General features: G+C 74.1%; 101 protein-coding genes, 1 tRNA gene, 19 pseudogenes and 1 riboswitch (1 of these 122 cut by a window edge). Of the genes and pseudogenes, 60 read left to right on the top strand and 61 right to left on the bottom strand.

The window, feature by feature from the left end:
• Nucleotides 1-1,880, top strand: partial view of a putative bifunctional diguanylate cyclase/phosphodiesterase gene (locus tag ACFW6P_RS17830; protein ID WP_386353045.1) — the 3' portion only. 262 nt of this gene lie to the left of the window's left edge; only the last 1,880 of its 2,142 coding nucleotides appear in the window; its start codon lies off the left edge, out of view; it ends in the stop codon at nt 1,878-1,880.
• A gap of 361 nt (nt 1,881-2,241) precedes the next feature.
• Here ACFW6P_RS17830 and ACFW6P_RS17825 read toward each other — a convergent pair whose 3' ends face one another.
• Nucleotides 2,242-3,126 carry a LysR family transcriptional regulator gene (locus tag ACFW6P_RS17825; RefSeq protein WP_386353048.1) on the bottom strand — a complete coding sequence of 295 codons (885 nt, stop codon included), beginning with the start codon at nt 3,124-3,126 and terminating at the stop codon, nt 2,242-2,244.
• A gap of 119 nt (nt 3,127-3,245) precedes the next feature.
• Here ACFW6P_RS17825 and ACFW6P_RS17820 point away from each other — a divergent pair, with 119 nt between their 5' ends.
• The 5 genes from ACFW6P_RS17820 to ACFW6P_RS17800 all read left to right on the top strand — a co-directional run bounded on the left by ACFW6P_RS17820 (nt 3,246) and on the right by ACFW6P_RS17800 (nt 8,716).
• Nucleotides 3,246-3,917 carry a succinate dehydrogenase gene (locus ACFW6P_RS17820; protein WP_386424075.1) on the top strand — a complete coding sequence of 224 codons (672 nt, stop codon included), beginning with the start codon at nt 3,246-3,248 and terminating at the stop codon, nt 3,915-3,917.
• A 1-nt stretch (nt 3,918) separates the two neighbouring features.
• A complete protein-coding gene (locus tag ACFW6P_RS17815; RefSeq protein ID WP_386353054.1) occupies nt 3,919-5,868 on the top strand; it encodes a fumarate reductase/succinate dehydrogenase flavoprotein subunit in 1,950 nt (649 codons plus the stop codon).
• Complete coding sequence (locus tag ACFW6P_RS17810; protein ID WP_386353057.1) at nt 5,865-6,614, top strand: succinate dehydrogenase/fumarate reductase iron-sulfur subunit; 750 nt, start codon at nt 5,865-5,867, stop codon at nt 6,612-6,614. Before ACFW6P_RS17815 ends, ACFW6P_RS17810 begins: the two co-directional genes overlap by 4 nt.
• Nucleotides 6,615-6,861: 247 nt before the next feature.
• A complete protein-coding gene (locus tag ACFW6P_RS17805) occupies nt 6,862-7,632 on the top strand; it encodes a GNAT family N-acetyltransferase (protein WP_386353060.1) in 771 nt (256 codons plus the stop codon).
• Between the two features lie 16 nt (nt 7,633-7,648).
• On the top strand, nt 7,649-8,716 hold the full coding sequence (locus tag ACFW6P_RS17800; RefSeq protein ID WP_386424074.1) for a lysophospholipid acyltransferase family protein: 1,068 nt from the start codon (nt 7,649-7,651) through the stop codon (nt 8,714-8,716).
• Here ACFW6P_RS17800 and ACFW6P_RS17795 read toward each other — a convergent pair.
• From ACFW6P_RS17795 to rpmF, 4 genes and pseudogenes are all read right to left on the bottom strand, one after another.
• A pseudogene (locus tag ACFW6P_RS17795) lies at nt 8,706-8,990 on the bottom strand (ABC transporter); the annotation flags it as partial. The gene ACFW6P_RS17800 and the pseudogene ACFW6P_RS17795 overlap by 11 nt on opposite strands.
• Nucleotides 8,981-9,436: pseudogene (locus ACFW6P_RS17790) on the bottom strand (MsnO8 family LLM class oxidoreductase); the annotation flags it as partial. The pseudogenes ACFW6P_RS17790 and ACFW6P_RS17795, both read right to left, overlap by 10 nt.
• Nucleotides 9,437-9,487: 51 nt before the next feature.
• The gene (locus ACFW6P_RS17785) at nt 9,488-10,645 is read right to left on the bottom strand and encodes a GTP-binding protein (RefSeq protein ID WP_386353066.1); all 1,158 of its coding nucleotides are present in this window, start codon (nt 10,643-10,645) and stop codon (nt 9,488-9,490) included.
• A gap of 3 nt (nt 10,646-10,648) precedes the next feature.
• Nucleotides 10,649-10,819, bottom strand: coding sequence for a 50S ribosomal protein L32 (gene rpmF, locus ACFW6P_RS17780; protein ID WP_386353069.1), 171 nt, complete (start codon nt 10,817-10,819; stop codon nt 10,649-10,651).
• 108 nt (nt 10,820-10,927) lie between these two features.
• Between rpmF and ACFW6P_RS17775 the strand changes: the two genes are divergently transcribed.
• The gene (locus tag ACFW6P_RS17775; RefSeq protein WP_386424073.1) at nt 10,928-11,356 is read left to right on the top strand and encodes a hypothetical protein; all 429 of its coding nucleotides are present in this window, start codon (nt 10,928-10,930) and stop codon (nt 11,354-11,356) included.
• A gap of 18 nt (nt 11,357-11,374) precedes the next feature.
• Here the strand turns inward: ACFW6P_RS17775 and ACFW6P_RS17770 are convergent, their stop codons facing one another.
• The 5 genes from ACFW6P_RS17770 to egtA form a co-directional block, all read right to left on the bottom strand.
• A complete protein-coding gene (locus tag ACFW6P_RS17770; RefSeq protein ID WP_386353072.1) occupies nt 11,375-11,590 on the bottom strand; it encodes a dodecin in 216 nt (71 codons plus the stop codon).
• 116 nt (nt 11,591-11,706) lie between these two features.
• Nucleotides 11,707-12,669: an L-histidine N(alpha)-methyltransferase gene (egtD, locus tag ACFW6P_RS17765; protein ID WP_386353074.1), complete on the bottom strand. Its 963-nt coding sequence runs from the start codon at nt 12,667-12,669 to the stop codon at nt 11,707-11,709.
• Nucleotides 12,666-13,451: an ergothioneine biosynthesis protein EgtC gene (egtC, locus tag ACFW6P_RS17760; protein ID WP_386353077.1), complete on the bottom strand. Its 786-nt coding sequence runs from the start codon at nt 13,449-13,451 to the stop codon at nt 12,666-12,668. Before egtC ends, egtD begins: the two co-directional genes overlap by 4 nt.
• A complete protein-coding gene (gene egtB, locus ACFW6P_RS17755) occupies nt 13,451-14,794 on the bottom strand; it encodes an ergothioneine biosynthesis protein EgtB (protein ID WP_386353079.1) in 1,344 nt (447 codons plus the stop codon). Before egtB ends, egtC begins: the two co-directional genes overlap by 1 nt.
• Nucleotides 14,791-16,089, bottom strand: a complete 1,299-nt coding sequence (gene egtA / locus ACFW6P_RS17750; protein ID WP_386424071.1) for an ergothioneine biosynthesis glutamate--cysteine ligase EgtA — start codon at nt 16,087-16,089, stop codon at nt 14,791-14,793. The genes egtB and egtA overlap by 4 nt, the downstream gene beginning before the upstream one ends.
• Nucleotides 16,090-16,381: 292 nt before the next feature.
• On the opposite strand from egtA, the gene ACFW6P_RS17745 reads away from it, so the two are divergent.
• Nucleotides 16,382-17,194, top strand: a complete 813-nt coding sequence (locus ACFW6P_RS17745; RefSeq protein WP_386353085.1) for a TIGR02452 family protein — start codon at nt 16,382-16,384, stop codon at nt 17,192-17,194.
• Nucleotides 17,195-17,213: 19 nt separating this feature from the next.
• Here ACFW6P_RS17745 and ACFW6P_RS17740 read toward each other — a convergent pair whose 3' ends face one another.
• Both ACFW6P_RS17740 and ACFW6P_RS17735 read right to left on the bottom strand, forming a co-directional pair.
• Nucleotides 17,214-17,660, bottom strand: a complete 447-nt coding sequence (locus ACFW6P_RS17740) for a type II toxin-antitoxin system PemK/MazF family toxin (RefSeq protein WP_386353087.1) — start codon at nt 17,658-17,660, stop codon at nt 17,214-17,216.
• A 319-nt stretch (nt 17,661-17,979) separates the two neighbouring features.
• Nucleotides 17,980-19,404: an amidase gene (locus ACFW6P_RS17735; RefSeq protein ID WP_386353090.1), complete on the bottom strand. Its 1,425-nt coding sequence runs from the start codon at nt 19,402-19,404 to the stop codon at nt 17,980-17,982.
• Nucleotides 19,405-19,664: 260 nt separating this feature from the next.
• Here ACFW6P_RS17735 and ACFW6P_RS17730 point away from each other — a divergent pair.
• A pseudogene (locus ACFW6P_RS17730) lies at nt 19,665-19,739 on the top strand (hypothetical protein); the annotation flags it as partial.
• 2 nt (nt 19,740-19,741) lie between these two features.
• Here ACFW6P_RS17730 and ACFW6P_RS17725 read toward each other — a convergent pair.
• Together ACFW6P_RS17725 and ACFW6P_RS17720 are read right to left on the bottom strand one after the other, a co-directional pair.
• On the bottom strand, nt 19,742-20,299 hold the full coding sequence (locus ACFW6P_RS17725; RefSeq protein ID WP_386353093.1) for a hypothetical protein: 558 nt from the start codon (nt 20,297-20,299) through the stop codon (nt 19,742-19,744).
• 230 nt (nt 20,300-20,529) lie between these two features.
• A complete protein-coding gene (locus tag ACFW6P_RS17720) occupies nt 20,530-22,065 on the bottom strand; it encodes an alanine/glycine:cation symporter family protein (protein ID WP_386353095.1) in 1,536 nt (511 codons plus the stop codon).
• Between the two features lie 564 nt (nt 22,066-22,629).
• On the opposite strand from ACFW6P_RS17720, the gene selA reads away from it, so the two are divergent.
• Nucleotides 22,630-24,012: an L-seryl-tRNA(Sec) selenium transferase gene (selA, locus tag ACFW6P_RS17715; protein WP_386353309.1), complete on the top strand. Its 1,383-nt coding sequence runs from the start codon at nt 22,630-22,632 to the stop codon at nt 24,010-24,012.
• Nucleotides 24,013-24,017: 5 nt separating this feature from the next.
• A pseudogene (locus ACFW6P_RS17710) lies at nt 24,018-25,754 on the top strand (SelB C-terminal domain-containing protein); the annotation flags it as partial.
• Between the two features lie 49 nt (nt 25,755-25,803).
• Here the strand turns inward: ACFW6P_RS17710 and ACFW6P_RS17705 are convergent.
• Nucleotides 25,804-25,897 (bottom strand) — tRNA-Sec (locus tag ACFW6P_RS17705).
• 53 nt (nt 25,898-25,950) lie between these two features.
• Here ACFW6P_RS17705 and selD point away from each other — a divergent pair.
• Complete coding sequence (gene selD / locus ACFW6P_RS17700) at nt 25,951-26,976, top strand: selenide, water dikinase SelD (RefSeq protein ID WP_386353098.1); 1,026 nt, start codon at nt 25,951-25,953, stop codon at nt 26,974-26,976.
• A 34-nt stretch (nt 26,977-27,010) separates the two neighbouring features.
• Here selD and fdh read toward each other — a convergent pair whose 3' ends face one another.
• The 3 genes from fdh to ACFW6P_RS17685 form a co-directional block, all read right to left on the bottom strand.
• Entirely contained in the window at nt 27,011-30,268 is a 3,258-nt protein-coding gene (gene fdh / locus ACFW6P_RS17695) for a formate dehydrogenase (RefSeq protein WP_386353100.1), read from the bottom strand.
• 86 nt (nt 30,269-30,354) lie between these two features.
• Nucleotides 30,355-31,374, bottom strand: a complete 1,020-nt coding sequence (gene nrfD, locus ACFW6P_RS17690) for an NrfD/PsrC family molybdoenzyme membrane anchor subunit (protein ID WP_386353103.1) — start codon at nt 31,372-31,374, stop codon at nt 30,355-30,357.
• On the bottom strand, nt 31,371-32,420 hold the full coding sequence (locus ACFW6P_RS17685; protein WP_386353105.1) for a 4Fe-4S dicluster domain-containing protein: 1,050 nt from the start codon (nt 32,418-32,420) through the stop codon (nt 31,371-31,373). Before ACFW6P_RS17685 ends, nrfD begins: the two co-directional genes overlap by 4 nt.
• A gap of 325 nt (nt 32,421-32,745) precedes the next feature.
• On the opposite strand from ACFW6P_RS17685, the gene ACFW6P_RS17680 reads away from it, so the two are divergent.
• The 8 genes from ACFW6P_RS17680 to ACFW6P_RS17645 are packed head-to-tail and all read left to right on the top strand — an operon-like array spanning nt 32,746 to nt 41,137.
• Nucleotides 32,746-33,096: an NADH-quinone oxidoreductase subunit A gene (locus ACFW6P_RS17680; RefSeq protein ID WP_386353311.1), complete on the top strand. Its 351-nt coding sequence runs from the start codon at nt 32,746-32,748 to the stop codon at nt 33,094-33,096.
• Nucleotides 33,087-34,475 carry a hypothetical protein gene (locus tag ACFW6P_RS17675; protein WP_386353108.1) on the top strand — a complete coding sequence of 463 codons (1,389 nt, stop codon included), beginning with the start codon at nt 33,087-33,089 and terminating at the stop codon, nt 34,473-34,475. The genes ACFW6P_RS17680 and ACFW6P_RS17675 overlap by 10 nt, the downstream gene beginning before the upstream one ends.
• Nucleotides 34,468-35,397 (top strand): complex I subunit 1 family protein, encoded by a 930-nt coding sequence (locus ACFW6P_RS17670; protein ID WP_386353111.1) that lies wholly within the window; start codon nt 34,468-34,470, stop codon nt 35,395-35,397. The genes ACFW6P_RS17675 and ACFW6P_RS17670 overlap by 8 nt, the downstream gene beginning before the upstream one ends.
• Nucleotides 35,398-35,420: 23 nt before the next feature.
• Entirely contained in the window at nt 35,421-35,981 is a 561-nt protein-coding gene (locus ACFW6P_RS17665) for an NADH-quinone oxidoreductase subunit J (RefSeq protein ID WP_386353114.1), read from the top strand.
• Nucleotides 35,978-36,283, top strand: coding sequence for an NADH-quinone oxidoreductase subunit NuoK (locus ACFW6P_RS17660; protein ID WP_386353117.1), 306 nt, complete (start codon nt 35,978-35,980; stop codon nt 36,281-36,283). The genes ACFW6P_RS17665 and ACFW6P_RS17660 overlap by 4 nt, the downstream gene beginning before the upstream one ends.
• 5 nt (nt 36,284-36,288) lie before the next feature.
• On the top strand, nt 36,289-38,205 hold the full coding sequence (locus ACFW6P_RS17655) for a proton-conducting transporter membrane subunit (RefSeq protein ID WP_386353313.1): 1,917 nt from the start codon (nt 36,289-36,291) through the stop codon (nt 38,203-38,205).
• A 5-nt stretch (nt 38,206-38,210) separates the two neighbouring features.
• Complete coding sequence (locus ACFW6P_RS17650) at nt 38,211-39,716, top strand: NuoM family protein (protein WP_386353119.1); 1,506 nt, start codon at nt 38,211-38,213, stop codon at nt 39,714-39,716.
• Nucleotides 39,713-41,137 (top strand): NADH-quinone oxidoreductase subunit N, encoded by a 1,425-nt coding sequence (locus ACFW6P_RS17645; protein WP_386353121.1) that lies wholly within the window; start codon nt 39,713-39,715, stop codon nt 41,135-41,137. Before ACFW6P_RS17650 ends, ACFW6P_RS17645 begins: the two co-directional genes overlap by 4 nt.
• An 86-nt stretch (nt 41,138-41,223) precedes the next feature.
• Here the strand turns inward: ACFW6P_RS17645 and ACFW6P_RS17640 are convergent, their stop codons facing one another.
• On the bottom strand, nt 41,224-41,673 hold the full coding sequence (locus ACFW6P_RS17640) for a spore-associated protein (RefSeq protein ID WP_386424069.1): 450 nt from the start codon (nt 41,671-41,673) through the stop codon (nt 41,224-41,226).
• Nucleotides 41,674-42,034: 361 nt separating this feature from the next.
• Between ACFW6P_RS17640 and ACFW6P_RS17635 the strand changes: the two genes are divergently transcribed.
• The 3 genes from ACFW6P_RS17635 to ACFW6P_RS17625 all read left to right on the top strand — a co-directional run bounded on the left by ACFW6P_RS17635 (nt 42,035) and on the right by ACFW6P_RS17625 (nt 45,523).
• The gene (locus ACFW6P_RS17635; RefSeq protein ID WP_386353126.1) at nt 42,035-42,979 is read left to right on the top strand and encodes a hypothetical protein; all 945 of its coding nucleotides are present in this window, start codon (nt 42,035-42,037) and stop codon (nt 42,977-42,979) included.
• 184 nt (nt 42,980-43,163) lie between these two features.
• The gene (locus ACFW6P_RS17630) at nt 43,164-43,967 is read left to right on the top strand and encodes a serine/threonine protein kinase (protein WP_386353129.1); all 804 of its coding nucleotides are present in this window, start codon (nt 43,164-43,166) and stop codon (nt 43,965-43,967) included.
• Nucleotides 43,964-45,523, top strand: coding sequence for a protein kinase (locus ACFW6P_RS17625; RefSeq protein WP_386353132.1), 1,560 nt, complete (start codon nt 43,964-43,966; stop codon nt 45,521-45,523). The genes ACFW6P_RS17630 and ACFW6P_RS17625 overlap by 4 nt, the downstream gene beginning before the upstream one ends.
• A gap of 121 nt (nt 45,524-45,644) precedes the next feature.
• On the opposite strand, the gene ACFW6P_RS17620 is transcribed toward ACFW6P_RS17625, so the two are convergent.
• Entirely contained in the window at nt 45,645-45,794 is a 150-nt protein-coding gene (locus tag ACFW6P_RS17620) for a hypothetical protein (protein WP_386353135.1), read from the bottom strand.
• 48 nt (nt 45,795-45,842) lie between these two features.
• Between ACFW6P_RS17620 and ACFW6P_RS17615 the strand changes: the two genes are divergently transcribed.
• Complete coding sequence (locus ACFW6P_RS17615; protein ID WP_386353137.1) at nt 45,843-46,016, top strand: hypothetical protein; 174 nt, start codon at nt 45,843-45,845, stop codon at nt 46,014-46,016.
• Between the two features lie 72 nt (nt 46,017-46,088).
• On the opposite strand, the gene ACFW6P_RS17610 is transcribed toward ACFW6P_RS17615, so the two are convergent.
• Both ACFW6P_RS17610 and ACFW6P_RS17605 read right to left on the bottom strand, forming a co-directional pair.
• Nucleotides 46,089-46,463: a peptidase M23 gene (locus ACFW6P_RS17610; RefSeq protein WP_386353140.1), complete on the bottom strand. Its 375-nt coding sequence runs from the start codon at nt 46,461-46,463 to the stop codon at nt 46,089-46,091.
• Nucleotides 46,464-46,536: 73 nt separating this feature from the next.
• Complete coding sequence (locus ACFW6P_RS17605) at nt 46,537-46,728, bottom strand: hypothetical protein (RefSeq protein WP_386353142.1); 192 nt, start codon at nt 46,726-46,728, stop codon at nt 46,537-46,539.
• A gap of 399 nt (nt 46,729-47,127) precedes the next feature.
• Here ACFW6P_RS17605 and ACFW6P_RS17600 point away from each other — a divergent pair, with 399 nt between their 5' ends.
• Nucleotides 47,128-47,556, top strand: a complete 429-nt coding sequence (locus ACFW6P_RS17600; protein ID WP_386353145.1) for a VOC family protein — start codon at nt 47,128-47,130, stop codon at nt 47,554-47,556.
• A 184-nt stretch (nt 47,557-47,740) separates the two neighbouring features.
• On the opposite strand, the pseudogene ACFW6P_RS17595 reads toward ACFW6P_RS17600, so the two are convergent.
• The 3 genes and pseudogenes from ACFW6P_RS17595 to ACFW6P_RS17585 form a co-directional block, all read right to left on the bottom strand.
• A pseudogene (locus ACFW6P_RS17595) lies at nt 47,741-48,776 on the bottom strand (MFS transporter); the annotation flags it as partial.
• A 113-nt stretch (nt 48,777-48,889) separates the two neighbouring features.
• The gene (locus tag ACFW6P_RS17590; RefSeq protein WP_386424067.1) at nt 48,890-49,996 is read right to left on the bottom strand and encodes a CapA family protein; all 1,107 of its coding nucleotides are present in this window, start codon (nt 49,994-49,996) and stop codon (nt 48,890-48,892) included.
• Between the two features lie 63 nt (nt 49,997-50,059).
• Nucleotides 50,060-50,512 (bottom strand): archease, encoded by a 453-nt coding sequence (locus ACFW6P_RS17585; protein WP_386424065.1) that lies wholly within the window; start codon nt 50,510-50,512, stop codon nt 50,060-50,062.
• A gap of 168 nt (nt 50,513-50,680) precedes the next feature.
• On the opposite strand from ACFW6P_RS17585, the gene ACFW6P_RS17580 reads away from it, so the two are divergent.
• Entirely contained in the window at nt 50,681-51,325 is a 645-nt protein-coding gene (locus ACFW6P_RS17580) for a phosphoribosyltransferase (protein WP_386353154.1), read from the top strand.
• Nucleotides 51,326-51,333: 8 nt separating this feature from the next.
• Here the strand turns inward: ACFW6P_RS17580 and ACFW6P_RS17575 are convergent, their stop codons facing one another.
• On the bottom strand, nt 51,334-52,524 hold the full coding sequence (locus ACFW6P_RS17575; RefSeq protein WP_386424063.1) for a CaiB/BaiF CoA transferase family protein: 1,191 nt from the start codon (nt 52,522-52,524) through the stop codon (nt 51,334-51,336).
• 75 nt (nt 52,525-52,599) lie between these two features.
• On the opposite strand from ACFW6P_RS17575, the pseudogene ACFW6P_RS17570 reads away from it, so the two are divergent.
• Nucleotides 52,600-52,868, top strand: a pseudogene (locus tag ACFW6P_RS17570) (LysR family transcriptional regulator); the annotation flags it as partial.
• Nucleotides 52,869-52,947: 79 nt separating this feature from the next.
• Here the strand turns inward: ACFW6P_RS17570 and ACFW6P_RS17565 are convergent.
• A complete protein-coding gene (locus ACFW6P_RS17565; protein ID WP_386353160.1) occupies nt 52,948-53,523 on the bottom strand; it encodes a TetR/AcrR family transcriptional regulator in 576 nt (191 codons plus the stop codon).
• A gap of 240 nt (nt 53,524-53,763) precedes the next feature.
• Here ACFW6P_RS17565 and ACFW6P_RS17560 point away from each other — a divergent pair, with 240 nt between their 5' ends.
• The 4 genes from ACFW6P_RS17560 to ACFW6P_RS17545 are packed head-to-tail and all read left to right on the top strand — an operon-like array spanning nt 53,764 to nt 58,535.
• Nucleotides 53,764-54,306: a 2Fe-2S iron-sulfur cluster-binding protein gene (locus ACFW6P_RS17560; protein WP_386353163.1), complete on the top strand. Its 543-nt coding sequence runs from the start codon at nt 53,764-53,766 to the stop codon at nt 54,304-54,306.
• Nucleotides 54,303-55,295: an FAD binding domain-containing protein gene (locus tag ACFW6P_RS17555; RefSeq protein ID WP_386353166.1), complete on the top strand. Its 993-nt coding sequence runs from the start codon at nt 54,303-54,305 to the stop codon at nt 55,293-55,295. The genes ACFW6P_RS17560 and ACFW6P_RS17555 overlap by 4 nt, the downstream gene beginning before the upstream one ends.
• Nucleotides 55,292-57,406: a xanthine dehydrogenase family protein molybdopterin-binding subunit gene (locus tag ACFW6P_RS17550; protein WP_386353168.1), complete on the top strand. Its 2,115-nt coding sequence runs from the start codon at nt 55,292-55,294 to the stop codon at nt 57,404-57,406. Before ACFW6P_RS17555 ends, ACFW6P_RS17550 begins: the two co-directional genes overlap by 4 nt.
• Nucleotides 57,399-58,535, top strand: coding sequence for an XdhC family protein (locus ACFW6P_RS17545; RefSeq protein ID WP_386353170.1), 1,137 nt, complete (start codon nt 57,399-57,401; stop codon nt 58,533-58,535). The genes ACFW6P_RS17550 and ACFW6P_RS17545 overlap by 8 nt, the downstream gene beginning before the upstream one ends.
• 156 nt (nt 58,536-58,691) lie before the next feature.
• Here the strand turns inward: ACFW6P_RS17545 and ACFW6P_RS17540 are convergent, their stop codons facing one another.
• Nucleotides 58,692-59,252, bottom strand: a complete 561-nt coding sequence (locus ACFW6P_RS17540) for an NADPH-dependent FMN reductase (protein ID WP_386353172.1) — start codon at nt 59,250-59,252, stop codon at nt 58,692-58,694.
• A 127-nt stretch (nt 59,253-59,379) separates the two neighbouring features.
• Here ACFW6P_RS17540 and ACFW6P_RS17535 point away from each other — a divergent pair, with 127 nt between their 5' ends.
• Both ACFW6P_RS17535 and ACFW6P_RS17530 read left to right on the top strand, forming a co-directional pair.
• Nucleotides 59,380-60,048, top strand: a complete 669-nt coding sequence (locus tag ACFW6P_RS17535) for a TetR/AcrR family transcriptional regulator (RefSeq protein WP_386353175.1) — start codon at nt 59,380-59,382, stop codon at nt 60,046-60,048.
• A 93-nt stretch (nt 60,049-60,141) separates the two neighbouring features.
• Nucleotides 60,142-61,179 carry a LacI family DNA-binding transcriptional regulator gene (locus ACFW6P_RS17530; RefSeq protein ID WP_386353178.1) on the top strand — a complete coding sequence of 346 codons (1,038 nt, stop codon included), beginning with the start codon at nt 60,142-60,144 and terminating at the stop codon, nt 61,177-61,179.
• A 181-nt stretch (nt 61,180-61,360) separates the two neighbouring features.
• Here the strand turns inward: ACFW6P_RS17530 and trxA are convergent, their stop codons facing one another.
• Nucleotides 61,361-61,744, bottom strand: coding sequence for a thioredoxin (gene trxA, locus ACFW6P_RS17525; RefSeq protein ID WP_386353181.1), 384 nt, complete (start codon nt 61,742-61,744; stop codon nt 61,361-61,363).
• Between the two features lie 119 nt (nt 61,745-61,863).
• On the opposite strand from trxA, the gene ACFW6P_RS17520 reads away from it, so the two are divergent.
• Complete coding sequence (locus tag ACFW6P_RS17520; protein ID WP_386353184.1) at nt 61,864-63,294, top strand: dihydrolipoyl dehydrogenase family protein; 1,431 nt, start codon at nt 61,864-61,866, stop codon at nt 63,292-63,294.
• A 192-nt stretch (nt 63,295-63,486) separates the two neighbouring features.
• On the opposite strand, the pseudogene ACFW6P_RS17515 reads toward ACFW6P_RS17520, so the two are convergent.
• Nucleotides 63,487-63,876: pseudogene (locus ACFW6P_RS17515) on the bottom strand (tetratricopeptide repeat protein); the annotation flags it as partial.
• A gap of 53 nt (nt 63,877-63,929) precedes the next feature.
• On the opposite strand from ACFW6P_RS17515, the gene ACFW6P_RS17510 reads away from it, so the two are divergent.
• Nucleotides 63,930-64,895, top strand: coding sequence for a pirin family protein (locus tag ACFW6P_RS17510; RefSeq protein WP_386353187.1), 966 nt, complete (start codon nt 63,930-63,932; stop codon nt 64,893-64,895).
• 88 nt (nt 64,896-64,983) lie between these two features.
• On the opposite strand, the gene ACFW6P_RS17505 is transcribed toward ACFW6P_RS17510, so the two are convergent.
• Entirely contained in the window at nt 64,984-65,430 is a 447-nt protein-coding gene (locus ACFW6P_RS17505; protein WP_386353190.1) for a DUF1254 domain-containing protein, read from the bottom strand.
• A gap of 635 nt (nt 65,431-66,065) precedes the next feature.
• Here ACFW6P_RS17505 and ACFW6P_RS17500 point away from each other — a divergent pair.
• A complete protein-coding gene (locus tag ACFW6P_RS17500) occupies nt 66,066-66,662 on the top strand; it encodes a lipocalin family protein (RefSeq protein ID WP_386353192.1) in 597 nt (198 codons plus the stop codon).
• Between the two features lie 393 nt (nt 66,663-67,055).
• Here the strand turns inward: ACFW6P_RS17500 and ACFW6P_RS17495 are convergent, their stop codons facing one another.
• The 4 genes from ACFW6P_RS17495 to ACFW6P_RS17480 form a co-directional block, all read right to left on the bottom strand.
• The gene (locus ACFW6P_RS17495) at nt 67,056-67,823 is read right to left on the bottom strand and encodes an anti-sigma factor (RefSeq protein ID WP_386353194.1); all 768 of its coding nucleotides are present in this window, start codon (nt 67,821-67,823) and stop codon (nt 67,056-67,058) included.
• A complete protein-coding gene (locus ACFW6P_RS17490; RefSeq protein WP_386353197.1) occupies nt 67,807-68,367 on the bottom strand; it encodes a sigma-70 family RNA polymerase sigma factor in 561 nt (186 codons plus the stop codon). The genes ACFW6P_RS17495 and ACFW6P_RS17490 overlap by 17 nt, the downstream gene beginning before the upstream one ends.
• A gap of 47 nt (nt 68,368-68,414) precedes the next feature.
• A complete protein-coding gene (locus ACFW6P_RS17485; RefSeq protein ID WP_386353200.1) occupies nt 68,415-69,101 on the bottom strand; it encodes a class F sortase in 687 nt (228 codons plus the stop codon).
• A gap of 80 nt (nt 69,102-69,181) precedes the next feature.
• The gene (locus tag ACFW6P_RS17480; protein ID WP_386353203.1) at nt 69,182-70,009 is read right to left on the bottom strand and encodes a DUF4397 domain-containing protein; all 828 of its coding nucleotides are present in this window, start codon (nt 70,007-70,009) and stop codon (nt 69,182-69,184) included.
• A gap of 218 nt (nt 70,010-70,227) precedes the next feature.
• On the opposite strand from ACFW6P_RS17480, the gene ACFW6P_RS17475 reads away from it, so the two are divergent.
• A complete protein-coding gene (locus ACFW6P_RS17475) occupies nt 70,228-70,497 on the top strand; it encodes a hypothetical protein (RefSeq protein ID WP_386353206.1) in 270 nt (89 codons plus the stop codon).
• A gap of 667 nt (nt 70,498-71,164) precedes the next feature.
• A complete protein-coding gene (locus ACFW6P_RS17470; protein ID WP_386353209.1) occupies nt 71,165-72,331 on the top strand; it encodes a Rieske 2Fe-2S domain-containing protein in 1,167 nt (388 codons plus the stop codon).
• A gap of 36 nt (nt 72,332-72,367) precedes the next feature.
• Here ACFW6P_RS17470 and ACFW6P_RS17465 read toward each other — a convergent pair.
• The 9 genes and pseudogenes from ACFW6P_RS17465 to ACFW6P_RS17425 form a co-directional block, all read right to left on the bottom strand.
• Nucleotides 72,368-73,161, bottom strand: a pseudogene (locus tag ACFW6P_RS17465) (hypothetical protein); the annotation flags it as partial.
• Nucleotides 73,162-73,245: 84 nt separating this feature from the next.
• The gene (locus ACFW6P_RS17460) at nt 73,246-73,902 is read right to left on the bottom strand and encodes a maleylpyruvate isomerase N-terminal domain-containing protein (RefSeq protein ID WP_386353212.1); all 657 of its coding nucleotides are present in this window, start codon (nt 73,900-73,902) and stop codon (nt 73,246-73,248) included.
• Between the two features lie 115 nt (nt 73,903-74,017).
• Nucleotides 74,018-74,872: an ATP-binding cassette domain-containing protein gene (locus ACFW6P_RS17455; protein ID WP_386424062.1), complete on the bottom strand. Its 855-nt coding sequence runs from the start codon at nt 74,870-74,872 to the stop codon at nt 74,018-74,020.
• Nucleotides 74,869-75,618 (bottom strand): cobalt ECF transporter T component CbiQ, encoded by a 750-nt coding sequence (gene cbiQ / locus ACFW6P_RS17450; protein WP_386353217.1) that lies wholly within the window; start codon nt 75,616-75,618, stop codon nt 74,869-74,871. The genes ACFW6P_RS17455 and cbiQ overlap by 4 nt, the downstream gene beginning before the upstream one ends.
• Before the next feature lie 6 nt (nt 75,619-75,624).
• Complete coding sequence (locus tag ACFW6P_RS17445) at nt 75,625-75,984, bottom strand: energy-coupling factor ABC transporter substrate-binding protein (RefSeq protein WP_386353219.1); 360 nt, start codon at nt 75,982-75,984, stop codon at nt 75,625-75,627.
• A 134-nt stretch (nt 75,985-76,118) separates the two neighbouring features.
• A pseudogene (locus tag ACFW6P_RS17440) lies at nt 76,119-76,814 on the bottom strand (energy-coupling factor ABC transporter permease); the annotation flags it as partial.
• Nucleotides 76,815-76,843: 29 nt separating this feature from the next.
• A riboswitch (cobalamin riboswitch) is annotated at nt 76,844-77,030 on the bottom strand.
• 78 nt (nt 77,031-77,108) lie between these two features.
• Nucleotides 77,109-78,509, bottom strand: a complete 1,401-nt coding sequence (locus ACFW6P_RS17435; protein WP_386353222.1) for a protein kinase — start codon at nt 78,507-78,509, stop codon at nt 77,109-77,111.
• A gap of 199 nt (nt 78,510-78,708) precedes the next feature.
• Nucleotides 78,709-78,993, bottom strand: a pseudogene (locus ACFW6P_RS17430) (MFS transporter); the annotation flags it as partial.
• Nucleotides 78,994-79,302: 309 nt separating this feature from the next.
• Nucleotides 79,303-80,100: a VOC family protein gene (locus tag ACFW6P_RS17425; RefSeq protein ID WP_386353316.1), complete on the bottom strand. Its 798-nt coding sequence runs from the start codon at nt 80,098-80,100 to the stop codon at nt 79,303-79,305.
• Between the two features lie 178 nt (nt 80,101-80,278).
• Between ACFW6P_RS17425 and ACFW6P_RS17420 the strand changes: the two are divergent.
• Nucleotides 80,279-80,586: pseudogene (locus ACFW6P_RS17420) on the top strand (SAM-dependent methyltransferase); the annotation flags it as partial.
• A gap of 58 nt (nt 80,587-80,644) precedes the next feature.
• On the opposite strand, the gene ACFW6P_RS17415 reads toward ACFW6P_RS17420, so the two are convergent.
• Entirely contained in the window at nt 80,645-80,848 is a 204-nt protein-coding gene (locus ACFW6P_RS17415; RefSeq protein WP_386353225.1) for an SDR family oxidoreductase, read from the bottom strand.
• Between the two features lie 245 nt (nt 80,849-81,093).
• Between ACFW6P_RS17415 and ACFW6P_RS17410 the strand changes: the two are divergent.
• From ACFW6P_RS17410 to ACFW6P_RS17395, 4 genes and pseudogenes are all read left to right on the top strand, one after another.
• Nucleotides 81,094-81,677: pseudogene (locus ACFW6P_RS17410) on the top strand (sigma-70 family RNA polymerase sigma factor); the annotation flags it as partial.
• A 278-nt stretch (nt 81,678-81,955) separates the two neighbouring features.
• Nucleotides 81,956-82,636: a transcriptional regulator gene (locus tag ACFW6P_RS17405; RefSeq protein WP_386353228.1), complete on the top strand. Its 681-nt coding sequence runs from the start codon at nt 81,956-81,958 to the stop codon at nt 82,634-82,636.
• The gene (locus ACFW6P_RS17400) at nt 82,633-83,610 is read left to right on the top strand and encodes a pyridoxal-phosphate dependent enzyme (protein WP_386353231.1); all 978 of its coding nucleotides are present in this window, start codon (nt 82,633-82,635) and stop codon (nt 83,608-83,610) included. The genes ACFW6P_RS17405 and ACFW6P_RS17400 overlap by 4 nt, the downstream gene beginning before the upstream one ends.
• A 138-nt stretch (nt 83,611-83,748) precedes the next feature.
• Complete coding sequence (locus ACFW6P_RS17395) at nt 83,749-84,108, top strand: cupin domain-containing protein (RefSeq protein WP_386353234.1); 360 nt, start codon at nt 83,749-83,751, stop codon at nt 84,106-84,108.
• Nucleotides 84,109-84,520: 412 nt separating this feature from the next.
• Here the strand turns inward: ACFW6P_RS17395 and ACFW6P_RS17390 are convergent, their stop codons facing one another.
• The 3 genes and pseudogenes from ACFW6P_RS17390 to ACFW6P_RS17380 form a co-directional block, all read right to left on the bottom strand.
• A complete protein-coding gene (locus tag ACFW6P_RS17390; RefSeq protein ID WP_386353237.1) occupies nt 84,521-85,156 on the bottom strand; it encodes a lactate utilization protein C in 636 nt (211 codons plus the stop codon).
• The gene (locus ACFW6P_RS17385; RefSeq protein WP_386353240.1) at nt 85,153-86,631 is read right to left on the bottom strand and encodes a lactate utilization protein B; all 1,479 of its coding nucleotides are present in this window, start codon (nt 86,629-86,631) and stop codon (nt 85,153-85,155) included. Before ACFW6P_RS17385 ends, ACFW6P_RS17390 begins: the two co-directional genes overlap by 4 nt.
• Nucleotides 86,628-87,338 (bottom strand): annotated as a pseudogene (locus tag ACFW6P_RS17380) ((Fe-S)-binding protein); the annotation flags it as partial. The pseudogene ACFW6P_RS17380 and the gene ACFW6P_RS17385, both read right to left, overlap by 4 nt.
• A gap of 164 nt (nt 87,339-87,502) precedes the next feature.
• On the opposite strand from ACFW6P_RS17380, the pseudogene ACFW6P_RS17375 reads away from it, so the two are divergent.
• From ACFW6P_RS17375 to ACFW6P_RS17360, 4 genes and pseudogenes are all read left to right on the top strand, one after another.
• A pseudogene (locus tag ACFW6P_RS17375) lies at nt 87,503-87,771 on the top strand (alpha/beta hydrolase); the annotation flags it as partial.
• 28 nt (nt 87,772-87,799) lie between these two features.
• A complete protein-coding gene (locus ACFW6P_RS17370; RefSeq protein WP_386353243.1) occupies nt 87,800-88,543 on the top strand; it encodes a PIG-L deacetylase family protein in 744 nt (247 codons plus the stop codon).
• Between the two features lie 297 nt (nt 88,544-88,840).
• On the top strand, nt 88,841-89,683 hold the full coding sequence (locus ACFW6P_RS17365) for a pentapeptide repeat-containing protein (RefSeq protein ID WP_386353246.1): 843 nt from the start codon (nt 88,841-88,843) through the stop codon (nt 89,681-89,683).
• Nucleotides 89,684-89,792: 109 nt separating this feature from the next.
• Nucleotides 89,793-90,257, top strand: a pseudogene (locus tag ACFW6P_RS17360) (DUF2470 domain-containing protein); the annotation flags it as partial.
• On the opposite strand, the gene ACFW6P_RS17355 reads toward ACFW6P_RS17360, so the two are convergent.
• The 4 genes from ACFW6P_RS17355 to ACFW6P_RS17340 form a co-directional block, all read right to left on the bottom strand.
• Nucleotides 90,225-91,418, bottom strand: coding sequence for a lactonase family protein (locus tag ACFW6P_RS17355; protein WP_386353319.1), 1,194 nt, complete (start codon nt 91,416-91,418; stop codon nt 90,225-90,227). The pseudogene ACFW6P_RS17360 and the gene ACFW6P_RS17355 sit on opposite strands and share 33 nt — an antisense overlap.
• Nucleotides 91,419-91,533: 115 nt before the next feature.
• Nucleotides 91,534-92,619: a hypothetical protein gene (locus ACFW6P_RS17350; RefSeq protein ID WP_386353249.1), complete on the bottom strand. Its 1,086-nt coding sequence runs from the start codon at nt 92,617-92,619 to the stop codon at nt 91,534-91,536.
• Between the two features lie 45 nt (nt 92,620-92,664).
• The gene (locus ACFW6P_RS17345; protein ID WP_386353252.1) at nt 92,665-93,924 is read right to left on the bottom strand and encodes an aromatic acid exporter family protein; all 1,260 of its coding nucleotides are present in this window, start codon (nt 93,922-93,924) and stop codon (nt 92,665-92,667) included.
• Nucleotides 93,925-94,024: 100 nt separating this feature from the next.
• Nucleotides 94,025-94,519 (bottom strand): FBP domain-containing protein, encoded by a 495-nt coding sequence (locus ACFW6P_RS17340; protein ID WP_386353255.1) that lies wholly within the window; start codon nt 94,517-94,519, stop codon nt 94,025-94,027.
• A 215-nt stretch (nt 94,520-94,734) separates the two neighbouring features.
• On the opposite strand from ACFW6P_RS17340, the pseudogene ACFW6P_RS17335 reads away from it, so the two are divergent.
• Nucleotides 94,735-94,884: pseudogene (locus ACFW6P_RS17335) on the top strand (sugar kinase); the annotation flags it as partial.
• A 60-nt stretch (nt 94,885-94,944) separates the two neighbouring features.
• Nucleotides 94,945-95,220 carry a hypothetical protein gene (locus ACFW6P_RS17330; protein ID WP_386353258.1) on the top strand — a complete coding sequence of 92 codons (276 nt, stop codon included), beginning with the start codon at nt 94,945-94,947 and terminating at the stop codon, nt 95,218-95,220.
• Between the two features lie 140 nt (nt 95,221-95,360).
• Here the strand turns inward: ACFW6P_RS17330 and ACFW6P_RS17325 are convergent.
• The 4 genes and pseudogenes from ACFW6P_RS17325 to ACFW6P_RS17310 all read right to left on the bottom strand — a co-directional run.
• A pseudogene (locus tag ACFW6P_RS17325) lies at nt 95,361-95,600 on the bottom strand (NAD-dependent epimerase); the annotation flags it as partial.
• A gap of 305 nt (nt 95,601-95,905) precedes the next feature.
• The gene (locus ACFW6P_RS17320) at nt 95,906-96,478 is read right to left on the bottom strand and encodes a hypothetical protein (RefSeq protein WP_386353261.1); all 573 of its coding nucleotides are present in this window, start codon (nt 96,476-96,478) and stop codon (nt 95,906-95,908) included.
• 620 nt (nt 96,479-97,098) lie between these two features.
• Nucleotides 97,099-97,764 (bottom strand): HAD family hydrolase, encoded by a 666-nt coding sequence (locus ACFW6P_RS17315; RefSeq protein ID WP_386353264.1) that lies wholly within the window; start codon nt 97,762-97,764, stop codon nt 97,099-97,101.
• A 40-nt stretch (nt 97,765-97,804) separates the two neighbouring features.
• Nucleotides 97,805-98,845 carry a PHP domain-containing protein gene (locus ACFW6P_RS17310; RefSeq protein ID WP_386353266.1) on the bottom strand — a complete coding sequence of 347 codons (1,041 nt, stop codon included), beginning with the start codon at nt 98,843-98,845 and terminating at the stop codon, nt 97,805-97,807.
• A 131-nt stretch (nt 98,846-98,976) separates the two neighbouring features.
• Between ACFW6P_RS17310 and ACFW6P_RS17305 the strand changes: the two genes are divergently transcribed.
• The 3 genes from ACFW6P_RS17305 to ACFW6P_RS17295 all read left to right on the top strand — a co-directional run bounded on the left by ACFW6P_RS17305 (nt 98,977) and on the right by ACFW6P_RS17295 (nt 100,322).
• Entirely contained in the window at nt 98,977-99,279 is a 303-nt protein-coding gene (locus tag ACFW6P_RS17305; protein WP_386353269.1) for an SDR family NAD(P)-dependent oxidoreductase, read from the top strand.
• On the top strand, nt 99,246-99,785 hold the full coding sequence (locus ACFW6P_RS17300) for an SDR family oxidoreductase (RefSeq protein ID WP_386353272.1): 540 nt from the start codon (nt 99,246-99,248) through the stop codon (nt 99,783-99,785). The genes ACFW6P_RS17305 and ACFW6P_RS17300 overlap by 34 nt, the downstream gene beginning before the upstream one ends.
• A 300-nt stretch (nt 99,786-100,085) precedes the next feature.
• Nucleotides 100,086-100,322 (top strand): hypothetical protein, encoded by a 237-nt coding sequence (locus tag ACFW6P_RS17295; protein ID WP_386353275.1) that lies wholly within the window; start codon nt 100,086-100,088, stop codon nt 100,320-100,322.
• On the opposite strand, the gene ACFW6P_RS17290 is transcribed toward ACFW6P_RS17295, so the two are convergent.
• The 4 genes and pseudogenes from ACFW6P_RS17290 to ACFW6P_RS17275 form a co-directional block, all read right to left on the bottom strand.
• The gene (locus ACFW6P_RS17290) at nt 100,319-100,861 is read right to left on the bottom strand and encodes a VanZ family protein (RefSeq protein ID WP_386353278.1); all 543 of its coding nucleotides are present in this window, start codon (nt 100,859-100,861) and stop codon (nt 100,319-100,321) included. The two genes, ACFW6P_RS17295 and ACFW6P_RS17290, sit on opposite strands and share 4 nt — an antisense overlap.
• A 160-nt stretch (nt 100,862-101,021) precedes the next feature.
• Nucleotides 101,022-101,684, bottom strand: a complete 663-nt coding sequence (locus tag ACFW6P_RS17285) for a DUF4230 domain-containing protein (protein WP_386424060.1) — start codon at nt 101,682-101,684, stop codon at nt 101,022-101,024.
• 108 nt (nt 101,685-101,792) lie between these two features.
• The gene (locus ACFW6P_RS17280) at nt 101,793-102,173 is read right to left on the bottom strand and encodes an anti-sigma factor antagonist (RefSeq protein WP_386353283.1); all 381 of its coding nucleotides are present in this window, start codon (nt 102,171-102,173) and stop codon (nt 101,793-101,795) included.
• Nucleotides 102,174-102,772: 599 nt separating this feature from the next.
• Nucleotides 102,773-103,253: pseudogene (locus ACFW6P_RS17275) on the bottom strand (zinc-binding dehydrogenase); the annotation flags it as partial.
• On the opposite strand from ACFW6P_RS17275, the pseudogene ACFW6P_RS17270 reads away from it, so the two are divergent.
• The 6 genes and pseudogenes from ACFW6P_RS17270 to ACFW6P_RS17245 form a co-directional block, all read left to right on the top strand.
• A pseudogene (locus ACFW6P_RS17270) lies at nt 103,239-103,844 on the top strand (GlxA family transcriptional regulator); the annotation flags it as partial. The pseudogenes ACFW6P_RS17275 and ACFW6P_RS17270 sit on opposite strands and share 15 nt — an antisense overlap.
• A 134-nt stretch (nt 103,845-103,978) precedes the next feature.
• A complete protein-coding gene (locus tag ACFW6P_RS17265; RefSeq protein WP_386353286.1) occupies nt 103,979-105,766 on the top strand; it encodes an ATP-binding protein in 1,788 nt (595 codons plus the stop codon).
• A complete protein-coding gene (locus tag ACFW6P_RS17260; RefSeq protein ID WP_386353289.1) occupies nt 105,763-106,173 on the top strand; it encodes a roadblock/LC7 domain-containing protein in 411 nt (136 codons plus the stop codon). Before ACFW6P_RS17265 ends, ACFW6P_RS17260 begins: the two co-directional genes overlap by 4 nt.
• Complete coding sequence (locus ACFW6P_RS17255; RefSeq protein WP_386353292.1) at nt 106,170-106,541, top strand: DUF742 domain-containing protein; 372 nt, start codon at nt 106,170-106,172, stop codon at nt 106,539-106,541. Before ACFW6P_RS17260 ends, ACFW6P_RS17255 begins: the two co-directional genes overlap by 4 nt.
• On the top strand, nt 106,522-107,127 hold the full coding sequence (locus ACFW6P_RS17250) for an ATP/GTP-binding protein (RefSeq protein ID WP_386353295.1): 606 nt from the start codon (nt 106,522-106,524) through the stop codon (nt 107,125-107,127). Before ACFW6P_RS17255 ends, ACFW6P_RS17250 begins: the two co-directional genes overlap by 20 nt.
• Nucleotides 107,124-108,371, top strand: coding sequence for a cytochrome P450 (locus tag ACFW6P_RS17245; RefSeq protein ID WP_386353298.1), 1,248 nt, complete (start codon nt 107,124-107,126; stop codon nt 108,369-108,371). The genes ACFW6P_RS17250 and ACFW6P_RS17245 overlap by 4 nt, the downstream gene beginning before the upstream one ends.
• A gap of 153 nt (nt 108,372-108,524) precedes the next feature.
• Here ACFW6P_RS17245 and ACFW6P_RS17240 read toward each other — a convergent pair whose 3' ends face one another.
• Nucleotides 108,525-109,556, bottom strand: a complete 1,032-nt coding sequence (locus ACFW6P_RS17240; RefSeq protein ID WP_386424058.1) for a 7-epi-alpha-eudesmol synthase — start codon at nt 109,554-109,556, stop codon at nt 108,525-108,527.
• Between the two features lie 311 nt (nt 109,557-109,867).
• Between ACFW6P_RS17240 and ACFW6P_RS17235 the strand changes: the two genes are divergently transcribed.
• Complete coding sequence (locus ACFW6P_RS17235; protein ID WP_386424056.1) at nt 109,868-110,332, top strand: pyridoxamine 5'-phosphate oxidase family protein; 465 nt, start codon at nt 109,868-109,870, stop codon at nt 110,330-110,332.
• A 79-nt stretch (nt 110,333-110,411) separates the two neighbouring features.
• Nucleotides 110,412-110,804, top strand: a complete 393-nt coding sequence (locus ACFW6P_RS17230) for a VOC family protein (RefSeq protein ID WP_386353306.1) — start codon at nt 110,412-110,414, stop codon at nt 110,802-110,804.
• Nucleotides 110,805-110,947: the final 143 nt, after the last annotated feature.

Raw genomic sequence — 110,947 nt, 5'->3', positions numbered from 1 at the left:
CCTACCTGGTTCTGTACTGCGGCGGCGACGGCGACCGGGAGGACCTGCGCGCACGCTCCGCGCGACTGCAGCACGCGATGGCCGCCGGCTTCGCCCGGGCCCTGCGCGAGCGGACCCTGGCAGAGCAGGAGTCCGTCGCACAGGCCGCGCTGCGCGCGCAGGGCGTCGTCGCGCAGGCGCTGCACGCGAGCGAGGCCCGCTTCCGCGCCGTCTTCGAGGGCGCCGCCATAGGCATCGGCATGGCCGACCTGGACGGCAACATCCTGCAGGTCAACGGTGCGCTGCTGCGCATGTTCGGCGTCTCCGAGCAGGCCGTGCGCAACCGCAACGTCAGGGACTGGACCCACCCCGACGACGCCCCGCAGACCTGGCGGCTCTACGACGAACTGGTGCGCGGCGAGCGCGAGCACTACCACCTGGAGAAGGCGTTCTACCGCCCCGACGGGACGGTGCTGTGGACCAATCTGACGGTCTCCCTGCTCCGCGACGCCGACGGCAACCCGCAGTACCAGCTGGCCCTCATGGAGGACACCACCGAGCGGCGGCTGCTCAACCTGCGCCTGCGCTACGAGGCCACGCACGACGCCCTGACCGGGCTGCCCAACCGCGCCTTCTTCTTCGAGCGCCTGGAGAAGGCGCTGGGCGCCGGGGAGGGCCAGCGGTTCGGGCTGTGCTACCTCGACCTGGACGGCTTCAAGACCGTCAACGACAGCCTCGGCCATGCCGCCGGCGACCGGCTGCTGGTGGAGGTCGCCGACCGGCTGCAGTCCTGCGCCACCGCGCCCGGCGAGATGGTGGCGCGGCTCGGCGGCGACGAGTTCGTGGCCCTGACCACCGGCCCCGACACCCAGCGCGAGGTCGACGAGCTCGCGGGCCGCATCATGAACGCCCTGCTCGCACCGATCAGCGTCGACGGCCGGGAGCTGACCGTGCGCGGCAGCATCGGCATCGTCGAGGGTCCGGCCGGGGAGCGCAGCCCGGCCGAGGTGCTGCGCAGCGCCGACATCACCATGTACCGGGCCAAGTCGGCGGGCGGCAACCGCTTCGAGCTCGCCGACCCCGAGGCGGACGCCCGGGCGATCACCCGGCACGGGCTGACCACGGCGCTGCCGACGGCCCTGGAGCGCGGCGAGTTCTTCATCGAGTACCAGCCGCTGGTGAACCTCGGGGACGGCAGTGTGCGCGGGGCCGAGGCGCTGGTGCGCTGGCTGCACCCGCAGCACGGGGTGCTCGGCCCGGACCGGTTCATCCCGCTCGCGGAGCACACCGGCCTGATCGTGCCGCTGGGGCGGTGGGTGCTGGAGCAGTCCGTGCGCCAGGCGCGCGAGTGGCGGGACCTGCACGGCGGCGCGAACGCCGGGCCGCTGCGCATCAACGTGAACCTGTCGCCGTGCCAGCTGACGCATCCCGGCCTGGTGCAGGACACCGTCGACATCCTGGAGCGTGCCGGTGTCGATCCGGACGCGCTGTGCCTGGAGGTCACGGAGTCGGCGTTGATCGGGGCGGACGACGACCTGCTGAAGCCGCTGCGGCGGCTGGCGGAGATGGGGGTCGACATCGCCCTGGACGACTTCGGCACCGGCTACTCCAACCTCGCCAACCTGCGCCGGCTCCCGGTCAGCGTCCTGAAGCTGGACCGGTCCTTCACCCAGAGCATGCAGCAGTTCCCCGCGGACCCGGTCGATCTGAAGATCGTCAAAGGTATTGTCTCGCTGGCCCACAGCCTGGATCTCACGGTGACGGTCGAGGGCGTGGAGACCGGCGCGCAGGCCGAGCAGCTGCGGATCCTTGGCTGCGACACGGCCCAGGGCTGGTACTACGCCCGCCCGGGCCCGCCGGAGTGGCTGCACAAGCTGGCGCTGGTGGACTCGACGGGCTGACGCCCCGGACCGCCGGCCGCCGCGCGGGACAGGCTCCGGCGCCCAGCCCGCGCGTCCGGGGGCCGGTCGTCCGCGCGTGCTGAGCGGCGGCCGGGAGGTCGTCCGGGGGCTGGGTGGCGGCCGGGAGGTCGTCCGGGGCCTGGTCGGGGACCGGGAGGTCGTCCCGGGCCGTGAGCGCCTTCCCGCGGCCCGCCGGACGGCCCGGCGGCCGCCTCGGCCCGCCCGCCGACGTCCTGATCGCTCCCGACGGCCGGATCCTGGCCGCAGGGTACGGCGAACCCGTCCACGACCGGTGTCCGGCCGGCGCACTCCCGCCCCTGGCGTCCTCCCACAGGCTGGCTGTCGGTGAGGCGCCGGCGCCTCACCGCTCCAGCAGCATCCGCTGCAACTCCCGGGCCGCACGCGGCGGCGCCACATCGCTGCGGTGGGCCAGTGCGATCGTGCGGTGCAGCCCCGGCCGGGTCAGCGGCGTGACGCGCAGTCCCCCGCCCGACCGGGCCGCCACCATGCGCGGGACGACCGCGAGACCGAGGCCCGCCCGCACGAAGCCCAGCACCGCGTCCATCTCCCCGCCCTCCACCGCGAAGTCCGGCTCGAACCCCTCCGCACGGCACGCGGCCACGGTCAGCTCGCGCAGGTCGTAGCCGTGCCGGAACATCACCAGGCGCTCGCCCTCCAGGTCGGCGACGCGGACGGTACGACCACCCCGGCCGGGGCGCGGTGCGTCGGGGGAGGAGACCACGACCAGGTCCTCGCGCAGCAGCTCCACCGTCGTCAGGGCGGGCGCGGGCGTCGGCAGCGGCAGGACCACCAGGGCCAGGTCGAGGGCGCCGCGGGCCAGCTCGCGCACCAGGTCGTGCGAACCGCCCTCCTCGATCAGCAGCCGGATGCCGGGGTAGCGGTCGTGGAAGGCGCGCAGGACGTCCGGCAGCAGGCCCGTGCACAGGCTGGGCGTGGCTCCCAGCCGGACCCGGCCCCGCCGCAGCTGCGCCAGCTCCTGCACCTCCTGCCGGGCGGTGTCCGCGTCGGCGAGGATGCGCCGGGCCAGCGGCAGCAGGGCCTCCCCGGCGTCGGTGAGCGTGATGTTGCCGCGGGCCCGCAGGAACAGATCCGCGCCCAGCTCCCGCTCCAGCGCCTTGATCTGCTGCGACAGCGAGGGCTGCGCGACATGGACCAGATCGGCGGCGCGGGTGAAGTGCCGGGTCTCGGCGACGGCCACGAAGTACTGGAGCTGGGTGAAGTGCACCCTCCTACGATAGTCGTCGCCTATGGAATCAAGCCAGTCCATGTCTTGGATCGATCGGCCGCGCGTCCGTATCGTCGTGTTCCATGGGTCTGGCAACGCGGACGGACCGACGGCCGTCCATGGCACGCTCCGTGTGGGACTCCACCGTCGGCAAGAAGACCGTGATGGCGGTCAGTGGTCTGATCATGCTGCTCTACCTCGTCGTCCACATGATCGGGAACCTGAAGATCTTCTTCGGGGCCGGCGAGTTCAACCACTACGCCCACTGGCTGCGCACCGTCGGCGAGCCGTTCATGCACTACGAGTGGACGCTCTGGCTGGTGCGCGTCGTGCTCGTGGTCGCGGTCGTCGCCCACGCCGTGTCCGCCTACCAGCTCAGCCGCCGTGACATCAAGGCCCGGCCCAGCAGGTACGTGCACAAGAAGCCGCGCGCCGGTTACGCCACGCGCACCATGCGCTGGGGCGGGATCATCCTCGCGCTGTTCATCGTCTGGCACATCCTCGACCTGACCACCGGCACCGTGCACTCCGGCGGCTTCCAGGAGGGCCGCCCGTACCAGAACGTCGTGGACACCTTCTCCACCTGGTACGGCAACGCCATCTACATCGTCGCGATGCTCGCCGTCGGCCTGCACATCCGGCACGGGTTCTGGAGCGCCGCCCAGACCCTCGGCGTCGGCAGCCGCACCCGCGACCGCGCCCTGAAGGCCACGGCCGACATCCTCGCGCTGCTGCTCACGGCCGGCTTCATCGCCGTACCCGTGGCCGTCATGACCGGAGTGGTGAGCTGACATGACCGACTACACCCACTACACGACCGGTGACCCGGTCACCGACACCAAGGCGCCCTCCGGTCCCGTCCACGAGCGCTGGGACAAGCGCCGCTTCGAGGCGAAGCTCGTCAACCCCGCCAACCGGCGCAAGCACACGGTGATCGTGGTCGGGACGGGCCTGGCGGGCGGATCCGCGGGGGCCACCCTCGCCGAACAGGGCTACCACGTCGTCCAGTTCTGCTACCAGGACTCCCCGCGCCGCGCCCACTCCATCGCCGCGCAGGGCGGCATCAACGCGGCGAAGAACTACCGCAACGACGGCGACTCCGTCCACCGGCTGTTCTACGACACCGTCAAGGGCGGCGACTTCCGCGCCCGCGAGTCCAACGTCCACCGGCTCGCGCAGATCTCGGTGGAGATCATCGACCAGTGCGTGGCCCAGGGCGTGCCGTTCGCCCGCGAGTACGGCGGACTCCTCGACACCCGCTCCTTCGGCGGCGTCCAGGTCTCGCGGACCTTCTACGCCCGCGGCCAGACGGGCCAGCAGCTCCTCCTCGGCGCCTACCAGGCGCTCAGCCGGCAGATCGCCGCCGGCAACGTCGAGATGCACCCCCGCACCGAGATGCTCGACCTGATCGTCGTCGACGGGCGGGCGCGCGGCATCGTGGCCCGCGACCTGATCACCGGGAAGATCGACACGTACTTCGCGGACGCCGTGGTGCTCGCCTCGGGCGGCTACGGAAACGTCTTCTACCTGTCGACGAACGCCATGAACTCCAACGCCACCGCGATCTGGCGGGCCCACCGCCGCGGGGCGTACTTCGCCAACCCCTGCTTCACGCAGATCCACCCCACCTGCATCCCGCGCACCGGCGACCACCAGTCCAAGCTGACGCTGATGAGCGAGTCGCTGCGCAACGACGGGCGCATCTGGGTGCCGAAGGCCAAGGGCGACCGGCGGCCCCCGAACGAGATCCCCGAGGACGAGCGCGACTACTACCTGGAGCGCGTCTACCCGTCCTTCGGCAACCTCGTCCCGCGCGACATCGCCTCCCGCGCCGCGAAGAACGTCTGCGACGAGGGCAGGGGAGTGGGCCCCGGCGGCCAGGGCGTCTACCTCGACTTCGCCGACGCCATCGAGCGGATGGGCCGCAAGGCCGTCGAGGCCAAGTACGGCAACCTCTTCGACATGTACCAGCGGATCACCGACGAGGATCCGTACGAGGTACCGATGCGGATCTACCCCGCCGTGCACTACACGATGGGCGGGCTGTGGGTCGACTACGACCTGCAGACCACCGTGCCCGGGCTGTTCGCGATCGGCGAGGCCAACTTCTCCGACCACGGCGCCAACCGGCTCGGCGCGTCCGCCCTGATGCAGGGCCTCGCCGACGGCTACTTCGTGCTGCCGGCGACCATCAACGACTACCTGGCCCGCACCCCGCACCGCGGCGCCGTGACCGACGGCCACCCCGCCGTCCAGGAGGCGCTGGCCGAGACCCAGGACCGGCTGAACCTGCTGCTGTCCGTCGACGGCGACCGCACCCCGGACTCCTTCCACCGCGAGGTCGGCGAGCTGATGTGGGAGTTCTGCGGCATGGCCCGCTCCGACGCGGGTCTGCGCAAGGCGCTGGAACGCATCCCGCAGATCCGCAAGGAGTTCTGGCGGCGGATCAAGGTGCCCGGCACCGGCGAGGAGTTCAACCAGTCGCTGGAGAAGGCGAACCGGATCGTCGACTACCTGGAGCTCGCCGAGCTGATGTGCCTCGACGCCCTGCACCGCTCCGAGTCCTGCGGCGGCCACTTCCGCGAGGAGTCCCAGACCCCCGACGGCGAGGCGGCCCGCAAGGACGAGGAGTTCGCCTACGCCGCCGCCTGGGAGTTCACCGGCACCGGCGAGGCCCCGGTCCTGCACAAGGAAGACCTGGTCTTCGAGTACGTCCACCCCACCCAGCGGAGCTACGCATGAGGCTCACCCTGCGCGTCTGGCGGCAGAAGAACGCCGAAGCCGAAGGCGCCATGTCCACGTACGAGGTGGACGGCATCTCCTCCGACATGTCCTTCCTGGAGATGCTCGACACGCTCAACGAGGAGCTCATCCTCAAGGGCGAGGACCCCGTCGCCTTCGACCACGACTGCCGTGAGGGCATCTGCGGTGCCTGTTCGCTCGTCATCAACGGCGACGCCCACGGTCCCGAGCGCACCACGACCTGCCAGCTGCACATGCGGTCCTTCAGGGACGGCGACACGATCGACATCGAGCCGTGGCGGGCGGCGGCTTTCCCGGTGATCAAGGACCTGGTCGTCGACCGCTCGGCCTTCGACCGGATCATCCAGGCCGGCGGCTACATCACCGCGCCGACCGGTGCCGCTCCCGAGGCGCACGCCACGCCGGTGCCGAAGCCCGACGCCGACTTCGCCTTCGAGCACGCCGAGTGCATCGGGTGCGGGGCGTGCGTGGCGGCCTGCCCCAACGGGGCGGCGATGCTGTTCACCTCCGCCAAGATCAACCATCTGAACGTGCTGCCGCAGGGCGCTCCCGAGCGGGAGACACGGGTGCTGGACATGGTGGAGCAGATGGACGCGGAGGGCTTCGGCGGCTGCACGCTGGCCGGAGAGTGCGCCACGGCGTGCCCGAAGGGCATTCCGCTGATGTCCATCACGAGCATGAACAAGGAGTGGCTGCGGGCGGCCCGCAAGGTCGCCAAGCGCTGACCCCACGGGGGAAGAGACGTTCGCCGAGGGTGCGGACGGGCGGGACCGGGAGCGGTGCTCATCCCGGTCCCGTCTGGTTTTCCCCCGCCTCCCGGGCCGCGCGAGCCGTTCAGCAACCTCACACCCGCTCTCCCCGCGCGCGACACGCGAAGGTCAGCCGGTATCGGGAGAACAGGGGCGGCGGATCCGCCCGCCACCGCTCAGCCGCCCCCGCCTCGCCGAACCGGCCCGTGACCAGGAGAGAGCCATGACCGGTGTTCCCACGCTCGACCGCCCGCCGCAGCCCGCGGCACCCACCCGCTACACCGTGGGACTGGCCCGCGACGAGGAGGACGTGCGCGCCGCCCAGCGGCTGCGGCACGACGTCTTCGCCGGTGAGATGGGGGCCCTGCTGTCCACCCCGCAACCGGGTCACGACATCGACGCCTTCGACGCGTACTGCGACCACCTGCTCGTCCGCGAGGAGGTGTCCGGGCAGGTCGTCGGCACCTACCGGCTGCTGCCCCCGGAGCGCGCGGCGGTGGCGGGACGACTGTACTCCGAGGGCGAGTTCGACCTCTCCGGGATCGACTCCCTCCGCCCCGACCTGGTCGAGGTGGGCCGCTCCTGCGTCCACCCCGGCCACCGCGACGGCGCGGTGATCGGCCTGATCTGGGCCGGCATCGCCCGCTACATGGTCGACCGCGGCCACGAGTGGCTCGCGGGCTGCTGCTCCGTCCCGCTGGCCGACGGCGGCACGCTCGCCGCCGCGACCTGGGACCGGGTGCGGGCCAGGCACCTGGCCCCCGAGGAGTACCGCGTACGGCCACTGCGCCCCTGGCGGCCGACCGCCCCCGTCCCGGCCACCCGGGTCGAACTGCCCGCCCTGCTGCGCGGCTACCTCCGCCTCGGTGCCCGGGTGTGCGGCGAGCCGGCCCACGACGCGGAGTTCGGGGTGGCCGACCTGTACGTGCTGCTGTCGATGCGCCGGATCGACCCGCGCTATCTGCGGCACTTCCTCTCCCTGGTTCCGGCGTGACGACGGGGTGGCGGCCATGAGCACGTCCTCGGTCGACGCCGGGCCCCCTCCCGCGGTGACCGCTCCCACGCGCGGCGCCGAGGCCGACGGCGCGCCCGTCCGCGCGGTCGGCAGGGGGGCCGGGATGTCGAGGGATGAGATCGGTGCGGGTGCGGGTGCGGGTGCCCCGCCCCACCCGGCCGACGCCGGTACCTGGTGGCGGCCCAGCGCCCCCTGCACGCCCCGGAACTGCGTCGAACCCGCCGTACGGGCCAGGGCCCTGCCGTACTCCGTCCTGCGGGTGACCGCCGTCCTGGTCCTGCTGGTCGGCGGACTGGTGGTGAACCTGGCCGCCGCGTTCCTGCCGGGCCCCCTCGGCGGCCGTGTCCCGCCGGGACTGGTCCGCCGCTGGTGCCGCTGGGTGGTCGGGGCCGCGGGCGTCCGCGTGCGGATCCACGGTGAGGTCCCACCCGATACCGGGGTGCTGCTCGTCGCCAACCACGTCTCCTGGCTGGACGTCCCGCTGCTGGCCGCCGTCCGCCCGGCCCGGATGCTCGCCAAGGCGGAGATCCGCGCCTGGCCGGTCGCCGGATGGCTGACCGCGCGCGGCGGGGCCCTGTTCGTCGACCGCGACCGGATCCGCGCGCTGCCCGCGACGGTGGCCCGGATCTCCGGGGCGCTGCGGGCGGGCGAGGCGGTCGCGGTCTTCCCCGAGGGCAGCACCTGGTGCGGCCGCGCCCAGGGGCGTTTCCGCCCGGCCGTCTTCCAGGCCGCCCTGGACGCGGGCGCCCCCGTCCGGCCGGTACGGCTGCACTACCGGCTCGCCGGCGGACCCGCCGCCACGACCCCGGCCTTCGTCGGTCAGGACTCCCTGCTCGCCTCGGTCTGGCGGGTGGCCTCGGCACGCGGGCTGGTCGCCGAGGTCGAGGTGAGGGAGGCGCTGGTGCCGCGCGGCGGGAGCGACCGCCGCGCCCTGGCCCGGGCGGCCGAAGCGGCCGTGTCGCCGGGGCGGCCTCGGCTGCGGATCCCCGCTCCGCGCCGGGCCGCGCCCCTCGACTCGGCCGGGGAACCGCCCGCCGCCGCGCGGGGGGCCCTCACCGCATGACGTACGGCGCCGTGGCGCTGCCCCTCGCTCCCGCCACCTCGGCCGGCGGTCCGGCCGCCACGATCCGTCCCCCCGCGTCGCCGCCGCCCGGCCCGAGGTCGATCACCCAGTCCGCGCCCGCGACCACGGACAGGTCGTGCTCCACGACGACCACGGTGTGCCCGGCGTCGACCAGGCCGTGCAACTGGCGCGTCAGGACGTCGACGTCCGCCGGGTGCAGGCCGGTCGTCGGCTCGTCGAGGAGGTACAGGGTGTGGCCACGCCGGGCGCGCTGCCGCGGAACCAGCCGAGCAGCTCCCGCAGTTGCGCCTCGAAGTCGTCCGCGTCGCCCTTGTCACGGCCGAGCGCCGCGCGCACCCCGTCCGTGAAGCCGACCGACCGGCCCAGGCCCATGTCGATCCGCCCCGGGAACAGCGACTCCAGCACCCCGAACTGCTCGGCCACGACCAGCGGCCGGTGGTTCGGCAGCATCACCCCGCCCGTACCGACCCGGATCGTCCTGGTCGCCGCCGCGACCGCCGCGGCCAGCACGGTCGGCGCGGAACCGGCCACGCCGGGGACCCCGTGGTGCTCCGAGACCCACACCCGGTGGAATCCGAGCCGCTCCAGCTCCCGCGCCAGCCGGACGGTGTCACGCAGCGCCTCGGGGTGGGTGTGCCCCTCCCGGGTGCGGGAGCGGTCGAGGACGGAGAAGCGGGTCGCGGCGACCGGGGTGCTCACACGGCTTTCAACGCCTGACGGGGTGCGGCATTCCCGGGGCGGCGCCGGCCGCTACGCCGCGTGCTCGTGGTCGCACGCCTCGTCGAGGCCGTAGGTGTCCCAGGAGGGGAACGGGTCGGCGGCACCGGGGCCCTCGTCCTCCCGTACCAGGCACGCGGTCAGGGCCCGGTGGAGGCCGTCCGTGTCCAGCCCCGTCCCGATGAACACCAGCTCCTGCGCGTGCGGGGCGTCGGTGTCCCGGGCGGCGGACGGTTCGAAGCGGGCGACGCCGCCGGCCTGCGACCACAGGCCCGTCACCTGTGGGCGGCTCGCCAGGGTGAAGAAGCCCTTGGAGCGCAGCACGCGGCCGTACCTGCCGCCGTCCATGTCCTCGGTGACGAAGGACCACAACCGCGCGGGGTGGAAGGGCAGTTCGGAGCGGAAGACGGTGGAGGAGATGCCGTACTCCTCGGTTTCCGGGACGTGGTCGCCGTTGAGCTCGCGGACCCACCCCGGGGCCTGCTGGGCGCGCTCCAGGTCGAACAGGCGGGTGCCGAGCACCTGGCGCGGATCGACCCGGCCGTGGGTGGCGGGGACCAGCCGGGCGACCGGGTTGAGCCGGGTCAGAGCCGCCCGCAGGCGTGCCGCCGCGTCCTCGTCGACGAGGTCGAGCTTGTTCAGGACCAGCACGTCGGCGAACTCGATCTGGTCGACGAGCAGATCGCTGACGGTGCGCTCGTCGTCCTCGTACGGGGCGAGACCCCGTTCGGCCAGGTCGTCACCGCTCGCCAGTTCGCTGAGGAAGTTGGCCGCGTCGACGACCGTGACCATGGTGTCCAGCCGGGCGACGTCGCCCAGGGTGGCGCCGTCGTCGCGGGCGAAGGCGAAGGTGGCGGCGACCGGCAGGGGCTCCGAGATGCCCGAGCTCTCGATGAGGAGGTGGTCGAAGCGGCCCTCGCGTGCCAGCCGGTCCACCTCCTCGAGCAGGTCGTCGCGCAGGGTGCAGCAGATGCAGCCGTTGGTCATCTCGACCAGCCGTTCGTCGGTCCGGGACAGCGCGGCCTCGCCGCCGCGCACCAGGGCCGCGTCGATGTTGACCTCGCTCATGTCGTTGACGACGACCGCGACGCGCAGGCCCTCGCGGTTGGCCAGGACGTGGTTGAGCAGGGTGGTCTTGCCCGCCCCGAGGAACCCGGAGAGCACGGTGACGGGCAGCCTGTGGTGCGGCATCGCCTAGTCCTCCGGGCGCAGCAGGCCGCGCTCGTACGCCTTGACCAGGTGCTGCGGGACGAGGTGGCGGACGCCGTCGACGGTGACCGGGACCAGGGCCGGCGTGGTGGCCTTCCACTGGGCGCGGCGGTGACGGGTGTTGCTGCGGGACATCTTCCGCTTCGGGACAGCCATGGGACTCCTCCTCGGACCTCCTGCCGGACGGGCAGGGCACCGAGGACGCTACATGAAAATGGATCTCATTAGCAATCAAGTGTCCCGGTGCCCTGCCGTGGGGTCCCGGTGTCGGTCAAACGGCCACGGAGTGCCGTTCCTCGGGACTGGGACGGGTTCTTCGCGGCCGCGCCGCAGGATCCGCCGCTGGCCGAGGGCGTCGCGCTGGTACGGGAGAGCGCACGGGAGTGCGAGATCGTCTACCTCACCGGACGCCCCGAGCGCTGCCGCCGCGACACCCTCGACTGGCTCGCCGCGCAGGGCCTGCCCGAAGGGCGCGTGTACATGCGGCGGGACGCCGACCGCCGCCCCGCCCGGTTCACCAAGCTGGAGATCCTGCGGCGGCTCGCCCGCACCCGGGCGGTCCGCGTCCTCGTCGACGACGACGAGCTCGTGTGCGACGACGCCCGGCGCGCGGGCCTCACCGTGCTGCGGGCCGAGTGGGCGAGCCGGTCCGCCGAGATGACGGCGGCGCAGGAGCGCGAAGGGCGCACCTGACACCGCGGGACCGTCGGGCTACTCGGACTCCTCCAGCCGGAAACCCACCTTGAGCCCCACCTGCCAGTGCGCGATCTGCCCGTCCTCGAGCTGGCCGCGCACCTGCGTCACCTCGAACCAGTCCAGGTTGCGCAGTGTCTGCGAGGCCCGCTCGACGCCGTTGCGGATGGCCTGGTCGACGCCCTCGGGCGAGGTCCCGACGATCTCCGTGACCCGGTAGGTGTGGTTCGACATGCCGCTGCTCCTCGATCCGGGGACGGGGATGTCCCACGTCCCTTCCACCGTGCCCCACACGGCGGCGGAGCGCGAGACGTCGACGCCCGCCTCCGCCGCCGCGCGGGACGCCGGGGTCAGCGCGCCACGCTCAGCGACAGCGCGAACCGGCCCGCCTCGTCCGTCCACCAGTGGAACAAGTCCAGCTCCGCCGCGGCCAGTTCGGCGCGAACCCCCGCCTGCCGGAACTTCGCCGACACCTCGGTGCGCATCTCCTCGCCCGCCGCGAACTCGACGGCCAGTCCCAGCGCCGGCACCTTCACCGTCTGCACCGTACGGGACCGCAGCCGCATCTCGATCCACTCGTGCCCGGCGTCCCACCGCGCCACGTGGGCGAACGCGTCCGGTTCGAAGTCCGCCCCGAGCTCGCGGTTGATCACCGTCAGGACGTTCTTGTTGAACGCGGCCGTCACCCCGGCCGCGTCGTCGTACGCCCGGACCAGCACCTCCTCGTCCTTGACGAGGTCCGTGCCCAGCAGCAGGGCGTCGCCCGGGGCGAGCAGGGCGCGCACGGAGGTCAGGAACGCGGCGCGCTCGGCGGGCAGCAGGTTGCCGATGGTGCCGCCGAGGAACGCCACCAGCCGGGGCCCGGGCGTGTCCGGCAGTCTCAGGTCGGCGGTGAAGTCGGCGATCAGGGCGTGCACGTCCAGCCCCGGCCGCTCGGCGGCGAGTGCCCGGCCGGCCTGGGTGAGGGCGCTCTCGCTGACGTCGACGGGGACGTAGGTGTGCAGGTCCGTGAGGGCGTCGAGCAGATGCCGCGTCTTCTCGGAGGAGCCGGAACCGAGCTCGACCAGGGTCCGGGCCCGGGTCGCCGCGGCGATCTCCCCGGAGCGCGCGAGGAGGATCTCCCGCTCGGCGCGCGTGGGGTAGTACTCGGGTAGTCCGGTGATCTGCTCGAACAGGTCGCTGCCGTGCGCGTCGTAGAACCATTTCGGCGGCAGCGTCCTGGGCCGGCCGGTCAGACCGTTTCGGACGTCGGCGCGCAGGGCCGCGTCCGTGGCGTCCTCGGGCAGGGTGCGGGTGAGGTGGAACGGGCTCACGTACGGGGCTCCTTCGGGGAGGGCGTGAGATCGGCCGGCTCCTTCAGCGGCGTCAGCAGCACGTCGGTGTTGCTCGCCGCCAGCAGGGTGCGGTCGGGGACTTCCTGCCAGTGCGGATCGTCGTCGTAGGGCTCGGAGGCCACGACGGTGCCGCCGCCGGGCCGGGCGAGGTACCAGAGGGTGTCGCCCCAGGCGGTCGCGGCGATGGTGTCGCCGTTGGCCAGCAGGAGGTTGAGCCGGGAGCCGGGGGCCGCGGCGGCGACCTCCAGGACCGTGTCGGCCAGCGCCTGGCCCTCCTCGTCACCGGCGCGCAGCCGGGCCAGGACCAGCGCCCACACGAGCGCCGAGTCGTTGCGGGCCTCCAGCGACAGCAGGTCCTCGTGCGGCAGCGTCCGGGACACCGCGGCCAGCGAACCGGGCCAGCCCTTGACGGCCCCGTTGTGGCTGAACAGCCAGGCCCCCGCGGCGAACGGGGCCGCCGCGGCCTCCGCGTCCGCGCCCGAGAGGGTCGCGTCCCGCACCGCGGCGAGCACAGCGGTGGACCGGACCACCCGGGCGAGGTCGGCGAACGACAGATCCGCCCAGACCGGCCCGGCCCGCCGGTAGCGGGCCGGCACCGGATCGCCCTCGGCGTACCAGCCCACGCCGAAGCCGTCGGCGTTGACCGTGCCGTACCGCTGCCGCCGGGGTGCCCACGACTGCCGGTACAGCCCGTGCGGGGGATCCACCAGCAGTCCGCCCAGCGGCTGCGAGGGCCCCACGTACGCCACATGACGGCACATCAGGCGCCCTCCGACCGGACCGTGCGGAACCCGGCGAAGATCTGCCGCCGGATCGGGTAGTCCCAGTTCCGGAACGTGCCCCGGCAGGCCACCGGGTCCACCGCGAACGAACCGCCGCGCAGCACCTTGTGGTCGGAGCCGAAGAACACCTCCGAGTACTCCTTGTAGGGAAACGCCCGGAACCCCGGGTACGGCAGGAAGTCGCTCGCCGTCCACTCCCACACGTCGCCGATCAGCTGCCGGATGCCGAGCGGCGACTCTCCGGCCGGGTAGCTGCCCGCCGGAGCCGGTCGCAGGTGCCGCTGGCCGAGGTTGGCGTGCTCGGGGCCCGGGTCGGCGTCGCCCCACGGATAGCGCATCGAGCGGTCGCCGGCCGGGTCGTGGCGGGCCGCCTTCTCCCACTCGGCCTCCGTGGGCAGTCGGCGTCCGGCCCAGCGGGCGTAGGCGTCGGCCTCGTACCAGCACACGTGCACCACGGGCTCGTCGGGCGGGACGACCTCGGTGACGCCGAAGCGGCGCCTGAGCCACTGCCCGCCGTCGCGCCGCCAGAACAGCGGGGCGTCGATGCCGTAGTTGCGGATGTGGGCCCAGCCCTCCGGCGTCCACCAGCGGGGGTCGTCGTAGCCGCCGTCCTCGATGAACGCCCGGTAGGCGCCGTTCGTCACGGGAGTGGTGTCCATGTGGAACGGCCCCACCTCACGCCGGTGCGCGGGTCGTTCGTTGTCCAGGGCCCACGGCTCCCCGGAGGTGCCCATGGTGAACGGGCCGCCCGGGACCAGGACTTCGGACGGACCGGTGAACAGCGCCAGCGGCTCCGGGTCGGGCGCGGTGAGGGCCTGCGGGCCCTTGCGCAGCTGATGGGTGATCAGCATGGTCTCGTCGTGCTGCTGTTCGTGCTGCGCGATCATGCCGAAGGCGAACCCGGCTTCCGTCAGCCGCGTCCCGTGGAACGCGGCCCGCTCCAGCACGTCCAGGGCCCGTCCGCGCACGTCGGCGGCGTAGGCGCGGGCCTCGGACGGCGCCAGCAGGGGCAGCTTGGGCCGCTCGGCCCGCGGGTGCTCGAAGGCGTCGTAGAGGCTGTCGATCTCGGGCCGTATCGCCTCCTGCCCGGCGACGGCCCGCAGCAGCCACTGCTCCTCCTGGTTGCCGATGTGCGCGAGGTCCCACACCAGCGGCGACATCAGCGGCGAGTGCTGCGCCGTCAGGTCGGGCTCCTCGACACAGCTCGTCAGCAGCGTGGTGCGGTCGCGGGCGAGGACCAGCGAGGTGACCGCGCGCTCGCGCAGCTCCTCGGGGTCGACGCCCTCGGTCTCCGGGCCGGCGGCGGGGCTGATGTCGGTCATGGGCGCGGGTCCTTCCCCTGGGCGCGACCGTGCGTGCCGCGCTGTCGGTCGAGCAGATCGTCGGCGGGGCAGCGGCCCAGGACGACATGACGATCCAGGTAGGCCGTGACGGCCTCGATGACCTCCGGCGTGGCACCGAGCCGCGGCAGGGCGTCCAGCGCCGTCGCGAAGCACGTGACGGCCACCTCGCGCAGTTCGGCGTCGGCCAGGCCGCGCCGGGCCGCGTCGAGCCAGAGCGGGTTGTGCGGCGCGGGCAGCCCCAGCGTCCGCTCCGCCAGCCGCTTCACGGTCCGGTAGGCGGTCTCGGTGGCTTCCGGGTCGTCGAACAGGGCCGCCGTGACGGCGAGCGGCACGATCCAGCCGTCGTCGCCGGGCTGCGCGTCGATCATGCGCAGTTCCAGGTGGCCGCGCGGCCTGACCGGCGGGAACAGCGTCGTGACGTGGTAGTCGAGGTCCTCCCTGGTCGGTGGCCGGGGGGCGCCGGTGCGGAGCCACTCCCGGAAGGTGAGCCCCTCCGGGACGTCCCAGGGCGCGTCGTCCCGGCGTACGCACATCACCGGCGCGTCCAGGACGTGCCGGGCCCAGGCGTCGCGCGGCTCGGCGTCCAGAGGCGGTGCGCCCGCCCGGCCGGCCCCGATCCGGGTCCACGTCCGCTGCCGGGTGGACAGCCAGCCGGAGGGCCGGTGACCGGCGAGCGGGGAGTTGGCGAAGGCGGCCACCAGGACCGCGCCCAGATGGTGGGCCAGCCACCAGCGCCGCACATGTCCGAGGGGCCCGGGCTCCTCGTGGCCGGCGTCCAGGCACACCTGCACCGAGGCGGAGGTGCACATCATGGCGCGTCCGGCCGGGCCGGTGCGGTCCAGGCAGGTCTCCATGGCGTCGTAGCGCGGTTCGCGCAGGAACCGGCGGGGTTCGTGCCAGGGGTCCTGGCCGATGCCGACGAGGACGAGGCCGTCCTCACGCAGGGCGGCGCGTACGGCGTCCAGGTCGGCGGAGACGGTGCGGACGCACTCCATGAGCGAGGCGGCGGGCGGCGAGCTCAGCTCCAGCTGGCCGCCGGGCTCCACGGTGAGCGCCGACCTCAGGGGCAGGGTCCGCAGGGCGGCGTAGGCCGCGCGCAGTCGTTCGGGTGCGACGGGGAGCTGCGGGGCCCGCAGCTCGTGGACGAGCCATTCCACCTCGACCCCGAGGCGGCGTGGCGGGCCGGTCTTGAAGCAGATGCCGTGGACCAGGGCTTCGACCCCGGCCTCGGACAGGGTGCGTGGCTCCGCGCAGCCACTTGTCGAATCGGACATGTCGGGATCCTCCTGAGGTTCCACCATGCCACCGGCCCGGGCATTCCGGCGCCCGGACCGGGGTCACTCGTCCCCCACTCAAAACCCTCCCGTCGCTCGGCACAAGGGCGCGAAATCGAACATTCCGACTTGGTCGTCCGCGCGGGACGGGCCTTCTCCGGCGCTTTGCCCCGCGTTCTCCGGCCGCGAGAACCCCGTTGCGTCACGGATGCGGAATCACCCACGATGCTTGCGTGAGCACGACAAGAACAGCCGCACGGCACGCGTTCACGGCGTCCACGGGGGTGGCGCCGTGAGCGCGCGTCTGCGCGCCCTCGCGCAGCAGAACGAGCGGATCGTGGCGGCGGGCGCCTACCGGGCGCCGGACGGGCGCGAGGTGTCCGTCGCGGCGCAGCTGCGGGCCGCACGGGAGGGCATCCGCCTGTACGGACCGGAACCCGTACCGGTGTCCGCCGAGCGGGTGACGAGGACGCTGATCGAGGTCACCGGCGAGAGCAGCCTGCAGGCCGCCCGCCGGCTCGGCGGGCACGTGGCCGTCCTGAACTTCGCCTCGGCCCGCAACCCGGGCGGCGGCTACCTGAACGGCGCCCGGGCGCAGGAGGAGGCCCTGTGCCGCGCCTCCGCGCTGTACACCTGCCTGCTGCGGGCCCGTGCCTTCTACGCCCACCACCGCGCCCACCGCGACCCGTTCTACACGGACCGCGTCATCCACTCACCGGCCGTGCCCGTCTTCCGCGACGACCGGGGCGGCCTGCTGGACGAGCCGTACACCGCGGGCTTCCTCACCTCGCCCGCGCCCAACGCGGGCGTGGTGCTGCGCAAGGCACCCGAACGGGCGCCGGAGCTGCCGCTGGCCCTGGCCACCCGTGCCGAACGCGTCCTGGAGACGGCCGCCGCGCACGGCTACCCGAGTCTGGTCCTCGGCGCGTGGGGCTGCGGGGTGTTCCGCAACGACCCCACGCAGGTCGCGGAGGCGTTCCGGGGGCTGCTCGGCCCCGGCGGACGGTTCGCCGAGGCGTTCGAGCACGTCACGTTCGGGATCCTGGACCGGACTCCCGGTCAGGAGGTGCGGGGCGCGTTCGACAGGGCGTTCGCGGACCGGTGAACCGGTCCCCGGCCACCGCTCAGCTCCAGCCGTAGCGCTCCTGCAGCCGCCGCCTCACCAGGTTGAACCGCATCCGGTCCAGCGCGCAGGCCTCGCGGCGCATGCCGTCCTCGTGCAGGCGCAGCACCCGGTCCACGTCGACCCACGAGTCACGCCCCGAGCGGTCCCACGGCCCGCTGCCGATCGGGACCCACTCCTGCTCGCCGTCGTGCCGCCTGCTGGAGAGCTGCACGGCGAGGAACGTGCCGGCCGGCTCCCGGGCGACCACGAGCACCGGGCGGTCCTTGCCCCGCCCGTCGTTCTCCTCGAAGGGCACCCAGGTCCACACGATCTCACCCGGGTCGGGATCACCGTCGTGGGCGGGGGAGTACTCCGTGCGCACCCGGCCCACCTCGCGCGGGTCGGCCTGGACGGTGGCGGAGCGGCCGTGACGGCCCGGGACGTTCTCGTCGGCGAAGGTGCTCACGGGGGGCACCCTAGAGGCTGCTGGCGCAAGTCCGTTTGCCGGGGCTGGCGTTGTCCGGCCGGGGCCCTTGGTGCCGGGGGTGGGCGACGGGGGCAGCCGGGCTGTCAAGTGCCGTGCGGGGCCGCTTCCGCAAGCCCGCCCGCCGGGGCTGGCGTTGTCCGGCCGGGGCCCTTGGTGCCGGGGGTGGGCGACGGGGGCAGCCGGGCTGTCAAGTGCCGTGCGTTGAGCGGCTGTCGGCTCTCGCCTGTCTGCGGTCGCGTGAGTCGGGCGGGCGGCGGGCCGGGCGGGCCGGGCGGGCCCGCGAGTGTCCCCCGGGTGCTCAGGCGGCGGTGGAGTCCGCCGTGACCGGCGGCGACGGCCACCGGTCGTCCCACCGCAGCTCCGCCTCCAGTTGCGCGGCCACCCGCACCAGGAGGGGCTCGCTGTGCGCCGGGCCGAGCAACTGCGCCCCGACCGGCAGCCCGTCCGCCGTGAACCCGGCGGGCACGTTGACGCCGGGCCAGCCCAGCACGTTCCACGGCCAGGCGTAAGGGCAGGCCGCGATCATCGCGCGGTCGGTGGCGAAACCGCCGAGTTCGAGCAGCGCGCCGATGCGGGGCGGGGGAGCGGCGGTGGTGGGCGCGAGGACCACGTCGTACGAGGCGAAGAAGGCTCCGATACGGCGGTGCAGGGCGGCCTCCGCCCGCCGGGCGATCCGCAGCGGGGCCCCGCTGAGGAGCCGGCCCAGCCGGGCGGCGTCCCGGGTGCGCCGGTCCAGCAGCGCGGGGAAGGGCGCCTCGCCGACCCGCTCGGCGATCCCGGCCGTGGCCCGCGGTACGAAGGTCAGCCCGATCTGCCCGTACGGCGGGTCGGCCTCCTCGACCGTGTGCCCCGAGGAGGCGAGCTTCTCGGCGAGTTCGACGACCCGGGCCCGGACCTCCGGTTGGAGCCGGGCGGGTACCGCCGTGAACGGCGGCTTGAGGGAGAGCGCGATGCGCAGCCGCCCGGGGTCGCGGCCGACCGCTGAGGAGAGGTCGATCGCCGGGGGCCGGTGCGGGTCCCGCGCGTGGTTGCCGCTCGACGCGTCGAGCAGCAGGGCCGCGTCGGCGACCGTGCGGGCCAGGGTGCCGTTGACGGTGATGCCCTGGAAGGACTCGCCGCGCGGCCAGGTGGAGATCCGGCCGCGCTGCGGCTTGATGCCGACCAGATGGGTCCACGCGGCCGGGATCCGCACCGACCCGGCGCCGTCCGAGCCGAGTGCGGCGGGGACGAGCCCGGCGGCGACCGCGGCGGCGGAGCCACCGGAGGAGCCGCCGGGCGTGTGGTCCGTGCTCCAGGGGTTGCGGGTCGCGCCGAACGCGGGCCCCTCCGTGAAGGGCCACTGCCCGAACTCGCACGTGTTGGTCTTCCCGACGATCACGGCCCCGGCCGCACGCAGCCGCCGCACCGCCTCCCCGTCCTCGGCGACCGGCGGGAACTCCCCGCGGCAGCCGAACGCGGTGGGCTCGCCGGCGACGTCCATGTCGTCCTTCACGGCCACGGGCACCCCGAGCAGCGGTCTGCGCCCGCCCGCCGCCAGGTCCCGGTCGGCGGCGTCGGCCTCGGCGAGGGCCGCTTCGGCCCGGACGATCCGGAACGCGTTGAGCGTCCCCTGCGTCGCCTCGATCCGCGCCAGCGTCCGCTCGACCAGCGCCCGGGACGTCACCTCCCCGGCGGCCAGCGCACGGGCGGTCTCGGCCAGGCCTGCGGCACGGTCGAGCGTCATACGGGCACCTCCGGAAGCAGCTTGTCTACCGAACGGTAACGTCCGGCGGCCGTGGGCGGAACGCCGACGACGGCAGTGGAGGGACACCAGCGGCCACACGGCCGTCACCGCCCCGACCCCCGTGGCCCAACCGTTGACGGCCCGTCGCCTCGCCCTGACCGCCACCTTCCCCCTCCGGGCCGGCACGGCGCCGGGCTCCGTCCGCTTCGAGTCGTACAGCCGACCCGGGCCGCTACCGCCGCCACTCCGCCTACCAGCTCCGCGTCGAACGGCCCGACGGCACGGACCTGTTCCGGCAGGACGGCTCGTTCGGGCCGGTGACGGCCCGGGCCTGAACTCAGCCGTGCCGGACCACCGGGGAGGAGGGGTCGGCGGAGACGGGCCGCTGCGGCGCCGGGGTCGTCGCGGGCAGGTCCCCGGGGGCGTCCTCCAGTTGCTGGACGACGTCGCCGGTCGGTTCGCCGGTCCCGGTGCCGGAGTCCGGGGACAGGCGTGACCAGACGACGAGGGCCAGCGCTATGGCGACGGCGGTCGTGACGGCGCGGCCGACGAGCCGGAGCCGCGCGCGGCCGTCCAGGTCCCGCCAGGCCGGTCCGGCCGTCATGTAGTCCCGCTGCCAGAGAGCGCCGACGGCCTCGCTGCCGACCGGTGAGGGGTGGTCGTCGTGGCCGTCAGCGAGAGGCCGGGGCCGCTCGGTCTCCCTGTCCGCGGCGGGGCGCGGGGCCCGTCCGGACACGCGCTCGTCGGCCGACGGCTCCTTGAGGGCGCAGGCGCGGATGGCGCTCTCGCTGTCCGTCAGGAACCGTAGCCAGACCTCGTCCTGGGCGCCCGGGGTGCCCGGTGTGCCGTACGGGTCCCCGGGCGTCCCGTCGCTTCCCTGCCCCTGTCCGTTCACGGTCTCACTCCCCACGTCCGCGGGCAGGGCATCGCGGAATGCCCGCGCCGGTCGTACGCCCTGCCCCTCGAGGTACCGCCGCGCGGCGTCCTCGAGTCCGACGAAGGGTACCGCCCGTCGGGTCCGGCTGTACGGGGTCCGGCCGTCCTCCCGGGCACGGCGAACGGGCCCGTGCTCACCAAGGCGCGAGGTGTGCACGGGCCCGTTCCGGAGCCGGGCCGCGGGGGCGGTCAGATGGTGGTCTTCACCGACTCCTGGTCGTCGTCGCCGTCCGTGATCTCGCCGGCCTTGCGGGCGCGGACGAACTCGAGGAAGGAGCCGAGCTCGCGCTTGACGATGGGGGCCAGCAGGTACAGGCCGATGATGTTGAAGACCGACAGCAGGAAGAGCGCGGAGTCGGCGAGGCTGATCAGCGAGTCGAGGGACATCAGGGCGCCCAGGATCACGAACAGGCTCCAGATGACCTTGAAGACGGTCTCGCTGACCTGGCTCTTGCCGAACAGGTACGACCAGGCCTTCAGGCCGTAGTAGCCCCAGGTCAGGATCGTAGAGAAGGCGAACAGCAGCACCGCGACGGTGAGCACGATCGGGAACCAGGGAAGCACGGTCTCGAAGGCGTCGGAGGTGATGGTGACGCCGCCGATGGACTCGCCGGCGCGGGCGTCGGCCCAGCTGGCCGGGTTGGCGATGACGATGGTCAGCGCGGTCATGGTGCAGATGACGACCGTGTCGATGAACGGCTCCAGCAGGGCGACCAGGCCCTCGCTGGCGGGGTGCTTGGTCTTGACCGCGGAGTGCGCGATCGGGGCGGAGCCGAGACCGGCCTCGTTGGAGAACGCGGCCCGCTGGAAACCGATGATGAGTGCGCCGAGCACACCGCCGGCGACGCCGTCGGCCTCGAAGGCGCCCTGCAGGATGTTCTGGAAGGCGTCCGGCACCTGGGTGACGTTGGTCAGGATGACGATCAGGCAGGCCACGATGTAGATGCCGGCCATGGCGGGCACCAGTCGGCTGGTGACGGAGGCGATGGAGCGGATGCCGCCGAGCAGCACGAGACCGACGAGCGCGGAGACGACCAGGCCGAACAGGACGGCACCGGCGGAGGACGCCAGGAAGCCGTCCTCGCCGCCGAAGGTCGAGGAGACCTGCGCGTAGCTCTGGTTGGTCTGGAAGAGGTTGCCGCCGAACAGGCCGAAGAAGAGGATCATGATCGAGGCGAGGACGGCGAGGACCTTGCCGAGCTTGGCGCCGCCGCTGCCGAAGCGCTCCTTGAGCCCCTTGGGCAGGTAGTGCATCGGGCCGCCGGAGACGGTGCCGTCGGCGTGCACCTCGCGGTACGTCACGCCGAGGGTGACCTCGACGAACTTGGTGGCCATGCCGAGCAGGCCGCACAGGATCATCCAGAACGTGGCGCCGGGGCCGCCGATGGAGACCGCGACGGCCACACCGGCGATGTTGCCCAGACCGACCGTGCCGGAGACGGCGGCGGTCAGCGCCTGGAAGTGGTTGACCTCGCCGGCGGAGCCCTCCTCGTCGTACTTCCCGCGCACCACGTCGACCGCGAGTCTGAACTTGCGGACCTGGACGAAGCCGAACCAGCTGGTGAAGACCAGGCCGGCGACGACGAGCCAGGCGACGATGAGCGGGAGTTCCGTGCCGCCGACGGGAACCGTGTAGAAGACGACTTCCCCGAGCCAGGTGGCTATGGGTTCGAAGAAGTCGCTGACGGCATCGTCGACGGACTGGGTGACGGAGTCGAGTGACACTGTGGCTACCTCGATGGCGCGGAACCGGGGCATGGGGATCCCTGCCGCGGTTGGTGTGCGGTCTCAAACCGAACGTCTGTGTCCGATCGGTGACTCGGGCGAGCGGACCAGGGATGCGGACCGTGATCGCCCTCGTCGTCTAGGCCGGCGCATGCCGACCATTCCGCAGTGGGGCCGGATACAGAACCACCTGCGGAGTTGGGCCGTTCTATCACGGGCTTTACCAGGTCTTTAGTGATCGAGATCACATCACCGGAAGTAACGTCCAAACTCCCAGGGGCCGTCACCGGACCGTTATCCGGTACGGGAGTTCCATTCACCGGACACCTATCCCGTGACGGCCGCCCCCGGCCGGTGTCGGCGTGTCGCGGCCGCGTCCGGGGGCACTGGGAGACGATGGGCGTTCCCTCGGACAGGTTTCCCTCGGACGGGTGCGGGAGCGGGCGGAGAGGCAGGGGCTGCGTGGACCAGCGGACCAGCCGGGACACCTCCGTCGCCGGGGCCGGAGCGGCACGGCCCGGCGACGGCCGTGACGCCGGTGACCGGACCGACGCCCGGCGGCGCATCCCCCGCACCGACGCCGTGCTGCGCGACCCGCGCCTCGCGCAGGCCGCGCGCCGGCTCGGCCCCGCGGTCGTGAAGGCGGTGGTGCGGCGGGCCCAGGAGCGGGCGCGCAGCGGTGCGATAGCGCCGGAGGAGGTCGTGGACACGGCGGTGGCCCTGCTGCCCGGCACCCCCGGCGGACTGCGCTCGGTGATCAACGCCACCGGCGTCGTCCTGCACACCAACCTCGGCCGCGCCTCCCTGTCGGCGGCGGCCCGGCAGGCCGTTCAGGAGGCCGGCGGCCCCACGGACGTCGAACTCGACCTGCGCACCGGTGTCCGGGCCGCGCGCGGGCGCGGCGCCCTCGCCGCGCTCCGGGCGCGTGTGCCCGCGGCCGCCGCCGCGCACGTGGTGAACAACGGCGCCGCCGCGCTGGTGCTGGTGGCCACCGCGCTCGCCGCGGGCCGGGAGATCGTCATCAGCCGGGGCGAGATGGTGGAGATCGGGGACGGTTTCCGCCTCCCGGACCTGCTGGAGTCCACCGGGGCGCGGCTGAGGGAGGTCGGCACCACCAACCGCACGACCGCCGCCGACTACGCCGCCGCGATCGGCCCCGGCACGGCCTTCGTGCTGAAGGTGCACCCCTCCAACTTCCGCGTCACCGGCTTCACCGGCTCGGCCGGTGTGGCGGAACTGGCGGCACTCGGCCCGCCGCTGGTCGTCGACATCGGCTCCGGACTGCTCGCCCCGCACCCTCTGCTGCCCGAGGAGCCCGACGCGCGGACCCAGCTGAGGGCCGGGGCGTCCCTGGTCACCGCCAGCGGCGACAAACTCCTGGGCGGACCGCAGTGCGGACTGCTCCTGGGGGAGGAGTCCCTGGTCAGGACCGTCTCCCGGCATCCGCTCGCCCGCGCTCTGCGCGTGGACAAACTGACCCTGGCCGCACTGGAGGCGACCCTGACCGGGCCCGGGACGCCGACCGCCGCAGCGCTGGCGGCTGATCCGGCCCGGCTGACGGCGCGCGCCGAACGGCTCGCCGCCGCCCTGCGCGCCGACGGCGTCGACGTTCGGGCCGTGCCGAGCGACGCCGCGGTGGGGGGCGGGGGCGCCCCCGGCGTGACGCTGCCCAGCGCCGCGCTGTCGCTGTCCGAGCCGTACGCCGCCGCCCTGCGCACCGGCCGGATCCCCGTGGTCGGGAGGCTGGAGGCCGGCCGGTGCCTGCTCGACCTGCGCACGGTGCCGCCCGAGGACGACGAGACGCTGGCCGATGCGGTCCGCTCGGCGAAGGGCCCGGTGGAGGGCCCGGTGAAGGGACCGGTGGCGGACGCGGAGAAGGACGCGGTGATGGGACCGGTGAAGGGTCCGGCGGAGAACCCGGTGGAGAACCCGGCGGAGAAGGAGTAGGCGCCATGCGGGTACTGGCGACGGCCGGTCATGTCGACCACGGCAAGTCGGCGCTGGTGCGGGCGCTGACCGGGATGGAACCCGACCGTTTCGAGGAGGAGCGCCGCCGGGGCCTGACCCTCGACCTGGGCTTCGTGTGGACCCCTGCCGACGGCCCCGGCGGGCAGCGCCTCGCCTTCGTGGACGTGCCCGGCCACGAGCGGTTCGTCGCCACCATGCTGGCCGGCGCCGGACCCGTGCCCGCCGTGCTGTTCGTGGTCGCCGCCGACCAGGGCTGGCAGGCGCAGTCGCAGGAGCACCTGGAGATCCTGCACGCGCTCGGCGTACGGCACGCCGTCCTCGCGGTGACCCGCAGCGACCTGGCCGACCCCGAGCCGGTGCGTGCCGACGCCGTCGCGCGCGTGGCCGCCACCTCCCTTGGCACCGTGCCGTCCGTCGCCGTCAGCGCGGTGACCGGGGCCGGGCTGGACGAACTGCGCCGGGAACTGGACCGGCTGGGCCGGTCGCTGCCCGAGCCGCCCGCCGACGCCGACGTCCGCCTGTGGCTGGACCGCGCCTTCACCGTGCGCGGCCACGGCACCGTCGTCACGGGCACCCTGGGACAGGGCACCCTGCGCGTCGGCGGCCGCCTGGTCACCGGCGACGCCACCACGGCGCTCCGTGTCCGGGGACTGCAGTGCCTGCACGAGGACGTCCCGGCCGTCCGCGGCGTGGCGCGCGTGGCCGTCAACGTGCACGGCCCCGCCCACTCCGTCCTGGGCCGCGGCGAGGTGCTGCTGACCCCCGACCGCTGGCTGCTCACCGGCGTGGCCGACGTACGGGTGGCCGGTGAACCCGTGGAGGACCTGCCGCGCACCCTCACCCTGCACCTCGGCACCGCCGCCGTGCCGGTGACCGTCCGTCCGCTCGGCGGCGACACCGCACGGCTGACGCTCCGCCGGGCGCTCCCCCTGCGGGTCGGTGACCGCGCGGTCCTGCGGGAGCCGGGCGGGCGGCGCGCCCCGTGCGGCGCGACCGTGCTGGACGTACGACCGCCGCCCCTGGAGAGGCGCGGCGCGGCCCGGGCCCGCGCGGCCGAGCTCGCGGGCATGACGGGCCGCCCGGACGGTGCGGCCGAGCTGCGGCGCCGCAGGCTCGTGACCCGCGCCGAGCTGCGGGCCATGGGCGTGCCCGCCCCGGGCCGGCCCGTCGCCGGGGACTGGCTCGCCGACCCCGGCCACTGGGCCGCCCTGCGGGACCGGCTCGCCGCCGAGGTGGAACGCCACGCGGCGCGGCACCCGATGGAGCCCGGCCTGCCCACCGAGGCGGCCCGGCGGCTGCTCGGCCTGCCGGACCGCTCCCTGGTCGACGCCCTCGCCGCGACCGCCGGCCCGGTGCGCCACCGCCGGGGCCGGCTGTACGGCCCCGGAGACCCGGGCCCCACCCTGCCCCCGCCCGTCCGCGCGGCCGTCGACGCCGTGCGCCGGGATCTGGAGCACACCCCGTTCCGCGCCCCGGAGGCCGACCGGCTGGCCGAACTGGGCCTGCACCGCAAGGCCGTGGCCGCGGCCGTCTCCGCGGGGGAGCTGCTGGCGGTCGGCGACGGCATCGTGCTGCTCCCCGACGCGGCCACCGAGGCCGCCGCCGTACTCCGGGAGATTCCCCAGCCGTTCACGCTCAGCGAGGCACGCCGCGCCCTGGACACCACCCGCCGGGTGGCCGTGCCGCTGCTGGAGCACCTCGACGACCGGGGGTACACCGAGCGGGTGGACGACCGCTACCGGCGCTGCCGGGCGGGCACGGAGATCGGAAGCGGAGGCGGACGGGAATCGAACCCGCCTGCCCGAGATCCTCGGGCACCTCGGTTTTGAAGACCGGGAGGGCCACCAGGCACCCACACGCCTCCGCCCGACAGGCTAACCCAGGCCGGCCCCGCGGCCGGCGAGGAGGAGACCCCCGATGACCTCGACGCGCGAAGCCCCGGTACGGCTCACCCGGTACGCGCACGGCGGCGGTTGCGCCTGCAAGATCCCGCCCGGCGAACTGGAGGACGTGCTCGGCCACCTGGCCGAGCCCCCCGTGACCGCGGGCGACACACCGCTGCTCGTCGGGCTGGCCACGGGGGACGACGCGGCCGTGGCCGCCCTGCCCCGCACGGGCGGCGCCCCGGCGTCGGCGGTGGTCTGCACGGCCGACTTCTTCACCCCCGTCGTGGACGACCCCTACGACTGGGGGCGCATCGCCGCGGCCAACGCCCTGTCCGACGTCTACGCGATGGGCGGACGCCCGGTCCTGGCCGTCAACCTGCTCGCCTGGCCCCGTGACGTGCTGCCGTTCGACCTGGCCCGCGAGGTGCTGCGCGGCGGGCTCGACATCGCCGCCGAGGCGGGCTGCCACGTGGGCGGCGGACACAGCGTGGACGACCCGGAACCCAAGTACGGCATGGCCGTCACCGGTCTGGCCGACCCCGGGCGGCTGCTGCGCAACGACGCCGGACGGCCGGGCGTGCCGCTGTCGCTCACCAAGCCCCTCGGCCTCGGCGTGCTCAACAACCGCCACAAGGCCACCGGCGAACGGTTCGAACAGGCGGTGGCCACCATGGTGGCCCTCAACCGGGACGCGGCGGCCGCGGCCCTGGAGGCGGGAGCCACCTGCGCCACCGACGTCACCGGTTTCGGCTTCCTGGGACACCTGCACAAACTGGCCCGGGCCTCTGAGGTGACCGCGGTCGTGGACACCGCCGCCGTGCCCTGGCTGGACGGAGCGTGGGAGGCCGTGCGCGACGGCTACGTCAGCGGCGGCACCCGGCGGAACCTGGACTGGGTGGCGCCCTTCACCGACTTCGGGGACACCACCCCCGACATGCGCCTCCTGCTGGCCGACGCCCAGACCTCGGGCGGACTCCTCGTGGCCGGCGAGGTGCCCGGCGCGCCGGTGGTGGGCGAACTCGTGCCGCGCGGGAGCCACTCGGTCGTCCTGCGCTGAGCGCCCGAGCGCCCCGCGGCCTCCCGGCCGCCGGTCAGAGCTCCGTGCCTGTCCGGTCCGTGATGCCAGCCCGCGCCCGGTAGGCCTTCACCAGCTCCACGGCCGCCGGTCCCCGGGGGCGGCGGCCGGGCCGGATGTCCACCGCGAACGCCTTGGTCTCCTGGATGTGCGTGTTGGGGTCGAGCGACAGGTGCACCAGCTCGTTGGCCGCGTCCCCGGTGCTGCAGCCGTTCGGCCCCCAGTGGTAGGGCAGGCCCACCTGGTGCAGGGTCCGCCCGTGCACGGTCAGCGGCGGCACGCGGTCGGTCACCAGCACCCGCGCCTCGATCACCCCCCGGGCGCTGACGATCGTCGCCCAGCCGGTGTGCTCGAGGCCGCGCTCGGCCGCCAGCCCGGGGGACACCTCGCAGAAGAACTCCGGCTGCAGCTCCGCCAGATACGGCTGCCAGCGCGACATGCCGCCCGCGGTGTGGTGCTCGGTGAGCCGGTAGGTGGTGGCCACGAACGGGAACACCTCCGTGCCGGGTTCGCCGCCGCTGGGCTGGTAGCGGTTGTCCGGGTGCGGCGGCGGCAACCGCCGCACCGGGTTGCGCTGCCGGCCGTACAGGAGGTTCGGGAACGGCGAGTCCTGCGGCTCGTAGTGCGCGGGCAGCGGCCCGTCGGTCAGCCCGGCCGGCGCGTACAGCCAGGCCTTGCCGTCGGCCTGCATGACGAACGCGTCGGTGCCGGAGAGCGCCTCGGGACCGGTCGCGTCCCGCGGAGGCCGGTGGCCGGGCGGCTTGTCCGCCTTGAAGTCGGGGATGTCGTGGCCCGTCCACCGCCCCTGTTCCCCGTCCCACCACACCAGGGCCTTGCGCGTGCTCCACGGCTTGCCGTCCGGGTCGGCGGAGGCGCGGTTGTACAGCACGCGCCGGTTCGCCGGCCACGCCCAGCCCCACTCGTTCGCCACCCAGTCCTGCTGCTCGCCCGGCTTGCGCCGGGCGGCCTGGTTGACGCCGTCGGCGCGGACGCCGCAGTAGATCCAGCAGCCGCAGCTGGTGGAGCCGTCGGCGGCGAGCTGCTCGTAGGAGGCCAGCGGACGGCCCTCGGCGTCACGGCCGTTGATCTCGGCCAGGACCGCCTCGGCCGCGGGTTCGTCGAGCTCGCCCCTGGTCGGGTAGTCCCAGGTCAGGTCGAGCAGCGGCCGGTCCATCGGGTCGGTGGACGCGGCGAGCTTCTGCCGGATGATCCGCCCGAGGTGGTAGGTGAACCACAGGTCGCTGCGGGACTCGCCGGGCGGTTCGACCGCCTGGTGGTGCCACTGCAGCAGGCGCTGGGTGTTGGTGAAGGTGCCTTCCTTCTCGGTGTGCGCGGCGGCCGGCAGGAAGAACACCTCGGTGCCGATGTCCTCGGTGCGCAGCTCGCCCGTCTCGATCTCCGGGCCGTCCTTCCACCAGGTGGCCGACTCGATGAGGGAGAAGTCCCGTACGACGAGCCAGTCCAGGTTCGCCATGCCCAGGCGCTGCAGCTTGGCGTTGGCGGAGCCCACCGCGGGGTTCTCGCCCATGAGGAAGTAGCCCTTGCAGGTGCCCTCCAGCTGCGCCATGACCGTCTCGTAGGTGGAGTGGGAGCCCGTCAGCCGCGGCAGGTAGTCGAAGCAGAAGTCGTTGCCGGCGGTGGCCGCGTCACCCCAGTAGGCCTTCAGCAGGCTCACCAGGTAGGCGCGCATGTTGCCCCAGTAGCCCTTCCGCGCAGCCTCCCCCCGGACGAAGGAGTCCAGATCGTCCCGCTCGTGCGCGTGCGGCATCGGGATGTAGCCGGGGAGCAGGTTGAACAGAGTCGGGATGTCCGTGGAGCCCTGGATGGAGGCGTGCCCGCGCAGGGCGAGGATGCCGCCGCCGGGCCGGCCGATGTTGCCCAGCAGGCTCTGCAGCACGGCCGCCGCACGGATGTACTGCACCCCCGTGGTGTGCTGCGTCCAGCCGACCGCGTACGCGAAGGCCGTGGTGCGGTCGCGGCCGGAGTTGTCCGTGATGTGTGCGCACACCTCGCGGAAGACGTCCTGCGGAACGCCGCAGATCCGCTCGACGAGCTCGGGCGTGTAGCGGGCGTAGTGCCGCTTGAGCACCTGGAAGACGCAGCGCGGGTGGCTCATCGTCTCGTCGCGTTCCGGCTCGCCCGCGCCGATGTCCGCGCCGCCCGAGCCGTGTGCCTCGCCGCGCCCCGCCTCCGCCATCGAGCCCGGGCCCGTGCGCTCGTCGTACCCCTGGTCACGCCGGCCCGAGGCGGCCTGCACGTCCATGCCCGCGTACTGCCAGCTCGTGGTGTCGTAGGTGCGGCCTTCGGGGTCGAGGCCGGAGAAGACGCCGTCGAGGTCCTCGGTGTCCCGGAACTCCTCGCGCAGGACGACGGGGCCGTTGGTGTAGGCCACGACGTAGTCGCGGAAGTACTTCTCCCGCTGCAGGACGTGGTTGACGATCCCGCCGAGGAAGGCGATGTCCGTGCCCGCGCGCAGCGGCACGTGCAGGTCGGCCAGGGCGCTGGTGCGGGTGAAGCGCGGGTCGACGTGGATCACCTTCGCCCCGCGGGCCTTGGCCTCCATCACCCACTGGAACCCGACCGGATGGCACTCGGCCATGTTCGAGCCCTGGATGACGATGCAGTCCGAGTTCTGCAGGTCCTGCTGGAAGGTGGTCGCGCCGCCGCGTCCGAACGAGGTTCCCAGACCGGGAACGGTGGAGGAGTGTCAAACACGCGCCTGGTTCTCGATCTGGATGGCCCCCATGGCCGTGAAGAGCTTCTTGATCAGATAGTTCTCCTCGTTGTCCAGCGTCGCCCCGCCGAGGCTCGCGATGCCCAGGGTGCGCCGGGTGCGGGTGCCCTCGACCTCCCACTGCCAGCCTGCGCGGCGGGCCTCGACGACCCGGTCGGCGATCATGTCCATCGCCGTGTCGAGGTCCAGGCGCTCCCAGTCGGTGCCGTGGGGGCGGCGGTGGAGCACCTGGTGCTCGCGGCTGCCGCCCGTCGTCAGCTGGAGACTGGCCGAGCCCTTGGGGCACAGGCGGCCGCGTGAGATCGGGGAGTCGGGGTCGCCCTCGATCTGGGTGACCCGGCCGTCCTCGACGTAGACGTTCTGCCCGCAGCCCACTGCGCAGTACGGGCAGACCGACTTCACCACCCGGTCGGCGCTCGCGACCCGGGGTGTCAGCCGCTCGCTCGCCGCGCTCTTGGCGGCGGCTCCCCGGCCCAGCGGGTCGGTGCCCTTGAGCTGGCGGTAGACCGGCCACGAGTCGATCCAGGTGCGTACGCCCATGTCCTCCGCCCTTCCTTGGTGCCCGGCAGGTGCTCTCGGCGCAGCGGGGTACCCGCGTCACGCGCGGCGAAACCGGCCGGCGCGTCTCATCCCCGCGCGTCCCGCAGGCGCTCGCGCTGCGGGACGACGCTGTACTTCGGGTCCCGCGCGGACGCCACTCCGGCGTGGAAGACGCCGAAGCGCAGCGCGGCGGAGCCGCTCAGCAGCGCGGCGCCGGCGACCGCCGCCGACGCCCGGCCGCGACGCGGGCCCGCGACCGCCGCCAGCGCCGCGCCGCCCGCCGTCAGGACCTCAGCGGCGCGCAGCAGCCGCCGCGGCCCGCCCTGCCCGAAGGGTTCGGCCACCACACCCATGCGCCGCTTCATCAGCCGGAAGGCGCCCAGCTCCAGGGCCGCGCCCAGCGCGGCCATGCGCCGTGCGGGCCCCGTCTGCTCCAACGGCGTGCACACCAGCGCCAGCCCGGCCGCCGCGGCCGCCCCGGACCCGGCGAAGACGAACGGCATCTCCCGGTAGCCCTCGTGCCAGGAGGGCACGGCGGTGTCGCAGACGAGGACGGCGGTGTAGGTGGCGACGGCCGGGCCGAGGACCGCGGCCGCCGCCGTCGCGGCGGAGCCCACGGGACGGTACCGGCGCGCGACATCGGTGGCGGCGGCGACCACGGTGAGCGGCGCGTAGCCCACCAGCAGCCAGGACCCCATGTTCATCGGCGAGGTGGGCTTGAAGACGCGCAGCATGTTCAGGAACCGCGCCGGCCGGCCCAGGTCGTGCACGAGCGCCGCCAGCGACAGGGAGATGGCGCCCGCCGCACCGGCCTTCGCCGCGCGGGCCGTCGCCGGACGCCCGGTGACCTGCGCTCCGGCGGCCAGCAGCGACGACGAGCCGGCCAGACCACCCAGGTACAGGTAGCCCGCGATGTCCAGCGCCTTCCACGCCGGCTCGTTCAGGATCGGTCTGCCGTAGTACGAGGAGAACCGGGCCTCGGGCACCATCGGCTGTTCGCCGCGTCCACGGCGACGCCTGCGGCGCCCGGCCCGCTCACCCGTGACGGCGTCCCGCCCGGGTCGTGCACCCCCCATTCCGCTCCTGGTCACGTCCGAGCCGCTCATCGGGGCCTCCTGAGGAAACTGGCCACGGCCAGCGCCCCGAGCGAGGCGGCGGCCAGGGCCGCGCGCCGCCACATGTCGGGCAGGTCGCGGGTGGTGACGACCGGGTCGGGCGGCAGCCCGTACACCTCGGGCTCGTCGAGCAGCAGGAAGAACGCGCCGTCGCCGCCGACCCCGTCGTCGGCACTCTCGCCGTACAGCCGGGCGTCGGCGACCCCGGCCGCGTGCAGCTGCGCCACCCGGCCCGCAGCCCGGTCCCGCAGCTCCTCCAGCGGCCCGAACTGGATGGATTCGGTGGGGCACGCCTTGGCGCAGGCCGGTTCCATGCCGACGCCGAGCCGGTCGTAGCACAGGGTGCACTTCCAGGCGCGCCCGTCGCCCTCGCGCTGGTCGATGACGCCGTACGGGCAGGCGGGCACGCAGTAGCCGCAGCCGTTGCAGATGTCCTCCTGGACGACGACCGTGCCGAACTCGGTGCGGAACAGCGAACCGGTGGGGCACACGTCGAGGCAGGCGGCGTGCGTGCAGTGCTTGCACACGTCCGAGGACATCAGCCAGCGCAGCTCGGTGCGCCCGTCCGGTGCCAGGGGCGAGATCTCCCCGGCCGGCGCGGCCACGGGCGCACCGCCCGGCGGTGGCGCGGCTGCTCCCCCGGGCCCGGGGGAGGAGGGAGAGGTGTCCAGACGCCGGGCGGCGTCGAAGACGTCGACGTCCTCGTGGCCGACGCCGGGTTCCTGGCCGCCCAGCGGTTTGCGCTGCTCGATGAAGGCGACGTGCCGCCAGGTGCTCGCACCGAGACCCTGGGTGTTGTCGTAGGACATGCCGGTCAGTTCCAGGCCGTCCTCCGGCACGGCGTTCCACTCCTTGCACGCCACCTCGCACGCCTTGCATCCGATGCAGACGGACGTGTCGGTGAAGAAGCCCATCCGGGGCGGGGCGTCACCGTACCCGGCCGCCTGGGCCACGTCCGGCTGAGCGCCGGACAGGGAAGGACCGCGCCCCCGGTCCGTGGCCGTCCCGCGGGCCTGCGCCGTGCTGTCGTCGGCCATGGCCGTGCCTCCGCCCTCTGCCGTCCGACCCGGCCGCCCGCCCGCCGTGACGGGCCGCCGGCCGCTCCTTCCGAGCCTGGCACGGGTGCCCGAGGCCCGCTCGGCCGAAACGGTGCGGGAGGGCCGGACCGTACGACGGGACGTCCTCAGGACGGCGGAACATCCCGTTCGGGACGTCCTCAGGACGGCGGAACATCCCGTTCGGGACGTCCTCAGGACGGCGGAACATCCGGTTCGGGCATGCGTCCGGGGGGTAACCCCGCAACTCCACGAGGTGGGAAGGAGTGGGGCGCATGCCGTTCGTGAGGACCGGGGCTGGGCCGTGGTGAGCGGGGTCGTCGCGGGCCTGTCCCTGCTCGGTGCGACGGGACTCGTGATCCTCGCGCTGTACGGGGCGGCCTGGGCCATGCGGGTGGTCCGGGAGCCGCTGGCCGCCGCGCCGTTCGGGTCGGGCCTGGAACCGGGTGAGCATGCGGTCAGCCGGTTCCACGTGCGGTGGTACGCGGTGACGATGCTGTTCCTCGCGTTCGACATGGAAATGGTCTTCATGTACCCCTGGACCCGGGTCGTCTCGACGATGGGTCCCAGTGCCGTGGTCGAGATGTTCGTCTTCCTCGCGATCCTGCTGGCCGGGGTGGTCTACGCCTGGCGGGAGGGCGCCCTGCGATGGACCTGACCAGGCTGCTCGTGCGCGCCGCCGCCGGGCGTCCCCGGGTCCTGCTGCTGCCGATGCCGGGCGCCACGGACGTACGGCTGGCGGCCGAGCGGGAGCTGCGGCTCCAGGACTTCCCCTCGGCGCTCACCCCCGCGGAGGCCGACGTCCTCCTTGTGGCGGGGCCGGTCCCGCCCGCGCTGTCGGCGGCGGTGGACCGGCTGTGGCGGGACACGCCCGCGCCACGGGCCCGCGCGGACGCGCACACGCCGTCGGACGTGACCGCGGCTCTTTCGGCGGCGCGTACGCGGCTGGCGGCGCGTCCCCCGCGCGCCGCCGGGAGGGCTGGCGGTGACACGGTCGAGCCCCGCGACGCCGACATCTCCGGCGAAGGCCACCGTGAGCCCGGTGAGCGGCACGAGGGTGGGCGTGAGGGAAACGGCCACGGGCACCAGGGCCAAGGCAGCGGGGAGCAGGGCGGCGGGCAAGAAGGGCACAGCGGTCGGCACGAGGGCCACGGCGGCGGACACGAACGCCACGGCGGCAGACGCGAAGGCCACGGCGGCAGACGCGAAGGCCACGGCGGCAGACGCGAAGGCCACGGCGGCATGGACCTGCCCGCAGGTCTTCCCATGGCCGAAGTCGGGCCCGACCGCGACGGCCTGACGCTCGACCGGCTGCACGTACCGCTCGGGCCGCTGCTCGCCGACTGGCCGGCCGGTCTGACGGTCCGGCTGACGTTGCAGGGCGACGTCGTCCAGGAAGCCACCGTGGACGGCCCGGTCACCCCCGCCCCCGGCACGCCACCGCCCGCACCGTTCTGGACCCGGCCCTGGCAGCGGGCCGCCGCGGGGGAACCGGTCACCGCCGGGGAGGCGGCGCGGCGACGGGCCGCCGCGCGTCTGGACAGTCTGGGACGACTGCTGGCGGTGGCCGGCTGGCCCGCGCAGGCCGTCGCGGCGCGGCGCCTGCGGGACGACCTCCTCGACGGGCTCGCGGAGGAGGAACTGCCGCGACGGCTGGGGCGGTTCACCCGGCGGGTGGGCCGCTCCCGCACCTTGTACTGGCTGACGCGCGGCCTCGGGACCCTGTCCGCGGCGGACGCCGGCGCCGCCGGGGTGAGCGGGCCCGCGGCGCGGGCGGACGGGGACGTACCGGCCCGCTACCGGCAGTGGCTCGCCGAGGTGGAACGCGACCTGGCCCGGCTGGGCGATCCTTCCCCGCTCGAGCCCGGCCGTGAGGAGGGCCCGCGCGGAGGGCCGGAGTCGTCGGCCGCCCTGGTGCGTCTGCTGCCCCGGCTGCTCGACGGCGCGGAACTCGCGGCGGCCCGGCTGATCGTGGCGAGTCTCGACCCGGACCCCGACGAACTCGCCGTCCCCGTACGGGAGGTGGCCGGTGGTTGACACCGCGCGCTGGTGGGGGCTGCTCCTCGCCCCCGCCCTCCTGCTGCTGTACGCCGTGGCGGCGGTGGCCGGGGACGCGCTGCTGGCCGCCGGACGGGCGGGCCGGCCGGTGACGGCCGCGGCGGCGCTGCGCCCGCTGCTGGACGTGCCGCGGGCGCTGCTCGCCCAGCCCCGCCGGACACCGGCCCCGGATCTGCTGCTGTGGCGGCTCGGCGTGCTGACCGTGCCGGTCGCGGCGGTCATGTCCGTGCTGGTCGTCCCGCTCGGGAACCGGGCCCTCGCCGATCCGGCGGTGGGCGTGGTGTGGTTCAACGCCATGGAGGTGCTCACCTGGGCGGGGCTGTGGCTGGCCGGGTGGGGCCCGAACGCGGCGTTCTCCCTCGTCGGCGGCTACCGCTTCCTCGCGCAGGGCCTGGCCTACGAACTGCCGCTGATGTTCGCCCTCATCGCGCCGGCGACCGGCGCGGAGTCGCTGCGCGTGGGGGACGTCGTCGCCGCGCAGCAGGGGCTGTGGTACGCGGTGTGGATGCCGGTCGCGTTCGGCGTGTTCCTCGGCGGGGTGCTGGCGTTCAGCTTCGTCGGCCCGTTCGCGTATCCGGCGGGCGCCGACCTCGCGGGCGGTGTGCTCGGCGAGACGGCCGGCGTGGACCGGCTGCTGCTGCGGGCGGGCCGCCTGCTGTGGCTCGCCGCCGGCTCGGCGATGGCGGTGCCCCTGTTCCTCGGCGGCGGCGCGGGGCCGGGGCTGCCCGCCTGGGCCTGGTCGCTGCTGAAGACGCTCGCCGTGCTGGCCCTGCTGGTGTGGGTCCGCCGGGCCCTGCCGGCCGTACGCGCCGACCGGTACATGGAGCTCGCCTGGGTGGTGCTGGTGCCGCTGACGATCCTTCAGGCGCTGGTCGTGGCGCTGGTCGTGCTCAACCGATAGTCCCCTCGAGGAAGGTGGTGACCGTGGCGACGGTCCTTTTCTGGGTGCTGGGCGTCCTCGCCCTGACCGGGGCCGTCCTGGTGTTCACCTGCGACTCGATGGCCCGGGTCACCTTCGCCCTGCTGGGCTCGCTGGTGTGCGTGGGCGGTGCGGTGGCCGTCCTCGGGCTGCCCTACCTGGGCGTGGTCATCGTGCTGATGATGGTCATGGAGATGGTGATCATGGCCGTCTTCATGATCGCGTACATGATGAACCCGGCCGGGCTGATGCCGATGTCGATGCTGCACAACCGGCGCGGCGCGCTCGCCGTCAGCATCGCCCTCTTCACGGCGCTGACGGCCGGGATCTGGCTGGTGCCCTGGCCGCGCCGCACGGGCGCGCCGCCCGCCGACACCACCTTCCAGCTCGGCGAGTCGCTGATGGCCGACCAGATGCTGACCATGATCGTGCTCGGGGTGGCGCTGCTGGCCACCATGCTCGCCACCGTCCTCCTGGCCACTCACCGGGGGCGCTACGACCGCTTCGGCGACGACCTCGACCAGCGCCCGCCGCGCGACCCGGCGGGCGGAGGGGTGGGCCGGTGACCCTGGAGATCGTCCTGACGCTGGGTGCGGGACTGTTCTGCGTCGGCCTGTTCGGAGCACTGTCCCAGCAGTCCATCGTCATGGTCATGATAGGGATCGAGCTGATGATCGGCGGGGTGATCGTCGCCGCCGCATCGTTCTGGCACCACCTCGCTCCCTCCGCCGCGAGCGGGCAGGTCGTCGTGGTGGCGGCGGTGGTGGCGATGGCCGTGGAGATGGCGGCCGGCTTCGCCGTCACCACGGCGATCTACCGGGCCCGGCAGGTGGACACGACCGACATGGCCGAGGACCTGAAGGGGTGAGCCCGGTGGGCGTGCTGCTGTGGCTGCTGATCGCGGTGCCGCTCGGTGCCGGAGCCGTCCTCGCGGTGGCCGGGCGGGCCGGCCGCCGGTACGCGCCCGCCGTGGGACCGGCGGTGGGCGCGGCCGTACTGGGGATCGCCGTCGCGGTGGCGGCCGGACGGCCCTCGGTGAGCGCTCCGCTGTTCGCCGGGATGCGCGCCGGGCTGCGCGTGGACGGCCTGTCCGCGGTGCTGGTCGTCACGGTGGCCGCCGTCACCCTGTGCGTCCTGGCCTACTCCGCCGCCGAGTCCGGCCGGGCGGCGGACGCGAGCCGCTTCCTCGGCCTGCTGCTGCTGTTCGCCGGGGCCATGCTGGTGACCGTCACCGCGACCACGCTGCCGCTGCTGCTGATGGCGTGGGAGGTGATGGGCGCCACCAGCTGGGCACTCATCGGCTTCCGGTGGCGTGAGCGGCACCGTGTGCGGGCCGCTGACACGGCGTTCCTGACCACCCGTACCGCCGACCTCGGCCTGTACCTCGCGGCCGGGGCCGCTCTGGCGGGCGGTGCGGGAACACTGCGGCTGGACGCGCTGCCGGGCACGGACGGCCCGTGGCTGCACCTGGTCACCGCGGGGGTGATCGCGGCGGCCCTGGGCAAGTCCGCACAACTCCCGTTCTCCTTCTGGCTGTCGCGGGCCATGGAGGGCCCCGGCCCCGTCTCGGCTCTGCTGCACTCGGCCGCCATGGTCGCCGCCGGCGGGTATCTGCTGCTGCGGACCGAGCCGCTGCTGTCGGCCACCGGCTGGGCCGGGCCGCTGGTCGCCTGGACGGGAGCCGCCACCGCCCTCGTCCTCGGAGTGGTGGCCGTGGCGCAGCGCGACCTCAAGCAACTGCTGGCGGCCTCCACCAGCGCCCAGATCGGCTTCATCGTGCTGGCCGCCGGCAGCGCGGGCGTGGCGGGCGGCACCGCCCAGCTCGTCGCGCACGCCGCCGTGAAGGCGGGGCTGTTCCTGTGCGCCGGGGCGTGGCTGACCGTGCTGGGCACCCAGCGGCTCGGCGAACTGCGCGGCGCCGCCCGCGCCCAGCCGTGGGTCGGGGCCTGCTTCACCGTCGGCGCCCTCGCCCTGGCGGGTCTGCCGCCGCTGTCGCTGTGGGCCACCAAGGACGAGGTCCTCGCCGCCGCACGCCACGAGAGCGGCGCGCTGTACGGGGTCGGGCTCGCGGCGGCCGCGGTCGCCGCCGTGTACGGCGCGAAGACCCTGTGGTACGTGCTGGCCCCCGCTCACACCGGAGCGGTGCGGCCCGCGCCCGCCGGGATGCGGTGGCCGCTGATCCCCTTCGCCCTCGGTGCCGCCACCCTGGGCGTTCTGGCGCTGCCCGGTCCCGCCGCCTGGCTGCGCGAGAGCGTCGGCTCCGCCGGAGAACCGTCCCCGCGCCCCTGGGAGACGGTCCTGTCCGCGGCCGTCGTGCTCGCCGCGGCGGCGCTCGCCCGGTGGTGGCCGGCACACGTGCGCCTCCCCGGCCCGGCACGGCGGTTCGCCCGTGACTGGCTGCACCTGGAACGGGCGGCGCACACCGTCCTCGTCCGCCCGGTGCTCAGCCTGGCGAGCACCTCGGCGGCCTTCGACGACCGGATCGTGGACGGTGCCGTACGGCGGACCGCGCGCGGTGCTGCGACCGCGGCCCGGCTCGCCGTACGGCTGGACGACGACGGCCTCGACGCGGCCGTGCGGCGGACGGCACACGGTGGTGCGGCCCTGGGACGGTCCGCCGGACGGCTGGACGACGGCGGTCTGGACGCGCTCGTGCGTTCCGTCGCCGCGGGCGCCCGCCGGCTCGGGCGGTGGGCACGGCGCCCCCAGACCGGCCTGCTGCACCAGTACTACGCCCAGGCCGCGGCCGGCTTCGCGGTACTGACCCTGATCGTGTTGTTGGTGAGGTAATCCCTGTGCTGACCGTCGTCACCTTCCTGCCGCTCGCGGCCTGCGTCCTGCTGCTGCTCGTCCCCCCGGGCGTGCCGGCACGGGTCTTCACCCGGACGTGGATCGCCGTCGCCACCGCCGACCTGGCGCTGGTGATCGCCCTGTGGGCGGACTTCGACGCGGGCGGCGGCCTGCAGTACGAGCAGCGGGCCCGCTGGATGCCGACGGCCGGCGTCGGCTACCACGTCGGCGTCGACGGCCTGTCCCTGCCGCTGGTCGCCATGACCTGTGTGCTGTTCCTCGCCGTCGCCGTCCACGCGCTGCGCGGGAGGCGCCGGGTGCGGTCGTACGTCTGCCTGTTCCTGTTCCTGCAGACCGTCTGCCTCGGGCTGTTCGTCGCCCAGGACCTGATCCTGTTCTTCCTCTTCTTCGACCTGTCGATCGTCGGCATGTTCTTCGTGATCGCCGGCTGGGGCCACGGCGAGCGGGCGCGGGCGGCGGCGCTGAAGTTCTTCCTCTACACCTTCGTCGGCTCTCTCGCCCTGCTGCTGGGCTTCATCGGCCTGTACCTGGCCGCCGACCCGCACACCTTCGACCTCGTCGACCTGGCGCGCGCCGACCCGCTGGCCGGGCACGGCACCTACGCCGCCCTGGTGCTGCTCGCCGTCGGGGCCGGACTCGCGGTGAAGACGCCGACCGTGCCCTTCCACACCTGGCTGCCCCCGGCCCACACCGAGGCCCCGGCCGCCGGCTCCGCGATCCTCGCCGGAGTGCTGCTGAAGATGGGCACCTACGGGTTCGTCCGGATCGCCATGCCGCTGCTGCCCGGCTCCTGGCGGGAGTACGCCGTGGTGTTCCTCGTCGTCGGCGCGGTCTCCGCCGTCTACGGGGCGCTCGTCGCCCTCGGGCAGACGGACTTCAAACGCATGATCGCCTACACCTCCGTCAACCACATGGGGTACGTCATCCTCGCCGTCGGCGCCGCCGGGATGCTCGCCGGGACGGACGCCCAGGCCCGCTCGCTGGCCGTCACCGGCGCCGTCGTCCAGATGGTCAGCCACGGCCTGATCACCGGGGCGCTGTTCCTGCTGTCCGGGGTGCTGTACGACCGGGCCGGCACCTACGCCATCGACGCCTACTCGGGTCTGGCCGCGCCCTCCCCCCGGTTCGCGGCGCTGACCGCCCTCGCTGCCTTCGCCGGCCTCGGCATCCCGGGTTTCTCGGGGTTCGTCGCCGAGTTCCAGATCTTCACCGGCAGCCTCGCCTCCCAGGCCGTGGCCACCGCCACCGCCCTGACCGGCATCCTCCTCACCGCCGCGCTGTTCCTGCGCGCCCTGCGTCAGATGCTCCTCGGACCGGTCCGCCTGCCGCCCACCGTGCGCACGGGCGGTTTTCCCGACCTCGCCGGCACGGAGACCGCCGCCGTCGCCCCGCTGCTGGCGCTCGCCCTGCTCATCGGCGTCCTGCCGCGGTTCCTGCTGGACGTGATCGAACCGGCCAGCCGCACCCTGGTGGACCTGGTCGCCCGGTGAACGACGACCTGGTCGCGCTCCTGCCGGAGACCGCCCTGACCACGGCGGCCGTCCTCGGCCTGCTCGCCGCCGGGTGGCTGCCCCGACGCCGCCAGTGGACCGTCGGCGTACTGGCCGCCACGGCGTGCGCCACCGGCCTGGCCGCCACCGCGTCCGGCATGGCGGGTGACGACGAACGGACCGTGTTCTCCGGCGCGTTCGCCGTGGACACCGCCACCGGCGTCGGCCGCCTCGTCGTGCTCGGCGCGCTGCTGCTGGTGCTGGGCATGTCCGTGGAGGAGGTGCGTGGGCAGCGGCGGGAGGCCGAGTACTACGTCCTGCTGCTCCTGACCGGCGCCGGGACCCTCGCCCTGATCGGCGCGGTCGACCTGCTGACGCTCTTCGCCGGCCATCTGCTCGCGAGCATCCCCGCCTACGCGCTCGCCGGCTTCGCCAAGGACGGCGCCGGCACGGAAGCCGCGCTGAAGTACTACCTGCTGGGCGCCCTGCTCGGCACGACCATGCTCGCGGGCGTCGCCCTGCTCCACGGCGCCGGACGGGCCACCCGCTACGGGGACCTGCGCGAGGCGCTGCCCGGCGCCCCGTACGGCCTGGTCGCCGTCGGTCTCGTCGCCGTCCTGGCCGGGCTGCTGTTCAAGATCGGCGGGGTGCCCGCCCACTTCTGGCTGCCCGACGTCACCGAGGGGGCCACCGCTCCGGTCGCCGCGTACGTCACCACCCTGCCCAAGATCGGCGGACTCGTCGCGGGGTTCCGGCTGCTCCACCAGGCGCTGCCCGCAACCGACGTCAACGGGCCCCTGCTGCTGGCGATCCTCGCTACCGCCTCCATGACGCTGGGCAACCTCGGGGCCTTCTTCCAGACGTCCGTCCGACGCCTGCTGGCGTACTCCGCCATCAGCCAGGTCGGCTACCTGCTCATGGCGCTCGCCGTGGCCACCCGCAGCGAACTCGCCCAGCGGGCACTGCTGTTCTATCTGGCCGCCTACGCCGTGACCAACCTCGGCGCCTTCGCCGTCGTCACGGAACTGCCGCACGCCCGCACCCTGGACGACTACCGCGGACTGGCCCGCCGCCGCCCGGCCCTGGCCGCCGTGCTCCTGGTCTGCCTGCTGGGTCTGCTCGGCACCCCGCCCACCGCGGTCTTCCTCGGCAAACTGCAGGTGTTCACCGCCGCCGTCGACGGCGGCCTCACCTGGCTCGCCGCCGTCGCGGTCGCCAACACCGTGGCGTCGCTGTTCTACTACCTGCGCTGGCTGGGTCCCCTCTTCCTCCCCGCTCACGGCGCGGCACCCGTCCAGGTCCACGGCGTCGCGGGCCGCTGGTCCGCGGTCACCGCGTACACCGCCGCGACGGCCTCCCTCGCCCTGGGGCTCGCGGGCGGCGCGGTCCTTCCCCTCACCACGGGGGCTCTCCTGCCCTGACCGCGCCGGCCCGGCCGCACGGCGGGACCGGACCACCCCGGCCCCGCGACCGAGCGGCGGGGGAGCGGGGTGGCCGGCCGGAGGGGTCAGCGGGTGAAGGTGACCCGGTGTTCCTTCAGGGAGCCGCAGTTCGAGCCGTACACCTGGACGTGGGTGGTGCCGATGCTGCCGCCCCAGTCCACGCAGTGCCCCTTGCCGTGCACGTACGTCGGTCCGGCGTACGACGTGAACAGGCCCTCGTCGTAGTGGTTCTCCTCGGTGTCCGGGACGTAGATCCACGCGGACATGTTCACGGCCGCGCCCGGATTGCTGCGGATGGTCACGACGCAGTTCTGGCCGTTGGAGGCGTTGTAGGTCAGGTAGACGGTCCCCAGCGAGCCGACGGCCGCCGAGTTGACCGTCCTGTAGGCGCTGCCGCACACCTTCTGCGGCGTGGTGTTCGGCGCGGCGGAGGCGGGCGACGCCAGGGTGGTCAGGGTCCCCAGCGACAGCGCGGCCACGGCCGAGCCGGCCAGTACGGAACGGGTGATTGTCATATGTCCCCCTTGCAACTCTTCGAGGTGGTTGCTCCTGCGGGGTTCGACCCGCGGGGTGGGCAAAGGGTTGTGCGCCGCATTGCTTGCTCCGTAGGGCAGTCGAACGTCGGAGGCGGCCTTGGTGGTGGTTCGGGCGCCCGGCCGTGGACCGCGGATGAACGGGCCTGTATCCCCAGACCGCGCGGGCTTTACGCGCGAGTCGCCCATGGCACACGTGAGATCCAGGGGATCTGCGCAGGGGTGTCACACGGGCTGCACACGGCCCCGCCGAAGTCTCGTTAGCGTTACGGCTCGATCCCACGTGCGAACGTGACCAGGCGGCGGCCGAGCCGCCCGAACAGCCAGATCGGGAAGACCACACATGGACTACTGCTCCTCGTGCCGTCGGCACCTCAACGGCGCCTTGGTCTGCCCGGGGTGCGGTGCCTACGCCCCGGACATCGACCCCGGTGCCGTCGACCGTCCCGGCCCGGCCGCCACGCCCGCCCCGGTCTCGGGCGGAACGGCGGCCGGGGACGACCCGGCCGGCACCGGCACCTGGCACGACGGGACCGTGTGGGACGGCCTCCGCGCCGGGACGCGGCCGGCACCCGTCACATTCGCCGCACCCGACGCCCACGAGCCCTCGCCGCCTCTCGGCCCCTCCGCCGGCCATGACGCCCCCGACGCCGACGCACGCGAGGGCTACCGGGCCCGCCCGGAGGGGCGGGCCGCGCGGCGGCGGCAGATGGCCCGCTGGAAGAGGAACCAGCGCCGCGCCGTGGTCGCGACCGCCGTCGCGCTCGTCGGGGGCGGTCTGACCGTCAGCGCGATGAACGGCAACGCGAGCCCGGGCGCGCAGGCGGCCGCCACCCCCGGGGACCGCCCCATGGGCGGCGCGGGCGACCAGGCCGACCCCGACGAGGCACCGCCCCCGCCGCGGCACGACACCCCGTCCGCCTCCCCCACCCCCACCGAGCCGCCGCAGACCGGTCACACCTCGCGTCACCAGCGGTCCAGGGACGCCGACCCGCGCACCACCCCCGCCGACACCCGGACCGGCACGGCCACCGCGCCCCGCGAGCTGCCGCTGACCAGCCCGCCGCGGAGCGGCACCGTCGACACCGCCCCCCTCGACAGCGGCGCGGCCGCGTCGAAGCCGGAGGAACAGGCGCCAGCGCCGGTCGCCGTCTCCGGTGCGGACGCGCAGCCGCCCGCGGACTCCACGACCCCGCCGCCCGAGGCGGACCCCCCTCCGCCCGCGACGTCCCCCTCCGACTCCCCGTCGAAGGAGCTCTGCCTGCTCGTCATCTGCCTCGGCGGCTGAGCCGGGCCGAAGACCGGAGGATGCCCGACCGGCCTGCCCCTGGCGGGAGTTCGGGCACTTGTGGTGGCCCCGGGTCGTGCGGCGGAAACGCCGCCGGGCCCGGCCCCGCCGCCTCCGCGGGAAGCGGAATCCGCCCTACAATCCTGGCGACCAAATCGGGGGCGTCAGCAGCGGGGGAGTCCGCGTGGAAACGATCATCGTCCAGTTGCCCGGTCCCGCACCGTGGGGTGCGGTGGAGAAGGGCAGTCCCGAACTGATCCATCTGGGCCCGGGGGACCTCGCCGACTTCGGCCGCGGCGCGACCGGCGGCACGGGGGTGGGCATCGTCCTGACCGACCCGGGCGTCTCCCGCCGGGCCGGGCAGCTGGAAGCGGCCGGTGACTACTGGCGGTTGTCCAACTTCAGCCGCAGCGTCTCGTACGTCGTGGAGAACCTGGAAGGGGCCGGCGAGTACCTCACCGTCGCGCCCGGACGGCTCGCGGCGCCCGTGCCGTTCGAGTTCTCCCGGGTGGTGCTGCCGGCCCTGTCCGGCACCGCCACCTTCAAGGTGTTCGCGCCCCAGCACGCCTATCTCGGGGAGGGGTCCGCGCCGGATGGTGGTGAACAGACCGTCCACCCCTTCGCGTTGGACCCCACGTCGAAGTACTTCCTCGTCCTGGTGGCCCTGTGCGAACCCCGGCTGCGGGACCCCTCCGACTCCGCGCTGCCCGGCGTCGGGCAGATCGTGGAGCGGCTGCGGCCCCTGGACTCCTGCCGGGACCTGACCCGCTCGGCGGTCAACTACCACATCGACTACCTCGCCTTCGCCAAACTGCGCCTGGACCTCGGGGAGGAGGCCGCGCCCGGAGCCGACGCAGCCCGCACCGGCGCCAAGCGCACCCGGCTCGCCTCCGTCGCCCTGCGCTTCGGCCTGGTGCGCGAGGAGCACCTCGCCCTGCTGCCCCCGCGCGGCGCCGGCCGGGTCGCTGTGCAGGAGGCCGGAGCATGACGTCCGGACCCGGCGCGGAGCACGAGCAGTTGGAGGCGCCCCGGCCGCGCCTGCCGGTGGGCTTCCGCATCGAGGGCTGGGAGGTCGGCGCGGTCATCGGCTCCGGCGGCTGGGGGACCGTGTACGAGGCCCGCGCGGTCGCCGACGGCACACCCGCGGCGGTGAAGGTGCTGCCCACCGGTTCCATGGGCCCGGGCCAGCGCACCGCGCTCGGTGAACTCGTCGCGCGCGAGGTCCGGTTCAGCGCCGAGGCCGACCACCCCCATCTCGTCCGCACCCACGCCGTGTGCACCGTCGACGCACCCCGACTGCCCGACCTGGACGGGGCGATCGCGCTCGTCATGGACCGGGCCGAGACCAGCCTGAAGGACGCGCTCGACGCCACCGGGACGGGCGTCCCGGTCGACGGCGCCGGGCGGATCCTGCGCGGTGTCGCCGCCGGACTCGCCCACATGCACGCCCGCGGCTGGGTGCACGGCGACCTGAAACCCGCCAACGTGCTCCTCGGCCCCGACGGGCGGGTGCGGCTGGCCGACTTCGGGCTGGCCACCGAACTCGACGGCACCCACGCCCACATGCCGCCGCTCGGCACGCTCGACCACCTCCCGCCCGAGTGGTGGTCCCAGCGGACCGGCACCCAGGGCGCCGTCGTACGTGCCACGGCCGACATCTGGGCCTTCGGCGTGCTCGCCCACCAGGTCCTCACCGGCGGTCTGCACCCCTTCCCGGGCGCCACGGCCCGGGCCCGTTCGCTCGCCGCCCAGACCTACGCCCGCGGCACCGTGCCCCTGCGGCTCGACGCCGGTCTCGGCGACGACCTTCGGCGGCTGATCGCCGACTGCCTGGCACCGGACCACGCCGCCCGCCTGCCCCACACGGCGGACGCCGTCGCCGCCCGGGTCGAGGACCTGAACCGGGACCCGGCCCCCCGCCGACGGCGCCGGGTGCCGGCCGTCGCCGCCGCGGGGCTCGTCGTCCTGACCGCGGCGGCCGTCGCCGGGGTGGCCCTGCTCGGCGGCGGCGACAGCCAGGCCGGCGACCGCGGCCGGGCCACCCCCGCCTCCCGTGGTGACGGCACCCGCCGCACCGCACCCGGTGAGCTCCGGGCGGACTCCGACGTACCGCGGTCGCTGCGCTCGGTCATCACCCGCGCCGCCCACCGCTGCACCGACGAGGAGATCACCCCCGCCCTGCTCGCCGCGCTGGTCAAGGCGGAGAGCGGCTTCGACGCGAAGGCCGCCCGGCCGCAGAGCGACGAGTACGGCATCGCCATGTGGACGCCGTCGGTGTTCCGCGCCTGGGCGGTGGACGGGGACGGCGACGGCGACAAGGACCACATGTCGCCGCCCGACGCGATCGCCACCATGAGCGGGTACGTGTGCTGGCTCGACCAGCGCTTCAAGGAGGCCGGCCTGCCGAAGGAGGACCTGCCCGCCCTGGTCGCGGCCGGCTACCGCACGAGCGACCGCACGGTCATCGAGGAGCGCGGGGTCCCGGAGCGGGTGCGGCCGCACGTGGACCGGGTGCTGAGGTATCTCGCCGAGTACCAGGACTGAGAACCGCGCACCGGAAGTGAGGACCGGCAGTCGACCGGCCGAGACACCGGCCAGGGGGGACGCGAACGCGAGTGGTGGGCGGGCCCGTGCAGGCTCCGCCCACCGCTCGTCCCCCGTTCCGTCACGGCTGCGGCGCGGCGCAGTCCGGGACGTCCGGCAGCCGGTCGCCCGGCGAGCTGACGTAGCTGTTGGAGACGTAGCCGCCGTACTGGGGCAGGAAGCCCCACCAGTCGTTGGTGCAGGGCGGAACGGTGACCTCCTGGCCGCGCACTGCGGCTCGTTCGCCCGGATCGAGAACTCCCGGGAGAACTGCGCGGCCGTGCTGCAGCGTTCCGACGACGGCGTCGGCCGCAACGACGGCTGGGTCTCCGAGACCGTCGACCCGGGCATCACCTACGCCTACACGAAGATGGGCAACAACCTCAACGGCCGTGTCTCGCGGGCCCTGCTCTCCTGCGACGGCCACGACCTGGCAGCGACCGGCTGGTACTGAGCCGCGCACCACGACACCGCGGCGGGCCACCGGGAGACCGGTGATCCGCCGCGGTGCCGCGAGAGGGACGGCTCAGCAGTCCGGTACGCCGGCGATCTTCTCGCCGCCCCGGATGTAGAGGTTGTTCACCCAGGCGATGTCGCTGCCCGAGAACTCCATGACGGCGGTCCACCAGTTGTTGGTGCCGACGGCCGGGTCGTGCACGGTCTGGCCCTGCGTCTGGCAGACCGCGTCCGCCCACCACTGCGAACGAACCGCGAGACGCGGGGAGTCGGTGGTCGGCTGCTGGCGCAGGTTGACGTCGGTGGCCCAGACGTAGACATCGGTGAGGGCCGGGTCGCCGCCGGTGGCGACGGCCGGGGTGGCCTGGGCCGTGGTGGCGAGCCCGCCGGCGGCGAGCGCGGTCACGGCGAGGCCCAGGGCGGTACGGCTGATCAGTCGCTTCATGTGTCTGTCCCCCGTGGGAAGGTGATGAGGATGAGGTGGTCGGGCCGGGTCACGGCCCGGTTCAGCAGCGTGCCTAGCCCGGCAGGTCGCCGTAGGCGTCGCCCTTGAGGAGCTTCACCCAGACGTCGTTGCCGTAGCCGTGGTCGGTGATGCGCTCGCCCCGGGTCCAGCCGTAGGCGCCGAGCGGCCGGCCCGCCGGGACCGTGATGATCTTTCTGTAGGAAGTCCCGCGCCCGGTACTGACGTTGACCGCCTCGTACGGCACGACCGCGTACGGCGCCGCCAGGACACGGGCGCCGCTCCCCTCTTCGGCGGTGGCGGCGGAGGCCGTCCCCGCCTGAGCGGGCCGAGCGGTGCGAGCGCGCCGGCACCGACCAGCGCGGCGTTGGCGGTGATGCGAACGGACATGTCGAGATCCCCCTGACGCTGTGGCCGACGCTCAGAACTGTAGGGAGGCCAGGGGCGGCGCGGTCCCTGACAATTGTCAGGATCGTGTGCGCGGCGGCGGAGGCGGGAGCGGCCGGCCGCGGGCCCCGGGACGGCCGAAAACCGCTTGACGTCGCCGCCGGCCGGTGTCTATGATCCACAACGCGGCATCGCGTGTCGGTCACCGGCAGGGTGAGGCATGGAGGCGCCGCGAAGATGCCCGTGGAGGCATTCCACCGTGTCAGTCGAGTTGAATCACACCGTCGTCCTGTCCCGTGACCGGGAGAAGTCCGCTCATTTCCTCGCCGGGATCCTGGGGTTGGAGGTCGGGGCGCCGAGCGGGGTGTTCCTGCCGGTGACCACCGCCAACGGAGTCACCCTGGACTTCGCCACCATCGACGGCGACATCCCCGTCCAGCACTACGCGTTCCTCGTCTCCGAGGACGAGTTCGGCGAGGCCCTCGCCCGTCTGGTGAAGGCCCGCATCCCCATCCAGGCCGACCCGCACGGCAACCACCCGAGCCGTATCAACCGCAACGACGGCGGCCGCGGCGTCTACTTCTCCGACCCGGCCGGCCACGGCCTGGAGATCCTCACCCGCCCGTACGGCACGGATCCGGCATCGCCCCTGAACGGGGTCACCGAGGACGTGCCCGGGGCGGTCTGAGCGGGCGTCGGACGACCGGGGCGTGGGGCCTGCGCGCCCTCGTCCCGGCCACGCCCGGTACCCGGGGCGGTGAGGCGCGGTGCTGTGAGGCCTGCCCGGGTCCGTGGCGTTCTCCCTGTGCGTGGCGTTCCTCCGTTGGCTGGGAACGCCCGGAACAGCGCGACCGGCGGTCGGCGGCCCTGGTCCGGCGGGGGAGCAGGAGCGGTGTCGCGAGGAGGAGCGCGCCGGCGAGGGTGACGGCCCGGCGGGGGCCGATCAGAGCGGCCGGCACCCCCCACAGGGCCGTCACGGCGGCCGTGGTGGCCTTGCCGGTGGCCGACCAGGCGGCCAGGACGCGGGTGGTGAGGTCCGCCGGGACCCGTTCGAGGCGGTAGGTCGCCAGCACCGGGTTGAACAGGCCGCAGCTGGTGATCAGCCCGAACTCGACGACCATCACCAGGGCCAGCCCCGCCGGTCCGGGGCCGACGAGGGCCAGCCCGATCGGCCAGCACGCGCGCAGCACCCCCGCCGAGAGCAGCACCCGCCGCCGGCCCCACCGCGTGACCAGCCGGGGTGCCAGCCGGGAGCCGAGCAGGCCGCCGGTGCAGGGGACCGCGAAGGCGAGTGCGTACTGCCAGGGTTCAAAGCGCAGGTCGTCGACCATGAGGACGAGGAGAGGGGACGCGGTCGCCATGATCAGGGCGTTGACCAGGACCGTGTTGAAGAACAGCGGACGCAGGGCCGGGTCGGCCAGGATGTGCCGCCAGCCCGCGAGCAGGTCACCCGGCCGGTGGCGGGCCGAGGCGCGTTCGGTGTGGGGCGGGGGCTTCTCCGGCCCGCCGATCGCGTGCAGTCCCACCGCCGAGAGCAGATAGCTCAGCGCGTCGGCCACCACGGTCGTCACCGGCCCGAGCAGCCCGATCGCGGCCCCGCCCAGCGGCGGCCCCACCATGCCGGCCGTCCAGGCCGTCGCCTCGAAACGCCCGTTCGCGAGGAGCAGGTCCCGCCGCGGCAGCAGGTCTCAGGAACGCCCCGGCCGCCGCGTTGAACGTGATGTCGGCCGCCGCGACCGCCACGGACACCAGCAGCAGCTGGGCGAAGCCCAAGCGGTCCAGGGCGAACGCGACGGGGATGCTCAGCAGCACCGCGCACCGGACCACGTCCGTGGCGATCATCACCGGCCGCTTGCGGCGCACCTCCACCCACGGGCCGAGCGGAACCGACACCACCGCGCGCGTTGCTGCGCAGTTCCATGCCGGTCATGCGCCCCGGAGTACCCCTGCGGGACCCCGGACATGCGGTGGGGAGGCCGCCGTCCGGGTGCGCCCCGGCCGAGGCGGTGCGGCCCCCGCCCTCAGCCGCCGCGCACCGGCAGCACCAGCGAACCGTCCGCGTCCAGCACCAGGCCCACCCCGCCGCTGATCCGGTCCAGCGTCCCGCGCAGCCACACCCGGTCCTCCTCGGGCGCACGCTCCAGCCGCATCCGGCGCGCCCGCAACGGCACCATGCGCAGCCCGGTCAGCCGCCCGCTGTCCGCCTCGACCGACACGAGGTAGGCCAGCCGCAGCTCGTCGCGGAACTCCTCGTAGCCGGAGATGCCCTCGTAGTCGTCGACGAAGTCCCCGCAGCCGTAGAGGATCAGCCGGTCCCGGTAGACCTCCAGCGGCCGGGGGTGATGCGAGGAGTGCCCGTGCACGACGTCCACGCCGCCGTCGACCAGGGCGTGGGCGAAGCGCACCTGCTCCCGGGGGACGCGGTACCCCCAGTTCGAGCCCCAGTGCACGGACACCACGCGGAGGTCGCCGTCCCGGCCGGCGAACCGCCGCACCACGGCGTCGGCCGCGCTGGGCGAGAGGCCGGGCAGGAACGCGACACCGGCACGCTCCGCCGTCGCCGCCCAGCCGGGCGGGACCCCGCTGGAGGGTGTGCCGAGTGCGGACACCAGGAGCCGGCGGCCACCGGGCAGGGGCACCGCGGCGGGCGCGTACGCCTCCTCGGCGTCGCGTCCCGCGCCCGCCGTCCGCAGACCGGCCCGGGCCAGCACCTCCAAGGTCTCCAGCAGGCCCGGGAGGCCGAAGTCCAGGACGTGGTTGTTCGCGAGGACCGTCACGTCGGGCCGGGCGACGGCCAGGGTGGGGAGGTTGTCCGGGTGCATCCGGTAGTGGATCTCCTTGCCGGGGGCGAACGTGCCGCACTGCGTCACGGACGTCTCCAGGTTCACCACCCGGGCGTCGGGGCCGGCCTCGTCCAGTGCGCGCAGTGCCTCGCCCCACGGCCAGGACGGCACGGCGGGCACGGGGACCGGCCCGGACACCGACTCCACGAGCCGGACATACGTCCGCGCGTCCTCGACGTACGCCTCCCGCAGTGCCGGATCACCGGGGTGCGCCAGGATCTGGTCGACACCGCGCCCGAGCATCACGTCACCGCACAGGAACAGCGTCACGACCTCGCCGCCCACCCCTCCACCCTAGGAGTCCGGCGTCCGCAGGAGGAGCCCCGCGGCCCGGAACCCCGTGAGGACTCAGGCGTCGACGCGCACCGAGCACGACCACCCGTACGGATCCGGCCCGATCCGCAGACGGTCCCACACCCCCGCCGTCGGGACCGCCCCGGTGATCTCCACGTCCGCGAGGCCGGTGACCGCCAGCCGGACGTCCAGGCCGCCGTCCGCCTCGTCCGCCCCCACGTCCACCGGCACCTGGCCGTACGCCTCCAGCCGGAAGGTGACCTCGTCCAGCAGCGTCGCGAGCAGGTCGTCGTCGCTGGCCTCGCCCAGCCGGACCCGGTCCACCGCGGTGGGGCGCACCCCGGACAGGTCGGCGAAGCACTCGACCATGCCCAGCACCGCCTCCGCCAGACAGCGCTCCCGGCACGCCGCGCACGCCTCGATCCGGATGTCACCCGGGCGGGACACCGCCCGATGCCCGCACGCCCCCGCCTCCCGCTGCCCGCCCTCGCCCGCGTCACCACACATCCTGTTCGCCTGCCCTGGACTCCGGCACCCATGCCGGTCCCGAGGCGCCGGTCGGAGGGACTCGTCCGCCGGGCGGGGGCGGCGTGCGCGCTTCGGCCGTCGGCCCGGGGGGTACGCGGATGCCGGACCGAGGCTCCGGCCCTCGTGCGGGAAGCGGAGGTGACCGTCATGCGGTTCCGTGATCGCCGGCAGGCCGGTGAGAAGCTGGCCGAGGCGCTGCGTGTGCGGCAGCGTGAGGGGGCGTTGCCCGATCCCTTCGTGCTCGCCCTGCCGCGCGGTGGGGTCTCCGTGGCGCGGGAGGTGGCCGCCGCCCTGCACGCGCCGCTCGACGTGCTCGTGGTGCGGAAGATCGGGGCCCCCTTCCAGGAGGAGCTGGGGGTCGGGGCGATGGCCGCGGACGAGGTGCCGCTCCTCGACCAGGACACCCTGCGGCACCTGGGTATCGGGGAGGACGCCCTGGTTCCCGTCATCGAGCGGGAGCGTGCGGAAGTACGCCGCCGCGAGAGGCTGTACCGGCGGGGCCGCCCCGCGCCCGACCTGCGGGGGCGGACCGTGATCGTCGTCGACGACGGGCTCGCGACCGGGGCCACGGCCCGTGCGGCGGTGCGCGCCGTCCGCCGCCGGGAGCCCGCGCGGGTGCTGCTGGCCGTGCCGGTGTGCTCGCCCGAGGGGGCCGAGCTGCTGCGGGCCGAGGCCGACGAGGTGGTCTGTCTGCACCGGCCGGCCGCGTTCATGGCCGTGGGCCTGTGGTACCGCGACTTCGACCAGGTGAGTGACCAGGACGTGCTGGAGGCGCTCCACGTGCAGCTCTGACAGCCCGTTCAGACGACGCCGTCCGCACGCAGCGCCGCCACCTCCTCGCCGGTGCGGCCCAGTTCGCCGAGGATCGCGTCGGTGTGCTCGCCCACCGCGGGCACCGGATCCATGCGGGCCGGCACGCCCCCCAGGTCGGCCGGCGGGAGCAGCGCCTCCACCCTGGCCCCCGGTACGCCGACCTCGGTCCAGCGGCCGCGGGCGGCCAGCACGGGGTGGCCGAGGAACGCGGCGACGTCGTTCACCCCGGCGCAGGCGATGCCGACGGCCTCCAGTTCCTCGAGGATCTCGTGGGAAGGCGAGCGGGCGAAGCGGCCGGCGACGACGGCGTTGAGCTCCTCGCGGTGGGCGACCCGGTCGGAGGCCGTCGCGAACCGCGGGTCGTCGATGAGCTCCGGCCGGCCGAGGAAGCCGGCGCACAGGGCCGCCCACTCGCGCTCGTTCTGGATGGAGAACAGCACCTCCTCGCCGTCGGCGGCCGGGTACGTCCCGTACGGCGCGATGGTGGCGTGCTGGGTGCCGATGCGCGGGGGCTGGGTGCCGCCGTACCGCGTGTAGTAGGCGGGCTGGCCCATCCACTCCGCGAGCGCCTCGAACAGGGAGACCTCCACGGGACGGGCCTCGCCGCTGACGGCACGGGTGTAGAGGGCCGTGAGGACGCCGCTGTACGCGTACATCCCGGCGGCGATGTCGGCGACGGAGATGCCGGTCCGGGCGGTCCCCTCCGGGGTGCCCGTCAGGGACACCAGGCCGGTCTGGCACTGCACGAGCAGGTCGTAGGCCTTGCGGTCGGACCACGGCCCCGTCGTGCCGTAGCCGGATATCGTGCACGGGATCAGCCGGGGGCGGCGGTCCGTGACCGCGGCGGCGTCCAGGCCGAGCCGGGCGGCGGCGCCCGGGGCGAGGTTCTGCACGAACACGTCGGCGCCGTCGAGGAGGTCGTGCAGCACCTCCCGGCCCCGGGGGTCCTTCAGGTCCAGCGTGAGGGACTCCTTGGAGCGGTTGAGCCACACGAAGTAGCTGGAGTGGCCGTGCACGGTCGTGTCGTACCGGCGGGCGAAGTCGCCGCCGCCGGGCCGCTCCACCTTGATCACCCGGGCCCCGAGGTCGGCGAGCTGCCGGGTCGCGTAGGGCGCGGCCACGGCCTGCTCCAGACTGACCACCGTGACGCCGGACAGGGGGTACCGCTGCACGCTCATGCCTCAGGCTCCTGATCCTCGTGCCCCGCCGGGGGACGGCGCCCGCACAGTGTCTCCCAGGAGGGGCGCAGGGGTGCAGGCGGTGGGGCCGGGCTCGCGCCCGACGTCGTCCACCGCGCCCACGACCGGAACGCCACCGCGCACCTGGTCGCCCACCGGCTCGACGTCGCCCTCGTCCCGCGCCTGGCCAACTGCCCCCGCACCTGCCGATCACCCGGGTCCGCCGCGCCGGCGACCCCCACCGCAAGCTCCTCACCTGCACCCGGGCGGGCGGTCACACCCGTCCGGCGACCGCGGCGGCCCTGGACGAACCGCGGCACCTGGCCGCCTCGGGGGTCGCCTGACCCGACGGCCGGGCCGACTGCCGTCGGGGGCGCTTCCCGGGCCCCTGCCGGAGTGCCGTCCGGGACGCGGGAGACGGTCTCAGCGGCCCCGCGCCCCCACCCGCAGTCCGTCCATGACGAGGTCGAGCAGGCGGGTGGCGCGTCGCTGCCAGTCCTCGTCGGGGGCCAGGGTCCACAGGCCGCCGATCGCGAGGAAGAGGTCGTCCGCCGTGATGCCGGGCCGGATGGAGCCGGCCCGCTCCGCTGCCCGGAGCAGCAGGTCGGCCGCCTCGGTCACGGGGGCGTGCCCAGGTTTCGGCTTGCCCGGGGCGCTGGTCGCCTGGCGCAGCGCGTCGGCCAGGCCGGCCTTGGTGATGGCGAAACGCGCCAGGCGGTCCATCCACTCGCGCAGCGCCCGGTCCGGTTCCCGGCTCTCCAGCAGGGGCGCCGCGGAATCGGCCACCTGCTGCATCTCGTACCGGTGGATCTCCAGGACCAGCGCCTCACGGCTGGGGAAGTGGCGGTAGAAGGTCCCCTGCCCGACCCCCGCCTTCCTGGCGATCGCGCTGAGCGGGGCGTCCGCCGCGCGCGTCAGTTCGACGACGGCGACCTCCAGGATGCGTTCGCGGTTGCGCCGCGCGTCCGAACGCAGGGGAGCGTCCTTCCTCTGCGGCACTCGCCCTCCTCCCGGTCGTGGCCGAAACCCGGCCCTTGTTAAGCGGACAGCTGTTCGTTACGTTTCCGGGTAACGGACAACTGTCCGCTTGTTTCATCGTATCGGCGTGCCGTCCGTGCGGACAGCCCGGCCGGCCGCGTCGCAGCCGGTCCGCCCCGCATCCTGCACGGTCGTGAACCGGCACCGCCACCCGCACGGCCTGCCCCCGCCCGACCTCGCGATGTGAGAAAGAAGGCTTCCATGCCCCCATCGACGTCCAGCGACCTCACCCTTTCCGTCAACGGCGAGAAGTACGCGCTGACCGTCGACCACCGCACCACCCTGCTCGACGCGCTGCGCGAGCGGCTGGATCTGACCGGCACCAAGAAGGGATGTGACCAGGGACAGTGCGGCGCCTGCACCGTCCTGGTCGACGGCCGCCGCAGCGTGGCCTGTCTGCAGCTGGCCGTCGCGGCCGAAGGGCGCGAGGTCACCACCATCGAAGGCGTCGCCGACGGCGACCGACTGCACCCGGTGCAGCAGGCCTTCCTCGATCTGGACGGCCTCCAGTGCGGCTACTGCACGCCGGGACAGATCTGTTCGGCCATCGCCGTCATCGAGGAGCACGCCGCCGGCTGGCCGAGCGCGGCCACCGGCGACGTGCACCCCGAGGCGGCGCCGGAGCGGCTGACCCCCGAGGAGATCAGGGAACGGATGAGCGGAAACCTGTGCCGCTGCGGCGCGTACGTGTCGATCGTCCAGGCGGTCGCCCGCGCCGCCGAGGCCAAGGGAGCGGCGGCATGAGGGAGTTCGGCTACCGACGGGCCCACGACGTCTCCGGCGCCGTCGCCCTGCTCGACGGCGACCCGGAGGCCCGCTTCCTCGGCGGCGGCACCAACCTCGTCGACCTGATGAAGACCGGCGTCGAGCGCCCCGCCCTCCTGGTCGACGTACGCGAACTGCCCCTGGACCGCATCGAATCGACCGAGGACGGCACACTGCGCATCGGGGCGACCGTCACCAACAGCGACCTCGCCGCGCACCCGGAGGTCCGGCGCCGCTACCCGGCTCTGGCCCAGGCGGTCCTGGCCGGTGCCTCGGGGCAGCTGCGCAACATGGCCACCGTCGGCGGCAACCTGCTCCAGCGCACGCGCTGCGGCTACTTCACCGACGTCAGCTCCGCCTGCAACAAGCGCGACCCCGGCAGCGGCTGCCCCGCCCTCACCGGCGAGCACCGCAACCACGCCGTCCTCGGCGCCTCCGGCCACTGCGTGGCCACCCACCCCTCCGACATGGGCGTGGCGCTGGCCGCCTTCGACGCCGTCGTGTCGTACGAGACGGCCGACGGGCCGGGCGAGGTGCCGCTGGCCGACTTCTACCTGCCGGTGGGGGACACCCCGCACCGGGAGACCGCCCTGCCGCCGGGCGCGCTCGTCACCGGCGTCACCCTGCCGCCCGCCCCGGTGGCGGCGCGCTCCCGCTACCGCAAGGTGCGCGAACGGGCCTCCTACGCCTTCGCCATCGGCTCCCTCGCCGCCGCACTGGACGTACGCGACGGCCGGGTGCACGAGGTGCGCCTCGCCTTCGGCGCCGTCGCCTCCCGCCCCTGGCGCGCCCGGGAGGCCGAACGCGTCCTCACCGGAGCGCCCGCCGACGCCGGGCACTTCGCGGCCGCCGCGGACGCCGAGCTGGCCGCGGCCCGGCCCCTGCCCCACAACGGATACAAGGTGACCCTGATGCGCAACCTCGTCGTGGCCGTCCTCAGCGAACTCGCCGAGGAGGCCGCCCGATGACCACCGCCACCCGGGGCCTCGTCGGCACCGCCCACACCCGCGTGGAAGGCCGCGACAAGGTCACCGGAGCGGCCCGCTACGCCGGCGAGATCCCCTTCGCCGAACTCGCCCACGGCTGGCTGGTGCTGTCCACCGTCGCCCGCGGCCGCGTCCGCGCGCTGGACACCGCTCCCGTCCTCGCCCTGCCCGGCGTCCTCACCGTGCTCCACCACCGCAACGCCCCGCGCCTCGACACCGGCTACACCGGTCTGCTCGGCGGCTCGCCGGACCGCTCCGCCGCGCTCTTCCAGGGCGACCGGGTGGCCCACCGGGGCTGGCCGGTGGCGCTGGTCGTCGCCGAGACCTCCGAACAGGCCCGCGAGGCCGCCGAGTCACTCGTCGTCCACTACGAGCAGGAGCCGCACGACGTCGACTTCTCCGCCGCTCGCGCGTCCGAAGCGCACGCGCTCCACTCGCACGTGCCGGCCGAGGTGGAGAAGGGTGACCTGGAGACCGCACTGGCGGCGTCGGCGGTCGTGGTGGACGCCGAGTACACCACCCCCGAGGAACACCACAACCCGATGGAACCGCACGCGGCCACCGCCCGCTGGGAAGGCGGCCGGCTGGAGGTCGTCGACTCCAACCAGGGCACCAACTGGGTCGCCGGCGAGCTCGCCGGCCTGTTCTCCCTCGACCCGGCCGCCGTACGGGTCCGCTCCGAGCACGTCGGCGGCGGCTTCGGCAGCAAGGGCCTGCGCGCCCACCAGGTGGCCGCCGTGATGGCCGCGACCGTCCTGCGACGCCCGGTCCGGGTCGTCATGACGCGCCGGCAGATGTTCTCCCTCGCCGGCCATCGCAGCCCCACGGCCCAGCGGGTCAGGCTCGGCGCGGACCCCGACGGGCGGCTGCGCGCGCTGGAGCACCGCTCGCTCAACCCCACCTCGACCGTGCACGACTTCGTCGAGCCGAGCGCCGCGGCCGGCCGGTCGATGTACGCCGCCGACGCCCACCACACCGGCAGCCGGATCGTACGGCTCGACGTGCCGACCCCGACGTGGATGCGTGCCCCGGGGGAGGCCCCGGGCTCCTTCGCGCTGGAGTCGGCGCTCGACGAACTCGCCGAGCGCCTCGGGATCGACCCGATCGAGCTGCGCGTGCGCAACGAGCCCGAGGTGGGCCCGGTCTCCGGACTGCCGTTCGGCAGCCGCAACCTGGTCGCCTGCTTCCGGGAGGGCGCCCGCAGGTTCGGCTGGGACGCGCGGGACCCGCGCCCCGGCGTGCGCCGCGACGGCCGCTGGCTGCTGGGCACGGGCACCGCGGCCGCCTCCTTCCCCACGACGGCCATGCCGTCCACGGCGGCCGTCACCGCGGAGGCGGACGGCACGTTCACCGTGCGGATCAACGCCGCCGACATCGGCACGGGCGCGCGGACCGCGCTCACCCTGGTCGCCGCCGACGCGCTGGAGGCGCCGGCGGACCGCGTCCGGGTGCGGATCGGCGACAGCGACCTCGGCCCGGCGATCATCGCCGGCGGCTCGATGGGCACCCGCTCCTGGTCGTGGGCCGTCACAGCGGCCGCCGGCGAACTGCGCCGGATACTGCCGCCCGGCGCCGACGTCCCGCCGGAGGGGATCACCGCCCGGTCGAACACCGCGGAGGCCGTCGCCGCCCTCGCCCGGAAGGAACGGCACGCCTTCGGGGCCCAGTTCGCGGAGGTCGCCGTGGACCCCGCCACCGGCGAGGTCCGGGTGCGCCGCATGCTGGGCATGTTCGCGGCCGGCCGGATCGTCAACCCGCTCACCGCCCGCAACCAGCTCGTCGGCGGCATGATCTGGGGCCTGTCCATGGCCCTGCACGAGGAAGCAGTCCGGGACCGGGCGAGCGGCGGCCTCTACGGCGCCGACCTCGCGGGCTACCACGTGGCCGCGCACGCCGACATCGGGGACGTCCGGGCCGACTGGGTCGACGACCCCGATCCGGACGACCCCGTCGGCATCAAGGGCATCGGCGAGGTCGGCATCGTGGGCGCCGCGGCGGCGGTCGCGAACGCGGTGTGGCACGCGACCGGCGTACGCCACCGCCACCTGCCGATCCGTCCCGACCGGGTGCTGGCGGCGAGCGGCGATGCTTGACCTGGCCGGGCGGGTGCACGCCTGGGTCGAGGAGGGCCGGGACTTCGCCGTGGCCACGGTCGTCGCCGTCGGCGGCAGCGCCCCGCGCCCCCCGGGCGCAGCGCTCGCCGTCGCCGTTGACGGCACGGCCGTCGGATCGGTCTCCGGCGGCTGTGTGGAGGGAGCGGTGTACGACCTGTGCGTCCAGGCCCTTCAGAACGGCGGGACGGTCGTCGAGCGGTTCGGCCACAGCGACGAGGACGCCTTCGCCGTGGGGCTGACCTGCGGCGGGACGGTCGACGTCATGGTCACCCCGGTCACGGCGGGGCGTGCCGTCGAGAGGGCCGCGATGTCGGCCGCCGCCCGCGGTGAGCCGGTCGCCCTGGCCAGGGTGGTGCGGGGCCCGGCCCCCCTCCTCGGCCGGGCGCTGCTCGTCCGCCCCGACGGATCGCACGAAGGCCGTCTGGGCGGCGATCCCGGCCTGGACCGCACCGCGGCCGCCGAGGCCCGCGCGCTGCTGGACGGGGGCCGCACCGGCACGGTCGAGATCTGCGCGGACGGCTCGCACGGCCCGGACGGGCTCACCCTGCTCGTGGAGTCGGCCGTGCCGCCGCCCCGCATGATCGTCTTCGGGGCGATCGACTTCGCCTCGGCGCTCGTCCGGATGGGCGCGTTCCTCGGCTACCACGTCACCGTGTGCGACGCGCGCCCGGTCTTCGCGACCCGGGCCCGCTTCCCGGAGGCCGACGAGGTCGTCGTGGACTGGCCCGACCGCTACCTGCGTGGCACGGAGACCGACGGGCGGACGGTGCTGTGCGTGCTCACCCATGACGCCAAGTTCGACGTGCCCGTGCTGAAGGAGGCGCTGCGGCTGCCGGTCGCCTACGTCGGGGCCATGGGCTCCCGCCGTACCCACCGGGACCGCGAGCGGCGGCTGCGGGAGGAGGGCGTGGGCGAGCACGAGCTGGCCCGGCTGAGGTCCCCGATCGGCCTGGACCTGGGCGCCCGGACGCCGGAGGAGACGGCGGTGTCGATAGCGGCGGAGATCGTCGCCGCACGGCACGGCGGAACCGGGACGCCGCTCACCGGCTCCGGCAGGCCGATCCACGCGACGGGGCAGCCGGCGTTGCCGCTGCCGCTGACTGTGTGAGGAGGGGGCCGGCGTGGCCCGGGGGCCGACCGCGGAAGGCCGCTGCCGTGAGCGGTCCGAGGCCGCGGGGGTGCGCCGGGCCGTGACACGCCGGAGGGGCCGCAGCCGTGTCGGGCTGCGGCCCCTTCAGGCCTCCCTGCCGGATCGACGCGCCGGTCAGGCCGCCGCCTCCGTGGCGTGGCCGTGCAGACGGGCGATGACCTCGGTCAGCTGCTGCGCGACCTCGGCGTCGTCGGCCGGGTGCGTCTCGGCGAAGCGGGTCACCGAACCGGGGATGGACAGCTTGACGTCCTCCAGCACCTTGCCGCCGGCGACGCCCACCGACTTGCGGGTCGCGTCGTGCGCCCAGACACCGCCGTACTGGCCGAACGCGGTGCCGACCACGACGACCGGCTTGCCGCTGAGGGCGCCGACGCCGTACGGGCGGGACAGCCAGTCGATGGCGTTCTTCAGCACGGCGGGCATGGTGCCGTTGTACTCGGGCGTGAAGAGGATCAGGCCGTCCGCGGCGTTCGCGGCGTCGCGCAGCCGCTGGGCGGCGGCCGGGACGGTGCCCTCGACGTCGACGTCCTCGTTGTAGAAGGGGATCTCGGCCAGACCTTCGAACAGGTCGACCTCGGAACCCTCCGGGGCGAGCTTCACGGCGGCCTCGGCGAGCTGGCGGTTGTGCGAACCGGCGCGCAGGCTGCCGATGAGGCCGAGGATGCGAACGGACATGCTAACTCCCACGTATAGAGAACTGATCTGTAACCGGCGTCACGATCCGGACCGGGGTCCGTTTGATGTTCTAGCACCTTAAACGGACCGCGGTCCAGTTTTGTTCCCGATGCTTTACGCTGGTTTCATGTCCGCTGTCCCACCGCCCCTCCCGACGCCCCAGGAGCCCGTCGGCCACCCCGAGCTGGTCCAGCTCGGCACCGCCCCGGGGCCCGGCGAGCCGTGCCTGCGCGCCGACGCCGCGCGCAACCGGGCCCGTCTGCTGGAGGCCGCCGCCCGGCTGGTCGCGGAGCGCGGCGCGGAGGCCGTCACCATGGAGGCGGTGGCCGCAGAGGCCTGTGTCGGCAAGGGCACGGTGTTCCGCCGGTTCGGCGACCGGACCGGCCTGCTCACGGCCCTGCTCGACCACTCCGAGAAGAAGTTCCAGGCCGCCTTCATGAGCGGGCCGCCGCCGCTGGGGCCGGGAGCGCCGCCCGTGGAGCGGCTGCGGGCGTTCGGCTGCGCGACGCTGCGCCGCTCGACCGACGAGCTGGAACTCCAGCTGGCCGCCGAGCCGGGCGCCGGCCGCCGCTTCGTGACCCCGCCCCGCCGGGTCCTGCGGCGCCACATGGAGCTGCTGCTGCGGCAGGCGGTGCCCGAGGCGGACTGCGAGCTCCTCTCGCACACGCTGATGGGCCAGCTCGACCCGGCCCTCGTCCACCACCTGACCCGGCAGTGCGGCATGCCCGTGTCCCGGCTCGAGGCCGCGTGGATCGACCTCGTCGACCGGGTGACGGGGGCCGCCTCCGCCCGCTGACGGCGCCGACCGGCCGCCGTGAGCGCTCACGGCATGCTCGCAACTCCCCCGCCGAAAGGGTGCATTGGGGCTTCTGCCAAGATGCCGTACGTCATGGTGCAGATATCGAAAACGCCCGCGCCCCCGTCCCCCGCACCGTCGCGCTCCGCGCCCACGAGCGCCGATGTGGCCCGCCTGGCCGGCGTCTCGCGCGCGACCGTCTCCTACGTCCTCAACAACACCGGCGCCGTACGGATCAGCGAACCCACCCGCCGCCGGGTCCACGACGCAGCGCGGGAACTCGGGTATGTCCCGCACGCGGCGGCCCGCAGCCTGCGCGCCGGGCACAGCCGCATGGTCCTGATGCCCGCCCCGGCCTTCTCCGTCGGCCCCCTCTACAGCTCCTTCCTCGGCGACCTGCAGAGCGCGCTCACCGCTCTGGACTACACGGTCGTGCAGCACGGCACCGGAGGCCCGCACGGCGACGAAGCCGCCCGCGCCTGGGCCGAGTTGCGGCCCGTCGCCGTCCTCGTTCCCGGCTCCGGACTCGGGCCGCGCGGCGTGGCGGTGCTCAAGCGCTCCGGGGCGCGGGCCGTGGTGACCCTCGGCCCGGAGGCCATCGAGGGCGCGCACGCCCTGCTCATGGACCACGACGTGGTCGGCCACAGCGCGGGCGCCCACCTCTACGACCGCGGCCGCCGCCGCATCGGCGTCGTCGTCCCCCAGGAGCCCGGCCTGGAGGCGTTCTCCGCGCCCCGGCTCGACGGCGTGCGCCAGTCCGTGCACGGCACGGACGCCACGGTGACCGAACTGCCCCTCGCCTACGACGAACAGGCCGCCGCGCACCTCGCCGCCCGCTGGCGCTCCCTCGGACTGGACGCCGTGTTCGCCTACAACGACGAGTACGCGATGCTGCTCATGCGCGCCCTTCAGGACGAGGGCGTCCGCATTCCCGAGGAGACGGCGGTGATCGGCGCGGACGACCTGATGCTGGGCCGGCTGCTGCGGCCCCGGCTGAGCACGGTCAGACTGCGGCTGCCCTCCGGGCGTGAACTGGCCGAACTGGTCGACCGAGCGGTGCGCCGACCCGGCACCGGGCCCGAGACGCACACGGCGCTCGGCGCGACCGTACTGCACCGCGAGTCGAGCTGAGCCGAGCGGGGAGCGGCGCGGTACCACGCGGCCCGGGCGGTGGCCGGCCGCGCGCGGGCGGCCTCCGGCACCACGCTGCGCCGGCCGACGGCCCTCGCCCCCGTCGGCGACCGCCACCCGGCGAACCGTGCCGGACCACCTGACGCGCAGGCGTGGCCCGGCCCCGCACCCCTTCCGGCCGTCACTCGCCCTGCGGCTGCTCGCCCTCCTGCTCGGCGATCGCCTTGCGGACCTCGTCCATGTCCAGGTTCCGGGCCTGCCCGATGACGTCCGTCAGGGCGGCCTCCGGCAGGGCGCCCGGCTGGGCGAACACCGCGACCTGGTCGCGGACGATCATCAGCGTGGGGATCGACTGGATGCCGAAGGCCTCGGCCAGTTCCGGCTGCGCCTCGGTGTCCACCTTGCCGAACACCAGGTCGGGGTTCTCCTCCGCCGCCTTCTCGTAGACCGGGGCGAACTGCCTGCACGGCCCGCACCAGGACGCCCAGAAGTCGATCAGGACGAACTCGTTGTCCGTGACCGTCTGGTCGAAGTTCTCCTTGGTGAGCTCCACGGTGCTGCTCATGGCGTACATCCCTCTTCCCGGATCGGGGTCAACCCGTCGGCACAACACGTCCGACCTGGCACGTATTCCGCGCCCCTGCCCGTGTGGCCAGGGCGCACACCACCCACCAGACTGACCCCATGACGGAAACGGAAACCAACGCGTACGACGTCGTGGTGCTCGGGGCCGGGCCCGTGGGGGAGAACGTCGCCGACCGCACCCGCGCGGCGGGACTGACCACCGCGGTCGTGGAGAGCGAACTGGTCGGCGGCGAATGCTCGTACTGGGCGTGCATGCCCAGCAAGGCGCTGCTGCGGCCGGTCATCGCCCGGGCGGACGCCCGCCGCGTGCCGGGCCTGAGCCAGGCGGTGCAAGGCCCCCTGGACTCCTCCGCGGTCCTCGCCCACCGCGACCAGCACACCTCCCACTGGAAGGACGACGGCCAGGTCGGCTGGCTCGACTCCGTCGGTGCCGACCTCCACCGCGGCCACGGGCGGCTCACCGCCCCCCGCACGGTGACGGTCACCGGCCCCGACGGCACCGAGCGCGTCCTGACCGCCCGGCACGCCGTCGCCGTCTGCACCGGCAGCCGCGCGGCCCTGCCCCCTCTGCCCGGGCTGGAGGACGTCGAGCCGTGGACCAGCAGGGAGGCCACCAGCGCGAAGTCCGTGCCCGGCCGTCTGATCGTGGTGGGCGGCGGCGTGGTCGCCACCGAGATGGCCGCGGTCTGGCAGGCCCTCGGCTCGGAGGTCACCCTCCTGGTCCGCGGCAAGGGCCTGCTCGCCCGCATGGAGCCCTTCGCGGGCGAACTCGTCGCCGAGGCGCTCACCGAGGCGGGCGCCGACGTCCGCACGGGGACGTCGGTGACGTCGGTCACCCGGGAGAACGGCACGGTCGTGGCCGTCACGGGCGCGGGCGACCGCATCGAGGCCGACGAGATCCTCTTCGCCACCGGCCGTGCCCCGCGCACCGACGACATCGGCCTGGAGACGGTCGGCCTCGAACCCGGCTCCTGGCTCCCCGTCGACGACAGCCTCCGCGTCGAGGGCCACGACTGGCTCTACGCCGTCGGCGACGTCAACCACCGCGCCCTGCTCACCCACCAGGGCAAGTACCAGGCCCGTATCGCCGGCGCCGCCATCGCCGCCCGGGCCACCGGCGAGACCCTCCTGGAGCGTCCCTGGGGCGCCCACGCCGCGACCGCCGACCGGGCCGCCGTCCCCCAGGTCGTCTTCACCGACCCCGAGGCCGCGGCCGTCGGCCTCTCCCTCGCCGAGGCGGAACAGGCCGGCCACCGGGTGCGGGCCGTCGACGTCGACCTGTCCACCGTGGCCGGGGCGGGCCTGTACGCCGACGGCTACAAGGGCCGCGCCCGGATGGTCGTCGACGTGGAGGACGAGATCCTGCGCGGCGTGACCCTGGTGGGCCCGGGCGTCGGCGAACTCGTCCACTCCGCGACGATCGCCGTCGCCGGACAGGTCCCGGTGAGCCGCCTGTGGCACGCGGTCCCCTCGTACCCGACGATCAGCGAGGTGTGGCTGCGGCTGCTGGAGGCCTACCGCGACAGCTGAGCCGGCCGGGGGCGGCCGGCACCGGCCTCCGGTCCCGTACCGTGACGCGCCCCACGGCAGGCCGAAGCCCAGCGCCCGCGCCGCCTCGTGCGGCGTCGGCTGCCCTCAGCGCTCGGCCACCGCCGGGTGGGACGAGAGCGAGCGCGGCTCGGCCCGGTCCAGGTACAGGACCCCGTCGAGGTGGTCCGGTAAGTCGCCCGCGAACGCCGAGGCGATGCGCAGGTGCGACTCCGCCTCGTCGTGCCGGTTCTGCCGCTGCAGCGTACGGCCGAGCATCAGCCGGGCGTAGTGCTCCACCGGCTCCCGCTCGACGATCGTCCGCAACTCGGTCTCCGCGCGGCGCAGTTGGGCCGAGTGGAAGTAGGAACGCGCCAGCAGCAGCCGCGGCCCGGTCTGCTCGGGCACCTCCTCGACCAGCCCGACCAGGACACGCGCGGCGGCGGTGTAGTCCTTGGAGTCGAAGAACAGCTGCGCGCGCTCCCAGCGCTCCGCGGGCGTTCCGTGGCCGTAGTACGCCGGCTCGTGGGTCGTGTTCACGGTGACCTCCTTCGAGGCCGTCAACCAGCCCGTTTGGTTGAACATTCCACCACTGCACGCGCTGACGCGGGGGCGCCCCCGGGTCTAGGTTGTGGGCCATGAGCAATCTCGAGCGCGAGGCGACTCCCGCGGTCTGCGGTGGCCGGGGCTTCGTCGTGGCGGAGCCGGTGCGGGAACTCCTCAGTCCGCGCCGGGTCCGGCTCGGCGAGTCCAGTGAGGTCCGCCGGCTGCTGCCGAACCTGGGCCGCCGCATGGTCGGCGCCTGGTGCTTCGTCGACCACTACGGCCCGGACGACATCGCCGACGAGCCCGGTATGCAGGTGCCGCCGCATCCCCACATGGGTCTGCAGACGGTGAGCTGGCTGCACGAGGGGGAGGTGCTGCACCGCGACTCCACCGGCAGCCTCCAGCCGATCCGCCCGCGCGAACTGGGCCTGATGACCTCCGGCCGGGCGATCAGCCACTCGGAGGAGAGCCCGCGCCCGCACGCCCGCTTCCTGCACGGCGCGCAGTTGTGGGTGGCCCTCCCCGACAGCCACCGCCACACCGACCCCCACTTCGAACACCACGCCGACCTGCCGCGCGTCACGGCGTCCGGCGTCGAGGCGACGCTGATCCTGGGCGGCCTGGACGGCGCGACCTCGCCGGGCACGGCGTACACCCCGATCGTCGGCGCCGACCTGACCCTGACCCGCGGCGCGGACGTACGCCTGCCCCTGGAGCCGGATTTCGAGTACGCCGTCCTGTCCATGTCGGGTGAGGCCCACGTCGACGGCGTCCCGGTGCTGCCGGGCTCGATGCTCTACCTCGGCTGCGGTCGCCGCGAACTGCCCCTCAGGGCCGAGTCGGACGCGGGCCTGATGCTCCTCGGGGGCGAGCCGTTCGAGGAGGAGCTCATCATGTTCTGGAACTGGATCGGCCGGTCCCAGCAGGAGATCGAACAGGCACACCGGGACTGGACGGAGGGCACGCGCTTCGGTGAGGTGAAGGGGTACGACGGGGATCCGCTGCCGGCTCCGCAGTTGCCGGCGACTCCTCTGAAGTCACGGGGAAGGGTCCGTTGACCCGCGGACGTGCCTGATCGTCGCCCGACCCTGAGCGGCTACCGGACCGTCGGCCGGCAGAGGGCATCGACCGCGGTCACGGGTACCGTCACCAGCGCCGGCCTCCCTCGCCGCGGTCGGGCCCGGTCAGGCCGAGGTCGACGACCCGTCGGCACCAGTGGTCGTCGAGGCCGCCGTACACGCCGGGCGGAACCTCGACGACCAGTGGCCCGTCGCGGAGATCGACCCAGGCGTAGCAGTAGGAGGTGCTCGTGTTGTACACGAGCCCGATGAAGCGGGGGTGCACCAGGTCTTCCCAGATCGCCATCGTGCAGTTCGCCGGGCCCCAGCGCAGCAGTGCCCAGCGCATCACCGCCATGTCCACCGTGGCGAGCCCCAGCAGGCATGCCTGGACGGCGCGTTGGAAGTCGAGGTTGTCGAACAGGGTCCGGACCGTCGCGTCGTCCGGGAACCCGTCGGAGAACCTCAGGGTGCCCAGCCGGGTGTGAACCTCGTCGGGGCACGTGATGCCGGGCGGGACAGGGGTCGTGGTCATGTGCGTCGACATCGGTTCACCTCGTCAACCAGGTCAGCGGCTCCATGACACCAGTCTCCGAGAGCCGCCCCGCGGGCGCTTCCGTAGCGGCCCCTTGGTCTCCCGCCACGGTCGGAACGGGCGCCGCCTGCCGCCCGGCTTCGCCTGATCGGGAGCCGTCCGGCGGCCACGGCGAGAATCGGGCTGGTCGCCCTACGTCACCGAACGGCTTCGAAGTGCCAACCACCGCATGGGTTGGGACCGTTGGCCGACCGGTCCCCTCCGTATGGCGCTGCCCGTCCGTCGCGTCATGGCGCTGCCGTCCCCGATGCCGTTCCGGAGAGGTTCCTGCGCGGCCGGTGCGGCCAGGGTCCCGGACCGCCGGGCGTCCTCCCGGACCCGGTCACGCACCCCTTCCGGGACAGCGTCCGTGTTGGTGTCCCTGCGTGCCGCGCCGCGGCGGACGTTGGGATGTCCTGACTCCACGGGACAGGAACGGAAGGGGTACTGATGTGTCATCAGTTTCAGCTCATGAGGTCTCTGCTGAATCCAAGCCGAGGTGATCCGCGGAAAGCGTCCTTGCATGCCTTGAAGCACCGTGTACCCGCGACACCTCACATCCGAAGCCGCCGTCGGCGGCACGAGAAGGGACAACCGTGTCACTCTCCAGGTACGTCATCGCCCTGGCGGCAGCAGCCTCGCTCGGCGTCGCCGCGGGCGCGCCCGCACTGGCCGCGCCCGTCTCCTCCGCGGATGAGCCTCCGGCGGTCGAGCAGGTCGACGTGAACCGCTATCTGGGCACCTGGTTCCAGGTGGCCGCCATCCCCCAGCTCTTCGAGATCCAGTGCGCCAAGAACGTCAAGGCCGACTACTCCGCCACCGCCGTCGGCACCGTCGGCGTCCGCAACACCTGCACGACCTGGCTGAACACCACCAGCTCCGTGACCGGCGAAGCCAAGCCCCTCGACGCCTCGAACGCGCGCCTCAACGTCTCCTTCCTCAAGATCGCCGGATCCTACCTCCACAGCGATGACGCCAACTACATCGTGACGGGTCTCGACCCCGCGTACCGCTGGGCCGTCGTCACCGACAGCGACCGGAAGTCCGGGTTCGTCCTGTCCCGCACCCCGGCGCTCGACGGTGCCCAGTCGGACGCGGTCCGGCGCTCGATCCGGGCGGCGGGCCTCGACGCCTGCGATTTCCGGATCACGCGCCAGGACGGTGGAGCGAGGAAGAGCGGCCGGCTCTGCTGATCCGCCCCCCCGATCTCCCTGCTCCCGCTGCCCTTCCGGAGTGCGCCGAACCGGCTCCGGAAGGGCAGCGGGTGTGTGCGCCCCGCGTCCCGCCTCCCCCGGGCCTCCGCCGATGCCCTCCCGCCGTGCCGCTCACCCCGGCGATCCCCGGGGCGCTCGTCGTGCTGCTCATCCGGCGATCCCCGGCGGTCGCTCGCCGTGCTGCTCATCCGGCGATCCTCGGCGGTCGCTCGCCGGGCCGCTCACCCCGGCGGGGACCGGTGCGCTCGGCGAGCCGCCCACTCGGCGAGCCCCGCCGGGTGAGCGGCTCACCCGGCGAGCCCCGCCGGTCCGGAGCCCGATCCCGGAGTCACGGCCGCGGCCCCGGACCCCGAGGGTGTGCCGGACCGGCGGTCAGCCCGCGTAGGGGCCGCGGACGAGGCTGTCCCCCGAATGGTCGGGCTTGCCGTTGTAGGGCTGGACGGACACGTCCACCACGGAGTACTCACGCAGGTCGATGTTGCTCGGCACGGGCAGTGAGGCGCGGCCGTCGGGACCGAGCACTCCCATCGAGACGAGCTTGGTGTGGGTGCGGTCCATGAGCCAGACCTCGAAGTAGCCGGAGGTCCGGGGGAGGCCCTCGACCGTGATCCTGAGGGTGCGGTGACCGTCGCTCTCGCTGAGCCGTGCATAGCCGGCCGAACTGGCCTGGAGCGAGTTCAGACGGCTGCCCTCGGCGACCGACACGCCCGCGTCGTCCCGGGTCACCCACCAGGTGATGGTGCTGCCCGCCGCGGCACCGAGGAGCGCCGCGCAGGCGGCGAGCGCCACACCGAAGCGGCCCAGCCGCCGTGCCCTCGGCCGGGCGGCCGGCGGTGGTGGTGGAACGCTGTCGTCGTCCGACTGCGAGGCGTCGGCCTCCGGGACGTCCTCGTCGAAGGGCTCCGGCCCGGCCTGCCGGTCGAGGTGCAGTTCGCTCGCGATCGAGTCCCACAGGCCGGGCGGTGGCGCGAGCAGTTCGTGCTCGTGCGGTGCGGGCGTCTTCATCGTCGAGACCACGCGGCTCAGGGCTTCGAGTTCTCGCGAGCAGCGGGCGCAGCCACGCACGTGCTCGTCGTCCGGAGGGGACGGGCTCTCCCCGATCGCCATCAGTGCCAGTGTCTCCTCATCCGTGTGCTCCACCGTCCACCTCCAACCGGTTCTTCATGCGGATCAACCCGCGTCGTGTGTTGCTCTTGACGGTGCCCAGCGGCAAGCCGGTGCGCTGGGCGATCTGCGCCTGGGTGAGGTCCTCGTAGAACGCCATTCTCAGTACTGTCCGCTGCTGTTCGGGAAGCTTCTCCAGCTCGTCCGCCAGCAGGACGAAGTCCAGCACGGAATCCGCAGGGCCGTCCTGCTGGTGGACGGCCGGACCGGCCGCCGTGATGACCGCTTCGATGTCTCTCAGGTGGCGTGAGCGCCGGGTGAGCTGGTCGGCCACCTTCTTGTGGGTGATGCCCATGAGCCACGTCTTGAGCGACCCGCGCTGGGGATCGTAGTTCTTGCGGCCCCGCCACGCTCCTACGAAGACCTGCTGGGTGACGTCCTTCGCCTCCTCGGGATCTCCCAGCTTCCGGGACGCCACGGTGAAGACCAGCCCGCCCCAGCGCCGGTACGCCTCATTGAGGCACGACTCGTCGCCATCGGCGAAGCCGTGCCCCAAGTCCTCGTCAGAAACGGAGTTCACGGAGGCCACGCTAGCGGCCAGAACCTGTGCACCGCTCCACATCGACGTCACGTCGGCGCCTCCACGGCTGTGACGACCAGATTGTTCTGATATCCGCCGTCCTCGGGCAGGTAGGGGCCGGCGCAGGTGATCAGCGTCAGCACGGCAGGTCCCTCCCTGCGGAACACCCCCGACGCCGCCAGGTCCCGCTTGCCGACGGTGCGGCGCGACGTGACGCGGTACGCCACCTCGCTGCCGTCCTTGCGCTCCACCAGCACCCGGTCGCCCTGCCGGACGTCGTTGAGGGCCACGAGGACGCCCAGGCCGCGGCCGTCGGAGTCCACGTGACCCACGACCACCGCCGAGCCCGCGCCCGAGCCCGGTGCCGGGGAGAAGCGGTACCAGCCGACCTGCTTCGGGTCCTCCGGCACCTCCACCTGCCCGTCACGGTCGACACCCACCTGCTCGACGGCCGCGCGGACGTCGAGCCGGGGCAGCGACAGCGAGGACGGCTCGGGCACTTTCGCCGGAACCGGCGCGACGGTGCCGCCCGCCGGCTCTCCGGCCGGCCGTCCTGCCGGCGGCGTCGTCCCCTGCGTCCGCGCGTCCGCCGAAGTGCCGCCGCCCGGCGCGGGGCCGAAGTCCCCGGCACCGGAGGACCTGGCCTCGACGAGCAGCACGCCGGACAGGACCAGCCCCAGCAGCGCGACGAAAAGACCGGTGATCACGAGGCGCCGTGACGAAGGCTTGCTCATGCGGTCAGACCTCTTCCCCGAGAGAAGCGTGGGGTGCCGCCTCCGGACGAACGGCGACGGCACCCCACTCGACGAAGTCCCTAGCGAGCCGACGAGCGCAGCCGGAACAGCAGACCCGCAGCGCCCAGGGCCGACACCACGCCCAGCGACAGCGCACCGAGCGCAAGGCCCTCGTTGTGCGCCGCGGCCGCGCCGCTCTCACCCGCCGGCACACCGCTCGGCGCCGAGTGCATACCGGTGATGCTCTGCGTCTTGAGCTCCAGGTTCTTGTCGTCCGCGCTGCCCCAGGCGTAGACCACCGTGTTGGTGCCCTCGGCCAGGTCCAGGTCGGCCGGGCCGATCGCCACGTCGTCGGTGCCGGCCAGCACCACGTCGGCGGAGACCGTACCGGCGTCCACCTCGCCCTTGGCCTCCTTCGGGTTCGTCAGGTCCTCGAACACGGGCTTCTCACCGGCGCGGACGTCGACCGCCGGCGCGGCGGCGACGTGCCGCACGGTCAGCCGGGCCTTGCCGGCGGGGATCTTGGACACGTCGTTCACGAAGGCGTCCAGCGCCGGTTTGCCGTCGGCCGTCAGATGGGCGACCAGGGTGGCGTTCGCGCCCGCGGGAACGTCGACCGTCTTCTCGATGGCGGGCGAACCGTCCGGACCCTCGCCGTCCTTGAAGATCTTGATGTCGTAGGAGCCCGCGTCCAGCTTCATCGGGTCGGTCAGCGTGCCCGGCTCGAAGTCGGGGAGCAGCTCCTTGTCCCCGGCGTAGACGTCCACCGTCAGGCCCGGCACGGCGTGGAACACCGACACCGTGGCCTGATCGCCGGCGGCCGGCGCGGCGAACGCGGGGGCCCCGGAGGTGACGGACAACGCGACGACGATCCCGGCCACAGTGGCGCCCGCAACACGAGTGGTCATGGCGGTTTTCCCTTCCGATCGAACTGCTCGGCTCTGTGTGGGAACGCATTCCGCCGACCGGACGGGGATGGTTTCATCCGACCGCACAATTTTTTTCGCGGCGTGGAGCGGTGGTGCGTCTGCCGGGGCCCGGGGAGGGGCGCGCCTGTACGGGTCCACCGGCTCGGGGATTCCCGATCGCGCCACCGGCGGGCGGCACCGCACCGTACCGTCGGCCCGTGGGGAACGTCTTCCGGGCCGGAGAGCAGAGCCCGCACCCGTCCAACGGCGCCACCGAGGTGTTCGTCGGCGTCCTGACGCCGGCCGCGTCCGGGCCGGCGGACGAGGAGTGGGACTACCGCTTCGCCGCACTGCTGACGTCGCAGGACCAGAACACGACGGGGCGTGGCGTCGTCGGCTTCGATCCGCGGGACATCGCCCGGGGGCCACGGCACGGGAGCGCACCCGGTAGAAGAACTTGGTCCTGTGGACCACCGACCTCGCGCTGAGCCGCCACCGCTGGGACGGGCTGGGCTGCGACCCGCCCTTCGCGCAGGACCACCTGGGACGGTTCAGCACCCTCGTCGAGTGCTTCGTGTCCGGCTCGCCGCGGTCGTGGAGGACCTCTACCTGGAACGCCCCGGCCCCCGCCCTCCTCCGGCTCGACCCGGCGATCACCCGCCTGACCGCCCTGGGCCGCACCGAGGAGACCGAGGCGCTCACGTCCCTGGCGGCCCGGCTGCGCGACGAGGACGGACACGCCTCCCCGGTACGGCCGGGAGCACCCGCTCCCGGCCGTACGCGTGTCCGAGGGCGCAGCCGGACCCCGCAGGAGACAAACGTTGTGCAGCGTCGGCTGGAGGTAGAGGGCGGACAGGGGTGCCCACGGCGTCCAGGATCCGGTCCACGCCGGGCAGGTGGTGGCGTCCCCTCAACTCCACGGTGGACGCGGGTCCGGGTGCGGGCGGGCGGCCCGCACCCGGAAACCGGCTGCTCCCCGCCGCCCGCCGCCCGCCGGCCTCCGGGAAGCCGGGTCCTCACCCGTCCGTACGCGCTGGGCAGGGCGGGGCGCCGCGGCGCGGTCAGGATGGGGATGCCGGGACGCCGCGCCGACGGGTCGGTGGTGCCCGGTGGCAGGGGCGGCCGTCCCCGCCCGTGGACGTGTGAGGGAGCGGTATGACCGAGACCGACGTCTCAGCGGAGGCCCGGGGTGGCCGGCCCGAGCGGCGGCGCGAGCCCGCCGACGGTGTGACGGACCTGCGGCGCGTCGGCGCGAACCCCGACTTCTGGTACCCGGTGGCGTTGTCGCGGCGTGTGAGGCGCGGACGGGTCGTCGCGACCGCCTTCGCCGGTCAGCGCATCGCCCTGTACCGCGGCGACAGCGGCGCCGTCCACGCGCTGGAGGACCGGTGCGCCCACCGCCAGGTGCCGCTCAGCATGGGCGTGGTGGAGGGCGACACGCTCCGCTGCTGCTACCACGCCTGGGCCTACCGCGGCGACGGCCGCATCTCCCAGATCCCCTACCTGGCCAAGGGCGACGGCAGGCCGCCGCGCGGGGTGCGCGGCTACCCCGTCCGCGAGGCGTACGGCCTGGTGTTCGTGTTCCCGGGCGACCCCGGCAAGGCGGCCGTCACCCCGCTGCCGTACCTGCCGGCCCACGGCTCGCCGCGCTACCGGACCATGACCTTCTCCCGGACCGTGCGCTGCCACTACTCGTTCATGCACGAGAACCTGCTCGACATGAACCACCAGTTCCTGCACCGCGGTGTCGTCGGCAAGCTGCGCCCGGAACTGCTGGACCACCGCACCGACGCGCGGTCGGTGCAGGCCAGGTACCTGTTCACCCACACCGGGGGCAAGCGCAACCGGGGCGCCAGTCTGCTGGCGTCCGAGGGCATCGGCGGCAGCGACTCCAGCGACGTCATGACGATCCGCACCGAGTACCCGTACCAGACCCTCGACCTGGTGCCGGAGAACGCCGAGAGCCCCGCCTTCCGCCTGTGGGCCGCCTACGTGCCCGAGGGCCACGGGCAGCGCAGCTGCCACACCTACGGGCTGCTCATGATCGAGAAACCGCGCATCCCCGGCGCCCTGCATCTGGCCTGGCCCCTGATCAGGCGCTTCACCGAGCGCGTCTTCGCCGAGGACCGGACGGCCGTCGAGGCCGAGCAGCGGGCCTGGGACGAGCAGGGGGAGGACCGCAACCACGAGGTGTTCTCCCTGATCCTCGACGTCCGTGAGGTGCTGCGCGGCAACGGCGTCCCCATCGGACCCGCGCCCGGCACCGCCGCGTGCGGCACCGCCCGGGTGTGCGACGGCCCCGCGGAGCCGCCCGCCGGGTGAAGCGGCCGCCGCCCGCGCGCCCGGTGCTCCGGGCGGTCACGGCCGGGAGCGCCGCCACCGGGGACGTGCGTCGGGCCGCGCCCGCCCGCGACCGACGCGCAGCGCGGGCACACGCGCCACGAACGGCCCGCCGCCCCTTCGCCGCGAGAAGACGACGGGCCGGGCCGCCTCCCCCGGGTGAGGAGACGGCACGGCCCGTCCGCACTGCGCCACGCCGGCCCGCCCCACGGTGTCGTCGAGGAAACCGCCCGACTGGTGCTGCCACAGCTTCGCTTGGGCGCCGCCGGCCGCGAGCAACTCCTGGTGAATGCCCTGCTCCACGATCCGGCCCCGGTCGAGGACGACGAGCTGGTCCATGGTCGCGACCGTGCTCAGCCGGTGCGCCGCCACCAGCGCGGTCCGCCTGTCCAACAGCCGCCACAGCGCCTCCTGGACGAGGAGTTCGCTCTCGGAGTCCAGAGCGCTGGTCGCCTCGTCGAGCAGCAGGATCGGCGCGTCGCGTTCACGAGGGCGTCGGCGACATGGCCCGAGACCCGCGCGATCGCCTCCTCCCGCGCGTCGACGAGTGGTCGCTGCCGCCTGCGGATCAACGGCGTGACCAGCACAGCCGTCAGCGCGGTCATCACCAGCAGCCCGACGACGAGCAGCGGTTCGTAGCGCCAGAGCACCACCGCGCCGAGCGTCAGGGGCACCAGGCTGCCGACGATCTGGAACGTCAGCGTGTCGACGAACGGCTCGAACCGGGACGCGAAGCTGAGGACGCGCTTGGTCAGGGAGCCGGCGAAGCTGTCGTGGAAGAACGCGGCGTCCTTGGCGAACAGCTCGTCCATCGGCGGCGGATGTCCATACCGGCCATGCTCCCACCTCACCAGGCACCGTACGACGGCGGGCGGCGCGCGGGCCGGCCCCCGGGATCAGCCGAGGTACAGCGCACCGTGCGCGGTCGGCCCGCCCAGGTCGGCGAGCTCCGCCTCCGTCGGCGCCCGCCTGCCCGTGCCGATCAGCAGCGCGTCCGCGTCGCGGAACGACGCCGGGAGCGCGCGGGCGGCGATCCGCTCCAGCATCGCCCGGGACCGGGCGAGCCCTTCCGCCGGCGGCTGCTCGGCGTCCGGGAGGTACGCGATCAGGTCCAGGTGGTGCAGCGTCCACTCCAGGACGTACGCCGAGAGGTAGTCCGCCACCGTGAGGACCTCACCGCGGGTGGCGACCCGGGCGGCCGGATCGGCGAGCGAAGCGGCGCGGCCCGCGGCGGAACCGACGTCGTCCAGGTGGAACGTGAGCAGGCGCGGATCCTCGTACGCCGCGGCCAGCCGGACCGTGAGCGCGTCGAGCGGGTCCTCACCGGTCGGTGGTGTGCGGGAGACCTCCCAGTAGGTCACGGCGTCACGGGTCGGTTCCCCGTCGGCGGGGGTCGCGAGGGTGATCAGTACGTCCTGGGCGTCGATGACCAGATGGCACACCAGGTCCCGCACCAGCCAGCCGGCGCAGCCGGAGGGCCTCGCGAAGTCCCCGTCGGAGAGGCCGGCGACGGCCCGGCGCAGTGCCGCCCATGACATCGAGAAGAGATCCACCCCCGGCAACGTAGTGAGGCGCCCGGGAGGGGGCGACCCGGCCCCCTCCCGTCGCTCCGGCCGGCCCCGCGGCCGAGAGCCCCGGCACCGCGGCCGGGGCCCGCGCGGGGCGACGTCAGTGTCCGGGCGCGGCCGGCCGGCCCGCCGCCAGCGCCACGAGTTCCTCCGCCGTGCGCGGCCCCGGCTCGTCACCGGGCAACAGCCCCTGCGCGCGCAGGAGTTCCGCCGCCGCGGCGCCCCACGGCAGGCGCAGTCCGGCCTGCCGGAGGAGATCGGTGCGGGCCAGGGCCGCGGGCGCAGGCCCGGTGCGGACGCCGGACGGGGTGAGCAGCGCCGCGTCGTCCGCCCAGGCCAGGGCGAGATCGACGTCGTGCGTGGCCATGACCACGGTCGTGCCGCTCGCGCGCAGCCCGTCGAGCGTGGTGAGCAGCCGCTCCTGTCCGTCGGGGTCGAGTCCCGCCGTCGGTTCGTCGAGGATGAGGACGCGGGGCCGCATGGCGACGGCGCCCGCTATGGCGGTGCGTTTGCGCTGCCCGTAGGAGAGCAGGTGGGTGGGCCGGTCGGCCAGGGCGGTGATGTCCAGGGCGGCGAGGGCCTCGGCCACCCGCGCCCGCACCTCCGTGTGGTCCAGGCCGAGGTTCAGCGGCCCGAACGACACGTCCTGCTCGACGGACGCCGCGAACAACTGGTCGTCGGGGTCCTGCACCACCAGCTGCACGGTCGTGCGCAGCCGCGTCAGGCCCTTGCGGTCGTACGTCACCGGCTGCCCGGCGACCGTCAACCGGCCCGCGCGGGGCCGCAGTCCGCCGCTGAGCAGCCTCATCAGCGTGGTCTTGCCGCTGCCGTTGCGGCCGAGCAGCGCGAGCGCGCGCCCCTCGCGCACGTCGAAGTCGAGGCCGCTGAGCACGGCCGGGCCGTCCTCGTAGGCGAAGGACGCGCCCCGCAGGGCGACGAGGGCGGGCTCGCTCATGTCAGCGGCCTCTCCAGGACGAAGGTGACGGCGGCCAGCGCCACGAGCAGCGAGCCGCTGGCAGCGGTGAAACGGGCGGAGACCCGGGCCTCGGGCACCAGGACGCGCAGGGTGCCGTCGTAGCCGCGCCCGGCGAGCCCCGACTGCAGCCGGGCCGCCCGGTCGAAGGCCCGGACGAACGCGGTGGCGCCGAGACCGGCCAGGGAACGCCACTCCGCGGCCCGGCTGGTGTGTCCGAGCCGGGCGGCCTGGGCCTCCCGGATGCGGCGCAGGGAGTCCAGCAGCAGGAAGCTCATCCGGTACGTCACGAGCGCCACGTCGACGACCGGTGCGGGCACCCCGGCCCGGACCAGGCGCGGGAGCAGGTCGGACAGGGGCGTGGTGAAGGCGAACAGCAGCACGCCGAGGGAGGCCGCCGAGGTGCGCAGCAGCAACTCCCCTGCCCGGTACGGCCCGTCGGCGGCCAGGGAGACGAAGCCCCGCTCCCCGCCGACCTGGACGAGCAGCGTGACCGCGCCGGTCACACAGAAGCCCAGCGGCACTCGGTAGGCGCGCCACAGCCGCCGTCCGGGCACCCCGGCGGGCCCCAGCAGCAGGGCCAGGGCCGTCAGCAGCACCAGGGCCGCGCCCGGCCAGGGCGGCAGCGAGACCGCCAGGACGGTGAGGCCGAGTCCGAGCACGGCCTTGTCCACGGGATGGCGGCGGCGCCAGCGGCTGCGGTGCGCCGCCGCGTCGATCGGCAGCACGCGGCCTCAGTCCCGCGCGCCGGTGGACTCGCCGGCGGGGCCGCTCCCGGTCTGCCGCTCCAGCACCCGCCGCTCGCCCTGCCGCCGTCCCCGGCGCAGCCCGAAGTAGTAGGCGAGGACGCCGGTGCCGAGGGCCGCCTGCAGGGAGAACAGGGCCGACTCGATCTCACCGGACGGCGGCTCGTACAGCGGCGAGAACCACGGCTCGTAGTCCGGCTTCAGCTCGGTGATCGCCGTCTCCGCCTCGCCGTCGGCGCCCGTGAACGGTTCCTTCTTGTGGTCGCCGAGGCCGAGGGCCAGCGGCAGTACGGCGAGCGCGGCCACGACGAGCAGCAGCGCCAGGTTGATCTTCGTGTTCCGCTTCACCGGGCCACCGCCTCGGTCCCGGTTCCGGTCTCGGTCCCGGTCCCGCTTCGGGTCCCGGTCCCGGTCCCGGCCCCGGTTCCGGTCCCGCTTCGGGTCCCGGTTCCGGTCCCGGTCCCGGTCTCGGCCCCTGTTCCCGCCCCGGCCCCGGTCCCGGCCTCGGTCCGCTTCCCGGCGACGAGGACGCCCAGCCGGGTCAGTTCGCCCTTGCTGGACTGCACCAGCAGCCGCATCACCAGCACCGTCAGCAGGCCCTCGCTCACCGCGAGCGGGATCTGGGTGACGGCGAAGATGGACCCGAACTTGCCGAGCGCCCCCCAGAACCCGCTGCCCGGGTCGGGGAAGGCGAGCGCCAGCTGCACACTCGTGACGCAGTAGGTGGACAGGTCGGCGACGAACGCCCCGCAGAACACGGTTGCCATCAGCGGCACGCCGTAGCGCCGCAGCACCTTGTAGACGGCGTACCCGGCCCAGGGCCCGACGATCGCCATGGAGAAGACGTTGGCGCCGAGCGTGGTGAGCCCGCCGTGCGCGAGCAGCAGGGCCTGGAAGAGCAGGGTGATGGTGCCGAGCACCGCCATGACCGGAGGGCGGAAGAGGATCGCCCCCAGGCCGGTTCCGGTGGGGTGGGAGCAACTGCCGGTGACGGACGGCAGTTTCAGCGCCGACAGGACGAACGTGAAGGCGCCGGAGGCACCGAGGAGCAGGGTGCTCTCGGGGTGCTCGCGCACTTCTCGGGTGAGTGACCGGACCCCGTGGACGACGAACGGCGCCGACGCGACGCTCCAGGCGACCGCGTGCACCGGAGGCAGAAAACCCTCGGCAATGTGCATGGCTCAGCAGACCCTCTCCAGCACCTCGTGGATGGTTGACGCGCCTTGGCCGGTCTCCTGGCTGACGGGTACCACCGCCCGAACTCCGCCTTCCCGGGTCCGTGAGGACCCAGTGGCTGCCCGCGAGGGCCGGAGCCGGACTTCCCGATTCACAGTGGCGAGGGCCGCACCGGCATCACACCGGATTTCCCGTTCACCAAGGCCTGGTGACAATAAGGCCGGGGTGAGCGCGATGACAAGCCGCCCCGGGGGGCGCGTCAGGGGGCGTCCGCCGGCACACCGGCGCAAGCCTGCTCAGTCGTCGCCCTCCTCGTCCTCGCGGTCGCCGCCGTCCACGGACTGCTGGTCCTGAGGCGGTTGCGGTGTCTCCGCCTGATCCCGGGGGAGGCCGGCCGTCTCCTGTCGCGGGCTCCCCGGGCCGGACGCCGGTGCGGCGGGGGGCGGTGCGGTGGGGGAGGGGGTGACATCGGCCACTGTGCCGGCGGCCGGCGCCCCGGCGTTCCCGGGATCCGACGTGAGGGGCCCGCCCGACTCGGCGTCCTGCGCGGCCGACGGTGAGGCCGGGCCGCTCGCCGACGGCGACGGGTCGGGTTCCGTGCCCTCGGTCGAGGTGCCGTCCGGCGAGAACCACTGCATGCCGAGGAACATCGCGGCGAGGAAGAGCGCCGCCGCGGCGGCCATGGCGGCCACCCGGGGCCGGCCGGCGGGTCCGCCGCGCGGTGCGGAGCGCTGCCCCCGCCCGCCCCGCACCGCGCGCGGCCCGGTGGGCAGCGCGTACGTGGCCGGGCTGCTCGTCTCGCCCGCGGCGAACACGCCCGCCCCGGCGGGCCGTACCGGGGCCGTGGCCTCCGGCAGCGGCTCGGGGAGCCCCCGCCAGGCACCGCTCGCGAACCACTCGGCCGCCTGCTGCGCGGAGGGCCGGTCCTCGGGCTGTTTCGCGAGCAGCCCGAGCAGGTAGTTCTCGAAGGCCGGCGGCAGCTGGGCGACACCGAGCTCGCGGGGCGGTACGGGGGCGGAGTCGAGGTGCTGGTGGAGGAGCGCCACGGCGCTGTCCGCCTCGAAAGGGGCCCTGCCGCTGAGCAGTTGGTAGAGCACGCACCCCAGCGAGTACATGTCGGAGGCCGGGCCCGCGGGCTTGCCCAGGGCGCGTTCCGGTGCGAGGTAGAGGCCGGTGCCCACGATCTGCCCGGTCGCGGTGAGCGCCGCTGAGGGGTCGTCGAGGAAGCGCGCGATGCCGAAGTCGCCGATCTTCAGGGTGCCGTGGGCGTCCATCAGGAGGTTGGCCGGTTTCACATCACGGTGGACGATGCCCCGCGCGTGCGCGGCGGCCAGCCCCGCCGCCGCCTGGGCGGCCAGCACCGCCACCCGCTCCGCGGGCAGCGCCCCCGACGTGGACAGCACCCGGGCGAGGCTGTCGCCCTCGACCAGCTCCATCACCAGGTACAGCCGGTTGTCGTACTCGCCGAAGTCCAGCACACCGACGACGTTCGGGTGGTTGAGACTTCCGGCGGTCTGGGCTTCCAGACGGAAGCGGGAGGCCGCCGTGGCGTCGGTGTCCTGGGGCAGCAGCAGCTTGACCGCCACCGCTCGGGCGAGCGTCTCGTCGTACGCACGCCACACCTCTCCCATTCCACCGCGCCCGATCTCCACATCCAGCCGGTAGCGGCCCGCTAGCAGCACACGTCCTCGTCTCATGCTCAGGGGAAGTCGCCGCAGCCCGAAGTCCTCGTGTCCACACGGGGATTGGTGGGGATGCCGCAGCCGACCCAGGATACTGGCGCCACATGACCGCTCCGCTCCCGAGCCATGTCCCCGGACGGAACGGTCCCGGACATCCCGGAGCGCGGGCCCCGCACGCCGGAGGACGCCCCGGCTCTCGCGGCCCGACGGGGGCTCAGACCGGCGCGGCCGGGCCCTGTTCCCGGCGCGCCAGCAGCACCACCGCCAGCGCCGGTACCGCCGCCAGGACCAGCCACGGCACGGCCGTCGGCAGCCCCCGGTCGAGCAGGGAACCGGTGGCCGCGCTGCCCGCGAGGACGATCAGACCGGAGACCGAGGACAGCGCACCCGTGGACAGCCCGATCCGGTGCTCCTCGGCGAGGTCGGGCACCCACGCCCGGGCCGCGGGCACGACGAGCGTCTGCCCCACGGTCAGCAGTACGACGAAGCCCGCGGCCGGGTGTCAGCGCGACCGTGGCCGCCACCGTCCCGTCCCGCTCGTCCACGGCGACCAGCAGGGTGTGCCGTGCGGGCGCGAGGTGGAACGACACCGGGTCGATGAAGCCGGCGTGCCAGCGCGGGGCACGTATCCCGCCCCGAAGTCGCGGTACACCGCGTCGAGCATCACCGCCCGGGCCCCGTCGACGTGAGCGGGCGTGGTGTCCCTGATGATGTGGTCGCGCATGCGCATCGCGGGCAAGTGTGGGCTTGACCGGTCAAGGGCCGCCCCGATCACGGAGAGAGCGAGTCGGCGCCGGGCGCCCCGGGGTCAGCTCTCGGACGGCTGCAGCACCACGAAGTCCGCGTTCGCCGGGTCGAGGCAGATCGCCATCCGGCCCACGCCCTCGGCGTCCTCGGGCCCCATCTGCACACCGCCGCCGTTCTCCCGGACCCTGGCCACCGCCGCGTCGCAGTCGTCCACGGCGAACACCGGGTGCCAGTAGGGCCGTCCGTGGTTCAGCGCGAGATCCTCCTCGGCGAGTTCCATGACACCGCCGTGCATGCGCTCCTCGGGCAGTCCGGCCGGGGTGATGAGCGTGTACGTGCCGGAGTCGCCCGGCAGTGGCATGTCGCTGAACCGCCAGTCGAAGAGATCGCCGTAGAACCGCCGTGCGGCGGCGGCGTCCGTCGTGAACAGCTCCGTCCAGGACAGCGAGCCCGGCTCGTCCACCAGGTCGAGGCCCTTGCTCCTGCCCGGCTGCCAGACGGCGAACTGGCCGCCCAGCGGGTCGCTGTACTGCGCCATCCGCGCCCAGCCGTCGAGGTCCGTCGGGGGGACGCGGACCGAGCCGCCCGCCTGCTGCACGGCTCGGGTCGTGGTGTCCGCGTCGGTGACGCCGAAGTAGAGCATCCAGGCGGGGCGGGCGCCTTCCTCGGTGAGCTTGCCGAGACCCGCGACGATCTTGCCGTCCTTCTGGAACATCCCGCCCTCGAAGTCATCGCTCTCGCCCATGGGCTCGTACTCCCAGCCGAGCACGGCGCCGTAGAAGGCCGCGGCGGCCCGGACGTCCGGAGTGCCGAGGTCGAGCCAGCAGGGGGAGCCGGGGGCGTACTCGGTGGTGATCATGGCGATGCAGTTCCTCTCCGCAGATCCTGCGCTCAGCGTGGCACCGGGCACCGGCGCTCGCCCCTCGGCGTGACCCGTCCGTGCCGTCGGCTCCGGCACCCGCACCGTGGCGTTGTCGGCACCGCCGCCCGCCCGGGTGGCCGCGTCCGGGTGAGGGGCTGCCCGGGTGTGGTGAACGGCCGGCAGCGGGGTGCTGCCGCGGGGGACGCCGGGCGGGGAGGCCGTGGTGTTCGCGCGGGCCGGGTTCACCGGGCCGCTGCGGCTCGTCGTGCCCGGCGGGCAGGTGCTGCCGCGCGGAGTGCCGACGACGTCGTCGCCTGGACGTTCTCGATGTCGTTCTCCGCGCCCCACCTGTTCGGGAGCCGCCGGGCCGACGCCGAGGTGGACCTCCGGGCCCTGCTGCGCGACGCCTCACCCTGGGGCCACTTCTGCGAGATCGGGCCGGGCACCGAGGTGTTCGTGTGGCGGAGAGGTGGTGCCGGGCGGCGGCCGGCGAAGGCGCCGCCGGGGAACGCGTCTGAACACACGCCGCGGGGGAGCGGCGTCAGTGGACGGACAGGCCGCCGTCGATGAGGAGCCACTGCCCGGTGATGCAGGCCGACGCCGGGCCCGTCAGGAAGACCGCCGCGCCCGCGAAGTCCTCGGCCAGGCCGTTTAGCCCGATCAGCGTGCGTCCGGCGAGGGCGGCCACCGTCTCCGGGGAGGACGCCGGCCAGCCGTTGAGCGGGGTCATGACGACGCCGGGCACCAGCGCGTTGCTTGGTGACGCCGTGCGGCGACCACGCCGCGGCCTGGGAGCGGGTCAGAGCCGCCAGACCGCCCTTGGACGCGCCGTGGGCGCCGCTCCGGACGAACGACCGGTGCGCCTGCTGCGAACTGATGGATCGGCCGGGGCAAGGGGCACGCGGTGGTGCACGCGCACCACCGACCCGCCCGCCGCGCGCACCGGTGAGCCGGATCACGCCGCCCGGATTGAGCCCAGAAGGACCTCGGGTGATCGCTCCTGCCCTGCCCCGTGAGAGATCGGCCTCCGCCGACACGCCGACGACCGCCTGGGCGCTGGCCGCCCGGGGCGGTGACCCCGCGGCCGTCGAGCGGTCCGTGCGCGCCCTGCACCGCGACGGTGCCCAGCGTCGCCCGTCTGTGCGCCGGTCCACAGGCGCTGGGCGACCTCGCCCAGGACATGTTCCCGCGGGCCCTCGGCAGCCTGCACCGCTTCGAGGGCCGGTCGTCGGCGCGCGCCTGGCTGCCGTGCCATCGCGCGCCGCGCGGTCGCCGACAGCATCCGGTACGCCGCCGTCCGCCCCCGCCCGGCCGGCCTGCCGGACCGGGCGGGCGCGGCCGAACGCGCCCAGCCGCGCGCACTGCCCGGCTTCGACGAGGGGGTGGCGCTGCTGGACCTGCTGGCCGGACTGCCGGACGAGAGGCGCGAGGTGTTCGTCCTCACGCAGCTGCTCGGTCTGCCGTACGCCGAGGCGGCCGAGCTGAGCGACTGCCCGGTCAGCGCGGTCCGCTCCCGCGTCGCCCGCGCCCGGGCGACGCTCACGGCCCTGCTCGCCGCGGCGGAAGGTCCGGCGAGGGCGACGCTCGTGCCCCGCGAGGCCCGTTACCAGCAGGTCGGCCGGCGGGATCCGGTGCCCGCCGGCTTCCCCGGCGGGCACCGGGCGTCGAACGGCGGCCAGGAACCCGTCACGCCGTCATCTCCGTCGCCACCGCGGGGCGGAGAGCAGCCTCTCGCCCCGCCCGGCGCGACGCATGTCCGGCACCACGGCTCCCCTGATTCCTGGACTGCCTATCCAGAAACTGGACGATTGGTCTAGAGTGACGTGGAGGACGCGGAAGACGGGGAGGGCGGATGGCCGAGCGGACGGACGGGGAGCGGGACGCGATCCTCGCCGCACTGGTGCCGGTGGTCCACGGGATCGCCGCGACCTTCGGGCCGGTCTGCGAGGTCGTGCTGCACGACTACCGTGACCCGGAGAGTTCGGTGGTCACCGTGGCCGGATCCGTCACCGGGCGGACGGCCGGAGGCGCGATGAGCGAGATCGGGGTGCGCGTCCTCGCCCGCGGTGACGAGGCGGCCGACGAGCTCAACTACCTCACCCGCACCCGCGACGGGACGCGCGTGAAGTCCTCCACGATGGTGCTGCGCGACTCGACCGGGTCCGTCTTCGGCGCCCTCTGCGTCAACGTGGACGTCGGCGCCGTCAGCCGGGTCCAGGACCTGCTCGGCGCGCTCGCCGGGCACCCGGCGGAGCAGGTGGAGCTGCCCACCACCACCTTCGGCAACGACATCGACTCCGTCGTCGACGCCCTCTTCGACGCCCACCGGTCCCGCCAGCGCGGCAGCTGGGCGGAGCTCGACCGCGCGGAGCGCCTGGACCTGTTCGGCGGACTGGACGCGCGCGGTGTCTTCGCCGTGCGCGGCGCCGTCGAACAGGTCGCCGCCCGGCTCGGCATCTCCCGCGCCTCCGCCTACCACTACCTGTCCCGGGCCCGGGCCGCCCACGACACCCCCACCGGAGGATCCGCGTGACGACCACCACCCCACCGGTCACCCTCGACGACGTGCGGGACGCCGCCGCCCGTCTCCAGGGCGTCGCCCACCGCACCCCCGTGCTGCGCTCCCGCACCCTCGACGCGCTCGTCGGCGCCGAGATCCACCTCAAGTGCGAGAACGTCCAGCGCGTGGGCGCCTTCAAGTTCCGCGGCGCCTACAACGCCGCCTCCCGCCTCACCCCGGAGCAGCTGTCCCGGGGCATCGCCGCCTACTCGTCCGGCAACCACGCCCAGGCCGTGGCCCTCGCCGCCCGCGAGCTCGGCACCACCGCCGTCATCGTCATGCCCGAGGACGCCCCGCCGTCCAAGCGCGCGGCCACGGCCGGCTACGGCGCCGAGATCGTCACCTACGACCGCTACAGCGGCGACCGCGTCGCCCTCGCCGAGGCCCTGGCCGCCGAGCGGGGCCTCACCCTCATCCCGCCCTACGAACACCCGCACGTCATGGCCGGACAGGGCACGGCCGCCCTCGAACTCCTCGAAGAAACAGGGGCGGTGGACGCGATCCTCACGCCGGTCGGCGGCGGTGGGCTGATGGCCGGCAGCGCCACGGCGGCCAAGGGCCTGTACCCCGGCATCCGCATGGTCGGCGTCGAACCGGAGGCCGGGGACGACACCAGGCGCTCCCTGGAGGCGGGGCGGCGCGTCAGCATCCCCGTGCCGCGCACCATCGCCGACGGACAGGCCCTGCACACCCCGGGCGAACTCACCTTCTCCGTCAACCGCCGGCTCGTCGACGGGATCGTCCTGGTCTCCGACGACGAGATCCGGGACGCGATGCGCTTCGCCTTCGAGCGCCTGAAGATCGTCGTCGAGCCGAGCGGTGCCACCCCGCTGGCCGCCCTGCTCACCGGCCGGGCGGGCCCGCTTCCCGCGCGGGTCGGCGTGATCCTCTCCGGCGGCAACGTGGACGCGGCGCGCTTCGCCGAGCTCTGCGGCCACGGCGGCTGACCCGCGGGTCACCCGAATGGCGGCCCCGGGTGGCCGGGCGGACGATGGAGGGGTAGGGCCGACCGCCGACGGCGGTGTCCAGGGCCGCCGAGGAGACCGGCCCGGCCGCGACGCACCGCGGCCGGAAGGGAGCGCGTCATGCTGGAAGTGAAGACGCTCGACAAGCCCGACGAGCGGCGTGATTTCCCCCGCGGCCACCTCGAAGCCGTCCACATGACGAACCTCGACTTCGCCGTGGCGACCTTCGAGCCGGGCTGGCGCTGGTCGGAGTCCGTGTCCCCGATCGCCGGCACCGAGAGCTGCCAGATGCACCACAACGGCTACATCGTCCAGGGCCGGTTGCACATCCGCATGGACGACGGCGGTGAGACGGAGGTCGGCCCCGGCGACGTCTTCGTCTGCACCCCCGGGCACGACGCCTGGGTCGTGGGCGACGAGCAGGTCGTCACCTACGACTTCCAGGGCCAGATGGCCAAGGAGTACGCGAAGGGCACCTGACGGCCACGCGTCACACCGTGGCCACGACCTTCGCCCGCGCGCGCTCCACCTCCGGGTAACGGATCGCCCCTGCCGCCTCCGAGAGCGAACACCTTGCTCCGCGACCGGGGCGATCCTCCCCGACCCGGCCAGGTCCCGGAGGGCCGCGAGACGCCCTGCTCCGCCAGGCGGTCCTTCCCGGCGAACAGGAAGTCGACCCGGTCGGCGGTCGGGGCCACCGCCCGCCGGGCGATCTCGTCCCGCCCCCGGCGCTCGGCCCCCCCGGCGCCGCGTCTCCGCGGTCACCAGCGCGCGGAAGGCCTCGATGCGCCGCCGGATCTCGTCGGGCGCGGCGAGTGGGCCTGCAGTGCTACGAGGGCGTCGACGAGTCCCGGGCGCGCTCCGTCGACCTCGGTCCTGCCCGGAGCCCCGCTCAGTCCCCACTCACGAGGATCACCTCCAGCGTGCGCGGGCCGTGCACCCCCTCGACCCGGTCCAGTTCGATGTCACTCGTCGCCGACGGCCCGGAGATCCACGTCAACAGGCGGGCCGGGTCGAGGCGTTCGAGCCCCTGCGGCACCGAGGACACCACCTGCGAGGGGACCCGTACGACACAGAGGTGATGGTCGGGGACGAGGGTGATCCGGCGCCGGCCCTGGTCGGACGAGCCGTCCAGCACGATCGTCCCGGTCTCCGCGATCGCCACCGCACAGGCCGTCACGACGCTGTCCACCCGGTCGAGTTCGCCCGGTGCGCTCTCCGCCCGGTCCGGCACCCGCGTCGCACCGGACGCCGAGAGCCACCCGTCGTCCAACCCGGACGGCACCAGTACCGAATTCGACCCGCCCTTCTCCAGCAGCCCCGTGATCAGCCCGGCCAGCCCTTCCCGGTCCGTGCGGTGCACGAGCGCCAGGTAGTCCGCCAGGTTCTCGGCGAGGAGGTTTACCGTCTCCTCGTCCGTCCGCCGCCCGTGCTCGCGCAGGTAGTCGCGCGGGATCGGCGTCGCGTCGGCCGGCACGTCCGCCAGTGCGCGCCGCACCCGGCCCAGGATCCGCTCCCTGCTGTTCACTCGGCCCCGTCCTTCCCGCCGCGCGTGCGCTGCCACCAGTCCCGGAACGGCTCGGCGGGCACCGGCGGCAGATCCCGCGTGCCGCTCCAGGCCCGGCCCCGACCCGGCAGCGTCCGGGGATGGAAGCGGCGGGTCCGGGAGACGGCGCGCTGGCCGGCGCGCAGCGCGCCCGGGTGCGTGAACGCCCAGCGGGCCGCGCGCATCGCGGCCCGCTCGGCCGCGTGCCCCTTCGCCGGCCGCAGCACCACCTTGTTGCCCTCCCGGGTGACCGCGCCGCCCCGCACGACCCGTTCCCGCAGGTGCACCAGCACCTCGGGGATGTCGATGGCCACCGGGCACACCTCGTAGCACGCCCCGCACAGCGAGGAGGCGTACGGCAGCGACGCGTCGATCTCGCTGCCCGTGCCCCGCAGTTGGGGGCTGAGGATCGCGCCGATGGGGCCCGGATACACCGAGCCGTAGGCGTGGCCGCCGGCCCGCTCGTACACCGGGCACACGTTGAGGCAGGCCGAGCAGCGGATGCAGCGCAGCGCCTGCCGGCCGACCTCGTCGGCGAGGGTGTCGGTGCGGCCGTTGTCGAGCAGTACCAGGTGGAAGGTCCGCGGTCCGTCCTCGTCGGCCGTGCCGGTCCAGGTCGACGTGTACGGGTTCATGCGCTCGGCCGTGGAGGAGCGGGGCAGGGTCTGCAGGAAGACCTCCAGGTCCCGCCAGGCCGGCACGGTCTTCTCGATGCCGACGACCGAGATCAGCGTCTCGGGCAGGGTCAGGCACATCCGCCCGTTGCCCTCGGACTCCACGACCACCAGCGTGCCCGTCTCGGCGACCATGAAGTTGGCGCCGGAGATGCCGACCTTGGCGCGCAGGAACTTCTCCCGCAGGTGCAGCCGGGCGGCCTCGGCGAGTGCGGCGGGCGTGTCGGTGAGGCCCTCGGGGGCCGGGCGGCCCCACTCGCTCATCTCACGGGCGAAGATGTCGCGGATCTCGCCCCGGTTGCGGTGGATCGCCGGGACGAGGATGTGCGAGGGCCGGTCCTTGCCCAACTGCACGATGAGCTCGGCGAGATCGGTCTCGTAGGCGGCGATGCCCGCGGCCTGAAGCGCCTCGTTCAGCCCGATCTCCTGCGTGGCCATCGACGTGACCTTGACGACCTCCGACTCGCCGGTCATCCGCACGAGGTGCGTGACGACGTCGTTGGCCTCGGCGGCGTCGGTGGCCCAGTGCACGATGCCGCCCGCCGCCGTCACCGACTCCTCCAACCGCGCCAGATACCGGTCGAGGTGACGCAGCGTGTGGTCCTTGATCCGCTGGCCCGCCTCGCGCAGCTCGGCCCAGTCGGACACCTCGCTGACGGCCTTGGCCCGCTTGGCCCGGATGGTGTGCGTGGCGTGCCGGAGGTTGCCGCGCAGCGTCGTGTCGCGCACCGCCTCCCGCGCGGCCTCGGGAAACGCGGGCATGCCGACGAACGTCCCGTTCATACGGCCGGTTCCTCCTCCGTGCTCGCCAGGATCTCCGCGATGTGCACCGGCCGCATGCCGGTCCGCAGCCGGGTCATCGTCCCGCCGAGGTGCATCAGGCACGAGTTGTCGGCGGCGCACAGCACCTCGGCACCGGTCGACTCGGCGTTGCGCACCTTGTCCGCGCCCATCGCCGCCGAGACGTCGGAGTTCTTCAGCGCGAAGGTGCCGCCGAACCCGCAGCACTCCTCGGCGGCCGGCAGCTCCGCCAGCTCCAGCCCCCGCACGGCCCGCAGCAGCCGCAGCGGCCGGTCGCCGAGCCCCAGTCCGCGCAGCCCGTGGCAGGTCGGGTGGTACGTCACCCTGTGCGGGTAGTACGCGCCGACGTCCGTCACGCCCAGCACGTCCACCAGGAACTCGGTCAGCTCGTACGTCTTCGCCACCACCGGCGCCAGCGTGGCCGCGAGGGTGTCCCCGTGCCCCTCGGCCCGGGCCCGCTCGCCCATGCGCGGATACAGCTCCCGCACCATCGCCCCGCACGACCCGGACGGCGTCACGATCGCCTCGTAGCCGCCGAAGACATCGGAGAAGCGCCGGGCGAGCGGCTCGGCCTCATGGCGGTACCCGGTGTTGTAGTGCGCCTGCCCGCAGCAGGTCTGCGCGCTCGGGAAGTCGACGTCGACGCCCAGTCCGGTCAGCAGTTTCACCACGGCGCGCCCGGTGTGCGGACCGCTCCGCGGGCCGGCCCGGCTGGCTCGGCAGGGCCCTCAAGGAGTACCGCGTCCTCCTCCTCGACCAGCGCGGCACCGGCCACTCCACCCCGGCCAACGGGCGGACGCTCCCGCTGCGCGGCGGCCCCGCCGAGCAGGCCGGCTACCTCACCCGTTTCGCGCCGACTCCATCGTCCGCCGAGCTGCTGGCCGCCCGCACCGACTGGACTCCCTTGTACGATCCCGCCCGCCTCGCCGCCAACCAGGTGCCGGTCGCGGCGGCCGTCCACCACGACGACATGTACGTCGACACCGCCCGCTCCCTGCGCACCGCCCGCGCGATCAGGGCCTGCGCACCTGGGTCACCGACGAGTTCGAGCACGACGGCGTGCGTGCCGGCGGCCCCCGTGTCCTCGACCGGCTGCTGGCACTGGCGCGCGACGAGGCGTGATGCCGGGGGCGCCGACTAGTCTGCTGACATGACGGAGCCGACGATCACTCAACTCCAGCCCATGCCCGACGACTGGCGGCGTGCCCTCGCGGTCGTCGCCCACCCCGACGACCTCGAATACGGCTGCTCGGCGGCGATCGCGGCCTGGACCGACGCGGGCCGCGAGGTCGCCTACGTGCTGGCCACCCGGGGCGAGGCGGGCATCGACACGCTGGCGCCCGAGGAGTGCGGGCCGCTGCGCGAGCGGGAGCAGCGGGCGAGCGCCGCGGTGGTCGGCGTGTCGCAGGTGGAGTTCCTCGACCACCAGGACGGCGTCGTCGAGTACGGCACGGCCCTGCGCCGCGACATCGCCGCCGCGATCCGCCGGCACCGGCCCGAACTGGTCATCACGCTCAACCACCGGGACACCTGGGGCGGCGTCGCCTGGAACACCCCGGACCACGTGGCCGTCGGCCGCGCCACCCTCGACGCGGCCGGCGACGCCGGCAACCGGTGGATCTTCCCGGAGCTCACCGAGCAGGGCCTCGACCCCTGGGACGGCGTGCGCTGGGTCGCCGTCGCCGGTTCCAGCACCCCCACGCACGCCGTCGACGCGACGCCCGGCATGGAGCGCGCCGTGCGCTCACTGCTGGAACACCGCACCTACATCGAGGTGCTGACCGAGGAGGACCCCGAGACGTACGTCCGCGGCTTCCTCACCCAGCAGGCCGCGTCCCTGGGGGAGCGGTTCGGGGGCCGGCCCGCGGTGGCGTTCGAACTGTTCGGCAGATGACGGGGGAGGAGAGCAGGACCGGCGGCGAGGAACCGGCCCGTCGGTTCGAGGAACACCGCGGGCATCTCACGGCGGTGGCGTACCGCACGCCGTGACGGCGGGCTCGCCGGCCGAGGCGGAGGGCGCCGTCCAGGAGGTGTGGCTGCGGCTGAGCCGCACCGACCCGGACGAGACCCCGGAGCCCGGGCGGCTGCGAACGGCCGGGGTGTAAGGACGCTCCGGGCCCGGCGCGGTGACGGGGGCGGCGGTCCGGCGGCTGCGTCAGCCTGTGGTACGGGGCTCGATTCGTCCTTCCGTATGCTGAACGCCATGCGAGATCAAACAGCCGTGCGAAGCGAACTGCGCGGCGACTGCGAGCGGTGCTTCGGACTGTGCTGCGTCGCCCTGCCCTTCGCGGCCTCGGCCGGCTTCGCCGTCGACAAGGACGCCGGCACCCCCTGCCGCAACCTCCGTGACGACCACCGCTGCGGCATCCACGCGCGGCTGCGGCAGGAGGGGTTCACCGGCTGCACGGTCTACGACTGCTTCGGTGCCGGGCAGCAGGTCTCGCAGGTCACCTTCGGCGGCCGGGACTGGCGCGGCGCGCCGCCCGGGCACGCCCGCCGCATGATCGAGGTGTTCCCGGTGGTCCGGCAGCTGCACGAGCTGCTCTGGTACCTGACCGAGGCGCTCACCCTGCCCGCGGCCCGCCCGGTCCACCCCGGGCTGCGCGAGTTGCTGCGGGAGACCAGGGAGCTGACCGGCCGGACACCCGAGGAGCTGGCCGCGCTGGACGTGGCCGCGCACCGGGGCAGAGTCAACGTCCTGCTGCTGAGGACCAGCGAACTGGTGAGGGCCGGCACCAGGGGGCGCGGGAAGAACCGCCGGGGCGCGGACCTCATGGGCGCCCGGCTCAGGGGCGCGGACCTGCGCGGCGGCGATCTGCGCGGCGCCTACCTCATCGCCGCCGACCTCACCGGCGCGGACCTGCGCGGCGCCGATCTCATCGGTGCCGACCTGCGCGACACGGACCTCACGGACGCCGACCTCACCGGGGCGTTCTTCCTCACCCAGCCGCAGCTCAACGCGGCCCGGGGGAGCGCCGGCACCCGGCTGCCGGCGTCAGTCACCCGCCCCGGGCACTGGACGGCCCAGGTCTGAGACCCACTGCCCCGGCGGCGTCCTGCGCTCGGGGTGCAGCCGCAGTCGCTCCGGCATACGGGCGCGCTCGCGCTGCTGGACGCGGCGCACGCGGCGGTGCACGAGGGCGCGCCACCGGATCCGGGCCCGGCTGTGGCTCGCGGGGTTCGCCGCCGAGGAGGACCGGCTCGCCTTCACGCCCACCCGCGTGGTGCTGCGGCGGCCGTCCGGCTCCGTGGTCGTGGACCTCGACGCGTTCGCCGCCGCCGAGCCGGACCCGCTCACCGCGGCCGAGGCCAGGCTGCTGACCCACCTCGCCGACTGCCACGCCGACGCCGTCGAACGGCTCACCCGACTCGTGGATCCCGCCTGCCTGCACGGCGCGGTCCGCGTCCGGCCGCTCGCCGTCGACCGGCACGGACTGGCGCTGCGCATCGAACGCACCCGCGCCCACGGCGACGTACGCCTCGCGTTCCACACCCCCGCCGACGACGTCGCACAGCTCACCGAGCGCATGCACGCGCTGCTCGGCCGAGCGGCCGCCGCGTCCTGCCCGCGGGCCCTACAACGGCAGCGCACAGACCGCGACGGGTGAGCGGAACGGTCCTCCGGCGCGCCGCAGGGTGCCGTCCTCCTCGTCCACGTGGAAGACGGTCACGGTGGAGGACTTCTGGTTGGCGGCGAACAGCAGCGTGCCCTCCGGCGAGAGCGCGATCTGGCGCGGGAAGTCCCCGCCCACGGGCACGGTGTCCCGCAGCACGAGCCGGGCGCCGTCCGCCTCGATCGCGTAGCGCGTGAGGCTGTTGTGCCCGCGGTTGGCGAGATACGCGTGACGGCCGTCCGGCGTCACCACGAGCTGCGCCGGGTAGTTCGTGCCCGAGCCGGTGCCGGTGGGCTGCGCCTCGCCGATCCGCACCCGTCCCGAGTCCGGATCGTAGGCGCAGACCGCCACGGTGTTGTCGACCTCGTTCGCGAGATACGCGTACCGGCCGCCGGGGTGGAAGGCGAGATGACGGGGACCCGCGCCCGGCCGGGTCCGCGCCCGCCCGGTCTCGGTGAGCGTGCCGGCCTTCTCGTCGAGCCGGTAGGTGTAGACGGTGTCCGTCCCCAGGTCGACGGCGAGCACATGGCCGCCGTCGGGGCCGGTGACGATCTGGTGGGCGTGCGGGCCCCGCTGCCCGGGGCCGGGCGGGGGAGCGGAGTGGGTGACGAGACCGGTCCGCTCGCCGAGCGCGCCCGAGTCCTCGACGGGGTGCACGGCCACACTGCCCGACCCGTAGTTCGCGCTGAACACCCAGCGCCCGGACGGATGCACGGACAGATGGCAGGGGGCGGTGCCGCCGGTGCTCCTGGCGCCCAGGACCTTCCGGTCCGACAGGCGGATCGCGGTCACGGCGCCGTCCTCGCGCTCGTTCACCGCGTACAGCGTGCGACGGTCCGGATGGATCGCGAGGTACGAAGGGTCGCCGACGCCCGCGATCGTGCCGGTGCCGTCGATCCGGCCCGTCGACGGGTCGTACGCGGCCAGGCCGATGCCCTCGCCGCCGCCCTCCGCGGACGTGTAGGTGCCGAGGTGGAGCGGGCGGGGCCCGGACGGTCGGCGGGCCTCGCGGGACGCACTCGCGCTCGCACTCGCCCCGGGGTTCGTCGCCGGAGCCGAGGGCTCCGGGGCCGTGTCGCAGGCCGACAGGGCCGCCGCCGTCCCGCCCGTGAGCACGCCGACGAACCGGCGCCTGCTCCAGCCGCCCCTGCCCATGTCACCCCTCGGCTCGTCGCTCGTCCCCGTCGCGACAGCCACCTTGGCGTGTCCGGCCCGCCGGGTGCAACACCGGCCGACCCGTGGTGCGCGAGTGACCACGGGCCCCGGGCGCCTACCAGTCCCCGTCCTCGACGGGCCTGCCCGGCGCGTCCCCCAGGTGCCGCACCTGGCCGGGCGCGGGGGCCTGCCAGGGCTCGTGGTCGTCCCCGAGCCAGTCGCCGGCCGGCCTGACCGCCCGGAGCGTGTCCGTGGGGGCGAGGTCCTCGGCGTCCTCGTCGTAGTGGTCGAACCAGGGCAGGCCCGCGCGGGTGTAGGCGGCCCGGTCGACCGGGGACGGCGGTGCGGCCTCGCCGGTGATGCGACGCCACTCGGGCGGCGTCACCAGGTGCACGAAGACGCGTCCCGCGGGCTGCTCCGACCAGTCCGTGAGCGGCCGGTCGTCCTGGTAGACCTCCTGCCGCATCGACCCGCCGACGCCCAGGCCCATGGCGGCGGGCGCGCGCCGAGGGCCCGCGGGAGCGCCGCCCGGGGCGGCCCCGGGTGCGGCGGCCACGACGGGCGGCGGTGCCGCTCCCGGCGCGGGCGGAGCCGCCATGGGCATCGCGGCACCGAAGCCGCCCGGCGCCGGCATCGCCCGGGTCCGCTCGGCACGCCGCCGCTCCTGCGCCCGCCACCGCGCCAGCTCCCGCCCGTTCAGGGTGAAGGACTGCAACTGCACGCCGCCCCACACCTCCTCGCCCGTGACCTGCCCCTCCACGCTGGCGCCGAGGCCCAGCGGGACGGCCACGAACTGACGGACCGTGCCCGTGCCGGAGTTGATGCCGTCCAGCCAGGGCTGCCGGGGGAGCACCACGTAGTTCTGCGGGTCGCGGGCCGGCCGGTCGCTCCAGGGCCGGCCCGAGACCGCGCACACCTTGCCGACGCCGACCTGGAGCGCTGCGGGCTCACGTGTGCCCGCGAAGCTCAGCCACATCGCCTCGCGCAGATACACCGGCAGCATCACCCCGCCGCGCGCCCGCATCGCCTCGGGCACCCGGTCGCCGTAGTCCGAGACGCGCCGCACCGGGAACTCGCCCAGGCCCGGCGGCAGGGGGTGGGTGCCCGACTCCGGCAGGCGCAGGGTGCGGATGAACCGCACGGCCGCACCGCCCGGCAGCCGCAGAGTGTTCCCGTCGATCCGCGCGGTCGTGTCGGCCATCGGCCCGCCCCCTCGCCTCGGTGCCGGCCCACTGCCGGCGCTCCCTCAGCGAGAACGCTCACCGAACCCGGCGCGGTTCCGCCACATCTGCTCCGTCACGCCCAGCCGCTCCCGCAGCCGCGTCAGCCGCGGCATCCGGGCGCGCTGCTCCTGCGAGACCCGGTCCAGCTCCTCGAACAGGCGCCGGGTGCGGTGCTCGGTGTCGAGCTCGTCGAGGATCCGGTTCACCTCCGTCAGGACGGCGCCCGGAAGCTGCCAGTTCCGCGGATCGCGCTCGGCCTCCTCGCGCAGCAGCAGGGCGAGCTTGTCACGGGTGCCCGCCGCGGTGCGCAGCTCGGTGGCGAGACGTTCCTCCGCGGACTCCGCGCTCGTGCTGAGGTCGGTGGTGACCAGCACCGCGAAGCTGACCACGGCGTCCGCGATCTCGGACAGCAGCTGCTCCAGCGCGGCGCCCGTCTCGGGCCCGAACAGCGGCGCCGGTTCGCGTCGCTTCGCGAGGTCGGTGAAGGTCCGCGCCAGCACGCGCAGGACGACCGTGCAGATCTCCAGCGTGTCGAGGCCGGTGCGCAGCACCACCCGGTGCAACAGGCCCTCCCGCACGCGCGGGTTGAGCCGCAGGCTGTCCTCGGCCTGCCGGAGGGCGGCATCCACGTCGACGACGTCGTGGTCCAGGCGCCGCGCCTCGTGCAGCCGCTCCGCCGCGCGGTCCGCGTGGGTGGGGGTGTGACCGGCGGCCTCCTGGCCCATGCGCAGCATCAGCTGCCGCAGCCGGCGCGCCAGGCCGTCGATCGACTCGCCGGCCTCCTCCACCCACACCGGCGGCGCCAGCAGCAGGTTGCAGGCGAGCCCTACACCCGCGCCGATCAGCGTCTCCACCACGCGGGCCCAGGCGGTGTCGCCGACGGACGTCACCCCGAGGACCAGCATGGCGCTGATCGCGACCTCGGGGACGTACTCCTCCACCCGGACCAGCCGCCCCACGGCGAGCGAGGCCACGAGCAGCAGCGCCAGGCTCCACCAGGTCAGGCCCACCAGAAGGCTGAACACGATGGCGACGATGACGCCGGTCACCACGGCGTTCACCCGCCGGAAGCCGTTGGTGAGGGTGGCGTACAGCGTCACCTGCACGACCAGCAGTGCCGTCAGGGGGGCGGTGAGGGGGAGCTCCTCGGGACTCAGCCGCAGGGCGATGACATAGGCGATCGTGGCCGCGGTCGCGGACCGCAGCGTCTGGACCACCACGGGGTCCCGGCGCTTGCCCAGAGCCCGCCTGGCCTGCGCCGTCCACTCACGTACGTCGTGCATCCTGCGGCTGTTCCCCTTCCCCGGACATCTCGAACACGTCGACGAGCAACATCCAGGAGGGACGGTAGCGCCGGGAGGAACCGCGAGCGACCGAGGGCGGTCAGGCGGACACCTTGTCGAGGAAGGCGGTCAGATGGCCCACCGTCCGGTCGATCTGCTCCTGGAGCGTGAGGCTCTCCTCGAACCGCGCCCCGGGCTCCGGCAGTTTCTTCCCGCGCACGTACAGGGAACAGGCCAGGTCGGTGCACATGTACGCCCCGACGGAGTTCCCCTCGCGCCCCGCGGCGCCCGCCTTGCGCGCGGTCATGAGGGACACCCCGCCCCGCGGATGGGTCGTCAGGCACAGCGAGCACATGCTGCGGTGCAGGAACCCCCGCTGCGCCGCCTGGAAGCGCATGGCCACCCCGACGAGCCGCCCGTCCCGCTCGGTCACCAGATAACTCCGGTCCGGCGCCCCCGGATCCCGCCACCCGAGGAAGTCGAGATCCTCCCAGGGCCGCTCGGCCAGGTCCCGCGGAACGGCCAGACGCTTGGCCTCGCCCTTCGAGCAGTTGATGAAGGAGGTGCGGATGTCCTGCTCGGTGAGTGCTCTCATGGGGGCTCCCGGTCGTCGTTCCCATAAACCTAGGGTCCCTAGGTTTCAGGGTCAGGCTAGACAGGGGCGAGCGGCGGAGGCCAGCGGATTTCCCCGCACGGCCCCCGGGACGCGGGAGGCGTTCCGTGCGCGGGAGGACGCCGGGCGGTGGCTCGACGGTCCGGTCGCGGACTCCTGGGCACGTTCCGTGCTCATCCGTAGCAGGAGCAGGGCGCGGCGCGCTCGGGCCCGACGCGGTCACCGTCGGCGCGGCGATCCTGCCGCTCGCCGACTTCTTCGCACGCGGCGGACGACGCCGCGGCCCCGCCCCGCAGATCCCGCCGCCGGCCTGGCGCACGGCGCGGCGGGAGCGGGCGCCGCGCTGAGGTTTCGCAGCTCAGCGGGAAGGTACTCGCATGGCGCACGACCACCGAAGGGAGCATGCCGTGACCGACCACCGCCTCGACGCACCCGGTGAGAACGGTGAACCCGTCCCCCGGGACATGCCGGACCAGCAGGCCGACGCCGGCGAGGACCCCTGGGACGTCGCGCCGCGCTTCACGGGTGCCGGCAAGGACGACGGCGACCGGGCCGACGAGGCCGGCGGCGAGTCCTCCGGCGACGTCCCGGACACGGACGAGGCGGGGACCGGCCGGCAGGGAGCACCGCGTTCGGGGACGGTCCACCCCGGGCATCCGACCCCGGACGAGCCCTCCGCCTGACCGCCGAGGGCCGAGTACACCGAGGGCCGCAGCCGGCTGTGGGGGCCGGCTTCGGCCTTCGGTCGTGGTGCGGACGGATGCGTGCGCCCAGGGGCGGGCCGGCGGGCCGGGCGTGAAACGCCCGCCGAAGATGCGCCGCTCGCCCAGGCCGGGTTGACCACGGCTTCGGCGCCGCTGAACACTCCACCAGGTCGGACCGCTCGGAGGCCAGGTCGACCGCGGCCCAGTCCGTCTTCGGCGGCGACCCAGTCGGGGATCCACCGGGCCAGGCCCAGCACCGAGGCGATCTCGGGATCCTCCGAGAGCAGACGCACCACACTGGTTCCCACATTGCCGGTGGCGCCCGTCACCACGACCCTCTTGCCCGCTGTGCTGCTCACGTTCCGCTCCTCTCGGCCGCACCCGTTCCTCGGAGGGGACCGGGTACCCGGGTCGCGCCGATCGCACGTGGCGGGAGGAAGCCCCGGCCGGACGGGGGATCACGGCCGGGGCGGCATGAGGTGGGCACGCACGGCTGTCGCCTCTCGGCGAAGAGCTCCACAGGGCTTCAGCCGAACGCCGAACGATCGTCCCTGTGGGCGCATGGTGAGGCCCGGGGACACTGTCCCGTCCGCACCCACGGTTCGTTCAACCGCGAACCACTTCGGGGTGTTCCGGGGACGGACCCCTCTCGCGGTGACGTGTGTCACCGCTCCTCGGGGGCGGGGACGATCTCCGCCCACAGGTTCTCGGCCTGGAGCAGCAGCGTGCCCAGCACCGCCGTGGGGGCGGCCCCCTGACCGGCGTGCTCCCGCAGCCCCTCCTGCAGGTGCGCGTGCGGCTCCCGCATCCTCTCGTCCGCCTCGTCGTCCCGCCGGGGATCCACGCTGCCCCGCAGCAGCCGCTCGGACCCCGCTCGGCAGGCGTCCCCGATCAGGTCCAGCAGGTCCGCGTAGGCGCGCAGGGGCGCGCCCCCGGGCGGGCCGGGCGTGCGGTTGTCGTCCACGGTCACCGCGAGGGCCCGGACCAGGACGGTGACGTTGCCGGTGACGCGACCGAGGCGGTCGTCCTCCTCCGGCGGCGGCAGGGGCCGGGGCGCGACACGGTGCAGCCGTCGCAGCGGAGCGGAGGTCAGGCGCAGGCTCTCCTGGCTCCAGCGGCGCGCCGAGCGCAACGCGTCCAGGCGGCGGTCCAGCCGCCTCGCGGCGTCGAGCCAGCCGGCGGCGGTCTGCGCGTCCCAGTCGCCCTCGCGCAGGTCCCCGGCGACGGGGCGCAGCACGTCCCCCGACTCGCGGCGTCCCCCGACTCGCGGGCGAGGGCCGCCAGGTTCCGGGCCGCCGCAAGGCCGTCCGGGCGGCGTCCACGACACTCCGCGCCTCGCGCCGCACGGCCTCCAGCGAGTGCACCGCGCGCCCCGCCCGGCCGGCCGCCGTGGTCCCGACAGCTCCCGGGACGTGGACGGTGTGCTTGCGCCGGTCGGGGCGGGTGCCCTCCGTGGCCGCGGCGGTGCTTGTCCCGCGAGTCGTCCGTCCGTCGGGGTGGGTGGGGTCGGTGGTGTGGCCGGTGTCCGGGCTGCGGGTTGTCCGCCCGGCGGGGTGGGTGCCTTCCTCGGCCTGGGCGGTGGTTGTCCTGTGGGTCGTCCGTCCGTCGGGGTGTGCGGAGTCCGTGATGGTGCCGGTCTTCTGCCTGTGGGTTGTCCGTCCGTCGGGGCCGGTGCCGTCCGGCGACCTGCCGGGCCCCGTCGCCCGGTTCACCCGCCCGTCCGGGCGGGTGCCGCCCGCCGTGCCGCCGCCCTCACCGTCCGTCCGCCGGCGGAGGACGCCAGCCGTCCACCGCACCGCACTCGTCCCACGCGTCATCAGCTGCGGGTAACCGCATCCCCCGGGGTCTCATGCCCCCTCATGCCAGCGGACTCTCCGCGAGGGAGGACAGCAGGTGCGCGGGATCGGCGTAGACCGCGTCCGCGCCGGCCCGCTCCAGGTCCGCGCGCGGGATGCCACCGCACAGGACGCCCACGCAGCGCACGCCCGCCCTGCTGCCCGCGCGCATGTCCCAGACGGTGTCGCCGACGAACACCGCCCGCCCGGCGGGCACCCCGGCCAGCTCCAGGGCGTGCTCGACCGGCTCGGGGGCGGGCTTGCCCGCGTCGACGTCGTCGGCGCCCGCCGTCGCGGTGATGGCCTCGTCGGCGTCGATCGCGCGGCGCAGCGCGCCCAGCTCGGCGCCGCCCGCCGAGGTGGCCAGCACCACCGTCCAGCCGTCCCGGTGCAGGCGCCGCAGCAGCTCCCCGGCCTGCGGCAGCGCGGGCAGCCGGCTGAAGTACTGCCCGTACAGCGCCTTGTGCCCGGCGCTGATGTCGGCGTCCTGGTCCGTGTCGCGGTCGTCGCCGAGCACGTGCGCCACGAGGTCCGTGGACGGCAGGCCCACGGCCCGGTGGATGGCGTGCATCGGCACGTCGTGGCCCGCCTGCCGAAAGGCCTCCCACCAGGCCACGACGTGCAGGTGGTTGGTGTCGGCCAGCGTGCCGTCGATGTCGAACAGGGCCGCTCGTTCCGCCTGTGCCATGGGTGTCATCCCTTTCTCTCCGGTCCGGCCGGGTACCACCTCACCCGCCGCCCACGCCGGACGGCGGCCGCCGCTCGCGGGTCCAGGCCAGCAGGTCGTCCAGGGACCACGTCGTCACCACCCGCTCGTGCGGCACCCCGCACTCCTCCGCCCGCGCACAGCCGTTGATCTGCCAGTCCAGCTGCCCCGGCGCGTGCGCGTCGGTGTCGACGGAGAACAGCACGCCCGCGTCCACCGCCCGGCGCAGCAGCCGCCGCGGCGGGTCGAGCCGCTCCGGCCTGCTGTTGATCTCCAGGGCCGTGCCCGTCTCGGCGAGCGCCGCGAACACCTCGTCCGCGTCGAACTCCGACTCGGGCCGCCCCCGCCCGGTCAGCAGCCGCCCGGTGCAGTGCCCGAGCACGTCCGAGTGCGGGTCGCGGACGGCGGCGACCATCCGCCGGGTCATCGACCGGGCGTCCATGCGGAGCTTGGAATGCACCGACACCACCACGACGTCGAGCCGGTCCAGCAGCTCCGGCTCCTGGTCGAGTGAGCCGTCCTCGAGGATGTCGCACTCGATGCCGGTCAGCAGCCGGAACGGTGCCCACACCGCGTTCAGCTCCGCCACGACGTCCAACTGCTCCCACAGCCGCTCGGGTGACAGTCCGCGGGCCACCGTCAGGCGCGGCGAGTGGTCCGTCAGCGCCGCCCACTCGTGGCCCAGCGCCGCCGCGGCCCGGCCCATCTCCTCGATCGGGCTGCCGCCGTCCGACCAGTCGGAGTGCAGATGGCAGTCCCCGCGCAGCAGCGCCCGCAGCGTTCGCCCGCCGCGTACGGCCGGCGGCTCCCGCTCCTCGCTCTCCAGCTTCTCCAGATAGCCCGGCACCTGCCCGGCCAGCGCCTCCCGCGCCACCTGGGCGGTCTTGGGGCCGACGCCCTTGAGACGCTCCAGGGAGCCGTCCGCCGCCCGGCGCCGCATCTCGTCCTCGCCCAGCTCCTTCAGTACCCGGGCCGCGGTACGGAAGGCGCGCACGCGGTACGTCGGTGCCAGGGACCGCTCCAGCAGGAAGGCGATCCGCTCCAGTGCCTCGACGGGATCCATCCGCCACCTCCACCTCCACCTCAAGGGTTCCCCAGGGTCCGGAGACCCGCACCGCCACGTGCCCGGTTTGCCCGGTACCCACCCGGGTACTGCGATGGCCCGTCCCGCGTGTACCGACGAGGAGGCCCGGCGTGTCCGCCCCCACCACCCCCACCGGCGAGGTCGCCCTGGTCACCGGCGCCGACTCCCGCATCGGCCGGGCCACCGCCGTACGCCTGGCCCGGGCGGGCCTCGACGTCGGGATCACCTGGCACAGCGACGAGGAGGGGGCGCGGGAGACGGCGGAGGAGGTCCGTTCGCACGGGAGGCGCGCCGAGGTCGCCCGGATGGACCTCACCCGGCTGCCCGGGGCCGCCGACGCGGTCGACGAGCTGTGCGAGCGCCTCGGAAACGCGGCGACGTGCTGGTCAACAACGCCGGCACCGGCACCATGACGCCCTTCCTCGACCTGGACCTGGAGACGGTGCGCGAGGTCCTCGACGTCGACCTGGTCGGGCCGTTCCTGTGCGGGCAGAAGGCGGCCCGGCACATGATCCGGCAGGGCGACGGGGCCGGATCGTCAACGTCACCTCGGTGCACGAGCACCAGCCGCGCGTGGGCGCCGCCCCCAAGCGCCGCCAGGGGCGGGCTCGGGCTGCTCACCCAGGTCATGGCCCTCGAACTGGCCGAGCACGGCATCACCGTCAACGCCGTCGCGCCCGGCGAGATCTCCACGCCCAAGACCGGGCAGGACGACGTCGACCCGCACACCGAGAGCCGCCCCGGCGTACCGCTCGGCCGGCCGGGCGACGCCCGCGAGGTCGCCGCCGTCATCGCCTTCCTCGCCGGCCCGGACGCCTCGTACGTCACCGGCGCTTCCTGGAGCGTCGACGGCGGCATGCTGCGGATGGGACCGCAGGCCGGCTCGCACCTGGAGAGCCACGACTGGCGACGCCCCTGAGGGAACCGCGGCGCCCGCGACAGCACGCCGGCCCGGTGCCGGCACGCCACCCGGGCCGTGCGCGAGGTCAGCCACCACCTGGGCAGCACGCCGGCCGTCTGCCGGGCCTCGTACATCGCCCCGCGTGTCCTCGCGCTCTTGGAGCGGGGCGAGACCTCGCCCCCGTGCTCACCCGGCCGGGTGAGCACGGCGACTTCGGACGTCCGGCGACCCGGGCCTCGATCGCGACGGCCGTGCTGGATCTGCTCGACCGCTGACCCGGACCCCGCGCCACCGCCGGTTCCGCTCTACGCTCGATGCATGACCGAAATAGCGAGCCCGCACATGTCCCACCCGCGGATCCTGGTGCTCGGGGTGCAACCGGGCCCACCACCGTTCCGGATCGTGGAGATCGACGGCCAGGTGGTCGGCGAGGCCAGGGCCGTCACCGACGTCCTCGCGGCCGCGGCCGCGTTCGGCATCAGGGTCCACGACCTGGACGACCCGGACGTGGTCCGCTGGGTCGGAGGGGACAAGTTCACCTGGACCGTGCACTAGCCGCGGACGGCGAGGCCCTTCTTCGCCCGGCTCGCGCGCGGCTTGCGCGCGTGCACGGCCCGGCTCAGCCTGCGGCCCAGGAGCAGGTAGCCGATCAGCGCGCCCGTCGTGTTCAGGATGACGTCGTCGACGTCGAAGGCGCGACCGGTGACGACCGCGCCCTGGGCGAACTCCACCAGCAGCATCACGATCGCGGTCAGCAGGAGCACCCGCAGGATGCCGCGCGTACGCGGCGCGACGACCGGCACGAGGACGCCGAACGGGACGCCCAGCAGGATGTTGCCGCCGATCTGCTTGAGGGCGTCCCGCAACTCCGGCTGGTCAAGGTAGGCCTTCAGCGAACTGCCCGGCCGCAGATTGCTGTGGATCAGCGCCTCGGAGGCGGGCGAGGGCTGCAGGGTCAGCCGCGCCAGCACCACGGCGAACGCGACCATGAAGACGAAGGCGCACAGCATCGCCAGCAGCCGGACGGGCAGCGGGAGCGGACGCCGCTCATCGTCCGCCCCGGAGCTCCCGGGGCGTGAGCCTGCACTGGCCATGCTGTCCTCCAGTCGTAAACTTCCCTGCGCGGTCCGGCGGTTGCCGCGGGAACCGCGAGGACACCGCTGTCGGCGTCCCCTCCTCCGTTTCCCGCCTTCCGCCGGGACACTCCGGCCCGGAAGGCGAGGTGACGCGGGACCGGGCTCCCGCGCGAACCGGTCAGTCCCCGTAGGTGACGAGCACCTCCTTGAAGCCCAGGGACCGCAGCAGTCCTTGGAGCATGCCGGTGGTGTTCGACTCGGCGCGTGCGGTCAGTTCGCTCTCCTTCGCGGCGTCGCCGATGTGCCGCACCGCCAGTTTCTGCACCGCCTGTTCGCCGTTGGGATTGTCCGAGAACAGGTCCCCGAGCCGGTCGAAGAGGCCTCGCTGCTTAGAGACGGCGTAGGAGCGGTCGGGGTCGAGCGCCGGCCTGCCCAGCTTCGCGTGCGGAAGCCGGAGCGTGGCGGAGGTGCGGTCCTCGTTGACGCGCACGTCGTTCTCGCCGACCCTGCCGAGGTCCACGTAGGCGTCGACGGTGCCCGCTCCGACGTACAGCGTGCGGGTGCCGCGGATCGCGTCGGGGAGGAACTTGGCGTCCTTCTCCAGGTCCACGACGACCTGGAAGTTGCCGGAGGCGGCGTCGTAACGGCTGATGTCCTGGATGGACTTCAGCAGGGCGGGGCCGGAACGGTCGTGGGTCTCGGTGCCGAACAGGTCCTTCACGCCCGGGATCACGCTCAGCCGGATCCCGGCGAAGAACACGACGAGCACCACAACGAGCGCGGCCACCACCTTCGCCCAGCCGGGCACGCGTCTGGGAAGGCGTTTGGCGTCAGTCGTCATGCGACGGCCCTCCTTTCTCCTGTCCGCATGCCCGCAACGGCCCGTGCCAGACAGGACGGTTGGGGCGTGGACGACTACGGAGGAAGCGCGCGGGGCGCACCGGGAGCCTCACTGCGGCCGGGAGGCGGCCTCCGGCTGCTCGAACGCGGTCTCCAGCGTCGGGTGCGGCGGCAGCAGACGGGACAGGCCGGTGATCCTGAGGACGCGCAGGGTCAGCGGGTGGCAGCAGACGAGGAGCACGTGCCCGTGCCCGTCGAGCACCCGGCTGCGGGCCCGGTACAGCAGCCGCAGGCCCGAGCAGTCGAAGAACTCGATCCGGGTGAGGTCGAGCACGACCCGGGCGGCGGGGCGGCCGGTCTGCCGGTCCAGATGGGGGGCGATCTCCTCGGCCGCGGCGAGGTCGATCTCACCGCGGAACTCCAGCACCGTGTGCCCCCGTTCCCGGCGGACGCGCAGATGCCGGGTGAGCGGTGCAGGTTCCTGCCGCACGACGAGATCGCCTCCCTGCTCCGTCTCTGGGGTGAGGCAGCAGTCCTCAACACTGTTCCCCGCCCTGCAAGTTACCCCCCAACGAGTGAATCTGAGCATGTTCGATTGACATATGTCTCCGAATTGCGTGTGAGTTCGGCCGAGGTTCACACCGGAGGACACGCGGTGGTGAGCGCGGGCGCGTGATGGGGCGCGCGGGGCATTCCGCCTGCGGGGGGCCAGGGCGACGGGTGGTGCCGTGGGGTTGCTCGGTGTGTGGGGTCGTTGTGCCGGGCCGCTGTGGCGGCGGGTCGTGAGCGCGCACCGGTTCCCGCGCCGTCTCTCCGATGGCCCGGGTGGCGCGTCAGCGGGTGCCGCCCGGTGTCGGTGGGCTGGGCGGGGGTGTGACGGGCAGGGCGTCCGGGCCCTGCAGGGCCCGGACCACCCGCCCGTACCGGTTGCCGCCCCTCCGCCACCGCCGGGAGCCGACGTCTCCACCCGGTGCGTAGGCGGCCACGGGTCACTGACGGCCCCCGGCGGTGAACGCCGCTGCTCAGCCGAGGCCGCCCCGTTCGACCGCCTCAGTCGTTCAGCAGCACCAGCTTCCCCGCCGTCCGGCCCTAGTCGCCCTGCTCGTGAGCCCCGGCCGCCGCGGTCAGCGGGAACGTGCCGGCGATGGTGGCGCGCAGTTCGCCCGACTCGGCGAGGCGGGCGATCGCCTCCATGCCGGCGCGGTCGGCGTCCACCAGCATCCGCACCGCCCGGACCCCGAGCCGCTCGGCCTCCTGGTGGAAGTCGTCCGGGCCGACCGGGAGGATCGACACCACGATGCCGCCGGGGCGCAGCACGCGCAGCGAACGCAGAGAGGTGTCGCCGCCGATCGTGTCCAGGACGACGTCGACGTCCTTCACGACCTCGGTGAAGTCCGTCTCCCGGGAGTCCGCCGCCTCGTCCACCCCGAGCTCCCGCAGGAACGCGTGCTTGCCGGCGCTCGCGGTGCCGGTCACGTACGCGCCGCGCTCCTTGGCGATCTGCACCGCCACGTGCCCGACCCCGCCCGCCGCGGCGGACCAGCACCCGCTGCCCGGCGTGGACGTCTGCCTGCACCTCGTCCGCGAGGACCACGGCAGCGAGCTGGCCGACAGCGTCGCCCGCCGGTGCGTCGTCGCGCCGTTCCGGGACGGTGGCCAGGCGCAGTGCATCGAGCAGCCCGTCCCCGAACAGGGTGCGGCGAGCACCGCCGCCACCCGTGCCTGGGCCCTGGAGCGCCTGGGCGAGCCGCTCACCCTGGCCGACCTCTCCGGCCACGCCCGGATGAGCCAGCGCACCTTCGCCCGCCGCTTCCACGACGAGGTGGGCCTCAGTCCCGGCCGCTGGCTGATCCAGCAGCGCCTCTCCCGGGCCCGGCACCTGCTGGAGTCCAGCGACCTCACCGTCGACCGGATCGCGGGCCGCGTCGGCTTCGCGACCGGCGCCTCCCTGCGGCAGCACCTGCACGCGGCGATCGGGGTCTCCCCGCAGGCCTACCGCCGCACGTTCCAGACCGCCCGCCGACCGGCCCCGCCCCCCGCTCCCGCGCCCCGTCGCGCGGCTGTCAGAACGTCAAGTGGCGTGCTGTCCAAGCCGTTTGTCGACTGTTGCTTTCTGTCGGAGGGTGACGGAACCCTCACGTCCGGCGGGGGTCGAGGTTGATCGTTTCGGGTTCGGACCCGATAGGGTTCCGAACGGCGCTGCGAGTTGACGCGACCGCGTCCAGCCGACTCGCCGTGCGTACTCATGAGTGCGATCCACGCCCCCCGTTGATCGTGTTGCTTCGAAGGATGCAGATGGAACTCGCCACTCCGCCACCGGCGGCGCGGGCCCCTGTCGCCTGGCACAGCTGGTGGTTGATGCCGCTGGGCCTGGGAGGCGGGACCGTCGCCGCCACGTTCATGAGCTCCGAGCGGCTCACCGCGGCCGCAGCCGGACTCGCGGCGACGGCGGCCGGAGCCGTGTGCGTGCGGCTGCTGCTGCGCACCAAGGCGCAGTTGCACCGGGCGGAGGTCTCCTTCCGCGCCACCCGGACCGAGCACAACCAGCAGTGGCAGCAGCACGTGGCGGGCCTGGAGCGGACGTTCCTCGCCGAGCGCACCGCCCTGGAGTCCCGGCTCACCGAGCAGAACACCGCCTACGAGCAGCGCCTGGCGGAGCAGAGCGCCGCGTACGAGTCGCAGCTCACCGACCGCTCCCGCGCCTTCGAGGAACGGCTGGCCGAGCGCACCGCGAGCTACGAGACCCGCCTCGCCGAGCAGGCCACGTCCTACGAGACCCGGCTCGCCGAGCAGGCCGAGGCGGGGCAGGAGCAGCTCTCCCACCAGTTCGCCGCGGTCGCCCGGCTCGCCGACACGCAGCTGCCCGAGGCCATGGACCGGCTGCGCTCCGGTGAGTCCATCGACGACGTGCTGCCCACGGTCAGCCACGCGGAGGTCAGCTCCGAACTCCAGGCCGAGCTGCGCAAGCTGCTGCGCACCGCTCTGATGGGCCTGGAGGCCGAGTTCGACCGCTCCACCACCGCCGAGCAGGCCGTCATCAGCATCGGCAACCGCATCCACGTCCTGACCAGCAAGCTCCGCGGCCGTCTGCACGACATGCAGGGCGAGCACGGCAGACTGCCGTCCGTCGCCCGCGGCCTGATGGAGCTCGACCAGGAACTCGGCCCCGCCGACTCCCTCGCGGCGAGCATCGGTGTGCTCGGCGGCTCGGACCGTCCGGGACGCCAGTGGCAGAGGCCGCAGCGGCTGCTGAGCGTGGTGCGCGGCGGCATCGGCCGGATCAAGGACTTCCACCGCGTCCAGGTGCGTCACCTGCCCGAACTCGGCGTCGACGGCGGCCTCGTGGACCACCTGACGCTGATCTTCGCCCATCTGCTGGACAACGCGGCCCGCTACTCGCCGCCCACCGAGCCGGTGCTGATCTCCGGCAAGGAGGTCCCCAACGGCGTCGGCATCGAGATCCAGGACTCCGGCAAGGGCCTGAGCGAGGAGAAGAAGCGCGAGGCCGAGCAGGCCGTCGCGGGCACCGCGCCGGGCGCGGGTCTCGGCGGCATCACCGAGGACGCCAGCATCGGCCTGCGCGTCGTCGGCGCCCTCGCCCGCCGCTACGGCATCCGCGTGACCTTCGCGGACTCGCCGTGGCTCGGCACCTCCGTGGTGGTCGTCGTCCCGCACAAGTACTTCAGCCCGCTGCCCGCGGCCGTGAACGCCCCGGCCGCCTCCGCCGTGTCCCCCGCGGGGGCGCGCACCACCGCGGCCGTCCCGCCCCGGGAGCCGGTCCCCGCGCCGGCGGTGTCCGAGGCGGCACCGGCCGCCCGTACCGCGACCGCGGACACCACCCCGGGCGGACTGCCCCGGCGGCGCAGCAGGCGGAGCGAGAACGCCGAGCCGGGCGCGGCCGTCCGTGCCGAGCCGGGCACCGTCCCGGCCGTCCCGCCGGCCTCCTCCTTCTCCGGCCTCGCCGCCTTCGCCACCGCGGGACGCGACGCCGCGAAGGCCTTCCCCGCGGTCGGCGACCGCGACACCCCCTCCGGACGCGAGTCCACCGAGCACCGCACCGAAGAGAGCGACAAGTCGTCATGACGCAACAAGGAACCGACGTGAGCTGGGCGCTCCGCGACCTCGTCGAGAGCATCCAGGAGATCCGTTTCGCCCTCGTGGCCTCCAGCGACGGCAAGGCCATCACCTCCTACGGCGCCGAGGATCCCGACGACGTCGACCGTTTCGCCGCCGTGGTGGCCGGTCTGCAGGCCCTGGCCCAGCCGGTCGCCGAGCAGTTCCCGAAGTACGCCGGGCAGCTGCGCCTCGCCATGATCGAGGTGGACGGCGGGCACCTGTTCGTCGTCCGCGCCGGAGTGGAGACCTACCTCGGCGTCCTCGCCAGGGAAGGTCTCGACCAGGGCCTGCTCGGGCACCAGATGAGGGATCTGGCCCGCAGGATGGGCGAGCTCCTCGGCACCAGTGTGCGCCAGGAGGAGCACTCTGGATGAGTGCTCCCCGCAGGCCGTCCGACCCGTCCGGTCTCGAGCGCTACTACGTCCTCACCGGAGGGCGCAGCGGACCGGGCGGCTCGGCGTCGAGCCTCGACGTGGCGACCCTGGTCGTCGCCCGCACCACCCCGTTACCGGGTATGCAGCACGAGCACGAGGAGATCATGCGCCGCTGCCGCGACCCGCTGTCGGTCGCCGAGCTCGGCGCTCACCTCGGCCTGCCCTTCAACATTCTCGCGGTGCTGCTGTCGGACCTGCTGGACGCAGGTCACGTCGAAGCCCGTCATCCCATCCCGGCGCACGACGCCGGACGCGGGCCCGACCTGGCGCTCCTTGAGGAGGTACTCAGTGGACTTGAACGGCTTTGACCGACCCGGAGGGGGAACGGCCGGGGACACCCGCTCGGTGAAGGTGATGATCGCCGGCGGCTTCGGCACCGGGAAGACCACCATGGTCCGGTCGGTCAGCGACATCAGGCCGCTCACCACCGAGGAGACCCTCACCGAGGCCAGCGCCGACGTCGACCGCCTCATCGGCGTCACCGACAAGACGCAGACCACCGTCAGCCTGGACTTCGGCAAGATCGCCCTCAACGAGAGCCTGGTGCTGTACCTGTTCGGCACACCCGGGCAGGAGCGGTTCTGGTTCCTGTGGAACGGGCTGTTCAAGGGGGCGCTCGGCGCGGTCGTCCTGGTGGACACGCGCCGGCTGGACTCCAGTTTCCGGGCGATCGAGGAGATGGAACGGCAGAACGTGCCCTTCGTGGTCGCCCTGAACGTCTTCCCCGACTCCCGGCACTACCCGGTCGGGGAGATCCGCGACGCCCTGGACATCCCCGGGCACACCCCGGTGGTGTCCTTCGACGCCCGCGACCGGGCCTCCAGCCGGGACGTGCTGGTGGCCCTGATCCACCACCTGAAGGAACGCTTCGCCGCGGCCCTGGAGCCCCGATGACCGATCAGCAGGAAGACCTCCGGGTGCCGAGCGGCTGCCCGGTCGCCCACCACGGCGCCGACCCGACCCGGCTGTACGGGCCGGAGGCGGCGACGGACCCGGCGGCCATCTACGCACGGCTGCGCGAGGAGCACGGGTCCGTCGCCCCGGTGCTGCTCGAAGGGGACGTGCCGGCCTGGCTGGTGCTCGGCTACCGTGACAACCGGCGGGTCCTCGACAACCCCCGGCAGTTCAGCCGGGACGCCCGCATCTGGCGTGACTGGAGCGAGGGACGCGTCGAGGAGACCTCGCCGCTGATCCCGATGGTCGGCTGGCGGCCCGACTGCGTCTCGCAGGACGGCGAGCCGCACCGCAGGCTGCGGGCGGCCGTCACCGACGGACTGCAGGCGGCCGCGAGCCGGGGCGTCCGGCGGCACGCGACCCACTTCGCGAACAGGCAGATCGACGCCTTCGCTGCGGCCGGCCGTGCCGACCTGGTCTCGGACTACGCCGAGTACCTGCCGATGCTGGTGCTGTCCCGGATCCTCGGGCTCGGCGAGGCGCAGGGCCGGGACCTGGTCGAGTCCTGCGCCCAGGTCCTCAAGGGCGGTGAGGACGCCCTGGCGCACAACGAGCGCATCGTGGCGATCCTCGGTGAACTCGCCGAGCGCAAGCGGGCCGAGCCCGGCGGCGACTTCACCACCGCCCTGCTGGGACACCCGGCCGGCCTGGACGAGGAGGAGGTGGTCAGCCATCTGCGTCTGGTGCTGATCGCCGCGCACACCACGACCAGTAACCTGCTCGCCCGAGTACTGCAGCTGATCCTCACCGACACCGCACGGCTCTCCGGGCTGATCGGCGGCCGGCTGGACATCTCCGCCGTGGTGGAGGAGGTCATGTGGAACAGCCCGCCGCTGGCGGTGATGCCGGGCCGGTTCGCCACCGGCGACCTGGAACTCGGGGGGCACCGGATCCGGGAGGGCGACCTGCTGGTGCTGGGCCTCGCGGCGGGCAACGGCGACCCCGAGATCCGGCCCGACACCGCCGTCTCGGTCCAGGGCAACCAGGCCCATCTGGCCTTCAGTTCGGGGCCCCACGAGTGCCCGGGCCAGAGCATCGGCCAGTCGATCATCGAGATCGCCGTGGACGTCCTGCTGCACCGGCTGCCCGGCCTGGTCCTGGCCGTGCCGCCGGAGGAGCTCAGCTCGACCGCCTCCACCTGGGAGTCCCGGCTGGACAGCCTGCCGGTCGAGTTCGCCGTCTAGCTGGATCGACCTGAAGCGCTGGTGACGCGGCCGGCAGGTGGCCGGCCGCCGGGTGCGGTGGGACAGCGGTGGTGGTTGCAGGCGTGCGGGAAGTCACCGGCGAGCGGTGGCCCGGCCTGCCCGGCCGGTCGCGACCGGCCGGGCGGTGTCGTCTCACACCGTCAGCAGGTCGTCCACGGAACCCCGCCCGGCGCGTTCGGCCGTGGCCACCGCGCCCTCCTTCGCCGCCGCGTAGCGGCCGGTCGTCAGCGCCCATTCGTAGTTGCCCTTGATCCAGTGCTGGATGGCCTCGACCCCCATCCGCACCCCGTCCCGCTGCGCGTCGCCGAGCTGGAGCTCGTCGCACATCCGCGGTACGCGCGCCTGGATTTCGAGGTACTCCTCCAGACAGCCGGTCGTCATCCGGTACGCCTCGTCCATGGCCTCCTGCCATGAGAGGCCCCGTTCCCGGCGCAGCACCGCGATGAGGTTGTGGCCGTCGCCGCGGCGCCTCTCCCGCTCGAAGGAGTGGATGTCGTTCATGAACCCGATGGTGTCCGCGGCCAGATCGCGCATCCGCTCCATCACCGGGTGCGCCATCACCTGAGCGGGCACCTCGAAGCCGCGGCTGCGCTCACCCGCGTCGATGCTGTGGTGGATGCCGACCGTACGGCGCCGGAACGCCGTGTACTCGTCCAGCCCGAGGGTGCCCTCCAGACCCCGGGCGGCCAGGTCGACCTCCTCGCAGTGCGCGACCAGGAACCGCCCCCACGAGGCGGCGAAACGGGTCTGCCACGTCAGGGACATGCCAGCCGAGAGGTGGGTCCAGACCTCCGCCCAGGCGAGGGTGATCGGGCAGACCACCCGCGGCGGGCTGCCCGCCGGCCGCAGGGGAGTGGCGATGAGCTCCCGCGCCACCTCCGCTATGCGGTCGGCGCGGTCGGGCCGGCTCGCGTCGAACTGGTCGTCGAAGAGGAACGCCAGCGAGAACCAGTTCATCAGCACGACCATGTCGTCCGCCGACGCGTGCGGATAGGTGCGGGCGGCGGCCTGGGGAAGGTCCCAGGACTTGTACTCCTCGAACCCCTCCCGGCTGCGGACCAGGCGCATCTCCCACACCCAGCGCAGATGGCGGGCACGGGCGTACTCCAGATGCCCGCTCACGGGGGTGTCGAAGGGGAGGTCGAACCGGACGTCCTGAGGCATGCGCTTCCTTTCGGGGAACGGACCGCAGAGTCCCCCGGCCCCTGCGAGCGGACGGCTGCCGACGCCGTCCGTACACGCGAACTCGGCTGCACAGAAGGAAAGTTGAACCAAGTAAGCGGTACGAGCTTAACCGGGGCCCGAACAGGCCATTCCGCCACGCCGCCGTGATCTTGGTAACTGCGCGGACCACCGGAGCCGCCCTGCACTTCCTCCTCCCCCGCCGGGCAGCGGCCTGTTCCCGGGTCCGGGGAGCCTCCCCGCGTCACACTGGACCCCGTCCGTGCAACGACTCGACAGGAGGCCCTCCGACGATGACGTCCCCGCCCGCGCGCAGCGCCGAGCAGCGCAAGAAGGACACCCTGCACCGGCTGGACCACGACGTCGACGCCTGGGTCGCCACGGCCGACGCCACGTCGGGGGAGCCGTACCTCGTCCCGCTGTCCTTCCTGTGGAACGGCTCGTACCTGCTGTTCGCCACCCCCGCCTCGAGCCGCACCGGCCGGAACCTCGCCGCGTCCGGCCGGGCCCGCGTGGGCATCGGCCAGACCCGCGACGTCGTCATGGTCGACGGCACCGTGGAGACGGTGGAGCCGGCCGACCTGACGGAGCAGGACGCGGAACTCTTCGCCGCCAAGACCGGGTTCGACCCCCGCGAGCTGGCCACGCCCTACCTCTACGTCCGCGTCGTGCCGCGGCGGGTGCAGGCCTGGCGGGAGCCCGACGAACTCGACGGCCGCGAACTCCTGCGCGACGGACGGTGGTTGGACACCGACTGAATCGGCCGTACCGGGATATCCGCACGGTAGGGGGCCGCGTGGCACCACCGTCCCGCGGCCGGAATCCTGCGGAGGAGACATGGCACTGGTGAAAGCGGGGGTCCTCGTGCTCGACTGCGCCGAGCCCGAGAAGCTCGCCGAGTTCTACAAGGAGCTGCTGGAGGGGGAGGAGGCGGACGTCACGGCCAACCGGGTGGAGATCGTCAGCGCCGACGGCTTCCGGATCGCACTGCGCCGGGACGTCAACGCCACCCCGCCCAGCTGGCCGCGTCCCGAGAACTCCCTCCAGGCCCATCTGGAGTTCGTGGTGGACGACCTGGACGCCGTGGAGCGCCGGATCGTCAGCCTCGGCGGCCGCCCCCTGGAGATCAGTGACGCTTCGGGCCCCTTGGAGGAGCGCGGCTACGCCGACCCGGCCGGCCACTCCTTCACCCTGCGCCGCACCGCGCCGACGGCACCGAAGCAGGGCTGAGCCCGGCGCGGGAAGGACGCGCGTGGACGGCCGCGGACACAGGCCGGCCCCCCCCCGGCCCGCGGCCCGCGGGCCGGGCGGGGGCCGCGGCGCCGGCAGTCCCCGCCCCCCATATCGCCCACCGGCCCGGTGCCCGTCGAGCG

This window comes from Streptomyces sp. NPDC058741 (assembly GCF_042746715.1).
GTDB lineage: Bacteria > Actinomycetota > Actinomycetes > Streptomycetales > Streptomycetaceae > Streptomyces.
This window is presented reverse-complemented; position numbering and strand designations above follow the sequence as displayed.

Coding starts and splice junctions, on each gene's coding strand:
- ACFW6P_RS17385 (WP_386353240.1), bottom strand. CDS start 86,631: ATGAACGGGACGTTCGTCGGCATGCCCGCGTTTCCCGAGGCCGCGCGG.
- ACFW6P_RS17625 (WP_386353132.1), top strand. CDS start 43,964: ATGACGTCCGGACCCGGCGCGGAGCACGAGCAGTTGGAGGCGCCCCGG.
- ACFW6P_RS17735 (WP_386353090.1), bottom strand. CDS start 19,404: ATGACGCTCGACCGTGCCGCAGGCCTGGCCGAGACCGCCCGTGCGCTG.
- ACFW6P_RS17240 (WP_386424058.1), bottom strand. CDS start 109,556: ATGCCTCAGGACGTCCGGTTCGACCTCCCCTTCGACACCCCCGTGAGC.
- rpmF (WP_386353069.1), bottom strand. CDS start 10,819: ATGGCTGTCCCGAAGCGGAAGATGTCCCGCAGCAACACCCGTCACCGC.
- ACFW6P_RS17545 (WP_386353170.1), top strand. CDS start 57,399: ATGCTTGACCTGGCCGGGCGGGTGCACGCCTGGGTCGAGGAGGGCCGG.
- ACFW6P_RS17535 (WP_386353175.1), top strand. CDS start 59,380: ATGTCCGCTGTCCCACCGCCCCTCCCGACGCCCCAGGAGCCCGTCGGC.
- ACFW6P_RS17265 (WP_386353286.1), top strand. CDS start 103,979: ATGGAACTCGCCACTCCGCCACCGGCGGCGCGGGCCCCTGTCGCCTGG.
- ACFW6P_RS17315 (WP_386353264.1), bottom strand. CDS start 97,764: ATGGCACAGGCGGAACGAGCGGCCCTGTTCGACATCGACGGCACGCTG.
- ACFW6P_RS17435 (WP_386353222.1), bottom strand. CDS start 78,509: ATGAGACGAGGACGTGTGCTGCTAGCGGGCCGCTACCGGCTGGATGTG.
- ACFW6P_RS17350 (WP_386353249.1), bottom strand. CDS start 92,619: ATGGCCGACACGACCGCGCGGATCGACGGGAACACTCTGCGGCTGCCG.
- ACFW6P_RS17355 (WP_386353319.1), bottom strand. CDS start 91,418: ATGGGCAGGGGCGGCTGGAGCAGGCGCCGGTTCGTCGGCGTGCTCACG.
- trxA (WP_386353181.1), bottom strand. CDS start 61,744: ATGAGCAGCACCGTGGAGCTCACCAAGGAGAACTTCGACCAGACGGTC.
- ACFW6P_RS17820 (WP_386424075.1), top strand. CDS start 3,246: ATGGCACGCTCCGTGTGGGACTCCACCGTCGGCAAGAAGACCGTGATG.
- egtC (WP_386353077.1), bottom strand. CDS start 13,451: ATGTGCCGTCATGTGGCGTACGTGGGGCCCTCGCAGCCGCTGGGCGGA.
- ACFW6P_RS17310 (WP_386353266.1), bottom strand. CDS start 98,845: ATGGATCCCGTCGAGGCACTGGAGCGGATCGCCTTCCTGCTGGAGCGG.
- ACFW6P_RS17230 (WP_386353306.1), top strand. CDS start 110,412: ATGGCACTGGTGAAAGCGGGGGTCCTCGTGCTCGACTGCGCCGAGCCC.
- ACFW6P_RS17480 (WP_386353203.1), bottom strand. CDS start 70,009: ATGACCACTCGTGTTGCGGGCGCCACTGTGGCCGGGATCGTCGTCGCG.
- ACFW6P_RS17340 (WP_386353255.1), bottom strand. CDS start 94,519: ATGAGAGCACTCACCGAGCAGGACATCCGCACCTCCTTCATCAACTGC.
- ACFW6P_RS17470 (WP_386353209.1), top strand. CDS start 71,165: ATGACCGAGACCGACGTCTCAGCGGAGGCCCGGGGTGGCCGGCCCGAG.
- egtA (WP_386424071.1), bottom strand. CDS start 16,089: ATGTCCGATTCGACAAGTGGCTGCGCGGAGCCACGCACCCTGTCCGAG.
- ACFW6P_RS17555 (WP_386353166.1), top strand. CDS start 54,303: ATGAGGGAGTTCGGCTACCGACGGGCCCACGACGTCTCCGGCGCCGTC.
- ACFW6P_RS17485 (WP_386353200.1), bottom strand. CDS start 69,101: ATGAGCAAGCCTTCGTCACGGCGCCTCGTGATCACCGGTCTTTTCGTC.
- ACFW6P_RS17520 (WP_386353184.1), top strand. CDS start 61,864: ATGACGGAAACGGAAACCAACGCGTACGACGTCGTGGTGCTCGGGGCC.
- ACFW6P_RS17580 (WP_386353154.1), top strand. CDS start 50,681: ATGCGGTTCCGTGATCGCCGGCAGGCCGGTGAGAAGCTGGCCGAGGCG.
- ACFW6P_RS17245 (WP_386353298.1), top strand. CDS start 107,124: ATGACCGATCAGCAGGAAGACCTCCGGGTGCCGAGCGGCTGCCCGGTC.
- ACFW6P_RS17370 (WP_386353243.1), top strand. CDS start 87,800: ATGACGGAGCCGACGATCACTCAACTCCAGCCCATGCCCGACGACTGG.
- ACFW6P_RS17585 (WP_386424065.1), bottom strand. CDS start 50,512: ATGTGTGGTGACGCGGGCGAGGGCGGGCAGCGGGAGGCGGGGGCGTGC.
- ACFW6P_RS17365 (WP_386353246.1), top strand. CDS start 88,841: ATGCTGAACGCCATGCGAGATCAAACAGCCGTGCGAAGCGAACTGCGC.
- ACFW6P_RS17455 (WP_386424062.1), bottom strand. CDS start 74,872: ATGAGCGAGCCCGCCCTCGTCGCCCTGCGGGGCGCGTCCTTCGCCTAC.
- ACFW6P_RS17610 (WP_386353140.1), bottom strand. CDS start 46,463: ATGAAGCGACTGATCAGCCGTACCGCCCTGGGCCTCGCCGTGACCGCG.
- ACFW6P_RS17295 (WP_386353275.1), top strand. CDS start 100,086: ATGACCGAAATAGCGAGCCCGCACATGTCCCACCCGCGGATCCTGGTG.
- ACFW6P_RS17635 (WP_386353126.1), top strand. CDS start 42,035: ATGGACTACTGCTCCTCGTGCCGTCGGCACCTCAACGGCGCCTTGGTC.
- ACFW6P_RS17575 (WP_386424063.1), bottom strand. CDS start 52,524: ATGAGCGTGCAGCGGTACCCCCTGTCCGGCGTCACGGTGGTCAGTCTG.
- ACFW6P_RS17505 (WP_386353190.1), bottom strand. CDS start 65,430: ATGACCACGACCCCTGTCCCGCCCGGCATCACGTGCCCCGACGAGGTT.
- ACFW6P_RS17235 (WP_386424056.1), top strand. CDS start 109,868: ATGACGTCCCCGCCCGCGCGCAGCGCCGAGCAGCGCAAGAAGGACACC.
- ACFW6P_RS17510 (WP_386353187.1), top strand. CDS start 63,930: ATGAGCAATCTCGAGCGCGAGGCGACTCCCGCGGTCTGCGGTGGCCGG.
- ACFW6P_RS17540 (WP_386353172.1), bottom strand. CDS start 59,252: ATGTCCGTTCGCATCCTCGGCCTCATCGGCAGCCTGCGCGCCGGTTCG.
- ACFW6P_RS17290 (WP_386353278.1), bottom strand. CDS start 100,861: ATGGCCAGTGCAGGCTCACGCCCCGGGAGCTCCGGGGCGGACGATGAG.
- ACFW6P_RS17345 (WP_386353252.1), bottom strand. CDS start 93,924: ATGCACGACGTACGTGAGTGGACGGCGCAGGCCAGGCGGGCTCTGGGC.
- ACFW6P_RS17800 (WP_386424074.1), top strand. CDS start 7,649: ATGAGCACGTCCTCGGTCGACGCCGGGCCCCCTCCCGCGGTGACCGCT.
- ACFW6P_RS17395 (WP_386353234.1), top strand. CDS start 83,749: ATGCTGGAAGTGAAGACGCTCGACAAGCCCGACGAGCGGCGTGATTTC.
- ACFW6P_RS17550 (WP_386353168.1), top strand. CDS start 55,292: ATGACCACCGCCACCCGGGGCCTCGTCGGCACCGCCCACACCCGCGTG.
- ACFW6P_RS17805 (WP_386353060.1), top strand. CDS start 6,862: ATGACCGGTGTTCCCACGCTCGACCGCCCGCCGCAGCCCGCGGCACCC.
- ACFW6P_RS17285 (WP_386424060.1), bottom strand. CDS start 101,684: ATGACGACTGACGCCAAACGCCTTCCCAGACGCGTGCCCGGCTGGGCG.
- ACFW6P_RS17675 (WP_386353108.1), top strand. CDS start 33,087: ATGGACCTGACCAGGCTGCTCGTGCGCGCCGCCGCCGGGCGTCCCCGG.
- nrfD (WP_386353103.1), bottom strand. CDS start 31,374: ATGAGCGGCTCGGACGTGACCAGGAGCGGAATGGGGGGTGCACGACCC.
- ACFW6P_RS17640 (WP_386424069.1), bottom strand. CDS start 41,673: ATGACAATCACCCGTTCCGTACTGGCCGGCTCGGCCGTGGCCGCGCTG.
- egtB (WP_386353079.1), bottom strand. CDS start 14,794: ATGACCGACATCAGCCCCGCCGCCGGCCCGGAGACCGAGGGCGTCGAC.
- selD (WP_386353098.1), top strand. CDS start 25,951: ATGACCTCGACGCGCGAAGCCCCGGTACGGCTCACCCGGTACGCGCAC.
- ACFW6P_RS17425 (WP_386353316.1), bottom strand. CDS start 80,100: ATGATCACCACCGAGTACGCCCCCGGCTCCCCCTGCTGGCTCGACCTC.
- ACFW6P_RS17260 (WP_386353289.1), top strand. CDS start 105,763: ATGACGCAACAAGGAACCGACGTGAGCTGGGCGCTCCGCGACCTCGTC.
- ACFW6P_RS17685 (WP_386353105.1), bottom strand. CDS start 32,420: ATGGCCGACGACAGCACGGCGCAGGCCCGCGGGACGGCCACGGACCGG.
- ACFW6P_RS17405 (WP_386353228.1), top strand. CDS start 81,956: ATGGCCGAGCGGACGGACGGGGAGCGGGACGCGATCCTCGCCGCACTG.
- ACFW6P_RS17560 (WP_386353163.1), top strand. CDS start 53,764: ATGCCCCCATCGACGTCCAGCGACCTCACCCTTTCCGTCAACGGCGAG.
- ACFW6P_RS17530 (WP_386353178.1), top strand. CDS start 60,142: ATGGTGCAGATATCGAAAACGCCCGCGCCCCCGTCCCCCGCACCGTCG.
- ACFW6P_RS17770 (WP_386353072.1), bottom strand. CDS start 11,590: ATGTCGAACCACACCTACCGGGTCACGGAGATCGTCGGGACCTCGCCC.
- ACFW6P_RS17255 (WP_386353292.1), top strand. CDS start 106,170: ATGAGTGCTCCCCGCAGGCCGTCCGACCCGTCCGGTCTCGAGCGCTAC.
- ACFW6P_RS17815 (WP_386353054.1), top strand. CDS start 3,919: ATGACCGACTACACCCACTACACGACCGGTGACCCGGTCACCGACACC.
- ACFW6P_RS17810 (WP_386353057.1), top strand. CDS start 5,865: ATGAGGCTCACCCTGCGCGTCTGGCGGCAGAAGAACGCCGAAGCCGAA.
- ACFW6P_RS17785 (WP_386353066.1), bottom strand. CDS start 10,645: ATGCCGCACCACAGGCTGCCCGTCACCGTGCTCTCCGGGTTCCTCGGG.